The sequence below is a fragment of the Paenibacillus sp. IITD108 genome (assembly GCF_036541265.1).
In the GTDB taxonomy this organism is placed as follows: domain Bacteria; phylum Bacillota; class Bacilli; order Paenibacillales; family Paenibacillaceae; genus Pristimantibacillus.
The window spans coordinates 1-115,343 of sequence record NZ_JAZHCT010000008.1 but is presented as its reverse complement, the minus strand read 5'-3'; the positions used below and the strand labels follow the sequence as shown (position 1 = coordinate 115,343).

The 115,343-nt window shown below is 43.9% G+C and carries 96 protein-coding genes and 2 pseudogenes (1 of these 98 running past the window's edge); 20 read left to right on the top strand and 78 right to left on the bottom strand.

What is annotated here, in order from left to right:
• Both V1L65_RS09565 and V1L65_RS09560 read left to right on the top strand, forming a co-directional pair.
• On the top strand, positions 1–773 hold the end of the coding sequence (locus V1L65_RS09565) for a sensor histidine kinase (RefSeq protein ID WP_331698906.1). Its footprint begins 1,057 nt before the window's first position; the window shows 773 of its 1,830 coding nt (coding positions 1,058–1,830); the start codon falls outside the window, past its left edge; its stop codon occupies positions 771–773.
• On the top strand, positions 770–2,338 hold the full coding sequence (locus V1L65_RS09560; RefSeq protein ID WP_331698905.1) for a response regulator transcription factor: 1,569 nt from the start codon (positions 770–772) through the stop codon (positions 2,336–2,338). Before V1L65_RS09565 ends, V1L65_RS09560 begins: the two co-directional genes overlap by 4 nt.
• On the opposite strand, the gene V1L65_RS09555 is transcribed toward V1L65_RS09560, so the two are convergent.
• The 4 genes from V1L65_RS09555 to V1L65_RS09540 all read right to left on the bottom strand — a co-directional run bounded on the left by V1L65_RS09555 (position 2,335) and on the right by V1L65_RS09540 (position 6,264).
• Positions 2,335–3,288 (bottom strand): hypothetical protein, encoded by a 954-nt coding sequence (locus V1L65_RS09555; RefSeq protein WP_331698904.1) that lies wholly within the window; start codon positions 3,286–3,288, stop codon positions 2,335–2,337. The two genes, V1L65_RS09560 and V1L65_RS09555, sit on opposite strands and share 4 nt — an antisense overlap.
• Before the next feature lie 44 nt (positions 3,289–3,332).
• Positions 3,333–3,962, bottom strand: coding sequence for a bifunctional 4-hydroxy-2-oxoglutarate aldolase/2-dehydro-3-deoxy-phosphogluconate aldolase (locus V1L65_RS09550; RefSeq protein WP_331698903.1), 630 nt, complete (start codon positions 3,960–3,962; stop codon positions 3,333–3,335).
• 318 nt (positions 3,963–4,280) lie between these two features.
• On the bottom strand, positions 4,281–5,429 hold the full coding sequence (gene dgoD / locus V1L65_RS09545) for a galactonate dehydratase (protein WP_331698902.1): 1,149 nt from the start codon (positions 5,427–5,429) through the stop codon (positions 4,281–4,283).
• Positions 5,430–5,484: 55 nt separating this feature from the next.
• On the bottom strand, positions 5,485–6,264 hold the full coding sequence (locus V1L65_RS09540; protein ID WP_331698901.1) for an SDR family NAD(P)-dependent oxidoreductase: 780 nt from the start codon (positions 6,262–6,264) through the stop codon (positions 5,485–5,487).
• Positions 6,265–6,413: 149 nt separating this feature from the next.
• Between V1L65_RS09540 and V1L65_RS09535 the strand changes: the two genes are divergently transcribed.
• Positions 6,414–7,292: an AraC family transcriptional regulator gene (locus V1L65_RS09535; protein ID WP_331698900.1), complete on the top strand. Its 879-nt coding sequence runs from the start codon at positions 6,414–6,416 to the stop codon at positions 7,290–7,292.
• Positions 7,293–7,383: 91 nt separating this feature from the next.
• Here V1L65_RS09535 and V1L65_RS09530 read toward each other — a convergent pair whose 3' ends face one another.
• Positions 7,384–8,817: a PAS domain S-box protein gene (locus tag V1L65_RS09530; RefSeq protein ID WP_331698899.1), complete on the bottom strand. Its 1,434-nt coding sequence runs from the start codon at positions 8,815–8,817 to the stop codon at positions 7,384–7,386.
• A 336-nt stretch (positions 8,818–9,153) separates the two neighbouring features.
• Here V1L65_RS09530 and V1L65_RS09525 point away from each other — a divergent pair, with 336 nt between their 5' ends.
• Positions 9,154–9,279: a hypothetical protein gene (locus V1L65_RS09525; protein ID WP_331698898.1), complete on the top strand. Its 126-nt coding sequence runs from the start codon at positions 9,154–9,156 to the stop codon at positions 9,277–9,279.
• A 605-nt stretch (positions 9,280–9,884) separates the two neighbouring features.
• Here the strand turns inward: V1L65_RS09525 and V1L65_RS09520 are convergent.
• The 8 genes from V1L65_RS09520 to V1L65_RS09485 form a co-directional block, all read right to left on the bottom strand.
• Complete coding sequence (locus tag V1L65_RS09520; protein WP_331698897.1) at positions 9,885–10,823, bottom strand: NAD(P)-dependent oxidoreductase; 939 nt, start codon at positions 10,821–10,823, stop codon at positions 9,885–9,887.
• 263 nt (positions 10,824–11,086) lie between these two features.
• Positions 11,087–12,019, bottom strand: coding sequence for a sugar phosphate isomerase/epimerase family protein (locus V1L65_RS09515; protein ID WP_331698896.1), 933 nt, complete (start codon positions 12,017–12,019; stop codon positions 11,087–11,089).
• The gene (locus tag V1L65_RS09510; RefSeq protein ID WP_331698895.1) at positions 12,016–12,750 is read right to left on the bottom strand and encodes an HAD hydrolase-like protein; all 735 of its coding nucleotides are present in this window, start codon (positions 12,748–12,750) and stop codon (positions 12,016–12,018) included. The genes V1L65_RS09515 and V1L65_RS09510 overlap by 4 nt, the downstream gene beginning before the upstream one ends.
• A 40-nt stretch (positions 12,751–12,790) precedes the next feature.
• Positions 12,791–14,134: an ABC transporter substrate-binding protein gene (locus V1L65_RS09505; RefSeq protein WP_331698894.1), complete on the bottom strand. Its 1,344-nt coding sequence runs from the start codon at positions 14,132–14,134 to the stop codon at positions 12,791–12,793.
• 100 nt (positions 14,135–14,234) lie between these two features.
• Entirely contained in the window at positions 14,235–15,062 is an 828-nt protein-coding gene (locus V1L65_RS09500) for a carbohydrate ABC transporter permease (protein ID WP_331698893.1), read from the bottom strand.
• A gap of 10 nt (positions 15,063–15,072) precedes the next feature.
• Complete coding sequence (locus tag V1L65_RS09495) at positions 15,073–15,960, bottom strand: carbohydrate ABC transporter permease (protein WP_331698892.1); 888 nt, start codon at positions 15,958–15,960, stop codon at positions 15,073–15,075.
• Complete coding sequence (locus tag V1L65_RS09490; RefSeq protein WP_331698891.1) at positions 15,961–17,124, bottom strand: alkaline phosphatase family protein; 1,164 nt, start codon at positions 17,122–17,124, stop codon at positions 15,961–15,963.
• A complete protein-coding gene (locus V1L65_RS09485; protein WP_331698890.1) occupies positions 17,121–18,212 on the bottom strand; it encodes an ABC transporter ATP-binding protein in 1,092 nt (363 codons plus the stop codon). Before V1L65_RS09485 ends, V1L65_RS09490 begins: the two co-directional genes overlap by 4 nt.
• A gap of 325 nt (positions 18,213–18,537) precedes the next feature.
• Here V1L65_RS09485 and V1L65_RS09480 point away from each other — a divergent pair, with 325 nt between their 5' ends.
• Positions 18,538–19,122, top strand: a complete 585-nt coding sequence (locus V1L65_RS09480) for a GbsR/MarR family transcriptional regulator (RefSeq protein ID WP_442955682.1) — start codon at positions 18,538–18,540, stop codon at positions 19,120–19,122.
• Between the two features lie 79 nt (positions 19,123–19,201).
• Here the strand turns inward: V1L65_RS09480 and V1L65_RS09475 are convergent, their stop codons facing one another.
• Both V1L65_RS09475 and V1L65_RS09470 read right to left on the bottom strand, forming a co-directional pair.
• Complete coding sequence (locus V1L65_RS09475) at positions 19,202–19,276, bottom strand: DUF3502 domain-containing protein (RefSeq protein ID WP_331698997.1); 75 nt, start codon at positions 19,274–19,276, stop codon at positions 19,202–19,204.
• Between the two features lie 1,027 nt (positions 19,277–20,303).
• Positions 20,304–21,191 (bottom strand): annotated as a pseudogene (locus V1L65_RS09470) (ADP-ribosylglycohydrolase family protein); the annotation flags it as partial.
• A gap of 81 nt (positions 21,192–21,272) precedes the next feature.
• On the opposite strand from V1L65_RS09470, the gene V1L65_RS09465 reads away from it, so the two are divergent.
• Positions 21,273–22,181 (top strand): AraC family transcriptional regulator, encoded by a 909-nt coding sequence (locus V1L65_RS09465; protein ID WP_331698889.1) that lies wholly within the window; start codon positions 21,273–21,275, stop codon positions 22,179–22,181.
• Between the two features lie 84 nt (positions 22,182–22,265).
• Here V1L65_RS09465 and V1L65_RS09460 read toward each other — a convergent pair.
• A pseudogene (locus tag V1L65_RS09460) lies at positions 22,266–22,409 on the bottom strand (DUF4180 domain-containing protein); the annotation flags it as partial.
• 360 nt (positions 22,410–22,769) lie between these two features.
• On the opposite strand from V1L65_RS09460, the gene V1L65_RS09455 reads away from it, so the two are divergent.
• On the top strand, positions 22,770–23,174 hold the full coding sequence (locus V1L65_RS09455; RefSeq protein WP_331698888.1) for a RidA family protein: 405 nt from the start codon (positions 22,770–22,772) through the stop codon (positions 23,172–23,174).
• Between the two features lie 92 nt (positions 23,175–23,266).
• Here V1L65_RS09455 and V1L65_RS09450 read toward each other — a convergent pair whose 3' ends face one another.
• From V1L65_RS09450 to V1L65_RS09440, 3 genes are all read right to left on the bottom strand, one after another.
• Positions 23,267–27,667 carry an S-layer homology domain-containing protein gene (locus V1L65_RS09450; RefSeq protein WP_331698887.1) on the bottom strand — a complete coding sequence of 1,467 codons (4,401 nt, stop codon included), beginning with the start codon at positions 27,665–27,667 and terminating at the stop codon, positions 23,267–23,269.
• Between the two features lie 171 nt (positions 27,668–27,838).
• Positions 27,839–29,209 (bottom strand): extracellular solute-binding protein, encoded by a 1,371-nt coding sequence (locus tag V1L65_RS09445; RefSeq protein WP_331698886.1) that lies wholly within the window; start codon positions 29,207–29,209, stop codon positions 27,839–27,841.
• 133 nt (positions 29,210–29,342) lie between these two features.
• Positions 29,343–30,545: a pectin acetylesterase-family hydrolase gene (locus tag V1L65_RS09440; RefSeq protein WP_331698885.1), complete on the bottom strand. Its 1,203-nt coding sequence runs from the start codon at positions 30,543–30,545 to the stop codon at positions 29,343–29,345.
• A gap of 272 nt (positions 30,546–30,817) precedes the next feature.
• Between V1L65_RS09440 and V1L65_RS09435 the strand changes: the two genes are divergently transcribed.
• Positions 30,818–30,997, top strand: coding sequence for a hypothetical protein (locus V1L65_RS09435; RefSeq protein ID WP_331698884.1), 180 nt, complete (start codon positions 30,818–30,820; stop codon positions 30,995–30,997).
• 118 nt (positions 30,998–31,115) lie between these two features.
• Here V1L65_RS09435 and V1L65_RS09430 read toward each other — a convergent pair whose 3' ends face one another.
• The 16 genes from V1L65_RS09430 to V1L65_RS09355 form a co-directional block, all read right to left on the bottom strand.
• Positions 31,116–32,063: an aldo/keto reductase gene (locus V1L65_RS09430; RefSeq protein WP_331698883.1), complete on the bottom strand. Its 948-nt coding sequence runs from the start codon at positions 32,061–32,063 to the stop codon at positions 31,116–31,118.
• Entirely contained in the window at positions 32,057–32,863 is an 807-nt protein-coding gene (locus V1L65_RS09425; protein ID WP_331698882.1) for an SDR family NAD(P)-dependent oxidoreductase, read from the bottom strand. Before V1L65_RS09425 ends, V1L65_RS09430 begins: the two co-directional genes overlap by 7 nt.
• Positions 32,864–33,083: 220 nt before the next feature.
• Positions 33,084–33,710 carry an SGNH/GDSL hydrolase family protein gene (locus tag V1L65_RS09420; protein ID WP_331698881.1) on the bottom strand — a complete coding sequence of 209 codons (627 nt, stop codon included), beginning with the start codon at positions 33,708–33,710 and terminating at the stop codon, positions 33,084–33,086.
• Positions 33,711–33,915: 205 nt separating this feature from the next.
• Positions 33,916–34,554, bottom strand: a complete 639-nt coding sequence (locus V1L65_RS09415; protein WP_331698880.1) for an SGNH/GDSL hydrolase family protein — start codon at positions 34,552–34,554, stop codon at positions 33,916–33,918.
• Entirely contained in the window at positions 34,544–36,187 is a 1,644-nt protein-coding gene (locus V1L65_RS09410; protein ID WP_331698879.1) for a sialidase family protein, read from the bottom strand. The genes V1L65_RS09415 and V1L65_RS09410 overlap by 11 nt, the downstream gene beginning before the upstream one ends.
• Before the next feature lie 39 nt (positions 36,188–36,226).
• Positions 36,227–37,330, bottom strand: a complete 1,104-nt coding sequence (locus tag V1L65_RS09405; RefSeq protein ID WP_331698878.1) for a sialidase family protein — start codon at positions 37,328–37,330, stop codon at positions 36,227–36,229.
• Between the two features lie 56 nt (positions 37,331–37,386).
• Positions 37,387–38,217 (bottom strand): carbohydrate ABC transporter permease, encoded by an 831-nt coding sequence (locus V1L65_RS09400; RefSeq protein ID WP_331698877.1) that lies wholly within the window; start codon positions 38,215–38,217, stop codon positions 37,387–37,389.
• A gap of 61 nt (positions 38,218–38,278) precedes the next feature.
• Complete coding sequence (locus V1L65_RS09395) at positions 38,279–39,097, bottom strand: ABC transporter permease (protein ID WP_331698876.1); 819 nt, start codon at positions 39,095–39,097, stop codon at positions 38,279–38,281.
• Between the two features lie 212 nt (positions 39,098–39,309).
• Positions 39,310–40,881: an extracellular solute-binding protein gene (locus tag V1L65_RS09390; RefSeq protein ID WP_331698875.1), complete on the bottom strand. Its 1,572-nt coding sequence runs from the start codon at positions 40,879–40,881 to the stop codon at positions 39,310–39,312.
• A 292-nt stretch (positions 40,882–41,173) separates the two neighbouring features.
• A complete protein-coding gene (locus tag V1L65_RS09385) occupies positions 41,174–43,582 on the bottom strand; it encodes a helix-turn-helix domain-containing protein (RefSeq protein WP_331698874.1) in 2,409 nt (802 codons plus the stop codon).
• 243 nt (positions 43,583–43,825) lie between these two features.
• The gene (locus V1L65_RS09380) at positions 43,826–44,953 is read right to left on the bottom strand and encodes a trans-sulfuration enzyme family protein (protein WP_331698873.1); all 1,128 of its coding nucleotides are present in this window, start codon (positions 44,951–44,953) and stop codon (positions 43,826–43,828) included.
• Positions 44,946–46,091: a hypothetical protein gene (locus V1L65_RS09375; protein WP_331698872.1), complete on the bottom strand. Its 1,146-nt coding sequence runs from the start codon at positions 46,089–46,091 to the stop codon at positions 44,946–44,948. Before V1L65_RS09375 ends, V1L65_RS09380 begins: the two co-directional genes overlap by 8 nt.
• A 54-nt stretch (positions 46,092–46,145) precedes the next feature.
• Positions 46,146–47,168, bottom strand: a complete 1,023-nt coding sequence (locus V1L65_RS09370) for a succinylglutamate desuccinylase/aspartoacylase family protein (protein ID WP_331698871.1) — start codon at positions 47,166–47,168, stop codon at positions 46,146–46,148.
• A 12-nt stretch (positions 47,169–47,180) separates the two neighbouring features.
• The gene (locus V1L65_RS09365; protein WP_331698870.1) at positions 47,181–48,059 is read right to left on the bottom strand and encodes a dihydrodipicolinate synthase family protein; all 879 of its coding nucleotides are present in this window, start codon (positions 48,057–48,059) and stop codon (positions 47,181–47,183) included.
• Between the two features lie 42 nt (positions 48,060–48,101).
• Positions 48,102–48,833, bottom strand: a complete 732-nt coding sequence (locus V1L65_RS09360; protein ID WP_331698869.1) for an MBL fold metallo-hydrolase — start codon at positions 48,831–48,833, stop codon at positions 48,102–48,104.
• Positions 48,834–48,874: 41 nt separating this feature from the next.
• The gene (locus V1L65_RS09355; RefSeq protein ID WP_331698868.1) at positions 48,875–49,900 is read right to left on the bottom strand and encodes a Gfo/Idh/MocA family protein; all 1,026 of its coding nucleotides are present in this window, start codon (positions 49,898–49,900) and stop codon (positions 48,875–48,877) included.
• 253 nt (positions 49,901–50,153) lie between these two features.
• Here V1L65_RS09355 and V1L65_RS09350 point away from each other — a divergent pair, with 253 nt between their 5' ends.
• Complete coding sequence (locus tag V1L65_RS09350; RefSeq protein ID WP_331698867.1) at positions 50,154–51,251, top strand: pyridoxal-phosphate dependent enzyme; 1,098 nt, start codon at positions 50,154–50,156, stop codon at positions 51,249–51,251.
• A 68-nt stretch (positions 51,252–51,319) separates the two neighbouring features.
• A complete protein-coding gene (locus tag V1L65_RS09345; RefSeq protein ID WP_331698866.1) occupies positions 51,320–52,006 on the top strand; it encodes a FadR/GntR family transcriptional regulator in 687 nt (228 codons plus the stop codon).
• Positions 52,007–53,310: 1,304 nt separating this feature from the next.
• Here the strand turns inward: V1L65_RS09345 and V1L65_RS09340 are convergent.
• From V1L65_RS09340 to V1L65_RS09330, 3 genes are all read right to left on the bottom strand, one after another.
• Complete coding sequence (locus V1L65_RS09340) at positions 53,311–53,787, bottom strand: hypothetical protein (protein ID WP_331698865.1); 477 nt, start codon at positions 53,785–53,787, stop codon at positions 53,311–53,313.
• A gap of 109 nt (positions 53,788–53,896) precedes the next feature.
• Entirely contained in the window at positions 53,897–54,529 is a 633-nt protein-coding gene (locus V1L65_RS09335; RefSeq protein WP_331698864.1) for a hypothetical protein, read from the bottom strand.
• A gap of 143 nt (positions 54,530–54,672) precedes the next feature.
• Complete coding sequence (locus V1L65_RS09330) at positions 54,673–56,121, bottom strand: carbohydrate ABC transporter substrate-binding protein (RefSeq protein ID WP_331698863.1); 1,449 nt, start codon at positions 56,119–56,121, stop codon at positions 54,673–54,675.
• A gap of 361 nt (positions 56,122–56,482) precedes the next feature.
• Here V1L65_RS09330 and V1L65_RS09325 point away from each other — a divergent pair, with 361 nt between their 5' ends.
• From V1L65_RS09325 to V1L65_RS09300, 6 genes are all read left to right on the top strand, one after another.
• A complete protein-coding gene (locus V1L65_RS09325; RefSeq protein ID WP_331698861.1) occupies positions 56,483–57,838 on the top strand; it encodes a carbohydrate ABC transporter substrate-binding protein in 1,356 nt (451 codons plus the stop codon).
• 118 nt (positions 57,839–57,956) lie between these two features.
• The gene (locus tag V1L65_RS09320; protein WP_331698860.1) at positions 57,957–58,847 is read left to right on the top strand and encodes a carbohydrate ABC transporter permease; all 891 of its coding nucleotides are present in this window, start codon (positions 57,957–57,959) and stop codon (positions 58,845–58,847) included.
• An 11-nt stretch (positions 58,848–58,858) separates the two neighbouring features.
• On the top strand, positions 58,859–59,752 hold the full coding sequence (locus V1L65_RS09315; RefSeq protein ID WP_331698859.1) for a carbohydrate ABC transporter permease: 894 nt from the start codon (positions 58,859–58,861) through the stop codon (positions 59,750–59,752).
• Between the two features lie 9 nt (positions 59,753–59,761).
• Positions 59,762–59,917: a DUF6903 family protein gene (locus V1L65_RS09310; RefSeq protein ID WP_331698858.1), complete on the top strand. Its 156-nt coding sequence runs from the start codon at positions 59,762–59,764 to the stop codon at positions 59,915–59,917.
• Positions 59,918–60,056: 139 nt separating this feature from the next.
• Complete coding sequence (locus tag V1L65_RS09305; protein ID WP_331698857.1) at positions 60,057–61,799, top strand: sensor histidine kinase; 1,743 nt, start codon at positions 60,057–60,059, stop codon at positions 61,797–61,799.
• 303 nt (positions 61,800–62,102) lie between these two features.
• Positions 62,103–63,707 (top strand): response regulator transcription factor, encoded by a 1,605-nt coding sequence (locus V1L65_RS09300; protein WP_331698856.1) that lies wholly within the window; start codon positions 62,103–62,105, stop codon positions 63,705–63,707.
• A gap of 154 nt (positions 63,708–63,861) precedes the next feature.
• On the opposite strand, the gene V1L65_RS09295 is transcribed toward V1L65_RS09300, so the two are convergent.
• The 4 genes from V1L65_RS09295 to V1L65_RS09280 all read right to left on the bottom strand — a co-directional run bounded on the left by V1L65_RS09295 (position 63,862) and on the right by V1L65_RS09280 (position 68,811).
• A complete protein-coding gene (locus tag V1L65_RS09295; RefSeq protein WP_331698855.1) occupies positions 63,862–66,294 on the bottom strand; it encodes a heavy metal translocating P-type ATPase in 2,433 nt (810 codons plus the stop codon).
• A gap of 26 nt (positions 66,295–66,320) precedes the next feature.
• A complete protein-coding gene (locus tag V1L65_RS09290) occupies positions 66,321–66,521 on the bottom strand; it encodes a copper ion binding protein (RefSeq protein WP_331698854.1) in 201 nt (66 codons plus the stop codon).
• Positions 66,522–66,814: 293 nt separating this feature from the next.
• On the bottom strand, positions 66,815–67,807 hold the full coding sequence (locus V1L65_RS09285; protein ID WP_331698853.1) for a Gfo/Idh/MocA family protein: 993 nt from the start codon (positions 67,805–67,807) through the stop codon (positions 66,815–66,817).
• Positions 67,804–68,811, bottom strand: coding sequence for a Gfo/Idh/MocA family protein (locus tag V1L65_RS09280; protein ID WP_331698852.1), 1,008 nt, complete (start codon positions 68,809–68,811; stop codon positions 67,804–67,806). The genes V1L65_RS09285 and V1L65_RS09280 overlap by 4 nt, the downstream gene beginning before the upstream one ends.
• A 132-nt stretch (positions 68,812–68,943) precedes the next feature.
• Here V1L65_RS09280 and V1L65_RS09275 point away from each other — a divergent pair, with 132 nt between their 5' ends.
• The gene (locus tag V1L65_RS09275; protein WP_331698851.1) at positions 68,944–69,843 is read left to right on the top strand and encodes a helix-turn-helix domain-containing protein; all 900 of its coding nucleotides are present in this window, start codon (positions 68,944–68,946) and stop codon (positions 69,841–69,843) included.
• 391 nt (positions 69,844–70,234) lie between these two features.
• Here V1L65_RS09275 and V1L65_RS09270 read toward each other — a convergent pair whose 3' ends face one another.
• The 5 genes from V1L65_RS09270 to V1L65_RS09250 form a co-directional block, all read right to left on the bottom strand.
• Complete coding sequence (locus tag V1L65_RS09270) at positions 70,235–70,828, bottom strand: hypothetical protein (RefSeq protein ID WP_331698850.1); 594 nt, start codon at positions 70,826–70,828, stop codon at positions 70,235–70,237.
• Between the two features lie 735 nt (positions 70,829–71,563).
• The gene (locus V1L65_RS09265; protein WP_331698849.1) at positions 71,564–71,767 is read right to left on the bottom strand and encodes a helix-turn-helix domain-containing protein; all 204 of its coding nucleotides are present in this window, start codon (positions 71,765–71,767) and stop codon (positions 71,564–71,566) included.
• 166 nt (positions 71,768–71,933) lie between these two features.
• Complete coding sequence (gene glmS / locus V1L65_RS09260) at positions 71,934–73,790, bottom strand: glutamine--fructose-6-phosphate transaminase (isomerizing) (RefSeq protein ID WP_331698848.1); 1,857 nt, start codon at positions 73,788–73,790, stop codon at positions 71,934–71,936.
• A gap of 131 nt (positions 73,791–73,921) precedes the next feature.
• The gene (locus tag V1L65_RS09255) at positions 73,922–74,059 is read right to left on the bottom strand and encodes a hypothetical protein (protein ID WP_331698847.1); all 138 of its coding nucleotides are present in this window, start codon (positions 74,057–74,059) and stop codon (positions 73,922–73,924) included.
• Between the two features lie 1,126 nt (positions 74,060–75,185).
• Entirely contained in the window at positions 75,186–76,064 is an 879-nt protein-coding gene (locus V1L65_RS09250) for a nucleotidyltransferase-like protein (RefSeq protein ID WP_331698846.1), read from the bottom strand.
• A 179-nt stretch (positions 76,065–76,243) separates the two neighbouring features.
• Between V1L65_RS09250 and V1L65_RS09245 the strand changes: the two genes are divergently transcribed.
• Positions 76,244–76,612, top strand: coding sequence for a YgzB family protein (locus tag V1L65_RS09245; RefSeq protein WP_331698996.1), 369 nt, complete (start codon positions 76,244–76,246; stop codon positions 76,610–76,612).
• A gap of 152 nt (positions 76,613–76,764) precedes the next feature.
• On the opposite strand, the gene V1L65_RS09240 is transcribed toward V1L65_RS09245, so the two are convergent.
• From V1L65_RS09240 to V1L65_RS09150, 19 genes are all read right to left on the bottom strand, one after another.
• Positions 76,765–78,501 carry a glycosyl hydrolase family 18 protein gene (locus tag V1L65_RS09240; RefSeq protein ID WP_331698845.1) on the bottom strand — a complete coding sequence of 579 codons (1,737 nt, stop codon included), beginning with the start codon at positions 78,499–78,501 and terminating at the stop codon, positions 76,765–76,767.
• A 150-nt stretch (positions 78,502–78,651) separates the two neighbouring features.
• Positions 78,652–79,086 carry a peroxide-responsive transcriptional repressor PerR gene (gene perR / locus V1L65_RS09235; protein WP_331698844.1) on the bottom strand — a complete coding sequence of 145 codons (435 nt, stop codon included), beginning with the start codon at positions 79,084–79,086 and terminating at the stop codon, positions 78,652–78,654.
• Positions 79,087–79,172: 86 nt separating this feature from the next.
• Positions 79,173–81,197 (bottom strand): DUF4097 family beta strand repeat-containing protein, encoded by a 2,025-nt coding sequence (locus tag V1L65_RS09230; RefSeq protein ID WP_331698843.1) that lies wholly within the window; start codon positions 81,195–81,197, stop codon positions 79,173–79,175.
• A gap of 180 nt (positions 81,198–81,377) precedes the next feature.
• Positions 81,378–82,484: a glycoside hydrolase family 172 protein gene (locus V1L65_RS09225; RefSeq protein WP_331698842.1), complete on the bottom strand. Its 1,107-nt coding sequence runs from the start codon at positions 82,482–82,484 to the stop codon at positions 81,378–81,380.
• Between the two features lie 16 nt (positions 82,485–82,500).
• Positions 82,501–83,538 (bottom strand): ABC transporter ATP-binding protein, encoded by a 1,038-nt coding sequence (locus V1L65_RS09220; RefSeq protein ID WP_331698841.1) that lies wholly within the window; start codon positions 83,536–83,538, stop codon positions 82,501–82,503.
• Positions 83,539–83,558: 20 nt separating this feature from the next.
• Entirely contained in the window at positions 83,559–84,524 is a 966-nt protein-coding gene (locus V1L65_RS09215) for an ABC transporter ATP-binding protein (protein ID WP_331698840.1), read from the bottom strand.
• A 1-nt stretch (position 84,525) separates the two neighbouring features.
• Entirely contained in the window at positions 84,526–85,350 is an 825-nt protein-coding gene (locus V1L65_RS09210) for an ABC transporter permease (protein ID WP_331698839.1), read from the bottom strand.
• 11 nt (positions 85,351–85,361) lie between these two features.
• Positions 85,362–86,360, bottom strand: a complete 999-nt coding sequence (locus V1L65_RS09205) for an ABC transporter permease (protein ID WP_331698838.1) — start codon at positions 86,358–86,360, stop codon at positions 85,362–85,364.
• 322 nt (positions 86,361–86,682) lie between these two features.
• Complete coding sequence (locus tag V1L65_RS09200; RefSeq protein ID WP_331698837.1) at positions 86,683–88,638, bottom strand: ABC transporter substrate-binding protein; 1,956 nt, start codon at positions 88,636–88,638, stop codon at positions 86,683–86,685.
• Positions 88,639–88,727: 89 nt separating this feature from the next.
• A complete protein-coding gene (locus V1L65_RS09195) occupies positions 88,728–90,227 on the bottom strand; it encodes a response regulator transcription factor (protein WP_331698836.1) in 1,500 nt (499 codons plus the stop codon).
• A gap of 34 nt (positions 90,228–90,261) precedes the next feature.
• Positions 90,262–91,959, bottom strand: a complete 1,698-nt coding sequence (locus V1L65_RS09190; protein ID WP_331698835.1) for a sensor histidine kinase — start codon at positions 91,957–91,959, stop codon at positions 90,262–90,264.
• 786 nt (positions 91,960–92,745) lie between these two features.
• Positions 92,746–94,185 (bottom strand): Asp-tRNA(Asn)/Glu-tRNA(Gln) amidotransferase subunit GatB, encoded by a 1,440-nt coding sequence (gene gatB / locus V1L65_RS09185; protein ID WP_331698834.1) that lies wholly within the window; start codon positions 94,183–94,185, stop codon positions 92,746–92,748.
• 90 nt (positions 94,186–94,275) lie between these two features.
• On the bottom strand, positions 94,276–95,724 hold the full coding sequence (gene gatA / locus V1L65_RS09180) for an Asp-tRNA(Asn)/Glu-tRNA(Gln) amidotransferase subunit GatA (RefSeq protein WP_331698833.1): 1,449 nt from the start codon (positions 95,722–95,724) through the stop codon (positions 94,276–94,278).
• A 35-nt stretch (positions 95,725–95,759) separates the two neighbouring features.
• The gene (gatC, locus tag V1L65_RS09175; RefSeq protein ID WP_331698832.1) at positions 95,760–96,047 is read right to left on the bottom strand and encodes an Asp-tRNA(Asn)/Glu-tRNA(Gln) amidotransferase subunit GatC; all 288 of its coding nucleotides are present in this window, start codon (positions 96,045–96,047) and stop codon (positions 95,760–95,762) included.
• Positions 96,048–96,211: 164 nt separating this feature from the next.
• On the bottom strand, positions 96,212–96,589 hold the full coding sequence (locus V1L65_RS09170) for an ATPase (RefSeq protein ID WP_331698831.1): 378 nt from the start codon (positions 96,587–96,589) through the stop codon (positions 96,212–96,214).
• Positions 96,590–96,696: 107 nt separating this feature from the next.
• On the bottom strand, positions 96,697–97,440 hold the full coding sequence (locus tag V1L65_RS09165) for a GTP pyrophosphokinase (protein ID WP_331698830.1): 744 nt from the start codon (positions 97,438–97,440) through the stop codon (positions 96,697–96,699).
• Between the two features lie 298 nt (positions 97,441–97,738).
• Positions 97,739–98,752: a Gfo/Idh/MocA family protein gene (locus tag V1L65_RS09160; RefSeq protein WP_331698829.1), complete on the bottom strand. Its 1,014-nt coding sequence runs from the start codon at positions 98,750–98,752 to the stop codon at positions 97,739–97,741.
• A 23-nt stretch (positions 98,753–98,775) separates the two neighbouring features.
• Positions 98,776–99,627 (bottom strand): sugar phosphate isomerase/epimerase family protein, encoded by an 852-nt coding sequence (locus tag V1L65_RS09155; RefSeq protein ID WP_331698828.1) that lies wholly within the window; start codon positions 99,625–99,627, stop codon positions 98,776–98,778.
• A 951-nt stretch (positions 99,628–100,578) separates the two neighbouring features.
• The gene (locus V1L65_RS09150; protein WP_331698827.1) at positions 100,579–100,839 is read right to left on the bottom strand and encodes a hypothetical protein; all 261 of its coding nucleotides are present in this window, start codon (positions 100,837–100,839) and stop codon (positions 100,579–100,581) included.
• Positions 100,840–100,954: 115 nt separating this feature from the next.
• Here V1L65_RS09150 and V1L65_RS09145 point away from each other — a divergent pair, with 115 nt between their 5' ends.
• Positions 100,955–101,860: an AraC family transcriptional regulator gene (locus V1L65_RS09145; RefSeq protein ID WP_331698826.1), complete on the top strand. Its 906-nt coding sequence runs from the start codon at positions 100,955–100,957 to the stop codon at positions 101,858–101,860.
• A 114-nt stretch (positions 101,861–101,974) separates the two neighbouring features.
• On the opposite strand, the gene V1L65_RS09140 is transcribed toward V1L65_RS09145, so the two are convergent.
• The 9 genes from V1L65_RS09140 to V1L65_RS09100 form a co-directional block, all read right to left on the bottom strand.
• A complete protein-coding gene (locus V1L65_RS09140) occupies positions 101,975–103,414 on the bottom strand; it encodes a nicotinate phosphoribosyltransferase (RefSeq protein ID WP_331698995.1) in 1,440 nt (479 codons plus the stop codon).
• A gap of 23 nt (positions 103,415–103,437) precedes the next feature.
• Positions 103,438–103,977, bottom strand: coding sequence for a cysteine hydrolase family protein (locus tag V1L65_RS09135; RefSeq protein WP_331698825.1), 540 nt, complete (start codon positions 103,975–103,977; stop codon positions 103,438–103,440).
• 38 nt (positions 103,978–104,015) lie between these two features.
• Entirely contained in the window at positions 104,016–105,116 is a 1,101-nt protein-coding gene (locus V1L65_RS09130; protein WP_331698824.1) for a GerAB/ArcD/ProY family transporter, read from the bottom strand.
• Between the two features lie 23 nt (positions 105,117–105,139).
• Positions 105,140–106,333 carry a Ger(x)C family spore germination protein gene (locus V1L65_RS09125; protein ID WP_331698823.1) on the bottom strand — a complete coding sequence of 398 codons (1,194 nt, stop codon included), beginning with the start codon at positions 106,331–106,333 and terminating at the stop codon, positions 105,140–105,142.
• A 23-nt stretch (positions 106,334–106,356) separates the two neighbouring features.
• Positions 106,357–107,880 (bottom strand): spore germination protein, encoded by a 1,524-nt coding sequence (locus V1L65_RS09120; RefSeq protein ID WP_331698822.1) that lies wholly within the window; start codon positions 107,878–107,880, stop codon positions 106,357–106,359.
• A gap of 258 nt (positions 107,881–108,138) precedes the next feature.
• Positions 108,139–109,401, bottom strand: a complete 1,263-nt coding sequence (locus V1L65_RS09115; protein ID WP_331698821.1) for a glucuronate isomerase — start codon at positions 109,399–109,401, stop codon at positions 108,139–108,141.
• 22 nt (positions 109,402–109,423) lie between these two features.
• Positions 109,424–110,830 (bottom strand): NADP-dependent phosphogluconate dehydrogenase, encoded by a 1,407-nt coding sequence (gene gndA, locus V1L65_RS09110; RefSeq protein ID WP_331698820.1) that lies wholly within the window; start codon positions 110,828–110,830, stop codon positions 109,424–109,426.
• Positions 110,831–110,976: 146 nt separating this feature from the next.
• Complete coding sequence (locus V1L65_RS09105) at positions 110,977–111,738, bottom strand: SDR family oxidoreductase (RefSeq protein ID WP_331698819.1); 762 nt, start codon at positions 111,736–111,738, stop codon at positions 110,977–110,979.
• Positions 111,739–111,799: 61 nt separating this feature from the next.
• Entirely contained in the window at positions 111,800–112,537 is a 738-nt protein-coding gene (locus V1L65_RS09100; RefSeq protein ID WP_331698818.1) for a class I SAM-dependent methyltransferase, read from the bottom strand.
• A 202-nt stretch (positions 112,538–112,739) separates the two neighbouring features.
• Between V1L65_RS09100 and V1L65_RS09095 the strand changes: the two genes are divergently transcribed.
• Positions 112,740–113,744, top strand: coding sequence for an NAD(P)/FAD-dependent oxidoreductase (locus V1L65_RS09095; protein ID WP_442955683.1), 1,005 nt, complete (start codon positions 112,740–112,742; stop codon positions 113,742–113,744).
• A gap of 109 nt (positions 113,745–113,853) precedes the next feature.
• On the opposite strand, the gene V1L65_RS09090 is transcribed toward V1L65_RS09095, so the two are convergent.
• The 3 genes from V1L65_RS09090 to V1L65_RS09080 form a co-directional block, all read right to left on the bottom strand.
• Positions 113,854–114,507, bottom strand: a complete 654-nt coding sequence (locus tag V1L65_RS09090) for a helix-turn-helix transcriptional regulator (RefSeq protein ID WP_331698816.1) — start codon at positions 114,505–114,507, stop codon at positions 113,854–113,856.
• A 96-nt stretch (positions 114,508–114,603) separates the two neighbouring features.
• Positions 114,604–114,795, bottom strand: a complete 192-nt coding sequence (locus V1L65_RS09085; protein WP_331698815.1) for a hypothetical protein — start codon at positions 114,793–114,795, stop codon at positions 114,604–114,606.
• A gap of 41 nt (positions 114,796–114,836) precedes the next feature.
• Positions 114,837–115,223, bottom strand: coding sequence for an iron chaperone (locus V1L65_RS09080; protein WP_331698814.1), 387 nt, complete (start codon positions 115,221–115,223; stop codon positions 114,837–114,839).
• Positions 115,224–115,343 lie beyond the last annotated feature (120 nt).

Here is a 115,343-nt window from a genome sequence, read left to right as displayed (position 1 = left end):
AGCTAAATAATAATGTGTCATTAAATGAATTAGAAGAGCTTAATCAATCTTTCCTTGACATGTGCAATCGCTTAAAATCCTCACTTGAAGAGGTCGTATCTGCAAAATCACATGAAATACAGGCTAGGCTATTCGCACTGCAAGCTCAGATGAATCCGCATTTTCTATATAACACGCTAGCTATAATCAGCATTAAAGCGGAAAATCAAAATCAGGATGAAATAGTAGAGATGTGCCACAATCTTTCTGAAATGCTGCGTTATATTGCTGTTGAAAGCTCAAAGCCTGTTACGATAGAACGAGAAATCGATTATACACTAAAATACTTGGAACTGATGAAAATACGTTATATGAACCAGTTTCATTATGATATCGACGTACCTGCCGAAATGAACGAGATTCAAGTGCCTCGCCTGCTTATTCAACCGATCGTAGAAAATTGCTTTAAGCACGGCTTTACACAAAAGCCTCCTTGGACGATTTCAATAAAAGGAGAATATACGGATCAGTTTTGGAAAGTAACGATCCGCGATAATGGCGTCGGGTTTGATGAACAAACAATCAGCCAGATCAGGAGCAAAATTAATGAGCAATCGGTCAAATATGGCGATGATTCTGAGCTGTTGAGCAATATTGGCTTAACCAATATTTATTACCGGCTCAAGCTGTTAAACAATCATCACGTCGTATTTGAAATTTCAAATGCTCCCACTAACGGCGGCGCTGTGATCATCATTGGCGGAAAACGAATAGATGAAGGAATGATAAAATGAAAACTGAACATAGCTACACCGTTATCGTTGCCGAAGACGAGCAAATTATTTTAGACAATATCATTCAAAAAATTGAACAAACAGACCTGCATTTCAAAGTTATTGCTTCCGCATTAGATGGAGAGGATGCTTTATCGCTGGTCGAGCAAATGAAGCCTGATATTTTGTTCACGGACATTCATATGCCTGCAATGGATGGCTTGGAGCTGATCCAGCGCGCCAAAATAATGAGGCCGGAGCTGGAAATCGTTATTATTAGCGGCTACAATGATTTTTCTTATGCGCAGCAAGCGATTCGATTAGGTGTGACTGATTATATCCTTAAGCCTGTAAAAAAAGATTTGCTTATGCAAACTATGGTTGGCATCAAAACTAGACTTGATAAAAAAGCTAACAAGCTGGAAAGCGACATTATTGAAAGACTGGTGCATGGCATCAAGCCAGCGTCAGCGTTGCCCGAATCGATCAAAACGGAGCAGTTCCATATGTATTTCATTTGTCTAGGCAATCAATATACATATACTGCCGATGTTCTCGATACCGACTTCTTTGACCGGCTTTGGTCGATGATCGATTGGTCTAAAATAACAGCGAGTATTTGGGACAAAGCCATGTCATGGCGGGTAATCGACGACAAATTCTTTAATCAGAAATTTCTTGTTCTGTCCAGCAGCAAACAGGCTTATCATGCAGAGGAGCTGATAAATGCGATCTCTTCCTCGCTTCTGGACTCAATTCCTATTACAATCTGTGCCGAGGAGTCGCCTGTAAGCTTGGAACATATTCGGGATACAGCGCGTATGCTGAGGGCTTCCCTTGAACGAAATTTGCTATGCTGCCTTTCCTCGATTATTACGACGAAGGAACGAAAAGCGCCGGACAGACCATCCCATAATTACGATTCTATACACATGAATTCCATGAAATTATTCGTCAAGCAGCAGCAGTTTGATTCGCTGCAAAGCGAACTGCTGCATCTATTCACCGAATGGCAGGCGAGCAGCATGACACAGCGGCAGCTGGAGAAGCTGCTGGTCAATCTGGCGGTGGAGCTTATGGGGCTGATTGGCTGTGAAGACGACGACATTATGGCATCCATCGAAAAAGAGCTTTATGAAATTATTGCGATATCCATCGACAACGAAAGTCTTTTCAACGATGCTTTACAAGTATTGAATAGCTATATGAGCTCTTATATTAATCCACGGAAGAAAGTAAGCGACACTTCGGAGGAGCTATACAACAAGCTGGAAGAATATATTCGTATGAATATATCTGAGCAAATTACAGTTTCCTCGCTGGCTGAGAAATTCAATTTCAACTCGTCCTATATCATCAGAGTGTTTAAAAAATGCAGTGGAGAGCCACCGATGAGATACCTCACCTTGCTGCGAATAAACGAGGCTAAGCGATTGATCGAGAGACAACCCGAGCTGGATTTCAAAGACATTGCTGAAATTATAGGCTATTCCGAGCAGCAGTACTTTTCTCGTGTATTCAAAAATATAACCGGTATGAGTCCTTCCGAATACAGAGAGTCTGCAAAAAAGAGCGGACTATCTTAACGATAGTCCACTCCCAGTTTTACATGGATTGACCAGCTAGCTGATGCTCCTGGTTCCAGCAGCAATGTTTTTTTTCGCTTATGTGCTTCATCCAAGCTATCGTAAAAACCGTTACATGGCTCGAGAGCGACCATCAGCTTGTCATTGTAATGGCCCTCATTGATCCACAGTCCAAAGTAAGGCAGCTCCTTGACTAACCAAGACAACTGTACAAATTCGCCTGTGTCCTGCTCATACAGCCCCGCCAGTCCTGTTGCAAACGGAATTCCAGCGTAAAATTTCCTCGAATCCTTCGCCGAGATCGGGGCAAGCCGATCTATAGCCATTCCGCTATGAACTACAGCCCCTTGATTCCACTTGTATGACTTTCCCTTTTCGTATCGTTTACCCCCAACTACGCAAAGTACCGAATCAAGTTCTGGCGGTAATCGTATTTGCGTATGCTCAGTAGCGGAAAACAAAGGATGCGCGCACCAAAAAGCGGTTATCGGCTCCTCAGAAGGATTCCTAACCAAATATGAAAATCGAAGAGTCTGCTCATCAATAAAGCTGATCGTTCTAGTAAAAGAATAAGGCAGTGCCTTTCCGCTTGTTTCTGTTACTAAGCTATGTTCGGCCATGCTATACGTCCACGGAACAGACCACAGCTCGCCATGATCCGGCAAATGAGCATGTTCATAGGAGCCCGGCAGCGGGTAGTGGCATGCGTCAATCGTCGGAAAGCATTCATCCCAGCCATGCATCATCTCCTCCGAGAATGTATCGCCATAGCTTGCCTGACGAATTCCTTCTCCTAGCGCATTAACAAGCCATTCCTTACCTGTTTCCTTGTATTGCAGTGATACAATGCTGCCTCCCGCTTGCGGCAATACGATTAGCTTAATAGCGGCGCTTTCCATAAGTATGGCGTAGCTGCCTCGAAAGTCCGTTTGCTTGACTATGATGTTCACTCCCAAGACCCTCCATCCAATTCCGTTTTCATTGCGAATTTCGTTTAAAGCTGCTGCGCCGCAGCTGCGTATTGCATTGCATGCTCTTTTAAGCCTTTAAAATCTCCTTCTTGAATGAGTGCCCTATTCACTAAACTTCCTCCCAAACCAAAAGCTCTCGAGCCAGCTTCCGCATATGCTTTCATATTGTCCAAGCTTACTCCGCCAGTCGCCATCATCGGGATATGAGATAAAGGCCCCTGCAGTTCTTTCATATATGAAGTACCGAGACTGCCCGCTGGAAACACTTTTACGACATGCGCGCCAAGTGTCCATGCCTTTACAATTTCAGTGGTCGTCATAGCGCCTGGATAGAGGTCAACCCCTGCCTCAAGACCGCATTGAATGACGCCTTCATCAACATTAGGCGAAATAAGAAATTGAGCGCCAGCTTCCACCGCTTCCCGCGCCATTTGCTCATTAAGCACCGTTCCTGCGCCAATGAACATTTCACTGGTGTACCTTTTTCTCCAGCGCGCAATCATGCCGGCCGCGCCTTCCGTGTTCATCGTCACTTCCATAAAACGGATGCCGCCCTGATACAACGCTTCAGCTACATCATCTGCCTTTTCCTCCGGCACGCCCCGTATAATGGCTACGATTTTATGCTTAAATAATTGCTCCGTCAATGACATAGTGTATACCGCCTCTACCTCGAGTCAGATTAGACTGTCGATTCATTATGGATAAGACAACAAGCAATGGAAAAGGATGGCGCTGCGATCCAAGATTGGACTTACAACCGCTGTTGTATTACAATTTTTATTGATTTCATGACCCATTAATTTGTTAAAATTGTAACACAAAGGCGGCCACTATCGTTTCTCCAGTTCCAATCTTGCCCTCCGCTTCCCCTTTGTTTACTTGACGTATTGTTATCCATAATGAATCGACAGCTTCTAGATTAGCCTCACAACCGATGTTGTCCACATTGAATCAAGTCGCTACTGCTCTTACCATTCCGTTACGGATCCGTCCACGTTGCGCCATACAGGATTGCGCCAACGATGGCCGACCGCAGCCATTTCTCTTACCTTTTCCTCATTAATTTTGACTCCCAGACCCGGTGTTTTCATTCTTTCAACAAAGCCATCCTTATAATCAAATACCGAGCGGTCTTCCAAATAATCAAGCAGGTCTGAGCCCTGGTTATAATGAATGCCGAGACTTTGCTCTTGGATGAACGCGTTCGGCGTACAGAAATCGAGCTGCAAGGATGCTGCCAGCGCGATCGGCCCGAGCGGGCAATGCGGAGCTACGGCAACATCATAAGCCTCTGCCATTGCCGCGATTTTGCGAACCTCCCAAATGCCTCCCGCATGGCTTAAATCGGGCTGAATAATATCCGCGGTTCCCTCGGCAAGCAATTGCTTAAAGCCCCAACGCGTATACATCCGCTCGCCTGTCGCGATCGGGATAGAGCTGATTTGGCTTAGCTGCTTCAAAGCTTCGTTATTTTCCGGCAGCACCGGCTCCTCTATAAACATAGGCTTGAACGGCTCCAGCTCTTTAATAAGCGCCTTGGCCATTCCTTTATGAACCCGGCCGTGAAAATCTATGCCGATTCCGATGCCATACCCGACAGCTTCTCGAACGGTGGCCATATTTTGCACCGCTTGCATAATCTTTTCACTGGAATCGATCCACTCCATGTCAGCCGTACCGTTCATCTTGAGCGCGGTGTAACCGGCAGAGACTTGAGCTTTGGCAGCTGTCGCAACATCCTCGGGACGGTCCCCGCCAATCCATGCGTATACCTTCATCCGGTCGCGAACAGCGCCTCCCAGTAGCTCATACACCGGCACTCCCAGCCGCTGCCCTTTTATATCCCAAAGCGCTTGCTCAATGCCTGATATAGCGCTCGTCAAAATCGGGCCGCCCCGATAAAAGCCGCCCCTGTACATGACCTGCCACAAATCTTCGATTTGTCCAGGGTCCCTGCCTATAAGATAGTCACCAAGCTCCTCGACAGCCGTGCGAACCGTATCCACTCTTCCTTCAACTACCGGCTCGCCCCAGCCAGCAATTCCTTCATCCGTCGTAATTTTCAGAAATAGCCAGCGCGGCGGCACTTGAAACAGCTCCATTGAAACAATTTTCATATAAATCCTCCTTTTAAATTAGCTTCCGGCATTGAATTGGCAGCCTTTCGTAATCTTAACAAAGCTTCGAATGATACAGCCTCGTAGATAACCCTCCATCTAGCAAAAGCTCGGCACCTGTCATCATCGCGGAATCATCTGAAGCGAGAAATAAAGCAAGCTTCCCCACATCTTCTGGAGTACCGATCCGGTTGCCCGCATGCAGCGAGATGACTTCCGCTTCAATTTCAGCAGCTTTCCCGTCATTTTCCAGCCATTGACGATAATGTGGGGTATTCGTAAATCCCGGGCAAATCGCATTGACTCGAATACCGAGCTTGCCTAAGCTTAGCGCCATGCTGCGGGTTAAACCGTTCACACCTGCTTTGGCTGCGGCGTACATTTCTGCATCAGGCAATGTGGCTACTGAATGATTCGAAGAGATGTTAATAATGGAGCCTTTTCCTTGCCGCTTCATATGCTCAGCCGCATATTTGCTGCATAAAAATACGCCCCGCAAATCAATGTTCATTAACCGGTCCCAATCGGCTGACGTCGCCTCCAATATTGGCTTAAATACAGTAATTCCCGCGTTGTTAACGAGCACATCAATTCGGCCAAGTGCTTCCACCGTTCGCTTAACCATACCGCAAATGCTCTGTTCACTTGCTACATCCGTTTGGATGAATAGAGCAGATCCTCCTAGTTGACGCAGCTCTTCAGCTGTTTGATTACCCGACTGCTCATCTATTTCGCTGACTACGACTAATGCGCCTGCTTTTGCAAATTCCAAGGCAATCCCTTTGCCAATGCCATTGCCGGCTCCGGTTACGATAACTACTTTTCCGTTGTGCAACGCCTCATCCCCTCTCCATTTATTTTATTGCAGCTTATAGCCTAACTTTACTGCGATGTCAGACTATATTAAAATTCATATTAATATGATTGATATGGACAATAGTCTGATAGATACCAAATTAGCACGGTTATGGAGAGGTTTAAACAATGCGAAAAAAAACGGGATTTCCATCCGAGAAGCTATTTGTGCTTCATGAGAGGCTGATCGAGGAATTATCGCAGTACCCGCTTATTAAACCGTTATTTATAACGGATATCGGATTTTTCCCAAAAGCCAAGTACCATTATCGTGAACGAGCCGAAGGCTCGTCCTCTTATATTCTGCTTTTCTGCATAGCTGGCGAAGGCTGGGTGAAGCTTGGTTCATCTGGCAAGCAGCATGTACAAAAGAATGATCTTATCGTCATACCGCCGAACATGCCTCAGAGCTATGGAGCAGCGGAAGCAAATCCGTGGAGCATTTATTGGATTCATTTTACCGGAATCTTAGCTGAGCATTACTTCGAGCTGCTGCCGCTTCAGGAGAATAAAATGCAACTTTCTGGGGCCAGTGCGATTCAATGGATTAAATTATTTGACAGCTGCTTCGATACGATTTCGGAAAAAATCTATTCGCTACCTCACTGCATCTATGCCAATCAGCTGCTTCAGCAAATGCTCTCTTTGCCCTCGCTGCAGCCTGCTGATCCGTCTAACCAGGCTTCAAGCAACTGTGTAGACCGTTCAATCGAATATATGAAGCAGCAGCTAAGTGCTAATCTTACAGTCGGGCAGTTGGCAGAGTTTGTCCATCTTTCCCGGTCACATTATTTATCTGTGTTCAAACGTGTAACCGGAATATCGCCAATGCATTATTTTATGCGATTGAAAATTCAGCAGGCCTGCCAATATCTTGACTTTACCGACTGTTCTATCAAGGAAATCAGCCTAAAGGTCGGCTTTCAAGACCCGCTTTATTTCTCAAGAGCATTTCATAAAATAATAGGGCAATCGCCAAGTGATTATCGGAAGATTATGAAAGGGTAATTTTTATAAAAAAACGGCCGTCCCCATAAAAAAGATCCGAACATTCACAAACTGTGGATGTCCAGGTCATTTTTAGGTTATCTTATGCTGATCATTCATGGTAAGGTAAAATAACATCAATTGTTGTTCCTTTATTAACAACACTGTTAATATGTATCCATCCTTTATGGTCATTAATGATCTTATAACACATCATCAAGCCTAATCCAGTTCCGTTATCTTTAGTGGTAAAAAAAGGTTCGCCTAAGCGGGGGATAACACTCTCATTAATCCCTGAACCTTGATCGATGAATCGAATGAGGAGGTTATCTTTTTGGACAACAGCTTTGATACGTATAATTCCGCCATTTTGCATTGCCTCTATTGCGTTTTTTAATATATTAACGAATACTTGTTTAATTTCGATTTCGGAGCTTTCTATTAAAGGAATATTGTCCTTCATTTCAACATGGAATTGAATATTATTTAGAGCAGCCTGTGCTTCAAGTAATGTTACAACGCTTCTTAGAATCATCCCTATATTATTTTTCCGAAAACTTGTTTCATGCGGCTTCGAAATAATTAAGAGTTCATTTACAATACTATTTATGCGATCAATTTCTGAAATCATTATATCGAAATATTCTGCTTTTCCCATGTGGCAGGACATAATTAATTGTAAAAAACCCCGCAAAGAAGCTAACGGATTACGGATCTCATGTGCAAGTCCAGCAGCTAGCTGCCCAACCACATTCAGTTTATCTGCTTTCCGGAAAAACTCTTCCGATTTCTTTCTTTCCGTTATATCCCGGGTTATGCCAGTCAAAGCAACAACAACATTCCTCGCGTCCTTTATCGGCGATAAGGTTAAAAAGACATGTATCAATTCTCCGTCTTTTCGTTTACGTATCGTTTCGAGACTTATAGATGATTCCTTTCCAGTAAGTACCGGTTTACAAATTTCTACAAGGCTATCGTATATATTTTCAGGGATACTAGGCAGTTGCTTTCCGATGAGTTCTTTTTCAGACCAGCCGTATATTCTTTCGAATGCATCGTTTACTCGAATAACTTTTCCTTCAGTATCAGTCACACATATGCTATCTGCGGAGTTCTTTATTACGGACTCTAGCAATTCCTTTGTTGCCCTTAGTTCTTCTTCTGCTTTCTTTCGTTCGGTAATATCCACACATGAAGCGATTACTTCGATCACTTTGCCGAATTGCCTAATTGGTTGCAGGGATGCCAGATAATATACCCCATTCAATTCACTCTCATATGTAATATCTTCTTTCCCTTCCCATGCCTCCCTATAAAACGATTCTTTATTTTTTGCTATTTCAGCGGGAAGAATCTCGCCTAGTTCCCTCCCAATAACGATTTCCGGTGTTAAGCCTATTTTAGATAACAATTTTCCTGCAATAAAGGTATGAATAAAACGACCTTCTACATTTTTGAATTTAAATGTCATACCTTGCTGTTTTATTAGAGTTTCTCCTAATTCTTCACATGAGATTTTCAAGGAATCTTCTGGGGATTTTTCCATAGGCTTTTCATGCTCCTTAGTTGAAATTAAGTGAATAAGAAAATTGTTACGATAAAATGATTATTCTACATGAATTGTTTTTCACCTTCTCGAAACTTTTTTGTAACCTTTGCTTTCTTTTGGAATTGGTTGAAAAAAGATAGACCTTAAGGAACTCCACCTCAGGTATAAAAAAATACTGTTTGGTATTAATATTCCTTACTTCTTCTGTATACTCTTTTAGTTCTGCCTGTTAATTTAACATCTTACGATTCCGAGTTGTCCCCAGTTAAACATCTTATAACCTGCCCACAGTGAATCGACAGCCTTATGGCAACCGTTAGCGGGAACAAGAGAATGGCGAAGAAACAAAAGAACAGTGGTACAGCGAAACAGCAGAGCGGCGGAATAGCGACACAGCAGAATAGTGAACCAACAGAGCAACAGAGCAGCAAAACAGCGGAACTGCCGAGTAACGAATGAATTCTAACGGTTGCCACAGGCGCTATTCTTGCTTTTTTTAATGAATTTATTTTCTAACGGTTGCTATCGAGCTTAATACGGTAAAAACCGCTATTTTCTTCGAAAAATGATGCAATAGCGCTTATGGTAACCGTTACATGTTCAAATAGGCTAAAATAATCGAAATAGCGTCACTGGCAACCGTTAGCGGGAACAAGAGAATAGCGAAGAAACAAAAAAACAGTGGTATAGCGGAACAGCAGAGCGGCGGAACAACAGAGCGGCGGAACAGCGGAACAGCAGAGCAAAGAATGACCCTAACGGTTGCCACAGGCGCTATTCAAGCTTAATTTAGTGTCTATTCGCTGACGCGCTAAATTGTACTTTCTGCATGAAAAAGCTCCCCTTTTAGCAGCAGGTTTTGTTATTTCACCTGTCTACTTAAAGGGGAGCTGTTCATTTATGGGTTAGCCCCTATGTGGTAATCACAAATCTAATTATGCTATTCCGTTCTTAGCAGCAAATTAAGCGCTTTGCCCTAAAATGGCTGATGGCCTTGTCCTTAATACAAAAGGGTAAGGCCATTTGTTGAATTGTTTCACTGTACCGTTAAATTTAATCCCCAATTAAATCTGATTCAAATTGTTTTGCGGAGGCTCATTCCCCATGACACGATTAATATTGCTGACAAAGAAGCGGTATCTCGTTTCATGGAACTTCATTCCATCTGGCATACCTGCTGTATGCGGGGTTAACGTAACGTTGTCCAGCGAACGAAGCTCGCTATCCAAGCTTAGCGGCTCTTCGGTGAACACATCCAGACAAGCACCGCCAATTACACCGTTCTTCAACGCTTCGATCAGGTCAGGCTCGCATACAATCGGGCCTCTTGCCGTATTGACCAATACTGCGTTGCTTTTCATTTTGCTCAAAAATGTCCGATCAACAAGGTTTCTTGTTTCCTCATTAAGGAAAATGTTAATGGTGACGATATCCGAATGGGCTAACAAAATATCTAGATCCACCAGCTCCACACCATCGCTTGAAAGTGATGGATTGTTGTCATAGGCCAGCACTTTCATATTAAAGGCTTGAGCAAATTTGCCTACCCTAGAGCCAATTGCGCCATAGCCAATCGTCCCGATAGTTAGCCCTGACAACTCGCCGCCTGTATAGGAGAGCTTGGTCTCATCGCCTTTATGTTTCATAAAACGGTCCAAGTACGAAATATTTTTATAGTGGTTTAATATTAAAGCCATAATATGCTCTGCAACCGCATTGGCATTCACGCCTGCTGCATTACTCACCCAGATGCCGCGCTTCGTGCATGCTTCAATATCCACATTGTCGTAGCCAGCACCGGTTTGAACTAATTTCAAGCTCTGAGCTTGGTCCAACAAAGCCTCGTTCACTTGAATATGCTCTGGAATAAGCACCTCTGCATCCCCGATAAACTGTTCGATCAATTGCGGCTCTATAATATGAATTTGCCAGTCATGCGGAAAGGATTGTACGACTCGCTGCTTGGAATCATCGTTAAAATAGCCCGTAATGAGTACGTTCATGTCTAGCTTTTCCCCCTGTTGGGAGTTCGATTAATTGTGGATAGGGCAACAAGCAATTGAAAGGGATTCCACTGCGATCAAGTTTGGGATTCCGACCGCTGTTGTAGTCCAATTTTTTTGAATGAATAACCCCGGTAAAGGATAAAATTGTCCTACAAAGGCGGACGCTGCCGCTTCTCCATTCCCAAAGCTTGCTCTCCGTTCCCCTTTCTCATTGCTTATTAATAAATGCCCACAATTAATCGACACCCTCCTGTTATTCGTTATGCGTTAGCCCAAGCTTCAAAAAAAGTCCGTTTTATATTGGCAATGACGAGCTTTGGAGATTCCTGCTCGAGTCGGCCTACTTCAAAGGTAATGACCGGCTTTCTGGTTGGTTTGGGACTAGTAAAAAATCCAATTTCCCGTAAAGTGGCGATGAATGCCGTTAGCTCGGTTACTCCAACCTCCGAATCCTTGACACCAAATGGTAGATGCTTGTCTCCAAAATAAGAAGCTTGCCGATCCTTCATATAGCTGTTGCCGATATGAATATGCGTTAAGTAGTCTTTGGCCAGCCAAAGTGATTTCCTCGGATCTTCACCCATAAGCGGCAGATGGCTTTGGTCGAGCAACAAGCCAAAGTTATCGTATTCGCTGCGAATGATCTGCGCTGCATGAACGGCTTCATTCGTAGGCCCAAGCAAATATTTGCGATCCAAATATCTGTCTCCGGTTTCCAGGCTGATACAAAGCTCATAGGTGTCGGCTTTCGCCTTCGCATACTTGCAAAGCTCCATCGTAGAGGCAATAAACGCATCGATGTTATGCCGTTTGTTTTCTTCACCCTCGAACTTCCCTGTTACGATATGCATAATTTTCGCATCCATCTCGTAGCAATGATCAATAAGCATGAAGCATTGCTGGATAGATCGCTGCCTAACGTCCGCATCCAAGGAGCTCAAATTAATGCTTAATTCCCGAAATGCATCGCCGCCGTTGAAGATCGTTTCCACGCCGCTATACTGCATATACTTTTTGGCAAGCTCTCTAGTTGGCTGATCGGCAATATAGGAAACTTCCACCGCTGTAAAGAAAGGGTCCTCCAATATAGTTAGCAAATCCTCAATCATCAACTCAGGCTTGTTTTGCGGAAAAGGGAACAGCTTGGGCAATACGATTCCGATGCTGGCTGTTTTTTCGAGCTGCTCCATCATACGATTTTACCGGACATAATCAGCTCAGGAAGCTCTTTTACAGTATGAATAACATGCGTGTGGTAGTATTTGCCCCATACTTCGATTGGCGTGGAGCCTTGTGTTACTCCAATGACTGCTTTGCAGCCCGCATTATAGCCTTCAAGCATATCGGCAGGCGTATCGCCAATTTTGATGACATGTCTCACATTTTGTACATTCAAATATTCCATTGCTTTGAACAGCATGAACGGAGCCGGACGTCCCTTGCCCTCTGGAACCATGTCCAAATCTACCGCATAATCGATCAATCCATCTTTTACCCAGCCAAGTGATTCCATAATGACATGATTAATCTCTTTGTGAAATCCTGTGCCAGTCGCTACTTTGATCCCATTTTCCTTGCACCATTTCAAAGTTTCAGTAGCGCCCGCGATTTCGCGGCAGTTTTCTTTGTAGTATGCAATCATATACTCGGTATACTTCTCGTAGATTTGAACAGCTTCATCATGTGTAGATTCATCAATCTCAATCTCAAAGTTTTTAAAATCTATTACATTACCTCGCGTTCTTGCAATTAAAAATTGGTATAAATGAATTTTGTTCGTGCCCATATGCGTGCTGATCTCATCTCTTGTTACCTGCAAGCCGAATTCTACCGCTGCCTGATAGAGACAGTCTCTTACGCCATTGTTATCCTCTACAAGCGTACCTGCCAAGTCAAAAACGGCTAGTTGAATGTTATGATTCATTGTTAATTTCTCCTTTGTAGGTCGTTTTATTTTGGGTATATTATTGGTTTAAAACTTTATCAAGCTCGCTCTGCGCTTTTTTCTTCGCTGCTTTCAATACTTCTGCCGCTGGCTTATTGCCGATCAGCAATTCATCCTTTGCCAGCTCGATTTCTGCATAGATTTTACCGCCTGTCGGATCGACAAAAGGTGGAATGCCATTCGATTTGGCTTGCTCAAGCGGAACCGACAAGTACGGATTTTCTTTCAATTTATTTTGATAGATTTCAGTAGTCACAGCGCTGTCTCGAATTGGAATATAGCCTGTCTCAACAGCCCAGAAAGCTGTTTTCTCCGCTTGCGAGAAGAACTTCACAAATTCCCAAGCACCCTCTTGCTGCTCTTTCGGAGAGTTTTTGAACAGGTTGAACATAACCGATACGGCTACAGGCCTAGGCTTGCTGCCATTCAGTCCTTTTTGCATGCCCGTTGCCACCTTGGTGAAATCCAAATCTCCGCCGTCGCCGGAAGAACCTGTGTATCCTGCTGACTTGCCGTTCATGACGCCATCAATCGTTTTATACCACCATTCCCAGCCGTTGCCGCCGTACACAGTATTCATAATTTTGTCGTCATGAATCCACTTTCTAATATTTTCCCAAGCGTAGATCCATTCCTCGGAGTCGATCGTGATGGTCTTGCCATCCTCGCTCACGATATCACCGCCAGCGGAACGTGCGTAGTCGATCATATGCTCCGCATACCACATAATGGACCAGCCATGAATACCTTCTTTTTCCTTGATCGTTTTTGCCGCCTCAGCCACTTGCTCCAAGCTTTCCAGCGCATCGTAATCGATATTGTATTTGTCAAAAATATCTTTTCTGTAATACATCATTTGTGTAGATACAAATGCCGGCACACCTAGAGCTGCTTGATTATAATTGCCCTGCTCCAGCAAAAGCACATCGTCTTTATTGTACTCCGGCTGGTTAATATACTCGTCCAGCGGCAGCAGCACATCATTTTTAGCCAGCTTCATAAATTCCGGATAGCCATTGATAGCAAGTGCAGGCGGCTTACCCGCCGCAAGTGATGATTGCAAGGTTTGCAGTGTTTCGCTATAGTTCCCTTGAATCACGGGGACAACCTCGTATTTCTCGCTGCTGCTGTTGAAGTCTTTAATGATCGTTTCCATCGTTTCGCCAAGCTTGCCGCCAAGACCGTAATAAAATTCAAGCTTCACTTTATCTTTATTGTTTGATGTGGACGTGGCTGTTGCTGTCGCGCCCGCTTCTTTCCCCGGGGATGCGCCGTTGGAGCAGCCAATGACTCCTGTGAAAATAAAGGTCATACACATCACAGACAAAATAGTTTGTTTTAGATTCATTTTGCGATTTCTCACCGTTTTTTCCTCCCGATAAATTGCTGTTTTAGTGTGTTTTTCGTCAATCCGATATTTATCAGTCCATGGAATGGAATACAGCTAAATGCACATCACCACCTTATTTATTCACGTATAGGTTCGCCATCGAATGAATAATCTTTTTATTAGAAACGGCTAGCAGGATGAACATTGGCAGCAGTGAAATTGCACAAGCAGCCATCGCAAGCGGGAAGTCCATTCCATAACCAGCCTGGCTCATAAATAATCTGCGCAAGCCGATCGTGACGAACATGTTTTCTTCCGACTTGATGAGCAAGGAAGGCCACATATAATTGTTGTAGCTATAAATAAATGTAATTAACACGAGAGAAGCAATCGCGTTTTTGGCATAGGGAATGTATACCGTGAAAATAAGCTTCAAATGTCCCGCCCCATCCAGCTTAGCCGCATGCACCACTTCTTTGGGCACTTGAATAAACGTTTGCCTCAGAAAGAAGATGGCAAAGATACTAATCGCTTCGCTCAAAATATAACCCAAATGCGTATCCAGCAGATTTACTTTTGAGATAATAATGAAAGATGGAATGTACGTCACTGCTGATGGCAGCATATACGTAGCCAATATGATAACGAAGCATAATTGCACCCACTTCTTTTTCATCGTCGCAAATACGTAAGCCGCCAAAATCGCCGATAATATTTGGAACACGATAATAATGACACTGACGTAGATGCTATTCCACAGATAAAGCAGCATTTTCGTATCGGTAAATACTCTGATGTAATTTTCAAAATGAAAGGTATCTGGGAAAATCCCTCCGCTATACAGCTTGTCCTTTGCTTTCACAGAAGTCATAAACATCCACAGATACGGAAAAACCATGATGATGCCAATTACTGTTAATGCCGCGTAACTGATGCCTTTTTTCAACCTTGCCAAGTACATTGCCCTCCCCTCACTTGCTGAATAGAAATTTTGATACTACATAATTCAGACCGCTAATGAGCAGACAAATCGCCAGGAAAATCACTGCGAGAGCTGATGCTGGTCCAGTCTCGTACCACTCGAACGCAAGCACATAAAAGTAGTATAGAATTGTCGAGGTTGCTCCCGAAGGTCCGCCCTGCGTCAAGATATAAATCTGGTCATAAGCTTTAAGCGAGTCGAGCGTGAACAAAATAAACAAAAATACGAGTATGGGCGAGATTGCCGGCAGCGTTATTTTCATTAGCTTTCGCGGGCCTTTGCCGCCATCCAAATCATTTGCTTTTTCCACTTCAGGATCTAATTTGGCTAATGCTGATGTAAGCAGCAGCACAGCTAGGCCTAAGTATTTCCATATGGTAACGATAATGACGACAATCATGGAGGTCGTTTGCCCGCCTAGCCATTCAATTGGTTCCAATCCGACCGCTTTAAAGAACGCATTCACTATGCCATTTTCCCCGTCAAAAATGCTGACCCACACCATGGACACCACTACAGTAGGTGTAATCCAGGCAGAAAAAATGGTAGCGACGAAGAAATTGCGCAGCACTTTGATTTTGTTGAGCAAAGTAGCTATAAACAACCCGATAGCAATTGGCGGAATGACTGTAAAAAGTGTGAACACAAGCGTATTGACCAGCACTTTAGTAAAAAAAGAATCATCTAAAAAGTTGGTATAGTTATCGAAATTCACATAGTTATAGGTCGGTGAAATATAGTTCCAGTCTGTAAAGCTAATATGAAAGGTTTTGATCATCGGATAAATCCAAAAAATGAATAACGGGATAAGTGTCGGCAACAGCAGTCCCAACGACCACAGATTGTCTTTGACATTTCTGCTTATAAATCTGGTCATCTACTCGTGCTCCTTCAAGATGTCTGTAATCGCCCCACCGTCACATTGGTGAGGGATGTGAAGCAGCTTTGCTATAGTAGGCGCAATATTGACAAGATGCGAATGCTCTATTACCTGACCTTGCTTAAGCTGATCACCAATGCAAACCATAAACCCATTCATTTCCTCGACATTAGCAGGATCGTAACCGTGCAAGCTGCGCAGCGTCTTATATTGCGGCTGATCTGGAGGGATTGTATCCTCCCCGCATACGGTATGCTTCAAGTCCAAGATGCCGACTGGTCGAAACGTTTGGGAGGCTGAATATGCCGGTTCCTCTATTTCATGAAAATGCTGCACAGGCTCCATTTGACTGAAGTGGTCCATTATTTCTTGATTTATCTGCTTAGTCAGCTTGCTATAGAACAATAGTGCTCCACTCCCGTCGCCAACAAAGCGAATTTGCTTGTTAAGTAAATGTTCAGACCAACGGCTTTGCGCCAAAATCTCGTTAGGATAGAAAAACGATTCTACATCGCTTTGACCATGATCTGAAAAAATAAATAGATGGAATGGCTGCTTTAATCCACTTAAAGCATGATGAATCCGATGAATATGCTGCAGCAGCTTTTCTGCGCAAAGAATGGCCTCGCGTGAATCCTTTCCATACTCATGCGACAACGCATCATACCCAACGAACCTCGCAGCTATGAAATCAAATGACCCTGACATAACCGCCTCAATCGTCTCTTGCGCCGCCGTCTGATCCAGCTCTTCATAAGAGATTGACTCCGCTGCTTTTTTCTTGCTGCTTGATTCTGTTATAAGCTGTTGAATGTACGGGTTGCCTGTCGTTAATGGCCAATGGATGCAGCAGCTCTTCAAACCTTGCGCAGACAGAGAATGAAAAATCGTTTGCTTATGCAGCGCTTCATTGCAAAGCGCTTCATGATCGCCATACAACGCGATTCTGTCCATCGTCGCCGCGTCAGCTACTATATTGTCGTAGACCGAATGCCGATCATGACTGCTTCCCGTCATAGCTGTTGCATGAGCGTTGAACGTAACCGAAGGAAATGTCGTCATCATTTGCCTGCAGTATGCGAAGCCTTTGTCTGTAAAAGACCGCGACCACCGTTCAAAATTTTTATAGCCTAATCCATCCAGTGAAATCAGAACAATCATCGTGGACTCCTTATATTTTTTTGCGTGTGCGGATCAAATAAGTGCATATGCTTTGGCTGCAGCGCTACGTATAGCTTTTGACCCTTCGCATAGGTTTGATCAAAGCTTTTTTTGACGATAAAATGCTGGGTTTTATACGTTAAGTGCAGAAGCACATCGGTACCGATGATTTCAGTAAACAAAATTTCCATTGGCAGCGTATCAGGCGCTTTTTCTTCCAGGATGATGCAATGCTCCGGTCTAATGCCCGCTTTTACTTTAGGGTGATGTTTTATAGCATCATGGGGTATGTTCGTTTCCACCAGCATTCCATCCATGTCCGCGTAAATTCGCCCTTCTCGATCCACTAGTTCAGCGTCCAAATAGTTGATTGGCGGCGAGCTGATAAAGTTGGCTACAAACATGTCTACCGGACATTCCATAATTTCTAATGGCGTCCCGATCTGCCTGAACTTCCCCTCCGTCATAATCGCAATCCGATCTCCCAGCGTAACGGCCTCCACCTGATCATGCGTTACATAGATAAATGTAGAGTTTAATCGCTCATGCAGCTTTTTAATTTCAATACGCATCTCATTTCTTAGCTTCGCATCCAAATTCGATAACGGCTCGTCCATCAAAAATACCTTTGGTTCCTTCACAATAGCTCTGCCGATTGCTACTCGTTGCTTTTGCCCGCCGGACAATTGACTCGGTAGTCTTTTCAATAATGGATGGATCTGTAAAATTTCAGCAGCAGCTTGAATTCGTCTTTCTCTTTCGCTTTTCTTCATCTTTTTGATTTTCAAGCCGTAGGCCATATTTTCGTGAACGGTCATATGGGGATACAGTGCATAGTTCTGAAATACCATCGCCACTCCTCGATCCTTTGGCTCCAGCTCATTCACACAGACATCCCCGATGTGTACTTCGCCTTTGGAAATATCTTCAATGCCAGCGATCATTCTAAGTAAAGTTGATTTGCCGCAGCCTGACGGTCCGAGCAGCACTAGAAACTCTTTATCCTTAATATCCAAGCTTATGTTCTCTAAGGTATGCTTTTCATTCGTGTATTGTTTAGAAAGTGACTTTAATGAAATACTTGACAACTTCATCCCCCCATCTCAATTTCATTACATGAACAGTTTGTAAAAGTTAGGTTTAGTTGTTCAATTTTTTTTGAAAGTTTGATAATATGTTCGTGTAAAGTGCGATAAACATCATTTGTACAAAAAATATTGTACATTCAATGTAATCCTAAACTGTTAACGCATGATCAACTTCAATTTAATTTCTTGTAAATAAACGGTACATATGTGGACAAGGATAAACGGCTTCGCCGTCCTTTGGACAGGCGCGTTTACCGATGAAATATAGAAACAGGATAAGTTAAAAACTTATACTTTCTATTATTTAAATAGAGGGAGTGGCGATGTGAGGCAAGAAGCAAAAATAGAAGCGTTAGAGAGAAAAATAGAGGAAGAGCTTGAGGTGTCGCGACGTACTGAGCTACGGGCACAAATTATTGAAGCGATTGCGGAAACGATGGATTTATACGGCGCCAATCATTCATTTGGCAAGCTATATGGGATTATGTTTTTCGAGGATAAACCGATGACGCTTGAAGACATGAAACAATATATGAACATGAGCAAGAGCAATATGAGCTATGCGGTCCGCTCGTTGCTGGATGCGAGAATGGTTACGAAGCTGGAGGAGAAAAAGGAGCGCAAGGATCAATATATAGCGGAGACTGATTTCTTCATTACGTTTCGCAACTTCTTCACGATGAAGCTGCAGCGTGAGGTCGATGTTATGCTTGGCGCAATTAATGAAGTCATTCCAGAGTTGTCGGAAATGGCATTAGCTGAAGAAACGACCGATGATGAAAGACGAGAGTGTCTGCGTGACCTGCACAAGCTGCGCCACGGCGTTACCTATTACAACTGGCTGCAGCAATTTGTAAATCGACTAAGAGATGGCGAGTTTCTGGATGGGGAGAATGGAGAGCTTTTGTGAACGTCTTAAAAAGGAGGCATGTTTAACCATGCCCCCTTAACTATCCAATAGCAGTGGCTCTCTCGCCACGCTTTGCAGCCTACTTATTTTTAGCCCACTCGTCCAACTGCCTTTGCTTCTCCGCGATTACCTTGTCCAATCCGGCCGCCTTCATCGATCGAGAATAGCATGTCAGTATAATAGTAGCAAGGGCCAGGATCTGCCGTTTTCATGGTCGCTACAGGCAAGATATAAACTTGGAGAGGGACACTATTCTTCCATGCTGACACGTCCAATTCATAGCTTCCAGCCGCAAGCGTAAACTCAATCCACTGATCATTAGGCGCACGGTGATAGGCAGGCATAAATTCTGGCGTTTGCTTGCAGTCTATGATGATCTTTCCATTAAGCTTTAGTTGAATGGGAGCGTTCGCTGCAGCAATGAGTCTGACTTGCCTTTCTGATGGATTAAAGAGCGACGTTACTGCTCTGTAACACCCATCTACATCCGTGTCCAATACCTTTTCCCACTCCAGGCGGTTCCCCGGGAACATCGCTTCAGTACCTTCGCTGCTCTTAGGTCCCCATACCTTCCAAGAGGAGGATCCAAGAAGTGTAAACGTCACCTTCTCCGTTGCCCACACTGCATGATCGTGAATCCTTGTCCAGAGAAGCGCAAGTTCATGGTAGGCCCCTGCTGAAGCAGAAGCAGTAATGTCTACGGTCCATTCCACACTCTCGTTCGGCTGCACGATAACTTCGAGCGCGTCTGGTCCGACCAAGCCTTCAGGCAGGTCAAGTGAAAGCTTCCCTGCCATTGTGGATGAGGAGCGATTAAGCAATGTGACTTGTATTGTTTTCGTTTGATACGCGCCTATTGCTGGCCCTTCAGCCCCATAATCAATGATGAGTTCGAGAGTAGGGTACTGCGAAGTTCCTCGCGGCAGCAAGTAATGATTGGATGTCGCTGATCTTTCCCAAAGCTCTTTTATTCCTTGAAGTGAAAACTCCTGTCGATCCCAGTGACTCGGCTCGTTGGGATGTATTCTAATATCAACGTCGGATGCTGCTAGCACCTGTTTGCCCATACGAATGGTTCGAAGTGTTAATTCATCCAAGCTTTTGGGCGCTGGGAAACCATTGATCGGAGGACTGACGACGACGCGGTCGCCAACCGGCTTCACCCATTTTTCCGGAAGCCCTTCCGGTCCCAGTAACATGCCCAATATTGCACCAAGCGTTGCTGCTGTGCAATCGGTATCATATCCACAGTTAACCGCCTTCAGAATCGCATCCTCGAAATCATTGCCATACAGCCAGCCAAGGATTGTAAACGCGATATTTTGGGGAGCATCTGTAAAGTTGTCACTGCCGTGATGCTCGAGAATTAACGATCGGGCCTCCGTCCAGCTTTTCCCTTCTTGGTGCCAACGAATCAAGTCTTTTAGTGCTTTATAAGTGCGGCTATAGGTTGGTATAAACTTCATGCCGATGTCAATCAGACGGTCGCGGTCCTTCTCGAAAAAAATTGCGCTTTCAATGGCAGCGAAGAACATTTCCCCAAATACCCCTTCGCCTCCCGCATGATCGACGATCGCATCCTGGTATGCATAAGATGCAGCTTTTTCTGGCAAGCCCGGAGCGACCATCGCCCATATCTCAGAGCGAATAGGAGAACCCATGCAATTAGTGAACGGATTATTGAACGATCCAGCAACAGGAGGAATCAACCCTCTCCGCAGGTTGGTCAATGCATAACCATATTCATCGAAAGGAAAGAAAATATGATCCATCCATTCTTGACCGAGCTCACGAGCAGTTAAACCGGGACCGTACTGCTCCAAAGCATGCAGCCATACGAGCTGCAGGTCAAGATCATCATTCTCGAGCGGGCCGTCAGGCAGCTCCGGATAAAATGTTAAGGCAAGCAGCTCTTTTGCACCTTCTACCGGTGCGCCAAGGGTGCCCCCGATATTTTTCCCCAACCATCCGCCATATACGATTCGATAATAATCCTTTTCATTCAGAATATTCACTCTATTCCGCCTCCTTTGGTTTCTCCCCGCAAGCTTGCAAGGAAGCACTTTCATGCTATGATTGTAGCACAAGCATTTCAGCCATTATATGGACCATAATAACGTCTGTAAATTCATAAAAATGCGGAGGAATCCATGGAATATTTGACGATGGCGCGTTTATCCAGAATCGATGTAAAGTGGGCGAGTATTCACAAGGGCAATTTCGATTTCTATCGGTCGGTGCACTCCAACCCCTACTACGAGATCCTCATCGTTATTGAAGGTCCCATTTACATGCAGGTCGGCAACGAAAGGCTGGAGCTCAAATCCGGTGAGTTGTTCTTACTGCGGCCATGGGAGGCACATAGCGGATGGAGAGAAATTTCGGAGGAGAGTTGTTTCTTCTGGATACAATTCCAGTGCGATCCGAATTTGGAGGAATTCAAGGAATGGACAAAAACAAGGAGAGATATTAATTTTATCCATGATGCTCGAAGTGATTTGCGAACCAATTTTGACGAAAATATCGATAAAGTTCTATTGCCGCGACGCTTTCGCCCGAACCGTCGACATTTAATACTCTCGCAGTTCGAGAACATCATTCATCAATTTGCCCACCCCTCGGGTTACTTCCGATTTCGGCTAAGCCTGTTGCTGGGCAATCTGTTTGAAACAATAGCGAATGACTTGCTGGAGCAAGATCATCACAATCGGGCAGTCTCCGCTTCCTTTTTCACATATAGGAATTTAATAAATATGCTAAATGAGAACTTCGCTAAGTCACTCGATAGAAACTGGATTGAACGAGAAACAGGGCGTAAATATGAATATCTCTGCCAAGTGTTCAAAAAAAATTCCGGCATTTCCATTTCCTCTTATGTTCAGCAGCTCCGTATTCAAAAGGCAAAATATCTGCTCATGAATACTAGCTTAAGCATACAAGAAATTGGAGAAGAGGTTGGTTATCAGGATGCGTTATACTTCAGTCGCGTATTTAAAAAAATAACCGGAAAAAGCCCTTCGCCATACAGGGAACAATTGGGGAATGAACGTGAAGGATGACCGCAATTCTCGGTGCGGTCACCCTGTCCTGTTAGAGTTAGGGTCACGACTGGGGAGTCCGGATCGTTGGGGTGACCCTAGTTTTTAATTGAGATTATGTAATGCTTGAATAGCAGACTGTCTGTCTTTTAGAAAGAAAACCTGCTTGCCTTTATTACATTCATAAATAAAATCATTCAAACTCTTACTGTTGTATTTATCAAAATCGCCAACAATCGCCCTTCGAATCGCCTTTTTCGTCGATTATAATGTTCATTTATTTCTCCCCTATCTACAAATGCTTCCAGTTTGCGGCTATTCAGTCCCTATGTTGACACATCTCAATGTCCTTTTAAACTAACTAAAGACTGACGGCGTGCTCTTCCTGGCTTGTTGTTTCTTCCATTCGGATTGTGCTATCCTTATTAAGGCTAGATTACTTTTGAATGGATGGAGGGTACCCGATGAAGAAAAGAGTGCTTCGCCATTTGTCTCCCGGAATCGGGTATTCAACAGCTGTTTTTTTCTAGAATGTAAGCAGACGGGATAAGTCTGCCTAATTTCAACGATACGAAAACAGTAGATCCATTATAAAGGAGACCCTAATCTATGACAAATCTCAATGAACTATTCGTTAAAAGATCAAATCCCGACACGATTGCGCAGCCTGTTGGTAAATATAGTCATGTAACCAAAATCAGCCGAAATGCCGAATGGTACGTATTCTCCGGCCAAATTGGCACGGACTCTAAAGGCGATATCCCGGCCGATTTCAATCAACAAGTCGTCCATACAATGGACAATATTGCGAAGGTCCTTGCATCTCAGCAGTTAACACCAGACCATGTGGTTAAGATCAACATTTGGGCGGTGGATCCGATCGATTGGGATTTTTTCGATCGCGTTTGGGAAAAAACGTTCGGACCCACGCCTCCGTCTATGACGATTGCCTATGTCCAAGCTCTTGGCCTGCCTGAAATCAAAATTGAACTGGACGTTTGGGCAGCCGGGTAATTTATAATTGTGCTGATCTATCTAATATGAAATTGATTTCCAAAAAAAAGCACCTATACAAAACAGGTGCTTTTTCGTCTAATTATTGAATTCTACTTCATGCTTAATACTTTTTCCATCATAGCAGATGCCGCGGCACGTGTCAGTACTGCATCTGGCCTAAAGCTTCCATCTGGATAGCCCTCAATGATGCCATGCTCTACAGCAAGTCGCAGCGAGGCTGTTGCCCAGCTTGCCGTTTTGTTGCTGTCGGTAAATGTCAGGGCGGTCCCCTCTCCTGTCAGGCCCAGCGCGCGAACAATAAGCACAACCATTTGTTCACGCGTAATTGATTGGTCCGGGGCGAATTTGCCATCGCCATTCCCTTGCACCAATCCGTTCGAAAAGGCTGCTTCAATGTAAGGCTTAGCCCAGTGGCTATCGCTTACGTCATCGAACGTGCTGCCCTCTGCCAAATGAAGACCAAGCATACGGACCAGCATCGCCGTTACTTCCGAGCGCTTCATCGCCAAATCCGGCTTAAAGGAACCGTCTGGGTAGCCGTTCAGCAAACCTTTTTTAACCAGATACTGAATGGATGGGAAGGCCCAGTGCCCGGATGCCAAGTCTTTGAATACAATCGGTTCAGTCGGCTTTGGATCTACCGGCTCCTTCGGATTTTCAGGATTTGCAGGGTCGGTTGGATCAGTTGGATCAGTTGGATCAGTTGGATCAGTTGGATCAGTTGGATCAGTTGGATCAGTTGGGCCAGTCGAACCGCCCGGATCGGTCGGTGTTTCCCCGCCTGGGCTAGTGCCGCCCGAAGCTTCGACCTTAACAGATAGCGGAATAACGCGGTCACCAATAACAACTTCAAGCTGCGCCTCACCTTGTGAACGTGCTGCAACAACGTTCTTAGTAATAGATACTAAACCGGTTGTCAGAGATCGGATCGACAGATCAGATGTGACATCCTTTGTCAGAGGCCCGAACTGGGCTTTTGCATACACCGGGAAGGTGTCGCCAACTTTCAGCGTCAGTTGTTCCCCTGTGTTCAGTACATAATTGTTCATCTCATACACAGTAACAGGCGGCAGCATAATTGAATTACTCCTGCCTATACCTGGCATATTGGCATAAACTTCATAATGGTGCGTACCGGCTGAAGGTGCCGGGATCGCCACTGTAATCGGCGTATCATTCCCTTCCCCTTTCGTAATGGCAATAGTGTCAAATCCATCCTTCACGATAATATCGGAATCAGCTGTCGCTGTCATAGTAAATACAGCATTGTCGCCATCGATCATGCTTGTTGCTGCAGCACGTTGAAGCTTCGCACTTACAGCCTCATTGCTTTGCACCACTGTAGTTGCTGTCACATTATCAACGTAGACGGAAGACACCCAAGCCTCCGCGCTTATGAAGATCAGCTTCATATACTTTGCATTAGGCTGAGCTTTTGACTCAAAACCTTCATTAGACCAGACCTTCAAAGGAGTCGTGATTTCTTTACTCATCGTTGTCCCAGAGCCTGAAGGATTAATCAGCTTTTTGTCTTCATCATAATATCTTACCTGAAGTGTTGGACGGTTGGAGCTTCTTCCTTCAGGAGGGTCTGTTCTGTAAAAATCCGCGCTTAATCTGTATGTCCGCCCGGCAATGACCGGAATCAGATCGGACTCTATCGCGACTGTCAACTTCGTATCATTATCATACAAATACAGACTTTGATCTCCCGCTTTTACAAGATTATCCGATAAATTAATTTCAGCATCTTTATCTATTAATGAATCCGGATTTTGTATACTCCAGCCTGAAATCGAGCCATCTTTTCGCAATGGCTGCTCGAATCCTGCATTCTGAACATCCAAAGACTGCGTTGACTCCCCTTCAAACGGCGGCTCTGCTATTCTTCCTTCATGTAAATGTATGTTATCGAAATAAACCGTCCCTGTCCAAGCTTGCGAGACAAACAAGACGAGTTTGCCCGTTACGGCATTGACTGGCGCAATCGACTTAAATTCAGCCTCAAGCCATGTCCCTTTCGGTCCTTCAATATATTGCGCTGGAGCCGGCGATGGCGTAACCTCTTTGCCCTCAGCATCATAATACTTCATCGCAAAAATCGCTCCCCGTCCCGCTTCCAAGAACACATCTGACTTTGCTTTATACTCCAAACCTGGCTGTACGGGAAACGGAATGGAAATGACACCCGATTCTGCTTTGTCTGACGTGTCAGTGATTTTCAAGCTGCCCGCACCGCTTTTCATCTTCTCCGCACTTACTTCGAATTCTGCCAAGCCCGTTACAGATCCAAAGCTGTTCCAGCCTGGAATCGTATTATCCTTGTTCAATTGCTCAAATCCGCCATTAACGATCGGAATTTCTACCTCCATTTGAGTTGGCGGCGCGCCTGGCGTTACTGTAATCTTTTTCAACAACGAGGCTTCATTATAGTAAATCGCCGTCTTTTCCGGCTCGTCCTTGTCTTTTCCAACAACCATCAAATTGGTTTTTGTTCCCGGGATAACCGTATGTGCCATTGTAACAGGATCAACAACAGTCAATACGCCGCCCAATGTCGTATATAAGAATCCATCATCTCCCCAGCGAAGCTTAGCTGGAACCCACGAGTGACTGAATGCCCAGTTTGTAGGATGAATCTCCTTCTGCTTCATAATTTGGTGTGTATCCGGGTCCATTGCAAACAAAGTTCCATAAGCTGCGCCCCATAGCAATCCGTCAGCGCCAAAGGACAACGCGCCGATTGTTTTCGGTCCAATATTATTTTGCTGCGCAATTTCTGGAACAAACTCTTCGACAAGCTCGCTTTTGGCTACATCCCATATAAAAATCTTAGCGTGGCTTTCAGTCGGTTCTGTGCTTATGCCTCCCCAAACGGTTGTTGAACCGAAGAGCAGTCCCGTTTCTTCCTGATAGGCAAGAGACATAATACTTTGATTAGCAATCAAGTTTTCATACTTCTTCCACGATGCTCCATCGTAGATGGATAAAGCTCCGCCCAAATATCCCATCTTCGGCACAGTTCCGACGAATAGCTTATCAGCCCCTGTTGCCAATGCAAAGGGCCGATCCTCGTTGCCCCCAATAATGTGAATTAACTTTGGATTTTCCCCGTTTTTGTTAGGTAGCGCTGGATCCATCTCGTACATGTAAGCACCCGGGTAGGCACCGAACATCATCTTTCCATCATACGGAATCATGCCCTCCGCCTGACCGATATTGAACTCTTTTTTCTCCCCGGTTTGCGTATTGTAGCTCGACCCAAAGGCCCCCAGATAGCCTGCTCCATACAATAATCCATCCGGTCCATATTCCAGCGATTGAATGGATACTGCTTGCCCAGGCACGATAGGCTCATAAACCTTCTTATTCTTCGTTTTAAAATTAATAAGCACGATGCCGCCATTGTATAGTGTAGCCAGCGATTTTCCCGACATGTCGCCATCCTCGTTGCCTAGCTCTACCCATCCCGCCCCGCGAACATACTGCTCGTACGGAATACCGGTCGCTTCCATTTTCCCTGTGTTTAGGTCAAAAGAGTAAAACTCTCTGTTCATGTTCAGATATACTTTGCCATCCAATGGAGGCGATACGTACATGCCGCGATAATATTGCTTATGCTGTTCATCCGTGGACCATCCCTCGTACCAATCTTGTTTCTCCAGATCATAGATAAGCAAATTCTGATTACTAGTTAGAATGAACATGAAGCTGCCAGCAATGCTTAACGTGTACAACTGCTTTACTTCACTTGGCACACTGTAAGTCGATGTCTCTGGAAAAGGAATTTGTTCCCCTTCGCCAGTCTCTGGATTCAGCTTCCACAGTTCACCGATCGCACCCGTTCCTGCATAGAGCGTACCATCGTAATAAGCAATAGATTTGACATACTCTTTTCCGGCAGAAAGCCGTGGGAACACAGTAAGCTCCTCGGAGCGAGTAGCATACTTGAACACACTGCCCGTAGGATATGTACCTCCGTATATCGTATCATTCTCGTCGATTGCAAGACCGTAAAGTGCGGAAGCCCCTGAGATAACTGCTAATCTTTCAGCTGTTGGCGAGCCTGGTACGTAACGGAATAAAGCATTGCCTGCAATTACGTAGACGTGCCCCTCAGAATCGATAATATGTCCGTCTGCCCCTCCTTTCCCTCCCTCTAGTGGAATGGTGCGTATCAGACTGTAGTCTGTCATGTCAATCACGCTAAATGTAGCCGGAATGTCACTCCCTCCGGTTACGGTTGTATACATGACCGGCTTCCCGTCCTCCATCGCATATACGGCACTATTCGTAACTGGCGAAGAAGCCATCGTCCCAAGCACCTCTGGCGGTGAAAAAAGCAATGGGACAATGGGATCAGACGCCGCTCGAACCATTTCTTTCGGTAATAAAGGGGTAAATGAGGTTATACCAAAAACTACGATAAGTGCACTGATCAGCAGTTTCCTCGTCTGCTTTGTCCATCTTTTGTCAATCATGCTCAACATACCTTCAACTCCTTTTTCAAATTTTGCAATCGCTTACACATTGGTTCTTAACTAGTTCTCATTCCACAAAAAAATCCTATTACAACGTCCGTAGTTTGTCCACTAGTTCTTAACTAGTTCTCAACTGCACAAAAAATTAGCTGCAAAAGCAATGCTTTCCGCAGCTTGCTCTCATTGAGCATTTATTTTGGCGGAGAACATCGCTAGCAGTTCATCTTCGTCGATGAGATTAGAGAAATATTGTTTTAAACAATCGCCCAAAATCAAAATCTCGCTCATCGTCAATCCCAATTGTTCATGAGTAGCGTAATTCGCTGCAATCTCGCGATAAAGCTCCATTCGCAGCGGTTTATTGCCATGCAAGGTTTCAACCGATTCCGCAATCCGTTTATTCGCAGACAAGCTATATGTAGTTTCCCGAATATAAGAAAGAACGCCTTCAGAGGTCAGAAAATTTGTAAGCTTACGCGCAGCTTCTTTTTGTGGCGACTTGTCATAGATCCCAATGCCAATCGAAAGCAGCAGTGTTGCATTATTTTTCCCGCGCGGCAGTTGAGCGATATCATAGTTAAATTCAGCATCTTTCAATCGATTTAATTTAAAATAACTCGATATAATTACAGACACTTTTTCTTGCAAAAATAAAATTTCTTCCCCGTAATTCCCTAGCCCGACCGGATACATCCCTTCTTCATGAATGAGGTTCCGAAGCATTTGCAATAGTTCGCAGAATCTAGCAGGATCTTCAATCGTGATCGAACCATCTTCTTTGCTTTTGAATCTTATACCTTGCTGGATTAAAAAAATGGGCCATCTATTTATCGAGAACAAGTGAAAATACAGCCCCCTGCGATTTATCCCTTTTAACTGCCTTAACAATTGATGCAAGTCATCCCAAGACCAAGAGCCATCCGGTTCTAACAGCTGTTGTTCCCGCAAATGATCTTTGTTATAGCACAATATGACGGGAGAATAGACGAAAGGCTGCAGCATCAGCCCCTTGCCGGCTGCACTAAACAAATCATTTAGGAAAGGGTATGTATTCGGCAATACAGTCTGCTCTTCCAACAGCGCTAGGCCGTCATTATCTTTAAAATAATTAAAATCAAACACATTCACTGTCAGTACATCAAAAATCCCCAGTTCTGTCAAACTCTTAATGCTTTCCACCTGGTGATAAGGAAGTTCGATTAATTCAACCTTGATATGCGGGTATTCCTGATGAAACATCGCAATAACTTCCTTCAATCTCGCTTCTTCATACAGTGAAGGATAGACACCAAAGCGAAGAGTAGTCTGTATCGGGGACACATAGCAAACGCGCGTGCCTACGCGATCGATTTTCTCAATTAATCCTTCCTTCACCAATTCCTCCAATGCAGAACGCACAGAATGCTTGCCCAGACTGAATTGCTCCATCAATTTAGTTTCGGAAGAAAGAAAATCTCCCGGCAGGTAGATTCCCTCCTTTATTTCCTTACGAAGCGTATTAATCATATTCCTATAACGAAGATGAAAGGTTTGACGGTCTTTCGTATTCATAAGGCAACGTCCTATCAATAATTTTATTGGAACACCCTCATATTAGCGCAAAAAAGCCCCTTCCACAAGTTCCAGTTCGATCTGCCAATACGGTGTAAATAGGCCCCCTGTAAAGACCTTGCAGCCGACGACGTCAGCCCTCTTTCTCTACAAAATGCCGCCCCACGGAGTAATATTCATCCTTATTCACGGCATCGTCCAGCCATTTCATCAGCTTTACCCCATCCTGCTCGGCTTTGTAGAAATGATTTAATGGGGAGAGTGTATGTGGTGTCCTGCCCGTCTTCTCGTTACGACCGTAATCGGTGATGTAGTAATAGTAGCCCGGCACTGTTTCAGCGAGCTGCCCGGCAGATTGCAGCATGCGCGCCGACCAGTGCTGAATATATTCACCATCGTCCGACATGTCCCCATTCAGATCCTTTTCAAAGTCAAACAGCAGCTCATCATAGAGCGTATTGGACTGCAAAAGTACCGCATTGTCTGGGAGCCGCTTGCGGTTCGCTGTGAATACGGACGAAATCAAATCACCGTTTACTTCATAACCAAAGGTCTCTGCAAAGTTGGCCTGCCACTCGTTATCGATAATATCCGGCCAGCGGTCGGCATTTAAATAAGAACCGTCCGAGTATTGATAAATGCGGGCATCCGGGTACATTTTCGCAATCTCAGGCGCCCAGAAAGCAGCCCCGAATCCACCTGCGCTTTCTCCCGCAATGAGAATCTTTTGCGGTGCAGCGAAATGAGTTGCAATCCATTCTAATGCTGTCCCCGTATTGGCTTGACCGTTGTAGTGCATAGTGAACGGCTTGCCTTTGGCGTCCGCATATTCCTTGGATGCATTCCCGATATGCAGATCACCGGTAGAATAAGGGATATATACGATGTTCCAATCCTTGAATGGATTATTGGGATTATTATTTTTCAGTATGCCGCCAAGCGTATTTACTTTAAAGAATGGAATGTTCGGAAAGTAATATTTGATCTCACCGTTTTTCATTACATTGCTCAGACTGATCGGCTGAGCGGCACTCACTGCATCCCAGGCCACTCCACCCCCTGAAAAATAAATGATCAATTTATCTGCATCTGCGGCTCCCTTATTGGCAAGTAAATAGTATTCTGAGCCATCGGCAGAAATTACTTGTTTATCCTGGCTAAAACTGATTTTATTCCAGATATAGCGCTCAGCAACAGCCCATTTATCCGGCTTAGCAGGCTTTTCGAGTATGAAGAAATAAACGTCCCCCGCCAAAATCCCCAGGATAAGCACAGTTCCGCTTATGGTCGTTATGAGAAGCTTGTTGATTCTTTTCACTGTTTTCTTTTGTGCCACGCAAAGACAGTCCTTTCGACCACTTTCTTCCTATCATACCATACGAAAGAAACTACCGGGCATATTCCGCGGCAGCTCGTTCCTCTTCCATCTCCATGAATAAAGATGGTTTCGATCCTAGAGCCGTCAATTCGATTTGAAACGGAGGGAAGCTACTGAGTAGAGGATCATTGGCCAATATATCGGTTAAACCGTATCTTTATATTTTGCCCATGGTGATCCTTCGGGGTGTTCAGTGTTTACCCCATGCTGCGAACTGTATATCTATCCTTATGGATACTAACGTCAGCTTTACCCAAATGCAATTTATCGGTCTTGGAAACTATGAGGCTATCAGCGGGGATCGGCACTTCCGGCGCATTGTTGGGAACACAGCCATTTACGGCTTTGCCCAAGTCATTTTCACTGTGGTGCTGGGGTTGCTGTTTGCCGCAATAGACACCAGATCATAAGCCTGCACAAAGCCACTCTCCCGTTTCAACGTCCAGCGACCCAATCTAAGTCAGGCTCACCCTGTGAGTATGGATGCCAGGCCAATATCTCGAAATAGTCATCTCCGTTCATGGGCTATTATCTCCACATCGCTGGTGTAATAAGTATTTCTGGTATATCAGAGAAGCTGCGCTCAATATGTTCCCTAGTACTATCCTTTAATTTAGGCCCATTCATTAATCGTAAATTTTCCTCAATCTGCTGCTTACTCTCAGCACCAATAACAAGACCAAACACACCTTCCATATCTCTAATATATGAAAAAGCTAGTTGTGCTATGGACATGCTTTCAGCTTCAGCAATCTCTTTCAACTGATCTAAATAATATTCCGCAATTCCACTAAGCTTACTGGGTACACAGTCCTTATTCATGAAGAATAATCCTTGCAAATATACACTTCTAGCTACAACAATCTTATTTTCGAGCTGTAAATCCTTTAATGCACCGCATCCAATTAAGCGTTGATCGAATATATTTAATGGAGCTTGAACTACCTCATAGATCTCATCTTTAATATATTCAGAAATAGCAGCATACCGATCTACAGGGACAGCATCAAGCGAAATTCCACCTCTTTGTATTAAACCTTCCTTTTTCAGCTTTGTTAAGACCTTTGAGATAGAAGCTCCGTATTTATTAACCATCTCTGGATTATGCACCATAAGAGCGGGAATGCTTCTTAATTGTAAACGAGAGAGAATAGCTTCGGCTTTCTGTACCATTTGACGTTCAATCTCTTGTTCTGAGATTAAATTCATATCGATCTTTAGCTTCGAAGCAATAAAAGGAGGAGTTTTTCCTTTAAAGAAATGACCGAGTTTAATCTCGGCATCACCATATTCATAGGCCGTATCGTAGCAATTAATACCCGATTGTTCACATACACTTAAGAGCTCATCTGCATTTACATGTTCTGCTTGATTATTGACTCCATATCCCTTTAATCCCATTTGTGCCGTTCCAAGCATGAGTCTCGAGATCGTTAATCCATTAATTGTTCTTTGATGCATGACCTGATTTACCAACTACTCCAACCCCCATCAAGAACAAGGTTATGTCCAGTAACATACTTTGAAGCAGGAGAAGCAAGGTAAACAATTGCGCCTTTTATGTCATCCTCATCCGCCATTCTGCCTAGAGGAGTTCTTTCCAAATAATTATGCAGAAAAATTTCATTTGTTATTTTATAGTCTCCATTTTGAGTTGGGTTATAGCCGCCTGGAGAAATACAATTTGCTCGAATATTATATTTACCATAATAATTAGCCAGCCACCTAGTTATGCCTACAATTCCCCATTTGGCGTAAGTATACTCGATGCCACTAGACATGCCTGTATCCCCGTACACAGGGAAATGAGGTCCTAGAATGCCTTGAATCGAAGAAATATTAATAATATTGCCTTCATTTCTATTACGCATCCTGCTAACAACAACTTTTGATATGAGCATAGTGCCTAAGCCGTTCACCATCTGCGCTTGTAACCAGCCCGAAGAAGTTGTCTGTTCAATATCATTCAACCCCACTCTAGAAACTGCATTGTTTACTAGAATATCAATTTGTCCAAATTCCTCAATCGTTTGTTCTACCAAAGCTTCAATGCTCTGCTCATCTGCCAGATCAAGACTTCGCCCAACAGCCTGAATACCTCTAGAACGTAGGTTTGCAGCTAGCTTCTCACATTGCTCTATGCCACGTGACGCTACAATGACTAACGCACCTGCTTCCCCCAAGGCAGTGCTAATATGCTCTCCGTATAATCCCGAGCCTCCGGTAACAATAGCCACTTTCCCATCTAATCGAAACATATTCATAACATTCATCATTTTCTCTCCCGAGTTTAAAATTATGAATAATCATATCTAGTTCTTGTTCCGCACCTTAATGGCAGCCCTGACTTGGCGGTATGAATCAATCAGTTCTTCTGCGTAAAAAGAATATAACATCTTGTAGTGTTACATACTGGGCTGCCCGGAGTATGGACCGAATCACTCGAACGCTTTATTATGCAATTAGGGATTGCTGCCGTGACCGATTAAATCCATCCTATTCAGCGGCAATGCCCAGATATTTGTATAATGCAGAGGCCATTAACTTATGTCCATGTTCGTTAGGATGAATGCTATCATTCATTAGCATCAGATGAGTGTTCGTATTTCCATTTACATGAGCTGCCCATGCTGCACATAAATCACAAAGGGGTGTTCCAGTATCCGCAGCCACCTCACGAATAACAGCCGTGTATTCCGGATAATCTTTCCTCAATGCGACTGCACCTTCAACTACATTGTAATCTAGCATATTCTGTGTAAGCAGCAACACTTCGCTTCCTGACGATTCGATGTGATGAATAATGGTTTGTAGATTTTGTCTAAAATCATCAATGGTTACCCTTGCTGAATCATTCATTCCGATCATTACCATAACAAGATCCGGTTTAAACCGCAGTGCATCCCGCTCCAACCGCCCCAGAAGCTCCACTGTTGTATGTCCACTCTTCCCCGCATTTACAACCATCGAACGCCGACCATACTGCTCCATCAATCTCTCGGTTAGTTGTCCAACATAGTTCAGCTTGCCATGCAGGTGATAATTCTGTTCAGTAATAGAATCGCCAATGCACACTATTAGAGCATGTTCGCCATTGGCGAGCTTCTCCATCGTTATCGGCATATCGAATCCTCCTTCAACTTGATTAACAAACATATATATCTTTTGCACCTAGGATTCATTCACAAAAATACCGTCGCTCGGATGGATTCGCAAGGGCGACGACGGCTAATCGCCTTCCACGCGTCGCGAGCGACGGTATAGTTGACACACATTAGTGAAATAATTTTTCTCTCACTCAAACCCAATTACTAGAATGATTTGACTTCTAAGCCCGCTGCTCGATGCAAATTTGTCTAATAAAGGGCACTAGCCATTTCTGACCTACTGAATTCAAGTGAACTCCGTCATTTTGATCTGTATAGTTATCACGATATAGCTGTCCATCGTGCAGAGTGGCCTCTGCAGTAATGGCATTCACATCTAAGTAACCTGTATCTAGCTCGACACTCATCTCATGAACAGCTCTCACATAGTTCAGCAGTCTAATCTGACTTGCCTGTGTACCCGCAGAGTTCGTCTCTGTTACAATAAAAGGAGGACTCATCAGCAATATATACGGTGCCGCATTTCCTCTTTCGTGAGCAGAGACTCTAATTTGACGAACGATTTCACGCAAGTTGGATTTGAACTGGTCTAATGAAACAGCTGGCTCTTCCTTCCCCTTATAGATGGCATGGTCATTCGTTCCCAGCATAATCGAAATAAATTGCGGCTGGTACTGCAGGCATCTTTCTTCCAGCTTATCCAGCAGGTGAAGCGTGTTCCAACCGCCTATGCCGTTGTTGATCATTCTGTGGAAGCCAAGCGTCTCCCGCTCCTCAAACAGCCATTCCATATAAACCTTGACATTATTTCGATAGGCAGTAATAGAGTCGCCTAGTGCAACATAGGTTCTATCCTTCATGCTGAACCGCACTGCTTTTAATAGACTTTATTTGCAATCCCCCGCTTGCTTCGGCCATATGCAAACGTACATAGGAAATACCGCGGCCTTGCTCTAACTGAGGAAGAACGCCGACACTCTCTCCATTTAGGAGTACATTCGCATGCTCTTGGCGGCAATCCCACTTTAGTGTCAGCTCTGCCCATTGATGGCTTTCGAGCTTCTTAGTTGTTTTTAGTGGGTGATAAGGTCCTTCATTCATGTATTGTACATGCATACTGCCGTCAGAAGTAATCTGAAGTCGGAAATGTCCTCCCTGCCGATCACTTGGCTTCAGGAACGATTCGGATACAGAGAGATAACAACCGCCAAACTGCTCCTCCAGTAAAAGCTGGAAAGTCACGGCACCTTGCTCGGAATACGGGAAATTTCGTGTCAAGCCAACATTCGTCTCCGCTACCTCTTTCTTCAGCCTAACAATCTTATCATGGTCAGTCTGCTCAACCATGACACCATCGTTTGTTACAGAAGAGCCCTTGAGGTCATCTTCCCAGTTCTCAAGCTGCTCCCTCTCTCCAACCCACTCCGGGTCGATCTTCACAAGCTTGAAATCTACGGTTCCCATCCAATCACGCAAATGAACGGACAAGTAGCCTACCAGCACATTTCCATCCCCTAGCTCAGACAGCCAAGGATAACATACGCTATGATTCTCATGCTCTTCCTGACTCAAATGAACAATTTCCCGATAACCGCTCCATTTGCCATCATGATCGCGGATCGCCGCTACGAGAGATTGACGAGAGTAGCTGACACCATGACTAATCGGCTCACACTTGCTGTGATTCCAGCACATCAGCAACCGATCATCCTTCAGACGGACAATGCCTGCCGGAGCATTAGAAGCAAAAAACGGCGTCGGCTCGGGAACGGACCACGTTTCACCCTGATCTGTGGAATACGATTCATAGAGTCGACCGGTCTGCGTACGAATAATCATCCAAACGCGGCCATCCGGCAGCTCCACCGTTACAGGCTCGACCGAACCCGATTCCAATGCCCCTCCACCGTTATCAATAACAAGATCCGCATGTGCATTGCGCCACGTAAAGCCCTGATCATCGGACAGGATTACCTCACTGACAAAGCACGCAGATGTTCGATCCGACAAGTACGAAAAGGGCATTACAATCCGGCCACTAGACAATTGTGTAATCGCATTTAACGAGCCTGTGTAACTGTGGCCATAGTCGATCATGTCCGGTCCTTCCCAAGTATGACCGTTGTCTCGGGAATAAAGATGGTACATGTCGATCTTTCTTTCCCGATACGGAATATCATTATCCCAATCCTTCAGAATAAATCCATAGAGATGTACGGTACCATCTGTTGTCACTAGAGGTGCATGATCCAAGTCGATCATTTTTACCGCTCCGGGCTCTGCTGCAAATTCAAACGCCAGCTCAGGATCGCCCCAGGTGAGTCCATGATCTGTTGATCTGCGTACATAAAGTCGCTGAGGGATCGATGTATCCTTCCATTCATTCGGCTTCTTGCCGACCGTATAAATGGATAATACCGTTTGATCCGGTAGGGTTACGAAAGTTCCTAACTTTCCTGAAAAGTTGATCGGTGTTGGCGATTGTGCTGGCATCTCAGTTACATCTCCTTCACGCAATGTATAGTTATTTCATTACTCCGTATATATGTCACTAAGCAACACTTTTGTCATTTTCAAACGAGCCAAGCAAATGCCATCCTCTGGCTCTCCGGCGCAATAAGCAAGGAGTACAGCATCAGAGGTGAAGTGTATGGCCGTATAACAATAACCGCCATTATCCTCTTCCGTCTGTATGGCGAAATGATTCGTCCATGTTTTACCTTCATCCTGACTGATCGCACCTACGAGGGGCGCTCTTCCCCAAGAATGCTTTCCGATTTTCCGCAGCTGATAGTTTGGAATCGGGTTCCATACCGCAAGCAAATGTCCATTTGATGGATTACGCTTGACACTCAAGGGCGATACCGAGGATGTGAATTGTGAAGGAACAGCCTCAGACCATGTTTCTCCCCCATCGACTGAGAAGCTCTCATATTGTCTGCCAAGATCGGTTCTATGGTACATCCACAGTGCCCCGTTCTTCAACTCAATGATGCCAGGCTCCTGCAGACCGCTGCGGGTGTGAGGGACAGTGAGCGAGCAACTGTTAGTCGCTTCACGCCATGTCACCCCATCATCGTCGGAGATCATTACATATACCGTTCCTCGAGAATCAAAGGAACCCCACTTGATGGTATCCGTTGTACGCATTTTATGAAGTGCGGAAGGCACAAGTAGCCGACCAGATGACAATCGAACGACTCGATCGTTGTTAACAACGTAATATCCAAGTCCAGGCACGCAGCACACAGGTTCGCTCCAGGTAAGCCCCTCATCGCTAGAACGGAACAAATGCAGTCTAGCGTCATGCCATCCACGCCTAATTACGTAAAACAAGCCGATATCTCCGTTTTGCATGCGCAGCAAGGAGACGCTCATAATATTTAAAGCCTCATGACGATCTGGATGATCGATCACCCTTTCATCCTGCCAGGTTTCACCGCAATCAGTAGAAAATACTGCGACGATACAGGCCTTGGCATCGTCACTATGGGATTCTCCGATAAAGCGGCTGTACACGAACATGATTCGTCCGTCTTTTAAATCAAGAAAAGCGCCCTCGCTATTCCGCGGATTGTTCACCCCTGGTCTATAATCGAGTACAGGATAACCTTTCTTCTTTATATCGACCAACATATCAATACCCCTCTTTCTTAGTTTGGAACAGCATTCGCTTATGGTCTTAGCCCTTATTACCCTTTGACAGAACCAACCATTACCCCTTTAATGAAATGCTTCTGCAAAAACGGATATACGCAAATAATCGGAAGTGTCGTAATCATAATAATGGCACCTCTCAATGCTTGCGGAGTCGCTCTTTCCTCCATGTTGACCAAGAGGGAGGTGTCTAAATCCTGATTTGTCATCGTTAGTACAATTCTTCTCAGCAGAACTTGAACCGGCATCAAATCTGAATTTGTAATATAGATGGTTGCATCGAACCAAGCGTTCCAGTGATTAACTCCGTAGAAAAGTCCGATGGTCACAAGCATAGGCATACTGAGCGGCACAATTATACTGACGAGCACTCTGAATGGAGAAGCACCATCGATCGTTGCGGACTCCTCCAAGCTTTCAGGGATTTCCTGAAAGAAGCTCTTCATGATGAGAAAGTACCAAGCACTAATCAATGATGGAATGATCATGACCCAGAACGTATTAGTTAAATGAAGGAATTTCATTAATAAATACGTTGGCACAAGTCCACCGCTGAATAACATCGTAATAAATATGAGCGTAATGAAAACACTGCGGCCCGGAAGAGTCCTTCGGGAAACACCAAATGCCAGCATTGCAGTAAATAGAAGGTTCAGAGTTGTACCGATTATGACTCGCATAATCGTAATTCCATAAGCTTTATATAAGGTAGACCCTTGACTCAATAGTGTTTCATAGGCCGTAAAATCTATTTTCTCTGGGATGAGAATAAAGCTGCCCCGTCTAATCAACTCTTGTTCACCGACTAATGAGGTAGATAAAATAACAAAAAAGGGAATGATAAACAACAGAGCCAATACAGCCATTAAACTGTAGTTAAAATAATTAAAAATCCTTCCTCCTGCCGACTCCTTCAACCTGTATCACCTACCATATTCCTTCATGTCCTAACTTTTTAGCTAGTCTATTAGCCCCAATGACTAAAATCAGAGCAATAACTGCTTTAAATACCCCAACTGCCGCAGCGAATGAGTATTGGAGATCAAGCAATCCTTTACGATATACATAAGTATCAATAATATCGGCCACTTCATAAACTGGCGGAGAATAAAGGAGGAAAATTTGCTCAAAGCCTGCATCTAAAATATGACCTATCTGTAAGATAAATAAAATAACAACAATAAAGCTGATACTAGGAAGCGTAATGTTCCACATTTGCCTAAAGCGTCCTGCGCCGTCTACTTTCGCGGCCTCGTAAAGCTGCGGGTCTACGCCAGCAATTGCAGCGATGTATATGATACTGCTCCAGCCCACCTCTTTCCATATACCAGATGCCACTAGTACGGTGCGGAAAAACCTTGTATCTCCTAGGAACATAATCGGTTCCATGCCTAGTCGTTGCAATAAACCGTTGACAAAGCCTCCATCAGTCGTCAGCAAGACGGTCACCAGCCCTGCCAATACAACCATAGAAATAAAATGAGGCAAATAGGAAATCGTCTGTATTGTATTTTTAAAGTACTTATTTTTAATTTCATTTAATAACAATGCTAAAATAATTGGTGCCGGAAAACCAAATAGCAGCTTATATGCGCTAATCGTCAATGTGTTTCCTATAATATTCCAGAAGTAATATGAATTAATAAATGCTTTAAAATGCTTCAAGCCTACCCAGTCGGCGGAAAAAATACCACTCAAGCCATCAAACGGAGATATATCTTTAAATGCAATTATAATTCCATACATCGGTCCATACTGAAAAATGATAAAATAAAGCATTCCTGGGAGTATCAATAAAAAGTAGAGTTTATGTCTTTTGATGCGACCCCATATAGAGCTATTCAAATGCGAATCAACTCACTTCCATTAAGCTTCTCTTGTGTAGATTCTTACTAACTACAATGCCGCCTCTATAGGAATAGGGAAAGAGGCGACATTGCGGTAAATTAAAGTTTGTTCTATTGATTCTTCAAAGCGTTATATTCTTTCGTATACACTTCAATCCATTTGTTAATTCCAGCACTTTCAAGCTGGCTCAAGAAATTGGAATATTCGCTCAGCGGTCTTGCGCCCATAACAAACTTCGTAACCTCTTGTTCAATCATTCTTTCGATATCACTCAACGTAGGTACTTGTTCACCAATTTTTGCTTTGTCAAACAAATAGCTAACATCGAAGGTTCCTTCATATTTTACCTTTTCAGTTTCAGTCAAGTACTGTGCAAAGAATGGTCTAACCCATTGGTCATTACTTTTCGGATCCTCTTCGCGGAATTGTACCGTCATTGCAAAAGAGAAGCCTGTCATAAATTCGCCTTGATAATCCTGATTGATTCTGCGATAGACACCTTTTTCTTTGTCTGTCCACTCCCAATGCTTTCCTGGAATTCCCCAGAATGCAGTCAAGTAGTTTTCAACATCGGATAACAGCCAATCCAAATAACGTATAGCGCCTTCCGGATTTTTAGAATTCTTACTAATCATTGTACCGCTTTTGCCAACTGTTCCGACTAAACGCCCATAACCCTTAGGTCCTTGAATATCAGCGGTAACATATTCTGCATCCGGATCAATTTCCCTAATCATCGTTGTATTTGCCAAAGTACGAGAGTGCCATGTAGCAGCCACGCCTACACGATTGGACCTTACAAGCTCGATCACCTTCGTCGCATCAGTTGCAAAGGATTCACGATAAATATAGCCCTTCTTATACCAATCAGCCATAAGAGTGAGGAACTCCAGGTAACCTGGATGCTGAACAGTAGGTCTCACCTTGCCTTCTTCATCTATCCAGTTTCCGTAACCATTCTCCATGAATAGCCCAGACAGCACCGCATTCATTTCATTGAAGGAGGTAATCATCGGGATTGTCTCCCCGTTGCCTACCGGGTCCTTCTCCTTAAATGCTTTCATGACTGCTTCCAACTCTTCGAGATTCGTCGGTACACCAAGGCCTACTTCATCGAGCCAGTCCTTACGAATCGTTATTGCATTCCCTGCCATTGGCGGAGATACAGGCGTCGCCCATTGCTTTCCGTCTTTCTGCAGCGCTTCCCACGAAGCCTTGGACCAGCTTTCAGGCCATACGCCAGTAACGTTCGGCCCGTATTTCTCCAGCAATTCATTAAGAGGGTATGCCGCACCATTTGCTTGATGAAGATCCATAGAACCTGTGAAAATATCAAGCGGCTCGTTACCAGCAAGAAGCAAGTTCAGACGATCTGCTTCCGATCCCTTAGGTGGGACAATTTCAATAACCTCAACACCTGATTTCTCTTTAATATATTGGCGTACTTCTTCAAGAGCTTCTTTCTTGCTTAGATCAACAACATTACCAAGATGGCCATAGTTTGCATACACATACACTTTGCCGTAATCCTTCACACCATTATCTGCGTTGCTATCACTGCCTGTGTTTGTGCTGCCAGTGCTTGCTGTAGGCTTCGGTTCATTATTATTAGAGGAACAAGCCGCTAACAATGAGCCAAGCATGCATAATGTGAGTAATAGCAATCCGATTTTTTTTGACATACTAACCCTCCTAAATAGTGTATGACACATCCCTCCTGGGCGCTGAAGTAAGTTTAAAGCGCTTACATATTGGGCTCAGGGTAAGATTGCTTGATTCAAATTATAGGCTTTAAACGCTTCTATTGGATATGCCTCAATCTTTACAAACATATAAAAATTATGACTTTTTAGCGTTATTACGCGCTTTATGGCCATTCTTAAAAGCATAAAGGGAGATTTCCGGATGGAAATTTCCCCTTCATATATCATCACTCAACGTTGATCGAAGTAAGCTGTAAAAGATTGTTAAAGATTATCCCACTTCATTGTCCTCAAAATCATTTGCAAGCTGATTCGTAAGCTTGCGGTAGTCCCCAGGAGTCAATCCCGTATGCTCCTTGAACAGCTTAATAAAATAATTTGTTTTGTAATAACCCACCTGCTCCCCAATCTCCTTAATCTTGAGATTCGTTTGAGAAATAAGCTGTTTGCTCCGAGCAATTCGAACTTCTGTTAGAAATTCCAGGAAGGTTACACCCTGCTCATCTTTGAAGATACGGCTCAAGTAAGAAGGATTTAATCCTAATTGCTCAGCCACATTCTGGAGAGTCATCGTTTCACCACAGTTGTCGTCTATCATACGCAACACCTGTTCAATATGTCGATTTTTCTTGTCTCGGACAGCATGAACCAAATTATTAGACAGTTTCGTTATGAGCTCATCAAACCAGCTTGTAATTTCAAACCAGTTGTTCTTTTGATTGAGCGAATTGAACAGGTTCCCTTCTTCCTCCAACAGATCATTCAGATCAATCCGTATATCATTGGCCATCTTGACTAGTCTGTTCAGTAATTGAACTAACGCATGCTTAATTTGGTGATAGTAAACTTGCCCCTCATGTGATTTGATATCATGAATCATTTGATTCAAAATTTTCCTCGACTGAGTTAGATCACCGTTAATGAGAGCTTGAATCAATATTTCCTCTTTGTCTTTAGGGTAATTAAAAACAGGTGTCCCGGTCATGCGAACGTCCTCGATATAGACAACCTCGCATGAGCCCGCCATTCTCCGATACAAGAGTGCTTCCTTCGCCTGCTCATAGCTGTGCGGCAATTGCATAATGTCCTCGCAAAATTGTGCAATACCAACAGTACAAATGATGCCGAATTTCGATTCCACCGTATTAATAATAAGCTCTGCTAGCTTGAAGCCTTCCTGCAGTTCACTCTTTTCACCATTAAAGAGTACAATGATTTGATTTTCAACAATTTCCATTACGATATTAGGACGATCCGAAGGCAAGCTTTGCTCCACGTAATTAATCATGCGCAGCTTATTCAAGCTTTTGTCTTCTTCACCAGCGTTAAGATCATGGAAGCCCTCAATTAATATTAACCATACGTGAATTCCACAAAATTTAAGCTCAAGCTCAAAAAAAGCCATTTTCTCATTCATTTCATCCCTGCTCAAGCTATGGTCATGTAGTAAGGTGTATACAAATTTTTCCTGATTTGCGGGCAGGCTTTCTCTCAATTTCTGTTGCAGACTTTTACGGTCCTCCATAATTTCTTCAAGACTACCTCGAATCAAACGAAGTTCAGACCAATGCGAATCTGCTTTCTTGCCGCCAGACTCGAAATTATGATGAATAAAATCGAGCAAATGGCGAATTGGATTGTATATATTTCTAGTTGCCGCGAAGATCAACAATCCGATAGCCACGACAAGAATGGAGCAGGTTATTAGAATCATATCCCCGATCCTGGATACGGCAGCGTAGACCTCATCAAGGGATGTGATCGTAACAAACTTCCAGCCCAAGCTACTAGATGATTGTACGTTGATCAATACAGTTTCGCCACGAGCCACATACTCAATGGAACCCGCATTCCCCATTTTATCAATTTGTGTCAGCATAGCTTCATCCACAACCTCATGACGTGTTAGACCCTGGTCATTATCTTGCAGAAGCATCTTCCCGCTGGATGAAAGTACAAAAAAAGTATTGTCAGGTTTAAGTTCAAGCTTGCTGACGAATGCATGCGATAATGCTTCAACATCCAAATTCACAACAACATAATTGTTGCTTTTATCCAACATACGTGTGTTGGAAACAAACACCATTGGAATAACAGTTTTATAGCTATGATCTTTTGCCTTAGCAAGCCTTGGCTCCATTATCGTCGGAAAATATTGTATAGATTGAATATCCTTGTCCCAATCGAAATCGTAGAAGAGATTTTTTTGAAATTGCATCTTATCCGAGGTAAGTATCATTTCTTTATCACTGTCATACATATACACGGAATCAATATATTCGTTAGAACCTTTAAGCTTGCTTATCGTCTGAATTAACCGTTCCTTTGTTTGGATGTAAAAATAAAGTCCAGGTAAGTCCAATGAACGGTACTCTCCCGACAAGGACTCATAGTAATTTCCTCTAGGATAATTTTCAAATTCCTTTAATGCAGTATCAATGGATAGTTGTCGAAACTGATTGCTGATTTGCCCAATCATAAATTCCATTGTACTGGCAGTCTGCTGGATATGCTGCGAATTGGCAGCTAGAAGCTCTTCCTTCATTGAAGAACGAATATTTCGATCTAGGATCGTCCCGATGATAAGCAGCGGCAGTAAGGAAATAACAAGAAAAAATGAAATTAGCCTGATTAGCATTACGCGCTGCTTGGCTTTAGAAAGTAAGCGCTTACGGAACATAACATTCATCCTCCCATAAATAGTAATATCCCCTTATATAACAATATTATAGTGAACACAATATATCATTTCTATTTCATCAACGTCAAACCTTGTAACGCGGACAAAAAATGACTCCTGTAGAATACAGGAATCATCCATTAAGTTCGTAGGGTTTAACTCCAATTCAGCATATAGTTGGTATCAATCTTGAAAATAGCCTTTCTAGCGTAGCCTGGTTGTCCATTAGCACAGCCTGGGCCCTTAAATTCGTCTAAGTCCGCCATCTAAGTCATCCATTAATGTTTGAATATCCTCTAGTCCTACAGACATCCGTATAAGTCCAGTGCCTAATGGCAAGCCTGTTGCTTCAGAGAACAGCTCTTGTATAGGTATACCGCTGATCAAGCTTTCAAATCCGCCCCAGCTAGGTCCAATTTCATATAATTGAAGACCTCGAAGCATCGTATTAATCTGATCATAGGTCCGGTCAACGATAAAGCTCATGACTCCTGAATAACCAGAGAGCTGCTTCTTGCCAAGCTCATAATCAGGATGGCTTTTCAAGCCAGGGTACAGTACACGTGTCACCTTTGGATGCCCTTCCAGGAAATTAGCCATAATTAAAGCATTTTCTTGATGCTGCTTCATCCGTACTGGAAGTGTTCGCAAGCTGCGTATAAGCAGCCAAGCCTGATGCGGATCCATAATGGCCCCGAGCATCTCTCGTTCCCTAACACGAATAAGATCTATTCTAGATTTCTTACCCACAATAATGCCGCCTAATATGTCACTATGACCGCCTAAATATTTTGTTGCCGAATGGATAACTAAATCGATTCCATGCTTTAATGGATTTTGAAACAAAGGTGTCGACCAAGTATTATCTATCGCTGTTATGATGCCATGCTGCTGTGCAAGCTTTGCAATTTCAGTCAAGTCCTGCATAGAAAATATAAGCGAGGATGGACTTTCCAAATAAATAAGCTTTGTATTCGATTGAATAGCTGCTTCAAACTGATCTACAGTTCCCTTACTGATGTAGGTTACACTAATGCCAAATCGATTCATGTATTCATTCAATAATGCTCTTGTTCGCGGATACACGCTGCTTACACAAATTACATGATCATCCTTAGACAATGCATGCAAAATAGCAGCACTAATAGCAGCCATACCGGATGATAAACAAATTGCCGCTTCACCTTCCTCTAAAGCAGCGATTTTTTGTTCAGCAATTTCAATAGTTGGATTGGATGAACGTGTGTATATATAGCCATGATCCTTTGTTTTGTTCGTGAACAGAGTGTTTTGGAATATAGGAGGTACGATCGCCCCGTGAAAGCTATCGTAATCATCCCCATGATGAAGGCATATGTTATGTTTATCCATTACGCAAATCTATCGCTTTCCATAAATCTTTTACCTCTACATTTAACGCCTCGTGCAGGGCAACAGTATTCAAATTTGGATATGACGCTACAGTCTTCATCAGCTGCTTAACAACATCAAATGGCTTTGTCGGACAAGAATCAGTTTCACGATTCACATACTTATTGCTCCAATCCCACAGACGAATCCACACATTCATCTTCTTACCATGCTGAATACAATAATCTGCAAAATCTATTCCGATTTCATCAAGCCATTCCTTTGAATGATCATGAAAATCTTCACCTGCGCACATTGAGACTTCATCGACAAGATTATTTTCTACCCAATGCCGCCAATTATAATGAATTTTAGCATAAGGGTACATATTCATCGCTTCATGCTTTCCTTTACGCAGCCCTACAATCAGCGGGATGCCTTTAGCTTCCGTTCTAGCTTTGACAAGTGCAAGAAAATCAGTAAAGGACTCTCCACGAATGGCTGATAGTGCATCTGAATCAAAATCCTTTGTCAGAATATCAACGCCGAAGCGTTCTTTGTACTTACGTACCCACGGCTCATTAAAGCCATAGAAGTCCTCCTCTAATACAGGGAGGCTATGCTTAGCATGACTTCTCGTACATAAATACAAGCCATCAATATCATAAGATAGCACTTCTTCTATTTCCTTTAGACGATGCTCGACCACTTCAGGGTAATCATAACAAATGGCTCCTAGCATATGGTGCTTTCCATCACGGCTAATCCAGGTGTACTCTGGATGCTTAACAACAAATTGACTTTCGAGACCTACCGTATCCCCTTTTCGCATGTAATACTCGTCCATCAATGTAATCCATGCATACACCTTTAGGCCGTATTTGTGTGCCATTCGAGTTGCGACCTCAAGTGGGTCGAATTTCTCTAATATATTTCTAACTTTACTGCTGTCCACATTACTAGGACCCTCTTGGAACACATCCTCGGCTCGAACTTTACTTGGATAAAACAGCTTACCACAAATTGAAAGGCGCCAATGAATGATCTCAACACCATTTTCTTTGCATTTCTGCATAAACTCTTCAATTAAGGGCTCATCATAAGGCACATCACTCGAAACTACGTTGTCATAATAGTCCATATTCAATATAACGTTCATATTCATGCCTCACTTCTTTTTTCTATACGCCATTAGTAGGAAGCATTGTCCCTATCAAGCCCGCATTTCTTCTGGAAAGGCTTGTGTAATGGCACAAATTATGCCACCTTTATCGACTTTAGGCATTACGGTAATTCCAATCATGATTCCATCTTGAGGAGAAATCACTTTCTCCTTGATCTCACCAAATAAACCGTAAATGATACCTATCAAATCTCCAGCCTTTACCTCGTCAAGAAGCTTAACCGACGGGATAAAAAAGCCTTCTTCCTTACTCGTTAAAGATAAATCAAAATTCCCATGGCCATATAGCCTATACTTTATCGCTCGACTAGCTTCCTCCGACAACCAAGCCTCCGGCTCCCGCAGCATATCAAGATGATGAAGCAGTCGATAGGTACCTTTCCGATATTGCTGTTGTCCTTCTATACATACTCGGCGGCCACCTTCTGTCTCCGTATACAGCCATGGAATTCCTCTATCCGTAGCACGCGATACAGTTCGACCAGGTCCTACAGTTGAGTGTGCCCATATCGTATCCACTCCGAATGCTTCTGCAGCTGCTCTCGAGCGCCTTCCATGCTCATGTTCGTCATTGTGATAATAACCAACCAAGGTCGGCACGGATGCAATCATGCCGCCACTATGAAAGTCAAGCAGGAAATCTGCCTTAGCCAGCAGCGTTTGATCTAGATGCCATGCAAGTCGTTGTGTATAGGTCCCCTCTGGGTTTCCAGGAAATTCTCTTGCCAAATTACGTCCATCTAAAGGTGTTTCTCTGGATATTCCTTCGTACGATAGCTTATTCGTAATGGGCACCATCAGTACGGTTCCATTTATTTTTTCTGGAGTCAGCTCATTGCATAATTCAACGACAGTTTGAACCCCATCATATTCATCACCATGTACGGCTGCTAGTATAAGCAGTGTAGGGCCTGCTGAGGCTCCCTTTACTACTCGTAATGGAATCGTTCCTTCTACATCCTCAGCAGTTTCAAAGGTTAGCTGCCAGTTGCTGCACGACCCCAGAACGATCTGGTCTAGATTAAAATCCTTAACCGAAATGGTATTTGTCATCTTAGTCCTCCACTAAATTAGCTTCAATTGCTGCATAAACGCTTTCACTTTTTCTTGCTGCTCTGCGTTTAATGCAATAGTATAATCCGGAGCAAAGTTTCCTTCGAATCCCAGTAGGTTCATGGCATGTGTAAAGCCGCCAAAAACACCTACACTGACAAATAGATCACGAAGGCTCACAATATCATCCAATGCTTTAGACGCTGCTGCCATATCATGATTTGCCAGACTATCATACAGCTTCATATTTAATGGAGTTGTACAAGAAAACATACCGTCTAGCTGTCTATTCAGTCCAAACCCATAGGCGGTATCGAACACATCAAGTCCGCTGAATAAGATGGAGAATTGCGGATCAACCTCGCCCTTCTGACGCTCTAGCATTCTAGCTGTTGGCAAATCGCCTGTTTTGATACCTGCAATGTTGCGATGAGCCATTAACTGCATGGCCGTATCTACTGTAATTTTCGTTTTGGTTACACCTGGCAAATCATACAAATAGACAGGATATGGAGACTTATCAGCAATTTGTTCAAAAAAAGTTTTCACTTCTGCTTGATTCATTCCAAAGTAGAAAGGAGTAGTAGCCACCACACCGCTAACATTCAAGTCGTTAAGACTTTCAATACGGTTAAGCACCCTGCCAATCGAATTATCCATTACACCAACCATAACTGGCAATGCATCCTTCGCAGCTTTAATGGCAATGGAGGCAACCTTGACATATTGCGATTGCCTCACTTGAGCTTCAATTCCCATCGAACCCATAACTAGAAGACCTGATGCTTTACCACGAATTTGATCTTCCACGTGAAGGGTCAAGCTTGATTCAATCACATTGCCCATTTCGTCTTGCGGTGTCCCAAGTGCGGGATAAAATCCTTCTCTCATTTTTTTCTCTCCTTCAGAAGTTTAATTTGCATAATAAGTGATTTAAACGATGCTCCCTGGTATGATTCCAGCATCAAACAGTTTAATGGCTTGATGTAAAGTAGCGCCTCTATCTGCTCGAAGTGGTTCCCAATGACCAGGATACAGATCTGTTATTTGTAATTTAGACATCTTACGTATCGATTGCTCTAATTCAACTAAGGAAAAGCCAGCTGCTTGCTGTACTGCTATTTTCCCCCCTGCAAATATAACATCACTGCAAAATAATGCTTCAAGCTCAGGACAATACACACTTATTTGATCAAAGCTATGTCCCGGCGTCTCCAAAAACTGAATCGACAGCTCACCTAGCATAATTTGCTCACCATCACGAACGATCAAATCAGGTGTAATCGGTATAAAGTGATAATCTTTGGGATAAATTCCTTGCTCTTTGGCTGCCTTTAAGCCCATGGCACTCTCACCGATTTGAACAATGGATGCAGTACGCTGTGAACAGATAATCTTTGCTCCGGTGCGCAATCTTAGCTCGTGGGCACCACCAGAGTGATCGGCATGATTGTGAGTAACAACGATCCAATTGATGTCAGTTGCTTGATAGCCAAGCCTTTTCAAATTTGAAAGGATAGCTTCAACGCCCATGCCAGAGCCGCAATCGATAAGCATCCGTTCACTTCCGCCATCTATGAAATAAATATTGCAATCGTAAGCATCCGTCTCATTGAATCCAAGGGCGCCGCTTCCTACCAAATATACCTGCTCCGTTAGCCGCATATTTCACCCTTCTTTTCTCTATTTAATCTATCCTTATTCCGTCAGCTCAGCTTAATAGGAAGTCCCGTTTTGCTGGATTGAACTATCGCTTCCGCAACCTTTACTGCTTCAAGCGCATCATAAGGATTTAAAATAGAGGATGGTTTGTTTTGACGAATGCATTCATAAAAATGATTCATTTCATTATGTAAATCGCCATAATATTGACCGTACACTTCATTCCAGGAATAAGAGGCTGGAGCTGTAACAGCATCATCGACCCAAAACTCTAAGGATCGATCTGGCTCTTGAAAATGAATGGTTCCGCTATCTCCAACAATCTCCATACGAATATCCATCTCTGCCGGTGTGTTGTCTGGCATAAGCCAATTATTTTCAATGACACCTATAGTCCCATTCTCATACTTGAGCATTGACCATATTAGATCATGTTCGGAGTCAGAGTAAGAGGAAGAGCGAGCGAACACTTCCACTACACGTGATCCTGTAATCCAGTGCATCAGATCAATGTCATGAATACCTAATATATAGATAGGACTAGAACGGCGATAAATCGGAAAATACTTTTTAGGATTATTTCGTCTGGCATAAATAGAGCGCAGTGGGCCTAGTCGTCCTTCCGTGACCGCTCTCTTAATCTTCAATAAACGGGTATCAAATCTTCCTACATGCCCAACCATTAACAATCTATTGGCTTGTTCGGCAGTCTGCACCAGCTTTGCTGCTTCTTCATGCTCCAATGCCAATGGCTTCTCGACAAAAACATGACAACCCTTAGACAGCGCTTTCAAAACGGGCTCAACATGATACATTTCTGGCGTTAATACAATAACCGCATCCATGCTTTCATTGTCAAGCATAGCATTCCAATCCAAGTACCCTTTGCAATTCCATTGTTCAACTACTTCATTCACTTGATCCTTGTTAAGATCAGCAACCGCTACTAGCTTTACATCTGTTTGCTGACTTAAGCATATGAGGTGGTATCTCGAGAATCTACCTAACCCGATTATGCCTAGACGTATAACTTGTCTAGCCTCTACCACCGTTTGATCGTTGGCCTGCATCACCTTATCACCTACCTACATGAAGTCTTAATGTTAATTGGCACGCAATATTGGTATTACCAAAATGGTATTACCAATTTGAATATAGCATTTTACTCAGGTCTTGGTCAATATACTTATTTTTAAAAAAAGGATTGACTGCCGGATAAGAGATCAAGTACATTGAAATTGGTAATACCAATTACCTTTGTCTCTTATTCACGCTCATATTTTCATGATGATAATCATTACTCTACGAAAGGAAGAAATCATAATGTCTAGCATGGGATCACAAGGCATTTGGAAATATGCGCAATACTTGCCAAGCGTTGCCGAGGAGAACAGAATAACGTTGGGGGAGGGGCATACTCCTCTCATTCCAAGTGTATCAATTGGAAAAGAGTTGGGATTGACTAACCTATATTTTAAGCTAGAATCACTAAATCCGACTGGCTCCTATAAAGATCGAATTTCTGCTCTCGCTCTGTCGCTTGCCAAGCAGGCAGGTAAAACGGCTTGCATCGGTACTACCTCAGGTAACGCAGGTGCATCCCTTGCCGCTTATGCAGCAAGAGCCGGACTTCCTTATTATGTTTATGTGCAAGAAAATATCATTCCTGCAAAGCTAGAGCAAATTGTCGTTCACCAGGCCAAAGTATTTAAGGTAAAGGGCATGGGATATAGCCCGGAGATCGGAACAAAGGTATTTGAGATGGTAAGAGAAAAGGCAGAGCGTAACAATTGGGAGCCTGCTATTACTGCCTTCGCTTATGCGCCTAAAGCTATGGAGGCCGTTAAAACCATTGCTTGGGATATTCAAAAGAAGCTTGGCTTCACACCCGATGCTGTATTCTCACCTGTTGGCGGTGGTGGTCTATTCAGCGGCATATACTATGGATTTCGAGACTTGCTTCTTCGTAATTCCGCCGACAAGCTTCCACGTATGGTCGCTTGTCAATCAGCTGGTTGTTCAAATTTAGTTCGTGGCTATAATGAAGGCTTGGGTCGACCTGCTTCAGGATCCTCAACCTCGCTCATCTCCGGCATTCAAGTACCGAGTCCACCAGATGCAAGTATTGCATTTGAGGCTCTCCGTGAAAGTAATGGCTTTGGTGAGGTAATTGAAGATACATTAACCTGGAAGTGGCAGGAAGAACTCGCTGCCAAGGAAGGCATTTATGCTGAGCCTGCCGGTGCTATCGCTCTTGCTAGTGTGGTTCAAGCCATGAAAGCAGGCAAATTAAATCCGCATGACAAAATCGTTTGTATCGTTAGCGGAGCTGGGTACAAGGATGTAGATCGACAGCATAACATGGTTGCTCCTTTCATGGATCTGCCACTTCATGATCTGGAGCAGCTTTTGAATGAATAGATGTGCAGTACAGCATAATTTTGCTACAATAGACTGAAAACGTTTATTGAGGAGGAAGCAAAGCCACAGTGGAGCATTTGAATAAGGAAGACGTTACCTCTCTCTCTCGCATTGTGAGTGATAGAATTAAAGAATATATTGTGACCCATAAGTTAGAGCCAGGTGATCGCCTACCAACTGAAAGAAATCTAGCTGAAACTTTAGCTGTAAGCAGACCTGTCATACGCGAAGCACTTAGTCATTTGGAAACCTTGGGGCTGATTGATAAGAAACAAGGCAAAGGGCTTTTCATTAAAGAACAAAATATGTCACGCTTATTTCAAGAAATGATGTTTATTACAAGAGGGGATCAAGAAAAGTTTACACAGTTACTTGAGTTTCGCACCGCGCTTGAGCAAGCTGCTGTCCTTCAAGCTATGGAGAAGATTACCAGCTCAGAGCTCGAAGCATTAACTGCTATTATTGATCAAGCAGAGAAAGAGGAAGCCTACAAGGAGTTCATCCAGCTCGATCTACAATTTCACCGAATGATTGTAAGCCTTTCTTCCAATCATTATTTATTAAATTTAACAGAGGTTATTGATAATTATTTCACCTTACTGGATACATCTAAAAAGAACGAGATCGTGTCTGAAGAGGTCAAGAAAAAAACGCTTGAAGGGCACCGTCAGCTTGTCGAACTACTGCAAAATCGTGATCGTATCGCAGCTCTTGACCTCTTGAATGAGCATTTGCTGCACAAAACAAACAAGTAATGCTATCTCCTAAGTTTGCTTGCAGGGTTTCCCTCTCCTTTCGAATTGAAAAAAGGGGCTGTCCAATAAGTCACCAAAATAAAAAGGTTGGACGGAAATTTAAAATGTACCCAATAAGATGACCTTTTTCAAGTGTCCATCTTATTGGGTACATTTTATTTGATTACGCATAAAAAACCGTCTTTTTTTGAATGTTGGTGTGGTAACTTTCATTCTACAAAAAAAGACGGTTTTTTTATGCCTTTTTAGCATTCAAAAAACGGGGCGTCCAGTGGTCAGTTTTTACTGATTTTCGGACAGCCCCGACTTCAGCGGTTCCACATTTTTATTACTAACTCACAGTTTTTTTACTGATTCCAGACTTTTTTATCATCTAACAACCTTTTTATTGTCAGGTGATATAAAACTGTGGAACCAATTTTGTTGATTTTACTGGGTTTGCCGCGGTACGTGATAAAGATGAAAAAAAGAAAGTGTGGTACCACCAGAAATTACCATGAAAAGAAAGTTGGGAACCACCTATTTGATTTTTTTCTATATTCTTAATAAAACTATTCCACTCCAAAATCTCCTGCTCAAAAAGAGCACTCTTCATGTAGCCTATGTCAATAACTACCACTATTCAGAATCATTATGTAAATTGATGTTCATCTCGCAGCCTCTGAAAGATGCGCACCCCCGTATGCCGCTGTTTACGAGGGAGCAGCCGATCTTCCTCTAGCCATGTGTCGACGATGTCCAAAGGTCTTCAGATTCACGTAAAAATTTGATATATTGTTGTTGAGGCATTTTCAGCATCCTTTCAAGTCTCCTTCGTCTGGTCTTCGCAACCCTACGATAGGAGGGATTTGGGATACTGGCAAGTGCCTTTTTTGCACTTTACTTGAGCATTTTTACGCTGCAATCTTCGGCACTTTTATTATGCAATAAACACTCCGTCATTTCTTTCACAATATTCACATCAAGTATCCCTTCGTTTTAAAGCTATATATCACCAAGTCGTACTGAGCAGCAGTCTTCTTTTCTCGATTGAGCTATCAAACCCATTAGCTAATGCAATGTATCTGAATCAAGGTGTCTGGTACAATTATAAAGTTCACATTCCCACCGTGATTTGAATTTTAGGACAGTAATCGAAGTACTCCTCTTGCGATAATCGACTCCTCATCTTCGATTCCTAACAACAGCGCCGTAGATATTCACCTCGTTGTTCACCACGTATGCAAACGACTTCGTAATATCCACTCCATAAATCAGGCGATCAGCAATTGATTTATGTTCTTACTAACGAATTATCAAAATTCCTATTCAATTTTTATACAGTAATTCATTCTCAAACTCTTTAATGCTTCTAAGTCTGATATTTTTAATTCTGATAATTTCAATTTTATTTCTTTAATATCTTGAGGACCATCCCCGAACCATATAGACCAAATTTCAAGTCCATCTTTATTATTTAGCCTTTTTAAATAATCATAGAGTTGTTCTTTCCATATTCCATCATCTGAGTTGCCCTCTAACCAATAAATAATATCTTTTTGTATATATTCTTCCAAACCATAAGGGGGATTGGTACAAATAGCTATCTTAAGATGATGCATTTTTGTAGAATCCATGATTAGGATTACTAATTCATCATCTTTATCATCTAATTGATCTCGAATAGATTTTGAAGATTCCTTATTTAATTTTTTGTAGTCTCCATACTTCATTCTCTTTGCACCAGTTAAATCTATCTCAGGTAATAAACTATTAGAAACTATAAATGAATACTTACTCATGTTTCCCCTCATTCCTATAACGTCTTATTTAAGAACTTAATAAATAGTTCCATGTTTAGGGATTCGCTAATCTTTTGTACTAACTTGCTCATTAGCACTAAAAATGTAATTAGTTCTCTTTCTCTACTTTAATCTTAAGCAATAATACAGTTTTATCTTCATTTATCATCTGTGTTATTTGATTTATATCTTGGTAATCGTACGTTCTTATCGAATTTCCCGACTGGCGGTAAACTCCAAGCACTTTCGTTTCACCTGATTCTAAAGCCACCTCTTCGTCCCCGATTGCAAAACCCCAAGTTGTTGCCCCTATGCCTTCTAATATATTTCCCACTGTTTGTGGTGGTACGGACACCCCTGAAGAATACAAAAAGAACGAAACATCATCATCTGATTGGGGATTAATAATACCAAACCCAATCGGACCCTCTACAACTTTATTTGTGGGATGTAAACCATACGAAAGTTCTTTTAATCGAAAAGGGTCAGTTTCTTCTCCGTTTTTATAGCCTTCAACCCAAAGAGTTACCCAACTTTTATCGGCTTCCGTTAATTTCAAATTAAAATCATATAAAACTCCAAGGTGTAAATCACTAAATGTTTTTGCATACTGGGAATTTTTCACTGTCGAAATGTAAGCTATCTTCTTTCCACTATTAGGTTCACTACTGCAACCCGCTAAAAAAATCAGAAATACAAACAATTTTACGATCGAACATGATCTGGTTTGATATCTTTTCACTATCATCGCCTCCAATGCAAAGCTATTGTACCATAAATATCCAAATTGATTAATTATTTTACATAAAAATAGACGCTTCCCCACCGCTTTTAACGTGGTTTGGAAGCGTACTGTACGTTCATCACACACTTGCTTGCTCTTTCTTATTTTTGAAGATCCATTGTCTTGCTTTGAATCTCTGCGAATGTTTTCTCAACACGTTCGACCCATTCTTCCGTTGTCATTTTTCCGGTCATGATAGGCGTCATCACATCTTTGAACAGGTCTGTCCTAATATCTATTTTCATATTTTTGGGTAATGTATTCCAATCCTGCAAAATAGCAGTTGCTCCATCATAAGCGCTGAACATCCCATATGCATCAGCTGTCAAATAAGGCTTGGAAAGTTCTTTTGCCCCCTTTAGCGCATACGCTCCATTAGACTTTTGGGCAAACAACTTTACAGAATCATCGGTGTACAAAAACTTTAAAAAAAGCTTTGCCAGCTCTGGATTTTTAGCCCTTGCAGGGATCGAAAATTGCTCGTAACTAGACAGAATATAACGCTGATCCCCTTTATTGAAAACAGGTACGGGAATCATACCAAATTCAAATCCTTCTTCTCTAGGAAAATCTTTCATTTCGTACTCCATCCAAGAACCATTAACAACAAATAACGCTTTACCTAACATCATGTCTGATTGTGCTTGAATATGATGACGGGTAACCGTTCCTTCCAATAAATAACCGCCAGATCCAATTTTAGAAAATATATCAAGAACTTTCTTAACCTCATTTGTGTTAAAAGACCCCGGTTCATATGAAAAAATTTTCTTCAAGTGATCAATGCCGGTTGAGTTGGCTAATGCAGGGTACATAATTTCTTCCAAATATTCAGGGTATATGCCCTGATAAGTGAACAACGCTCTCTTCGTTTTTGTACCGTTATCATTAACCAAGTAATTTTGTTCTTTCTTTAACTCCTCATCCAATGCAAAAAATTGTTCCCAAGTCTCAGGCAACTCCCATCCTTTCTCACGGAATAAATTTTTATTGTAAATCAGACCCATTGGTCCTGCATTGAACGGTGCCAAGTAAATTCGCCCATCCTGATAAGGAGTAAATCTTGTGCTTTCCAGCATGCCCGGAAGAATCAAATCCTTTAGCAACTGATCTTTATCCAATGCCTTACTTTCAAACACATCGCTTATTTCCATAAGTCCTCTTTCCTTCACAAGCGAGCTAATCATTCTGCTTTGTTCAGTATCCGTAATAGCCAAAAAATCCGGCGGATTGCCAGCAACAATTTGAGGTCTGATTATATCCGCAATTCTAGGACTAATCGTTATGTTTACTTTAACTCCCGGATAAGCTTCTTCAAATAGCTCAACGATTTCTTTCCAATACTCAGGGCCGTAAGCTCCTTGGAATACAGCAATATTCAGCTCTTTATTCTGAAAACTTTTTTCAACGTAATCCGAACGATCATGATATTCAATATCTGCAGGATCGGGAGTTGTCTCACGTTCATGCCAAAAAGCATTGTTAGTGCGTAGAATAATAATTATGCTTAATATTAAAATTACGATAATCAAGCTTATAAGCTTCTTCATGATTCCCACCTCTTATCCTGCCTAAAAGCCTACATCTTTTTACCCTTAATAGACTAACATTATAGAAAAATTATAGCATTGTACATGAATTTATCTAACTAATCCATGCACGATTTTATCCAAATACATCAGATTATCAATCTATATTCCATTATTCATTCATTAATTTCTCACAAAAAACAAAGCAATTAAAGCTCTTATAGATTATTCATGCATGTTGATGACCTATCTTATCGATATCAACCCGACCTATTGAAAACAGCTGTTCTTCTTCGATATTGTTAATTTGCGAACAGTGATGGCTGTTATAGTACTACCATAAACCCGTTCGCTCGTAAATTCAATCGGGAGGATATTAGACATGAAAAAAAAGAAAATATTAAGTCTTACACTTGCTGTCTCACTCGCTTTAGGACTTACTGCTTGCGGCGGTAAAACTGAAAACGGATCCAAAGAAAGCCCTAACAGCAGTGAAACACCCGTTACAGAAACACGTACTTTAAAATTTGCTGCATTGGAAACAGCTTACGGAGCAGACGTATGGAAAGACGTTGCAGCCTCCTTCGAGAAAAAAGTGCCTGGTGTTAAAGTAGATTTAACGATTGACAAGAACATCGAAGATGTTATCGGACCCAGTATGAAATCCGGTGATTTTCCTGACGTGATCCATCTGGCAGTCGGACAGCCGAAAGGGTTAACAGAAACGTTCGTGAAAGACAACAACATGACGGATCTGACCGATGTCCTTTCCATGACGATACCTGGTGAACAATCTACTGTGAAAGATAAATTGATTCCTGGCTTTACAGAAACAACTATTACTAATCCATACAACGATGGAAAAACATATTTATTGCCAATGTTCTACAGCCCAACAGGTCTTTTCTATAACGCAGGCTTGTTCCAGGAAAAAAACTGGGAAGTGCCAACAACATGGGATGAAATGTGGGAATTAGGAGACAAGGCCAAAGCTGAGGGCATTGCATTGTTCTCCTATCCAACTACAGGTTATTTTGATGCTTTCTTCTACGCTATGCTTAATGAAGTAGGCGGTGCTGAATTCTTCACTAAAGCAATGAACTATTCTGAAGGAATCTGGCAGACGCCAGAGGCTTCCAAAGCATTTGACATTATTGCCAAACTTGCGACTTACACTGAAAAAACTGTTCCTGCAAATGCCAACAAAGATAACTTTAATAAAAACCAGCAGCTTATTTTAGATAACAAAGCATTGTTTATGCCTAACGGCACATGGGTAGTTGGCGAGATGAGCAAAGCGCCTCGGGCTGAAGGTTTCCAATGGGGCTTCACTGCACTTCCTGCCGTTGATAAAGGCGGCGATCGTTATTCCTACACATTCTTTGAGCAAATTTGGGTGCCTGCAAAAGCAAAAAATGCAGATTTGGCTAAGCAATTCCTAGCTTATCTCTATTCCGATGAAGCTGGAGAAATCTTTGCAAAAGCTGGTGCAATTCAACCAATCAAGAGCATGTCCAGCAAGCTGGACGGCGATAACAAGCTATTCTACAGCGTCTATGACAATGGCGCCAAAGCAGCAATGGGCGCATTTGCTACAACAGATCCCGTTGAAGGGGTAAGCATCTCTGATACCGTGTTTGGTACAATCGATTCGCTTGTAACTGGTGCTAAGTCACAACAAGATTGGGTAGAAGCCATTACTAAGGCAAGCGACGCCCTTCGTCCAGCTCTTAAGTAATATTGCTTAACCGAAAGGTGCTTCGGGCTGTACTGATTTATTATTAACTTAATAGTTAATGGTACTGTGGCTAGCGAAACCTGGCCACAGTTATTTTATCTTGGAAGGAGATCGGCTCATGGCGTTCAATAAGGGAAGAAGCCGGTTCATATTTTTTTGTCTGACACCTGCTGTCATTCTGTTCATTATCTTTTTAATCATTCCCACTATTGATGTATTCCGCATGTCTTTGTACAAATGGGGAGGTTATACCGATAATAAAACGTTTGTCGGCTTTAGCAACTTTATCAAGCTGTTTCAAAGTGACAAATTTTATCAAGTGTTCCAAAACAGCATATTGTTGATTACTCTCGTTACAATAGTAACCTTTGTGTTTGCTCTGGTATTTGCCTCCGTGCTTACCCGCGGCAAACTGAAAGGCAAAGACTTCTTTCGCATTATTTTCTATATCCCGAACATTTTATCTGTTGTCGTTATAAGTGCCATTTTCTCCGCTATTTATGATCCAAACAATGGACTTTTAAATGCTTTTCTAAACTTATTTCGCAGTGATAATAATCCGATACTTTGGCTTGGAGATCAAAAAATCGTTATATTCAGTCTCGCTGGCGCAATGATCTGGCAGGCAGTCGGTTACTATATGGTGATGTATATGGCCAGTATGGCCAACATTCCTGAGAGCTTGTATGAATCTGCTGATCTTGAGGGAGCATCGCCAACCCATCAATTCTTTACTATTACCATTCCACTCATATGGACAAATATTCGTACGACACTTACGTTTTTTATTATAAGTACAATCAATATGAGCTTCTTGTTTGTTACTGCTATGACAAGCGGCGGGCCGGACGGGGCGACAGAAGTATTCCTGAGCTATATGTATAAGGAAGCCTATACTAACTCCTCATACGGCTATGGAATGGCCATTGGCGTAGTCGTATTTATATTCTCGTTTGCCCTTGCAGGCATTTTGAATGCCGCTACCAAACGTGAGAACTTGGAGTATTAAGGGGGAGCGATATGGACACAAGCATTAATAAGAAACAAAAAAACGGCGGAAGCATATACAAGGTCATCTCATACCTGATTTTGAGCATACTGGCAGTCGTTATCATTATTCCTGTTTTTTGGGCGTTTATTGCCTCCATTAAACAAGATTCCGAGTTCTACGGCAATCCATGGGCAATGCCAGCAGGCATTTATCTTCAGAACTTTGCAGATGCTTGGCTTAAAGCAAAAATGGGCGATTACATGCTTAACTCCGTTCTTTTGACAGCCATGGCCATTGGCTTACTGCTCGTAATAGCTTTGCCTGCCGCCTATGTGTTGGCCCGTTACAAGTTTAAGGGAAGCGCTTTTTGGAACACTTTATTTATGGCGGGTTTATTCATCAACATGAACTATATCGTCGTGCCCATATTTTTAATGCTGAACAATGGAGACAAGGCCGCCAGAAGCTTGCTTGGACAGCCGATCTTTCTGAATAATCTATTTATGTTGGCGTTAGTCTATACAGCAATGGCTTTGCCGTTTACCGTTTATTTGCTTTCAGGTTACTTCAAATCGTTGTCAAAAGAGTACGAAGAAGCTGCCTCGGTTGACGGGGCGGGTTATTTTAGAACGATGGTTCAAGTCATTATGCCTATGGCCAAGCCAGCTATAGTGACCATCATTTTATTCAATTTCCTGTCATTCTGGAATGAATATATTATTTCTATGACGCTGCTTACCAAACCAGATTTAAAAACATTGCCGGTTGGCTTAATGAATTTGATGGCTGCTCAGAAATCAGCGGTAGAATATGGACAGCTGTATGCTGGTCTGGTGCTTGTCATGTTGCCTACTCTAATCCTGTATATTTTAGTGCAAAAGAAACTGACCCAAGGTATGACAATGGGTGGTTTGAAAGGATAAGGTGCTGCTATGAGTAAATTGCTATATTCTGTTATGTTTATCGCTGGCTTGGCGCTTGTTATTTTGGGACAGAAAAATATAGGTCCGTCAGGTCTCATGACTATGCTGCTCGGCATGGTTCTCCTAATTAGCCTTCTCTGGCTGTATAATCGCAAATATCAATAACATTGTCATACCAAAACGGAATCGTCAGAAACCGCTGATGATTCCGTTTTATTCGTTCCATTTGATTTCCTGTATTTCAATATGGCATTGTATAAGCTGTATGTTAAAATTATTTTAACAAATACAAGGAGCAAAACTTATGCTGCGCAAATTTAAAATTCAGCACCGATTAGTCGGAACTTTCCTTATCGTTTCTGTTATCCCTATCCTCTTTCTCGGATACTATTCCTATAAGCTTTATTCTGAATCCATTAGCGAGAAACTGAGTAAATCAACCTTTCAAGCTATTACACTGGTTAATAAAAACTTGCTCGCCGAGCTGCAAAATTATCAATATTTGAGCGGTTCAATTTCAACCAGCGAATTTGTTCAAGAAAATTTGTCCAATGGACACAATGGACAAAATATGAGTGAAAAAACTAAAGAAGCTGCGATGGATGCCATATTTCGGACGATATTTCCGTCTCATGTCATAAACGTCAGCATATTTGATAAGGATCGCAACCTTTTTTATGAGTTAGGATTTGAGGCCATAAGCACGCAATCACTGAACAAAGCCATCGAAGATGTGGACAACTATGCCCCTTATGATGGATTAACCTATATTAAAACGATTCGATCGTATGACACGATTGCTCTGGGACGAAAAATATATGATGAGAATAACAGTTCAGAGCAGCTTGGCTATGCTTTCGTATTCATTGGAAGCGACCTGTTTTCAAAAAACATTTTGTCACGGGTTGATCTCGGCACTGGCTCCAAGCTCATTATAATGGGACGCGACGGAACCGTGATGTCTGCCAGCGACAAGCAGATTTCACTAGGGGAGCAATATACGGATTCCAAACTAATTTCATTGATCAAAGAACAGCAAAAGCAAGGCATTCAATCCTTCTCTGGTCAAATCAACCATACAGATCAACAGATTTCTTATATTTATAATGAACAAATCGGATGGTATCTGATTTCGTTGATGCCCTTTTCCTATATCAACTCCGAAACAAGCAAAATCACCGTCAGTATGGCACTTATCAGCCTGTTGATTATCGTCATTTGTATTACGATCATCTACTTTATGAACAACAGTATTGTCAAGCCAATAAAGAGAATCATTGCATTCAGCAATCAAATATCGAACGGAGAATTTTCCATTCGCATACAGGATGATAATGATGATGAAATGGGCGTGCTCTCCCGCAAAATCAATAGCATGGTTAACGAATTTGAACAACTGATGGTTACTCAAAAAATTGATCAGAAACGAAAGCGGGAATTAGAACTGCAAATGCTGCAGTCTCAAATTAATCCCCACTTCCTATTCAATACACTCTCTACGTTGCGCTGGCTGGCAGTCATTAATCAGGTACCGGTACTAATAAACGGAATCGGCTCATTATCCGAGTTATTGCGCAGCACAATCCTGGATAACAACGAGGAAATTACGATCGAGCAAGAACTCCAAAATCTGTCCCACTACTTTGAAATTCAAAAAATTCGTTATGCAGACAGATTCCATGTAGAATATGACATTAACAACGAGCTGCTCCATTGTCTGATCCCCAAGTTGATCCTGCAGCCAGTAGCTGAAAATGCCATTATTCACGGCCTGTCCGATCAAGGCAAACCTTTAGAAATTATGATTAAGGTGCAGCAAGTCAACCATCTCATCCAGATTGAAATAACGGATAACGGCAAAGGGTTTGATACAAGTAAACCCCATCAATCCGATAACAAAAATAAATTGTCAGGCATAGGCATAACTAACGTTAATGAGCGGATCAAACTCCATTATGGGGAAAAATACGGATTATTTATTTCAAGCGAAGTTGGTGAAGGCACTTGTTGTAAAATCATTATTCCTATCAAAAAAAGCACCCTATAAACGCGTACTTTGCAGATCTCCCCTATGTATATAGATTATATTATTTAATTTATAGATTATCTTATCATAATCTTAAAGCAGCAAGAGTTATTTTCAATGCTTGTGATACTATAAATTCTACAAGGATAAATAGCTCCGCCTTCCTTTGGACAGGCGCGTTTACTTATGAAATATAAGAACAGTTATAAGGTTACAAAACTTATACTTTCTTATATTTTAAATAAACGATATTGCTATGGTACGATATCCCATTATAATTTCGGGTTTAATTTCTATATAATGAAGGATAGGGGGGATCATATTGTGTTCAATGTATTGCTAGTAGATGATGAACCTATTGTAAAAATCGCACTTCGAACGATGATTGATTGGGACAAACTCGGATTCCCTATTTGCGGAACTGCCTCTGATGGAATGGAAGCTCTTGCTCTAATCGAACAATTAAAACCTGATATAATTATTACAGATCTAAAAATGCCAAATATGGACGGCCTTCAATTGATGAGGGAGCTGAACGAGCGGCAATATAAAGGAAAGGTTATTGTTGCAAGCAACTTTGGTGAATTTGAGCTCGTACGTGAAGCTTTACTGCTCGGTGCAATCGATTACATGTTGAAAATAAGCATTAAGACAGAGGACCTCATTTCCCAGCTCCATAAAGCAGGAAAGTTGCTTCAGGAACAGCAGCATACCTTACAAGAGCAAGTTACAAGAGAACAATTTATTCAAAGTAATTTAAAGAGCTTCAAAAGTTCCGTTTTGAAGGATTATTTTACTAATGCTGATTTTGATATCGCCCATCTGCTGCAGAACGATAAAATTCAGCTGAACTTAATATCATGTCCAAGCTTCTTGTTCTATATTACTTTCGATCTGGCTGATTCAAAACAACAATCTAATAACAATATTTCTATATCTTTTATCGAGAATATGCTCTTGGACTTGGCTGATTCCGAAAATGAAATTGAAACCTTCCAGACAAACATAAATTCGATCGTTGCGATGGTCTCCTTAGAACAGCTCAAGAACTATCAATCAGAGCCGCTGGTTTTCGTCCAACGCATCCAAAAATTAATACTAATGTATACTACGGTGGAACCCGTTATCGCATATTCTAACGAATTTACCGGGTACGAAGAAGCCAAGCTAGCGTACCAAGCTTGTAAAGAAGCAATAACTATTCATTTTTATAATCATAATGTCATTATTTCTTCAAAAGAGATCGCGTTGAAGCATGACATAGCTTTTACCAACTATGTAGATTATTCTGCAGTAATCATTGAGCGCATGACGGAGAACGATCCTACCGTATTTAAAACAGAATTGAAAGCACTTACAGACAATTGCAAACAAAACAACATTCATCCTCTCACGCTCAAAAACTTTATTATAAAATGCCTGGATTACATTCCGCTAAGCAGCAACAGAGTATATATTCGTGATCCTGAACAGTTTGAACTTAGTAAAAAAAACATCTTGCACTCTAAAGACTCACAAGCTTTTTTAAACTATGCTGTACATGCCTTTGAATGTCTATTCCTTACAGAGAAAACAACCGAGGTCACCGTCTATAAGAAAGAAATAGTAGATGTAATCAACTATATTGAAGAACGTTATAAAGACAAGCTGACCTTGGAAACTATAGCCAATTATGTTAACTTCAGCGAGAATCATTTATGTCGTGTTTTTAAAGAACAAGTAGGCACAAGCTTGATCAATTATATTAATCATGTAAGAATGGGCAGAGCTGCTGATTTGATTATGCAAGGTTATACGTACATGAAGGAAGTAGCCACTTTAGTCGGTATTAGCGATCAATTTTATTTCAGCAGATTATTCAAAAAACATTTTGGTGTGTCGCCTACAGAATATAAAGCACAACAATTGCAATTACGAAAAAACGTTTAACGAATAGGGCTGTTCATGATTTACAGGAAAAGGAGCTTGTCTCGGCAAGCTCCTTTCATTATCATATAGAATCCTTCGTCAATTTACTTCATCAAAAATAGGGCAATTGCCGCCTCTCCCCATTTCTATTTCATCAATTTGGCTATCTTCATGATTAATGGCGTATTTTCACACGTTGTAAGCGAAGCGCATTAAGGACAACCGATACCGAACTTAATGCCATCGCTGCGCCTGCCACCCATGGGGCCAGCAAGCCAATTGCGGCAATTGGGATGCCAAGCGTGTTATAGCCCAGCGCCCAGAACAGGTTTTGTTTGATATTGGCCATCGTCTTACGGCTCATAAAGATCGCATCGGGGATGCTCGACAAGTCGCCACGCATCAGGGTCACATCTGCTGCTTCCATCGCAACATCCGTTCCAGTACCGATGGCCATGCCGATGTCTGCTGTCGCCAGCGCTGGCGCATCATTAATACCATCGCCAACCATCGCAACCTTTTTGCCCTGGGCCTGCAATTTCTTAACTTCCTCGGCTTTGCCTTCAGGCAGGACCTCCGCCCGTACATGATCAATGCCAACTTGGGCTGCAATCGCCTTGGCGGTCCGTTCATTATCACCTGTAATCATGATGACCTCAATGCCCATTTGCTTCAGACGGCTCACTGCCGCTTTTGAAGTTTCCTTGATCGTATCAGCTACAGCTACCATACCAGCATAGTGATTGTCGATTGCAACCAGCATAGCCGTTTTGCCTGCTTCCTCCAGACGGGACATCGGCTCATATGCTGCCTTTGCATCCACGTCATATTTCTCCATCAAGCGGCGTGTGCCGACAAGCAACTCCCGACCTTCTACCATTGCTTTGATGCCGTAGCCTGGAATGGCTTCAAACGATTCCGTTTCAGGTAACTCAATTTGTTTGGCTTGAATACCGGTAACTATCGCTTCTGCCAGTGGATGTTCCGAATTTTTCTCTGCCGCGCCGACAAGTCGAAGGAAATCCGCTTCGTTGTTTTGAGTGATCACATCGGTCAGCTCCGGCTTGCCTTTTGTGACGGTACCTGTTTTGTCCAGAATGATCGCATTGATCTTGTGCGTCTGCTCCAAATGCTCGCCGCCCTTGAACAGAATACCCAGTTCCGCAGCGCGGCCAGAACCGGCCATAATCGAAGTTGGCGTAGCCAAACCGAGGGCACATGGACAAGCAATAACGAGAATTGCAATGGCAATTTCAAGAGCGTGGGCGAAATCGCCTGGCGTAATGAAGAAGTACCAAACCAGAAACATCACGATCGCAATCCCTACAACAATCGGAACAAATATGCCAGAGATGACATCGGCTACCCGTTGAATTTGCGCTTTGGAACCTTGCGCTTCCTCTACGACTTTAATGATTTGAGCAAGCGCCGTTTCTTTGCCAACTTTGGTGGCCTTGATACGCAGCATACCGTTTTTGTTGATAGTAGCTCCAATAACGGCATCGCCAGCCCTCTTCTCGACTGGGAGGCTTTCGCCTGTCAGCATGGATTCATCCACCGATGACACGCCATCCAGCACTTGGCCGTCCACTGGCACTTTATCGCCAGGTCGAACCAGCACCACATCCCCTACGATAACGTCTTCCACCGGAATCGTTATTTCTAGGCCATCCCGAATAATCAAAGCCGTCTTTGCTTGCAGCCCCATCAGCGACTTGATTGCTTCCGAAGTACGTCCCTTGGCCAGCGCTTCGAACAATTTGCCCATTATGACGAGAGTAATTAGCACCGCGCTGGTTTCGTAGTAAAGCGAAGGACCATGATGCATCTGATCCCCAGCGGTGTACCAGTCGATCGTTAGATACAGGCTGTAAAAATACGCTGCCGATGTTCCAAGCGCAATCAGAACATCCATGTTTGCGCTGCGATTGCGGAGCGCCTTATACGCGCCGACATAAAACTGCTTCCCTATATAGAACTGTACCGGCGTGGCCAGCAGGAGTTGAACCCAAGGATTCATCAGGAAATCCGGCATATAAATCCATGAAGTAAATGAGAAGTGACCAACCATCGTCCATAATAGCGGAAAAGAAAGAATGGCCGAGATGAGAAGTTTCCTTTTTTGCTCACGAATCTCACGAACGCGATGATCTCCCGCGTTCTGGTTTTCCTGTTTGACCTGAGCTTTGTAGCCCAGCTTTTTGACTTTCGCCTGCATATCCTCAATCGTGATTTCACCCGCCGAATACTCGACGCGTGCCGTTTCCATCGCAAAGTTTACCGTTGCATTGGTCACACCGGGCAGCTTACTAAGTCCTTTTTCAATTTTGTTAGCGCAGGCTGCGCAGGTCATCCCTTCCAGATTAAACTGCGCCACTTCCGTGACCGTGCCATATCCAAGCTTTTTAATCGTATCCTCCAGGTTTTTTACATCTACCTTGACTGGATCGTAGGTGACATTCGCTTTTTCCAGTGCGAAGTTTACATTCGCTGTAGTCACGCCATCCAATTTATTAAGCCCTTTTTCAATCCGGTTGGCGCATGCTGCGCAAGTCATGCCCGTTATTTGAAAAGACGACTGTTTCGTCTTAGTTGCTGTCGATTCCACAATGCCTCACTCCTTTGTCGATTAGCTCACCCTACGTCATATCCCTGTTCTTCAATGGCTTCTTTTATCTGAACCAGGGAAACCTTTTGCTCATCGAACGACACATCGACTGACTCACCCTTCAGGTTCACCTTTCCGCTTACGCCGATTTCCTTCAGCGCACCTTCAATCGAGTTCACGCAATGCTGGCAGCTCATACCTTGTACATGTAATGTCACGTTTTTCATATTTCATCTGTCCCTTCATGAATTAGATAGTGATGTTTTAATAAATAGAGAATGATGTTTTAATAACTACAGTATACCCCCCTACCCTATATTTCGTCAATACCTTTTTCATTACTTATTCATTACCCTTATTTCATGTAAATAACCTTCAGCATAAACGGCAAATTGCATAAAATTAACCCTGTACAGTAAAAAGATGTTTTACCGTACAGGGTTAATTTAAAAATCACATTATAACAAATATAAGGGAGGCCATCCTTAATGACATTGGCCCCGCTTTCGCCGCTTCCCTGTTATTTCAACGAAACCGGCTGTCCGACTTTAACGGATTCGTAGCCGGCCAGTGCAACTTCCGCCGAACGCAAACCGTCTTCGCCCGATATCGGTACCGATTCGCCGCGACGAATGGCATGGACGAACGCTGCAACCAGATCGCCGTCCATTGAATCGCCCCAGTAGTCCCAGATGCCCTTGCCCCGAGCGTCATCATACCATTCATTTTTTTGCCCGAAGCCGTCTACCGAGATAACGCCCTTTGTCCCAATGATCTCCATCGTCACATCGCCCCAAGTCGGGAACGAATGCGTGCGCGACCAGCTTGTATCCAAAACGCCGACTGCGCCGTTTTCGAAGCGCACATGAATCATGCCGGCATCGTCGGCACCCAGTCCTTCGTGGAACAACGTATCGGCATGGGCAAATACGTTCTGCACCCGCGAGCCGATGAACCAATTCATCAAGTCCATCACATGTACGGTGTGATCAAGCAGAGCGCCGCCTCCCGACAGTTCCGGTTTCACAAACCAGCCCCCCGGCATCGAACCCCGGTTCGTCCCCTTAATCGCAATGATGTCGCCAATATCGCCCCGCTCAACCGCAGTTCTAGCTTCCGAGACGGCTGGAATATAGCGGCATGGGAATGCCGTCATCAGTTGAACGCCTTGACGCTTACATGTCTCGATCATTCGCTCCATCTCTTCCACTGAAATGCCCAGCGGTTTCTCACACAGCACATGCTTGCCCGCTTCAGCAGCCGCAATCGTCTGTTCAGCGTGATGGACATTCTCCGAGCAGATGACAACAGCGTCAATATCTGTCGCCAAAAGCTCTCGATAGTCGGCGTAATACGGGATGCCATGCTTTTCGACTACCGCCGCGACCCTGTCATAAGAGGAATCGGCAATCGCCGCAACCTCGACTTCGTCCGGCAAAGCAAGCAACGCGTTCAGATAGGAGAACGCATGCCCATGCGCGAAACTAATCATACCTACTTTAAGCTTGTTCATTTCGTCTCCCCCTTTGTGGATAATGCGGCAGGATATACGACGCGGCCCGTCTCTGCGGACTCCACAACGGCAAGCGCCAATTCCAGCGCCCGGCAAGCGTCGCGGCCCGTGACGATCGGTTGTCCGCCGGTACGAATACACTCGATAAAATGCCGCAGTTCCTTCGCGTAAGGGTTCAGCGTCTCAGGGCGTTGAGGTATCTCCGCGAAACGCGCACCCTCTTGTTGCGATGCAGCTTTGCGGATCGTCAGCGAATTGGAGTTACGACTATCATGGCGCACTGTACCGCTGCTGCCGGCCACCTCCAGCATCGTATGGAAGCCGCCGGGATAACCCCAATGCGCTTCGACATTGGCGATCGTTCCATTTTTAAAACGCAAAGTCGCCGTTGCGTAGTCTTGCCATTCCGAACGCTGCCGGAAAGCGTAGACTAAGCTGACTTCACCAAGCGCCCAGCTTAGGAAATCCAGGTCGTGGACCATCAGATCCACCACCACACCGCCGCTCAGGTTGTCATTGGCAAACCAGGAACGGGCAAGTCCCGGATGACCGCCGGCCCGCTTGGCGTGTACAACGCCGATCTGTCCGAGTTTGCCATCGGCGATCTGATTCTTCACACGCACATATTCCGGGAAAAAGCGAACGACATGGCCCACATACAGGCCAACACCGTGTTGTTCGCACTCGCTGACCATACGCTCGGCATCCTCCGACCGCAACGCTATCGGCTTTTCGCAAATGACATGCTTGCCTGCTCTCGCCGCGCGAATCGCAAACTCCGCATGAAGATGGCTCGGCAGTGCAATACTGACGATATCACAGCCGGACTCGGCCAACATCTGATCATAATCTGCATATATGTGAGCACCGGTTTTATTAGCAACCGCTCGTGCGTGCGCCTCTTCCAGGTCGCAAACACCCACAACTGTTACATCGGGCATAGCTGTATAGCTGTCAGCATGGACGTTACCCAAGCCGCCGCAGCCGATAATTGCTACTTTCATCGCTTTCCACTCCCTGTTTCCATGTATAATGTACTTAATGCGAGGATATCGCCAAACGGGCAACTGCGCTATTCCGCGATTTGTCCGAATTGTATCCAAATTTGTCCTCCACTACGAAACGAGGGATAATTGATGGAGATTTTCCAAGAGCCTATTCACTATCAAAACCCGCTGCTGTGCATAAAAGTATGGGAATTCACCTCAACGGGCCCGCTGGCGCACATAAAGCCGCCTACCCAGTGGCATTACCATAAAGAAATTGAGTTTATTCTGGTGAAGACGGGCAAGCACCGGCTATATACGCCGGAACGCATCTTCGATCTGGAGCCGGGCGAGGTTGTCGTTATCGGCTCATCCCGTCTGCACGCTGCACAGCGTCTTAGCGAAAGCGATTTGTCATATATCGTGCTGCACGTCGATTTGGAGCCTTATTTTGATCCGGCGATGATGCCGTATTACCGGCATTTTGCCGAGATCATGCGGCCGCTAGAGGATTTGAATTATATATTCGCAGAAAATGAGCAGGCGCGCGCTGACGTGGGACGGATCATCGAACAGATTCATGATGAAATCATCTCGCGCCCAATCGGCCACGAGATTGCGGCGGCCATGCATATCAAGCATCTGCTGCTGACCCTGCTGCGTGCCGATAGCCGCGGACTACTGCAATCCCACGAATATGTAGATCGCGACACGATCGGGCCGATATTAGCTTATGTGGAGGAAAGACTGTCCGAGCGGATCGAACTGAAGGAAGTCAGCCGTATGGCGGGCATGAGCTACCACTATTTCTCGAAATACTTCAAGAAAACGATGGGCGTGCCGTTCACCGACTACGTCAATCGCAAGCGTATCGCCGCCGCCGAACGCGCGCTGGCTACACAAGTAGAAAGCGTAGTCGACATCGCCCGCTCGGTCGGCATCGACAACATGGCGCATTTCTACGAATTGTTCCGCCGCTTCAACGGCTGTACACCGAAGCAGTATTTGCGCCGCATGACGCCGGACGCCGGGACCAGCGCGCACGATTAGTCGGCTGCACGCAGAACAATAATTGAACCTCTTGCTGTATGGATAAGAACACAATCATCTTCTAATTTCGCATGTGTGGCCAAGCGATATCAACGTTGGATGTACTTATAAAGTAAAACTGGCGTGAACTATAATCAGTTTCACGCCACGTTAGAATAATAGAATGAGCAGACTGCTGTATCCTGCTCAACAATAAGTTTTATTCAATTATCGTACCCGTTAGCAGAACTACTTAGGGTGAAAAGTTTACCTGATTAAAACATTGTAAGCTTTACAAGGAACAATCAATATCATACTAATATAAATAGCCAAAGAAAAAGCCTTTCAACTCAAGGTTTTCACAAGGTCTTCTTGGCTATAAACTATAGCGGGTTCATCTCCGATTGCTGGATTAAGGCATGAAAGGCCGAATGTCTTTCGTAGTCCGGCTTGCATATTTGCGAATAATGATATCCATTGCAAGTGAGTCGAATTGGATCAGCACATATGGCTGCCGCCCATACATCTCTTCATCAACGATTGTATTCGCGTATTGTATAGAAATGCTCGAATCAGCCGCTTTGATTTCCATTACTTCAATGGATTCCCCTGGATCCGATGTCAACAAAATATATGTTTTCGAGCTATCCCCAATAAAGTATTCTTCAGCAGCCTTATCCTTTGTAATGATTTCCTGTGCCCAACTGCTTATAGGCTCTTCTGCTTCCTCGATATCAATGATCGCATACTCGATTATCTCATTTTGGGTAGCCGAATTTGCCTCATTAATCTCCGCGTGATCTCTTACTGTCCAGATCCCGCCATAATTATAGTGTTTTACCAGCTGGACACGATATACAAGACCGTTGTCATTGCCAACCAAGACATATTTGGGATTATAAAATCCGTCGAGTGAATTAATAAAGGATATTTCTGAGAATAAATTTTTCTCAGCATATCGCTTAACAACCTCGGTGTAATCCTTCCGCCAATCTTCTTGGCTCATCGTTTCGAGATCATCACTACTGTAGTCGGGTCCGGTAGTGGTGGTCAGTCTTAAGGCTTGCTTGGAAAGTTTGTCAAAATCAATGAAAGACAGTTCTGCATTTTCATCGACTCCTTGGCTAGAAGGTATTCCCGTCGCTTAGGAATTTTCCTGCAACTGCGTGGCTACAGGCGCTTGGACGTCACGTATTAGATCACCTTTACATGCAGGCAAAATTAGCAAAAAGCAAACAACTATCCAGAGTTTGTTCATACACATCCCCCCATCTATCATTAGACGCAAAGAATGGAAGTAAGTTTCAGGGATCTAGGATGACCATCTTGCGTATAGAAATTTCCGTATTTAACTATCATATCGAGTAAAACGAATAGAAAGTTGCATTTAATTCCACCTCCTTAATCTGTGTTTTTTTACCTATTAAAAGAAATATCACAATAAATTATTTTATCCTCTCGCTATTCTGCCCCGTTAGTATTATGAGATCAACCAGTTCTTTCTGGTTGATCCTATTTTCATTTGATAGTTGAACAAAATTATTATTTTTTAGGTACCACAAGATATCCAGTACTGTAAACGGCTTTTAGAAAGCCACACTCACTGTGCTAGACTTGAACTCCATCGCTCAAATTTAAAATATAAATTACAAAAGTCCAATTACAATAAAAAGGTTGTTCTGAGTATCAGAACAATCACAAAAGAAAAACAGTTACATTTTTTAGTTACGTCTTTATATAACTACTCATCATCAAATAACCAATTTAAATCAATGCTATATCTCTTTCTAAGAGCAATAATTGTTTCTGCAGAAGGCTTTGTAATGTCCTTTTCAATTTCACTTAGCCTACCTTGAGATATACCTAAACCTGAAGAGAACTTAACTTGATTCATCTCTTGTGCTTTTCTGATCTTTTTTATCTTCTGACCTATTGAGTCCGCCATAACTCTTTCCCCTTTAAAAAAGAGCAACCAGTAATTCTCATCTGGTTGCCCTCTTTGTCAGTTAAAACAAAACTTTTTTTTGAAATAATCCCCCAGAACAAAATTTAATTATTTAGAGCAAAACTTAATTGTAATGAATCATAGACTTGGACATCAAACATACCCCCTACTCCACCGTCACACTCTTCGCTAAGTTCCTTGGCTTATCTACGTCACGACCGAGCGCAACAGCTACATAATAAGATAGCAGTTGCAGCGGTATAACGGATAATGCAGGGGATAAAAGCGATGCCGTTTGCGGCAGCGTAAACACTTCATCTACTGACTTTAGCAGTTCATCTTGCATATGAGCAGACCCGATGGCTAATACATGAGCGCCTCGAGCCTTCACTTCTTTAATGTTGCTCATTGTTTTCTCGAACAAAGCGTCTTGAGTAATAAGTGCCACTACAGGTGTACCTTGCTCAATTAATGCCAAGGTTCCATGTTTAAGCTCCCCGGCTGCGTAAGCTTCAGAATGAATATAGGAAATTTCCTTCAGCTTCAATGAGCCTTCTTGCGAAACCGCGAAGTCTAGCCCACGGCCAATAAAAAATAAATCTCTATGGTCAGCGAGCGATCCCGCAAGCTGCTGCAGCTGTTCTGATTGCTGCAATAGCTGCTCGGCCTGCTCAGGCAGCTGCTGTAAGCTAACGATAAGCTCTGCCGCTGCTTCACTTGTAAGCGTGTGACGAGCTTCAGCGAAGTACAGGCTGACCAAATAGAACGCAATAAGCTGTGTCGTATAAGCCTTCGTTGATGCTACTGCAATTTCTGGTCCCGCTCCTGTTACAAACACATAATCAGCTTCCCTCGCAATCGAGCTGCCAACTACGTTCGTAATCGCAAGCACACGCGCTCCGTTACGCTGTGCTTCGCGCAAAGCTGCCAGTGTATCCGCCGTTTCCCCTGACTGGCTCACTACGATAACAAGTGTATTACTTGTTATAATTGGCGAGCGATAGCGGTATTCCGAAGCGACGTCCGTTTCCACAGGAATGCGTACTAACGATTCAATTGCATATTTTCCGACCAAGCCTGCATGGTACGCTGTACCACAAGCCACAATATGCACTTTCTCAATCGTTTGTATAAACTCATCCGTCATGCCAAGCTCGCTTAGATCAACCTGGCTCTGATTTCTGTTGCTGCTCTTTTCTGAAGCCGCACTTAATTTTCCAAGCATCGTATCGCGATAGGCTCTTGGCTGCTCGAATATTTCCTTTAGCATAAAATGGTCATATCCGGCTTTTTCAGCTGTGGTCAGATCCCAATTGATATGGTGTACTTGCTTGGAAACTGCCGTTCCATCAATGGTCATCAGCTCAACACCATCTGGTGTCAATACTGCCATTTCTCCATCGTCCAATATATAAATATCGCGCGTGTAGGCAAGTATAGCTGGAATATCGGAGCCGATAAAGCTCTCTCCCTCTCCAACCCCAATAATAAGCGGGCTGGCATAGCGTACAGCTATCAGCTTATTCGGCTCATACTCGGTCAGCACGCCAAGCGCAAAAGCGCCGCGCATTTGGCGTACAGCCCGCTGAACAGCTTCCACAAGACTTCCGTCATACTCATCCGCAATCAAATGAGCGATAATCTCCGTATCTGTCTCCGAAACAAACTGATGGCCCTTGCCGATCAACTGCTCTTTAAGCTGCATATAGTTCTCGATAATTCCGTTATGCACAACGGAAAACTTTGCAGAGTTATCGGTATGGGGATGGGAGTTCAAATCAGATGGCTCGCCATGCGTAGCCCAGCGTGTATGACCGATACCGATCGAGCCGCGCAGAGGATCCGTTTTAACTCTGTCCTCTAATATGGCCAATCTTCCTTGAGATTTGGCTACTTCAAGTCCGTTCGAAGTAAGAACAGCAATACCTGCTGAATCGTAGCCCCGATATTCCAACTTATTTAATCCTTCCAGCAAAATAGGCTGTGAATCACGCTTGCCAATATATCCAACAATTCCGCACATAATTAAAATGACCTCCGGTAGTGGTTATTTCCCGCTTGACCGAATGTCTGCCAGTGTGCAGCATAGACGTATTGAACGATTGGTTAATTCTATATATTTGCAACAATGCAATTGTTGTTCTCCTGTCCATGTCAGCTCCACGGCAGCGTATTGGACAAGTAGGAGAAATGTTTGCAGCCTGCTCTACCTTTGTCGGATTGGTCGCCCAATCGTTTTGGGTAAAAGCTTTCGGTCAGCTGCTCTGTACCGGAGGGTCCCCGCCGAATCATTCGAACACCCCCACCTCGTCAGCTTGTGCACTTTATATGCAAATATGCATCTTTATCGTCGCTCAAGCTCTGGCGCTTATGTTACTATTTACCTCTGCCCTCTCTTTCCTTCTTGAGTCACATTATCTATCTTATTTATTTGGCGTTTATTTTGCAACTATTTTAAGAAGAATTTAATGGTTGTCTACCATGAACAAGGTGCTTCAAGGTGCTTTTAGCGTAACAATTTGTGTAAGGTGTTGAGAATATGGCTGCGTAAAATGGTACTTTAGCACACTATGCAGCTTTTTATGTTACACGTGCGACGTAACAGGATTGTGAATCAAGCATGTGGATTTCTCCTCAGTCAACTCTTCCGACAAAGGCGTAATAAGGTGGACACACGTTCCGTTATTGGCGTTAAAATCACCTTTTTTCCGTTTTGGCGGTCACACGTTCCGCTATTCGACTCTATCAAGAGGTATTTCACCTCTTTTTTGCTCAATAGCGGAACGTCTGTCACTTTCCCCCCTTCAAAACGGGGCTTTACGCAAAATAGCGGAACGACTGACCAGTTTGATCGCACTAATCGGCCGGTGGCGTGCTTGATCGTTTCATCGCACTAGTCCGCCAGCAACTGCTTGATCGTTTCATTGCACTAGTCGGCCAGCAACTGCTTGATCGTGCCATCACACTAATGAGCCCGCGGCGTGCTTAACCTTACATCGCACTACTCACCCGGCGGCATGCTTAACCCAGTGGCTTGCTTGATCGTTTCATCGCACTACTCACCCGGCGGCGTGCTTAACCCAGTGGCGTGCTTAACCTTACATCGCACTACTCACCCGGCGGCATGCGTGATCCCTTCTTCGCAATAGTCGCCCCCCTATTGCATGCTTGATTGAATTAGTTACTTACATTGCCACACTTGCACATTTCCCCTCAGTTTACAGATTTGCATCCGTCCCTAAAACAAATAGGTCAACCAAAAATCTCTGGCTGACCTAATAATACGAAAGTCGCCCATGAGCGACTTGAGAATGATTCGGAAGGCTGCTGATCTGCTTTTCGTGCTTTGAAGCTCATTAAGACTATTTCTGCTTTTGTGCTTTCAAGCTCGTTAAGACTATTGATCTACGTTTTATGACTACTCTCCTACTTTATAGCAAAGCTCCATCCAGTCTTCCTTGGCACTGGACATGACGGCTACTTCTTCAATATAGGAGCGTGTCACAAGCTTTTGAATAACTAAAGAAAGCTCTATCTGCATCGGCTCAAGCTTAGGATGCCCCTGAAGCTGCGACATGCTCCACGGCTCTTCCTGCTCGCGCATAATTTTGAATAAAAATTCACAGCTTGTTTTCATTTTGTTCATTACTGTAAATTCACAAGCCAGCATGACAAGCTGAACTCTCTGCTCGATCGTTTCCGGACTGGCAGACAGCTCCTCGTAAAGCTTATATACTCCGGGATGGACTCTGCGCAGTTGTTTCCAAACGGTCAATTCAGGCCGTATCCCTTCCTCAATCAATACGATATGCGCCCAATGGTGCAGCGCCTGCAAAATATTGCTGTAAGCATCAAGCACATGGCCGTCATTAAGAAACTGCTTTGCCTGCATATAAGTTTGAAGGAATAATGAAAACTCCTTAAAACATCGCATTTCACGCAAGTTTTCAGGAAAAGACAATACTTCTTTTCGTGTATTAGCCCAGTATGCATCGGTATCCAACAAAATCTCTCCCCGTACCAGCCACTCCATCACGCTGCTATTTACTTCAATTCCGCTTTGTAAACGACTACATAACTCCGCCTTGGATAGTGTCATGATTACAACTTTTTGTTGGCGAACTATGACATGCTCCAACGAACTGTCATCTGCAGCCTTGTGCTGAACGACAATTACTAATGCATTTGTTCCTTCGATAAGCGGTCGTGATGATATAGGACTTGGAACAAGAATTAATGAAGCAACATTGGAATTCACGCGATAAGCATCGATTAAGTGCTTTTTTATAATCTCCACAAATATCCTCCGTATAGCTAATCCACTCTGATTAGGCTATAATGGTATTCTAAAGTTTATTTCTCTTTCGACAAGCTTGCAGCACTTTCCTGCTTGTACGACAATTTTTTTAGTCAAATATTACTGTATAATTAGTGCTTAAGAAAGGTATGAAGAAGATGAATTCAAGTATGAAAAGGATTTTTTTCAAATCTGCCAAAATAAATGAGTTCCGCCTATGGGGTCTTGTATTTACGATGGCCGGCATGGGGATCATGATTTTAGGAACTGCAGGCATCGTTTTATGGGGAAGCGCCGGGAAAATAATGGCTGGCATCTTTATGGTGTTTGGCATGATTTCCTTGCTGATCAGCGTTGGGGTTTACTTCTGGGCAGGCATGATGTCCACAAGCGCTACAGCGCTGGAATGTCCGGAATGCCACCGCCAGACCAAGATGCTCGGCACAACGGACCGTTGCATGTTCTGCCGCACGATGCTGACGCTTGATCCTAATCAAGCGACTACAGAGCCAACAGCTACCGTTAGTGAGCAGCATTCGCACAGCTAGAGCTTACTACTTACTACTTACTACTTACAACTTACTACTATAAAGAGCTATCTGATTGTCGGCACACAGCCCTATCATGACAATTCAGATAGCTCTTTTTTTAATCGTTTATCCTTGCGTAAAACTTTTATTTTAAAAGAATGGAATAATAGCTATTTCTTTAATTGCTCATCAATCGTTTTCCAGATGGAAGCCGTTTGGAATGTACGCTGCCAGGTAGCAACGCCTGCCAGATTATATTTTTTTGCAAGAGCGACCCGTGCGCTTATAGATACATCATCCTCTATCCAAATCCGCTTCAAGGCGTCGTCCTCTTTGTACTCTACATAATGCTGACCTGCCTGTTCATCCATAACCGGCGTCAAAGACTTTTCTGCTATAATCTTTTTCACAGCATCCATACCCAGAGCTTTGGAGGTTACTTTTATTTTACCATCCTCGCCTGCTTTTTCTGTCCATACTCTCGTATACAGCGGCATGCTCAAAATTAACTTCTCTGCTGGAACGCCGTCCTCTTCCAAAATCCGTTTAATGGAATTTTCAGTCCATGGCAAGGATGCGACGGAGCCGGATTTAGGGCTGGATCCCCAGTGCTCATCATAAGCCATAACCATCATGAAATCGACGATTTTGCCTAATGCCGGACGGTCAAGGAAGACGGACCACATTTCACTGTTGGATTTTGGCGTAACATCGACGGATACGACCAAGCCTTGCTCATGCAGCAACGGTGTTAGTTCTCTAACAAACTGTACAAAATTCTCTTTATCCTTAGTATATACATTTTCAAAATCTATATTTATGCCTTGAAGCTTATAAATCTCTGCAAAAGCAAGCAGCTGCTGGATCATCGAAAAGCGCGATTCAGCGGTTGCCAGCGCTTCTGATGTTTGTTTAGGCTCAAAGCCATTGCTAACCAGTGCCCAGACTTGAAAGCCTTGATCATGCGCCCATTTCACATAGGCGGGATCGGCCTTTCCTTTAATTGTGCCTTTGCCGTCGATTAATTCAAACCAGGTCGGACTGACCACATTTAAACCTTGCATTGGCGGGATTTTGGCGTGATCTGCCGGTTTATTATAAACAGCTTCCCAGGTCATGTTGATTTTGCTGTCCTTAAGCTTCCAGGCGACGAAAGGCTCCTTCTTAGCTAACGGTGGAATCTGCTCGCTTTGTGTCAAAGCGATGTCTTTGGCTGCCATATAACCAATATGGCCATCCTCTGTTTGTACAAGGTACCAGCCTTTCATCTCTGCTTCCTTCCAAACCTGCAAGGACTGATCCTGTGCCAGCTTCATCATATAGGGAGCTCTAATCGTAGCGTCGGTACGTACAGCTGCACCTTTTTCTTTAACGGATTTGGCCCATTGAACAGCTTGTCCTTGTTGAAACAAAGCTACAATGCCACTGTCCTTATGATAATCTACCTGCACACCGTACAGCTCTTCAAGAGGCGCTGTAGGGATATAGACTACGCCATCCTTTGATTCTGCAGCAATTCTAAGCTCATACGACTTCTGGTTCAGCTTGCCGGTCAGTGAATCCGTCTTTAATTTCAATACATGATTAGCAGTTGTAAATATTAATGTGCCGCTTTCCGCCTCATAACGGATAGGATTATCCTCGCCAAGCCATTCCTCGAGCAGCGGCAACGGCAGCTTCACAAGGTCATTTTCAATAATAGCGCCGAAATCGGTCACTTCACCTTGTACAGTAATCGGGTGCTCAAGGCTATATTGTGGATCAACTTGATTATTATTAGGAATATACTTCATATAACCATACCAGCCGCCAATCGTTAGAAGCACGCCGCAAAAAAATAACAGCATAAATACTTTTAGCTTACTCTTTCTGCGTCTGTCGTATCTAGGGGGGTACTGCCTCTCCACTCCATCACACTCCTGCTATCTCTATATTTGTTTAAATAAGAATAACTTATAAATTCTTATAATTTAAAGAAACGTGCTGATTAGCGTTATCGCTTCACGGCACGTCTCATGTTCATTGTCTTACATTAGATAAAATTGGCTTCTCGGGTATTATTTGGCATGCGACATTTTGCACGAAGCGCAAACCCCATAAATCTCCATGCGATGTCCTTGCACGACAAAGCCTGTTTCCTTGGAAGCCGCTCGCTCCACTTCTAACAATGGAGGATAGCCGAAGTCGACGATTTCTCCGCAATTTTTGCAAATTGCATGATAATGGTCGGACAAATCAGCATCAAAACGACTGGAATCATCACCATAGGTCAGCTCACGCACTAAACCAGCCTCTACAAACAATCTTAAATTGTTATATATAGTTGCTACGCTCATACTTGGGTAATCCGGTGAAAGTGCTTTATATATCTCATCCGCTGTAGGGTGGGATTTGGAATCCATCAAGTAACTTAATATTGCGTGACGCTGCGGGGTCATTCGGACGCCAGTCATTTTTAGTTGTTCTAGTGCTTTCTTCACACTTAGTCCCATTCCCCTCACGCCCTTCTTAATAATAATTATTATTACTATTGTACGTTCAATAATAATACTTTGTCAATGAACGTTCCCTATTAAGCTTATGGCAAAGCTTTTATAGAAATGCTATTTGTGGCATTAATTTGTATTCTAAAAGCTCCTGTTCCGCTCCTGCCTTTTATCGTTTTGCGTACAATTTCAAAAGGAAGCTCGGATGTGATTGTCCCAAACGTTACAGAGCCGTGCACCGCATAATCTCCTTCAGTCGGCAATGCAGCGGAGATTTCACCTACAGAGCTGTCCAAATCCCAGTCTCCTTTAACAAGCGGACTCATTACTGATATATTGCCATTAAGCGTATCCGCTTTAATCGAGCTGGCGGCATAGGATATATCGATATTTCCATTTTTTGTTTCCGCCTCAATTGCATTTTCCACGCGGGTTAAGGCGACGCTGCCATTTGTAGCTTTTGCATACACTTGACCGAATATATCCAGCGCTTCAATAATCCCGTTTTTAGTTTCCAGCGTGCTGTCGCCGATCACTTGCTCCATTTTAATTTTTCCGCTGTTAAGCTTAATTTGAATCGGTGCGCTAATCCGGTACGCCTCGACATCCCCGCTGTCAATTTTCACAATTAATCCTTTGTTCAGGCGCAAATCCTTCAAGGTTACAGTTCCGTTTTGCACATCAATTTTCAGCTGCCGCTCAGGTTGCCTTATCATTTGATCATTGGCTAGGTCACCGTCAACGCCATAATATTGATCCGTTGTATTATCGTTAGTGCTTTCAATGGCTTGACCAGCGTCAGCATCGGCAGTCTCATTGGACACAATATCATCAGGCTTTAGTGCTTCTGAGCCATCTATTTCTTTAACGGCTTCATTTGATTTTTTTACAGATGCTTCTGCACCAGTCTCTTCGCCAGCTGATTCATTTATTTCAGCTTCGACTTCTGCACCGCTGTGCTCCTCAGCATCATTTATTGTGTTGTCTACCCATCTATTCGATAACTGGAGCGGAAGCACAATATGCATATCTACGCGCGGTATCCGCTTGTCGCTGCCATAGGCGCTGTTTTGAGCCTCGATCAGCATCGTTTCCCCTTCCGTTATGACGACTTGCGCCTCTTCTGCGGCAGCCTTTGCCTCCTGCTCGCCCTTCAAATCTATCCATACCTGTGAAGAAACTTGAATATACGGTATATCTGCTGTTTCTACAACGACATTCCCATTCGTATTGTTTATTTTAACCGTCGCTAAATTCTCATTCATTGCCACATTCATAACTGGCTTATTAAAATGAAACCCTTGCGCCTCTCCAAGCTCGCTCGCAATTTTGGGCTGAATTTGAAATTGCTCCAAAAAACGTTCCGGCAAATCGCTGTTTTGCGTAATAAAGTACGTTGACGAGGCCGTCAATAAAGCAAACAGCAAGCTGCCGAGCGATACGCGAAGCTTCAGCCTCTGTCTGTTCACTATGCTGTAAACAACCAATTCCAGGCCCAGAGCTACAAATAAATAAGGCCAAAAAGTCGGAATAAGCGAAAAATATGATTTTCCAAATCGAAAATCCAGCAGCCCGATCAAGCCAATCGCTGCAATCGCAAGCGAAGCTGTATATTTTCCCAGCCTGTAATTTCCGCTGCGCAGCTCCTCAGTCGGCAGAACAAGCCATATGGCCAACAGTATGGGCAATAGGCCTGTCAGCCAAGGAGCAATGGCCTCCAGCAGCTCTCTTATCGCATATCCCGGGTTAACAAGCAAGACAAGCGCAACGCCAATAAGGACCAATGACGCACCTTGAAGAGGAAGTGCATACTGCTGCGTTTGTTCCTTTTCCTTCTCCAGGCTTTGCAAAGCATCAAATACGCTAAAATAATAAAATAGCGGCAGCAAAAGGCCTAGGTAGACGATGAGCAAAAGATGCTTGCCGCCATTCCACTCCGCCAATCGGATGAGGGTAAATAGATCCAGCAAAAAACCGGCAAGCAGCAGCAAGCCTTTAGAATAGCTGCCCGCATACCAATGACCGGCTCCCGGCAATAGAAAGGCGCATAGAACGGTAAGTATTCTGCTTTTTTGTTTCGTTTCATTTGACTCGTTCATCTCATGTTGCTTACCCAATGCTACGCCCTCCAACTTTTAAAACAATTTACACTGGCTGGGATCATTCTAATCATTATCTTTGCCAATTTTATAAAATATGAAATATAGGTAACAGTTATCATATAAAAACATATACTTTTCTAATATTTTAACAAAGAAGACGCGACCCATCTAGAGATGAATCGCGTCTTCTAAGCTTTATCTTGGCCAGCGTCTTTCCGGAGGCAGCAGAGCAGGGAATGGTGCATGCGGCTCAGCTTGATACCAATAGGCTACGGAGGATACATCATCTGTACGTTCAAATAAGTCGCGGCTGTTATGCCCAATTTGCTGAATCGTCACACGCAAATCATTCTCGAAGCGAATCGGGTCCATCAAATGCCAGCGGTACAGGCCGTGCATCGGAACGCCGTCTTCGCCAAAAATATCTGTACGCGTTGTATCCGTTTTAGAGTAATAAGGGTAGCCAAGATAAGGTGTATTATAGGTCGCTTCGACGATTTTGCCGTCGCGCTTCTCATAGAAGCACCAAGCCCCGCCGAAGTAATCTTCCGTTCCCGTTCCGCAGAGCGTAGGCCACTCGTCATCCCCATCCAAAAAGAACTTGATCTCGCCTTCGCCCCACCAGTAGCGTTCCAGCGCAGCCCAGGCCAGATAAGTGCCAATATAATGACCTTTACCTTTTACATTGTCCAGTATGGTGTAATCCTTTGCTTCAGTTGTAATATTTTCTCTTCTCCACTGGGCATGGAAATAAGCTGCTTCATCCGGAATCTGATCGACAAGCGTATAATTGAATTGATAGAAGAAGCCGTGAATATCAGCGGCATGCTGGTTTTCAATCGTGATCTTGGCCGATTTGCGGAACGGCATCGGGAAGTAACAGTTCATACCGCCCGTCGGGTTGACGGCGATCGGCAAGGAATTGACATTGCTTCTGGCACCAAAGCCGTTGCAAAAAAAGTCTCCCAGCGGCACTTCAACCGACGGCTCCTCTTCGCCATCCCAATACATGCGGAGCACCAAATCTCTCAGCACAAAATAGCCTTTCTCTGTGCGATCCGTTACAGTAATCCAGAAGTTTTGAATGACGCCTGTACTGTTAATCTCGGCTAATGTTACGGTTTCGCCCTGATTCAGCGTAATGCATGGCCGCCCTTTGCGGGCAACGCCCAGATTGCTGGCTTCTTTGCCTCCAGCGCCGACCTCGCCCTTTGGGTTCTCCGCAGAAATCGATCTTGTTTTCCCATTAGTCATCATAGGAGCACTCGACAAATCAAATCCTAAACCTTGCTGATGAAGCATTTCAATTCCTCCCTCACTACATCGATTTATTTTTTGAAATAGGTGATACGGCATGGGTAATTGGTTCATTTTGAGCGACAGGCTTATAATCGTTAAACTTTATGCACAGCACCTGATGGCCATTTTCCAGCTCCATGAGCGGAGGCTTGCTTGAGCGGCATACCTCTTTCACATAAGCGCAGCGCCCGGCAAACTTGCAGCCGTTCATCGCGTACTCCTTCGTCTCCATTTCTGGCAGCTTGGCTTCCTCGTCCCATTTTTGCCCAACCCTTGGAATAGAATTTAATAATAGCTCTGTGTAGGGATGTGCGGGCTGGCTTAATATTTCTCTTGCCTTGCCGTACTCGATCAGGTTGCCGCGATACAAAGTCGCAATATAATCGCTCACATAGTAAGCTGTCGAAAGATCATGTGTGATATAAATAAAGCTGACATTGTATTCATCCTTCAGCTTCTTGAACAAATTAACGATGTTCATGCGAAGCGACGCATCGATCATCGCCACCGGCTCATCCGCTACGATTAATCTCGGCTTAGGGATAAGGGCTCTTGCTATAGACAGGCGCTGCAGCTCCCCGCCCGAAAACTGATTGGGGTATTTGCCCGTAATTTGCTCATACTCCAAACCAACCGATTGCAGCGCTTCCTTAATAAGCTGCTTTGCTTCCTGCTTGCTCTTTGCGATATCCAAATTGTAAGCTGTTTCGTACAAATAGGATTCTACCGTTCTTCGCGAGCTGAAGGATGTAAATGGATTTTGAAAAATGGGCTGCACTTTTTTGTAAAATGCTTTGCGCCGCTTGGACTTTGCATAGTAGGATAGCGGCACGCCATCAATTTCTATAGCCCCCGAGCTTGGCTCGAGCAGCTGCAATATCATTTTGGCGAGTGTCGTTTTGCCGCAGCCGGACTCCCCGACAATGCTTAAAATTTGCGGCTTCTCGCCCGTAATCGCAAGATCAATCTGATCAACAGCCGTTATTTTGCTGCCCAGCAGCATGCCGCCTATTTTGAATTGCCGCGTCAGCTGCTTAATCTTTAAAATATCAGGCATAGGCTCCTCCTTATCCCGCTTTATATATAGGCATCCTGCAGCAAATGACAGCTCGCATAATGCTCGTCTCCAACCTTTGTTCGAAGCGGCTCAATCGTTCTGCATACATCTGTTGCAAACGCGCATCTTTGCGCAAAGCGGCAGCCTGCTGGCGGATGATGCAGGCTAGGCGGCGTACCTGGGATGCCTTCCTTTTGGCTGTTGTCGCCGATTCTCGGCAGCGCGTTGATCAGCATTTTCGTATAAGGATGCTTCGGATTTTCAAAAATCTGTTCCGTAGGCCCAATCTCAATCATCTGTCCGGCATACATAATGCCCATGCGATTTGTAATCTGATAATGAACGCCCATATCATGCGAGACGATCACCATAGAATTTTTCATCTTTTTCTGTACTTGGGACAGCATCGTCAGTATGCCTCGCTGCACAATAACATCCAATGCCGTCGTCGGTTCATCAGCGAGCACAATGTCAGGTCTTAAGAAGGTGGCCAGCGCGATCAGCACCCGCTGGCGCATACCCCCACTAAGCTGGTGGGGATAAGCCTTAAGCACTTCAGGCGGCAGCTCCAGCTCCTTTAAATACTGAATAATATCCTGCTCCAGCTGTTTTTTGTTTTGCTTGCCATGATACTTGCTGATCGAATCAAAAAATTGTGTTTTTACTTTTTTAACCGGATTCATCACATGCATCGCGCCTTGCGGCACGTAAGAGATAACCTTCCACCAGCTTTTATTAATTTCGCCATTACGGTAAATCTTCTGGTCATTGCTTCTGGAATGGATTTCTACTGAGCCTTGACTAATTTCCAGCGGATAGCTGATCAAATCATACATCACCTTAAGCAGCGTCGATTTGCCGCAGCCTGATTCCCCCGCTATGCCGAAAATCTCATTTGCTTTTACTTCAAAATCTACTTTATCTACTGCCTTCACATAACCTGTCAAAATATTATACTGCGCACTGACTGCGTTCAGCTTCAGCATGCTACTTCCCCCTTCTTAAGGCAGAATACTGCTGATACCCGGTCATAACTAGAAATAGAGCTATAAAGATCAGCGTGATCGCCACTACCGGCGTTCCGATCCACCACCAGCGCCCGCCCAGCATCGCTTGATGCTGATTTGCCCAATAAATCATCGTGCCAAGAGTAGATTTCTCGTTGCTTGACATGCCGATCACGGCAAGCCCGGATTCTGCGCCGATGGCAACCAGTATCGTATTGACGAAGTTCGCTAGCGACCAGCCGGAGACGAAAGGAAATATTTCTTTCAGCAAAATTCGGAAGGTGCTTTGTCCGGAAAAAATAGCGGTGCTGATAAACTCTCTTTCTCGCAATGACAAGGCCATAGAGCGCAGCTGCCGTGCCGGCCAGGGCCAGTTGAAAATAATAAGCACCAGCGCAATATAGAGGAGCGAGGCTCTGCCCTTCAACATGCTCCCCAGCAAAATGAGAATAGGCAGGGAAGGAATAACGATAAAGGAGTCTGTCATAAGCGTAATGAGCCGATCCACAATACCGCCTTTAAAGCCGGCCCACAAGCCTAAAATGACCCCGATCAACGTAGCGAAAAAAGCTACAAGTATACCTATAATAAAGGAATTGCGTATCGCATCGGCAAGCAGCCAAAAGGTGTCCTGACCTAGATTGGTCGTGCCTAAAAAATGGTCCCAGCTCGGCTTTAAATTTTTGGGATAGGTTCCCCATTCCATCGAATTAACCGTCGAGAAAAGCGGTACGATAAAGCCTAGAATTAAAAACAAAATCAAAATAATCATGCCCGCGCTCAGTCTAAAATTCCAATTTTTCATCCTATCACCGCCTATTTATACCGAACTCGAGGGTCTAGAAAAGGATAGATCAAATCGACAATAAAGGTTGAGCCGGCCACTGATATGATCGAGATCGTGATCGTCCCCATAATGAGGTTATAGTCCGCCTGCAAAATGCCAGAGTAAATAAGTGCGCCAACGCCAGGATAGCCAAATAAAATTTCTGTAATAAGCGCTCCATTAAAAATCGTTCCAATCTGCAGCGCGAGCATCGTAATTTGCGGCAATGTCGCGTTAGGCATAACGTATTTCATCATAATCTTCGATTCGGACAAGCCCTTTAATCTGGCAAAATGAACATAGTCCTCCTCCGCAATGCCCGCCGATAGCGTCTTCATGCTTATAACCCACCAGCCCGTTCCTACTAAAATGATCGATAGCGCAGGCAGCGCAGAGTTATAAATGACATTTTTAATAAATTCCCATGAAAACTCATAGTTCAAAATCGTTATGGACAGCGGAAATATCGGAATGACGTAGGATAGCAGCATAATGAGCACAAGCGCCAAAATGTAATAGGGAACCGGATAAAGCATAATCGATATGCTCTCCAGCAGCTTGGAATACGCCTTCTCTTTGCGGAAGCCGGCAAGCAGCCCGATCCCGTTGCCAATCGCCCAAGCGATAAGCGTGGAAGTAAGCAGCAGCCCCATTGTCCATGGCAAAGCTCTGGCAATCATCTCATTGACAGGAGTCGGATAGTTGGCCAAAGACGGTCCGAAATCCTGCGTCAGCACGACTCGCTTTAAAAATCCAAAGTATTGAGAAAACAAGGAGCCCTCCAGACCGAAGGATTCGTTAAGTGTTTCTCTTATTTTTTCCACCGCGACCGGGTCCATAAAAGCTGACTTCGATGTCATGGAGCCAATCATCGCTTCTACCGGGTCAGACGGCAAAAAGCGCGGCACAAAAAATACGGTTGTAATGCCAATAAAGATAACGAGAATAAAGGTAATGATTCTGGATATTAGAAACTTATAGAAGCTCACCCGTCATGCACCGCCTTTCCTTGTGCGAGTTTAACCGCTATGCCTGCCTGGGCAGAGGCCGGCTAACGTTCAGTTGGAAGCTGTTGATGGATTGTGAGCAACATTCATTTATAAGCAATAGAAAAGATGAACGGAGAGCCAGATTGGCGCTGGAGAAGCGGTAGCGCCCGCCTTTGTCCGTCAATTTTCACCTTATCTTGGCTTATTTGATAAAAAAATTGACGGACAACAGCGGTCGTAAGGCTAATCTGGCTCGTAGTGGCGTTTCTTTTCTATTGCTTATTGCAACATCCACAATGAATCAACAGTCTCAGTTGATGGATTATCGTCCCGTCGGCTTTAGATGAGGCGTGTAGTATTTAAACTGCGACCACCACCACCACGGACCTTCGAATCCATTATTTGAGCTTTGGAAGCCTTCCCAATAATAGGTGTCGACCGGCACAAATTTCGAAGTGCCGAACATCGCTAAAAACGGCAGCTCCTTCACAAATTGCTTGTTGATTTCTGTAATTTTCTCAATAACCTGCGGATTGTCGCCCGGAATGGAGTCTAGCTCATCCAGCAGCTTGCTAACCTCGGCATTGGCCCAGCGATTGGCATTGCTTGATGCTCTATCGCCCGTTGGAACAACATACTTCTCATGCCAGCCGCTCATTTGCGCTGTCGTATCCGGCAGCAAGCCGCAAGACGGCCAGTATGAGCCAACCATGAATGAGCCGGTAGCTTCCGCATCCCAGAACGTAGCGTGATCCATTTGCTGCACCGTCACATCAACGCCGTTCTTTCTCCAGCTGTCTGCAACCGCAAATGCAAGGCGCATCGACTCTATTTCGAAATTGGCAGGGGCATTGATCGTAATTTGCCATGGGCTGCCGTCAGGCAGCAGCCAGCTGTTGCCTTGTTTTTTGAAGCCTTCCTTTTCGAGCAGCTCGGCCGCCTTCTCCGGATCATGCTTCCACCAGCCTACGCCAAAGGTGCTCACAATATCCTTCTGGTCAGTTGGCAAGCCTTCCACTCCCTGCTGCTTAAGCACCTCGATCATGTCAGTCGCATAGCTTTCATCAAACGGCTTGTAGCCGTCTTCAAGCGCAAAGCTTTTCAACCAGCTTAGCATTGGCTTATGGTACGTATCCTGCAGCACGCTGACTGGAGGCACCTGGATCGGAGACACCCGCAGCATTCCGCCGAAAGTGCCGAGCGATACATTTTTAATGTCAGTCATAAGCGCCAATGCCCATTTCACATTCGTACTGTTGAACGGCGCTTTCAAATTGTTGAACGACATTCCCCGCTGACAAGGGTCATCCATCGTGGCGTAAGGAAAATTTTCATACCATGCTTGCGCGTATTCATTCTTTTGCTGAAGAATTTCCCAGCTTTCCGGCGTAATATCCTGCAGCACATCCATATCATGCTGAATAGCGGCCATAATCCGTTTTTCCTCGGGTCCAAAATATTTGAATAAAATATATTTAGGCCCAGGCTCGCCAACCAGCTTTCCAACTGTGCTGTTCTGCCAATCCTCTCGTTTTTCGTATAAGAACCAATTTCCTTGCGTGTCCCGCTTGCTGAGCTTGTAGGGACCTACGCCAACCGGATCTGAAAACTTGAACTGCGTAGGATCCTCCTTCTCCCAAATATGCTTTGGCATTATTCGGAACGAATTGCCCCAAATAACTACTCCAAGCTTCTGCGACAGCCTAGTCTCTGGTGCGACTGTCTCCACCTCGATCGTATAGTCATCGGTTGCCTTCATGGTTTTGACTAAGGTTGAAAAGTATCCGCTGTAGGCAAGCTCTTTTGAATTTAAAATCATATTGGCTGTAAACTCTACATCGTGAGCTGTAAATGGAACACCGTCTGACCAGGTCAGCCCCTCCTGAATTTTGAATGAAAATTTCGTGTAGCTATCATCCAGCTTCTTTGGGAAGGTTGCTGCCAGCTCTGGCATCTGCTCCCCCTTCACCGTATCGATTTCCCATAAATGCGAAAAAATCAATTGATGCAGGCCGCTGTCCATCGACACCGCTCCCGGCATATACGGATTCATTCGCTCTGGATCTGCGCTTGTTCCATTTAATATGTCGACAATTAACGTCTCGCTGCGCGGTGTTCCTACATCTGTCATTTTCCCCCCGTTCGAGCTTACGTTTTTACTGCTGCTTGGTTTGTCTGTTCCTGTACCGCCTGATCCATTGTTCTTCGAGTCTGAGCATGCCGTTAATACTAAAGCTATTATCAATAGCAACGGAATAAATTTTCTTGCTTGCTTCATCTACAGTCCTCCTTCAAAATGGAATGACCCCATTGTAGCAATCATCCACATTTTTTCTTTGGAATATCATTTGAATTCTTTTAATTTCATCAGTTTTTTGTAAACGCTTTCTGATATTCTTTCGGACTGATTTTCTCCAGATTTTTAAATACGGTGCTGAAATAAGCCGCATCCTGAAAGCCGACCATCTCTGCCACCTGATACACCTTTAAATCTCTTTGCTTTAAAAATTCCTTTGCCATACGAATCCGCACTTCATTCAAATAATCGCCAAAGCTGATATTCATATACTTTTTGAACTGGGTGCTGAAGTACCATGGATTTAAAAATACAGTCTGCGAGACGGATGCCAGCGTCAAGCTTTCCATATAGTTTCGTTCGATATACTGCTTGGCTGCCAAAATATATTGCGGCTTTAGCTCCTCATCTTTAATAAACATCATCAGCTTATACAAATAAGCTTTGAGCCAACCTAGTAATTCTCGAAAGCTTTGCTTGCTGTTAATCTCATCGATGTATGGGTTTGTTATTTCTTCCTGGCCGGAAATGCGCTGCTCGATGTACTCATGCTCCAAATAAGACAACTGGCAAATAAGCTCTCGGCGTATCCGCACTGGATCGATATGTACGTCCAGTTGGAGCAGCTTGGCCATGTTCCAATCTACAAAGCTCTTCATATTTTTACAATCTGCATGGAGCAAATATCTGAGCAGTGATTTGCCATTAATACTGTCCGCAATTTTCACCTTTTGAGAAGCGTTCAGCTTATTTTCATACTGCTTGTTGTCGAGCACCGTCGCATATTCATTAAAGGTTAAAAACTCGAGCATCTTCTCACAATACTGGTAGGCATCCAACAGCCCATTCCGATGTGCTTGAAACGTATGCTCCGCGATAAATAGCGTTATTCCCTGCTTGCGCACCGTGTGAAGCAGCTGATGCAGCTTATCCCCAAGCTGAGGAACAGGCCTGCGAAATAAGACGATTAACCGCTCATCCTTATGCGCGATATCAAGATCTGCGAGCTTTAATTTCCACTTATCAAGCAGTTGGGTGAGGGCATGCTCAATGTAAGTATCCATATATTCGCGCACCCCAATAACAGCCAGCGTTAATTCTGCCGCTTGCTCTATTCCATCCAGCACATCCCCCTTTCCGGCCAAGGCAAGCTGTAGCTGCTCCTGATTGAGAGAACGATATTGCTGCAGCTCGGTATTCGCCCGCTGCTCCTCAAGCTTTTGAAGAAGCTCCAGGATGCTTTGATAACGGCACGGCTTCAATAAATAATCATAAGCGCCCTTTTTCATCGCTTGTCTGACATAATCAAAATCAGCATGACCGCTCAAAATAATAACGGTAATATGAGGATACTGGCTGCGGATCGCTTCCGTCAGCTCAATGCCATCCATCTCCGGCATCCTGACATCGGAAATCACAACATCAACATGGCTGTGTTGCAAAATTTGCAGCGCTTCTAACCCGCTTTGCGCCGTATCAACTACTTCATGCTGCGGACATTTTTGTGTAAAAACATGATATAACCCTTTAAGGACCGACACCTCATCATCTACTAATAAAATTTTCAGCATAAACCCCTCCTAATCAGCTGCTCAAAGCTGCTCATTAAAGCACTGCATCTTCTTCATGCAAAAAATTCGTATTTTTATTGAGATGAATCGTTACTTTAGTGCCTTTCCCTTGCTTGCTGTCAATGGACAAGCCGTATCCTTCGCCAAAAATATATGCGATGCGATGCTGGATTAACCGGATGCCAATACCGCCGTTTCCTTTATTGCCGGCATTGTTCAACAGGCGATTCATTTTTTCTTCACTCATGCCAATACCGTTATCAATAACTTCAAAATATAAGTCCTGTCTAACTGCATAAGCTTTAACTGTAATATTCCCGCCAATTTTCATATTTTCAAAAGCATATTTAATGGCATTTTCCAGCAGCGGCTGAATAAGCAGTCTTGGTATTTTCACTTCTAAAATATCCTCGGCAATGTCCATGCTGTATTCCAGCTTATTCTCGAACCTCATTTTCTGAATTTTGAGATAATTGTTCAACTGACCGAGATCCTCTGCAATCGTTACAAACTCGTTCTTATAAGAAATGGAGTAGCGCAAAATGCTCGAAAGCGCCAAGATCGCCTCGCCAATCTCCTCTTCGTCCTTCACAATCGCCGACCAGTAAATCATATCCAGCGTGTTGTATAAAAAATGCGGATCCAGCTTGGATTGCAAATTCATCATCTCGGTTTTACGGTAATGGATTTGCTGGTGATAAATCGTTTTGATCAAATGATCTACTCTTTCCACCATATCGTTGAATTGTCTTATAATTACGCTAAATTCATCATCCCCTTTGTGTCCAATAATGACATCGAGCTTGCCCTGCTGAATATGCTCCATCCCTTTTAGCAGCTTTTTAAGCGGTTTCAAAATAAGGCGGACAGTCGAGAGTAAAAAAGCTAGAATGGCGATCATAATCAAAATTTCCATAAATAAAAAAATGCGGTTTACCTGGCTTACTTGATGAATCAGCTCTTTGTCCGGCACAATGCCGATCATCTTCCAGTTACGGTACTCAAACGGATATTCCACCTTTGTTCCAGACACAGCCGCCAGCTCTGACTCCTGTTTGTTAATCCAGCTCATATCATGGGCATAGGTAATCATCCCGTCTCTGATCAGGTATACTTGTCCGCTTTCGCCCAACGCCACCTCGTTAATCTGCTTGTAAAAGCTTTCGCTCAGATCAATCCTGAGCAGACCCAGCAAATCCTTCCCCTCATATATGTACATCATGACGCTAACCTGGAAAGGCTCCAGCTGTACTTGCCAAATCACTTCATTTGCATGCCTTACATCAAAACTCTCCATTAACTTTTTTGTCTCATCATCTGCTTCAAAGATCGGAATTGAATAAAACAAGTTCATCGGTTCATGATCGACGGGAAAAACGAAAATATTATCGATCACATCCAGCTTTGATGCGCGCAGCACCTGGTTGCTTATTTTATATTTGGCAATATGATAGTGAATCGCATTATTTTTCAAATCGCGCAAATAATTTTTAATGACCTGGTTCTGACGCGCGGACTCCATGTTTTCATGGAATTGTTCATACTGCATTTCTACCCGTTTGCCGATTTGACGAATGGTTTCTTCAAAATACGTTTTCGTTTGATCTCGGATAATCGTCCCGATCCAGCCTTGAAACACGGTCACCTGCACGATCAGAACGGTTGCCGTTATCGCAAAGAAAATAAAAATAAGCTTATGCTTTAGCGATCTGATGCGCAACCGTTTAAACAAATACAACCAATCCCCCTCTCAGATTTTCGTATATTGTAGCATGTAAATCTTTAAATTTAATTAGGTATACTTTGAAATCCTTCAATTTAATTGCGACTTTTGCGGCATGGTTCAGTGCTGGTACACTTCTTGCATAGCAAGCAATGAGAAAGGCATGGCACTGCGATCAAGTTTGGGCTTCCGACCGCTGTTGTATGCCTATTTTTATGATTTATAAAACCTTTATAGGTTAAAAATAGGCATACAAAGGCGGACGCCGACGCTTCTCCAGTCCCAATCCTGCTCTCCGTTTCTTTTCTATTGCTTCATCACCCACCATTAATCGCCAATATCCTTTGCTTCGATAGAAGTCCCCATTACGGAAGAACAAGCCTTTGACGCTCACACACCAAATCAGGCTGTTGAAAAACGCTAACGGAACTCAGACGTGCTATTGTACAGAAATCAGCTTATTCTAAAATCTAAAGGAACCGAGAAACCTTATTTACTCAAAATCACTACCTAAACAGGGAAAGATCACCTATAGCGCTCCACAGTTCCGTTACACTTTTAAAACATCTTTTTATTGCTAAATAGAGCCTATCAGTTCCGTTACAATTCTAAACAGATGGCATTACGACGGCTTCCCGCTTACAAATACAGGAAGACAAAGCGAATACTTCGATTACAGCAAAAAGCGCAAGCCGAAGGGAAAATACCCTCAAGCTTGCGCTTCTTTCATATATATTCACTTCTCTGTTATAAAATCAGCTAACTTGGCGTCCCGTTTTTGGAAAAGCCTGTACTTTAAGCCAAACGCTCCAGCAATAGCTTATTCACTAGTGCAGGATTTGCTTTGCCTCTTGTTTCTTTCATGATTTGGCCAACGAGGAAGCCGATTGCTTTCTCCTTGCCTGCTCTGAAATCTTCAACGGATTGCGGATTAGCAGCAATAATTTTGTCTACAATTGCAAGCAGCGCACCTTCGTCGCTAATTTGCACGAGACCTTGCTCCTCAACAATTTGCTGTGGCAGCTTGCCGCTTTCCAGCATTTCTTTAAATACAGTCTTCGCAATCTTGCCGCTGATCGTACCTTTCTCAAGCAGTCCAATCATCTCGCCAAGACCTTGTCCTGTAATCTTAACATCGGACAGCTCTTTGCCATTCGCATTCAAATAGCCGAGCAAATCGCCCATAATCCAGTTAGATACAGCTTTCGCATCCTTTGTATAGGACATGCTTTCCTCGAAGAAATCCGCAAGCTTCTTGGAAGCTGTGATTACTTCTGCATCATAGGATGGCAAACCGTACTCGGAAGTGTAACGTGCTTTGCGTGCATCTGGAAGCTCTGGAATCGTAGCGCGAATACTTTCCTTCCACTCCTCGCTAATGATGATGCGAACGAGATCCGGGTCTGGGAAGTAACGATAGTCATGCGCTTCTTCCTTGCCGCGCATGGAGAATGTTTTGCCAAGTGCGTCATCGAAGCGGCGCGTTTCCTGAACGACCTCTCCGCCGCTGTCTAAAATTTCCGCCTGACGAATTTCTTCATATTCCAAGCCGCGCTGTACACCGCGGAAGGAGTTCATGTTCTTCAGCTCGGCGCGTGTGCCGAACTTCTCTTGCCCGTAAGGGCGCAAGCTGATGTTCGCATCGCAGCGCAGGCTGCCTTCTTCCATTTTGACATCGGAAACTTCGCAGTAGAGCATAATCGCTCTAAGCTTCTCCAAGAATGCTTTAGCTTCCTCAGGTGTACGAATGTCAGGTTCTGTTACAATCTCAACGAGCGGTGTACCAACCCGGTTAAAGTCAACATGGGAAGCAAAGCCGCCATCCACATGTGTAAGCTTACCCGCATCTTCTTCCAAATGAAGTCGAGTGATGCCGATTCGCTTGGTCTCGCCGTTTACTTCAATATCCACCCAGCCATGCTGACCGATTGGCTGATCAAATTGCGAAATTTGGTAAGCTTTCGGTGAATCCGGATAGAAGTAATTTTTGCGGTCGAATTTGCTGATATCTCCAATCTCGCAATTGATAGCCATAGCAGCTTTAATCGCATATTCTACGGCTTTCTCATTTACGACTGGCAATACGCCAGGATGGCCCAAGCAGATCGGGCATGTATGTGTATTCGGCGGCGCGCCGAAGGCTGTTGAGCAGCCGCAAAAGATTTTACTCTCTGTATGCAGCTCAACGTGAACCTCCAGCCCGACAACCGTTTCGTATTTCTTCGGTTCAGACATCGATATCGTTCCCTTCCTTAAACAGATATAATCATCAACAAGAAACTCTGCTCATCCTTGTATAGAAGCGAGCGTTTCTTATATTAAATATTAAAGCTCTGGACGCATTGTATGATATTGCGTTTGTCCCTCGTAAGCATGCGCAGCGCGCAAAACAGTGGATTCGTCAAACGCTTTGCCGATAATTTGCATGCCGACAGGCATTCCATCAACCATGCCGCAAGGCACGCTGATTGCCGGAACACCGGACAGGCTCGCAGGGATCGTACAAATATCATTCATATACATCGTCAGCGGATCGCCTGCATGCTCACCGATCTTAAAGGCCGGAGTCGGACAAGTCGGTCCAATAACCAGATCATATTGCTTAAAGATATTATCGAAATCTTGTTTAATAAGTGTGCGTACTTTTTGAGCCTTCAAGTAGTAAGCATCATAATAGCCGGAGCTTAGCGTATAAGTTCCCAGCATAATACGACGTTTTACCTCATGTCCGAAGCCTTCGCTGCGTGATTTCAAATATAGATCCAACAGGTTATCAGGATTGTCGGCACGAACACCATAGCGCACTCCATCAAAACGTGCAAGGTTCGAGGATGCTTCCGATGAAGACAGCAAGTAATAGGTTGCTACCGCATATTCGGTATGCGGCATGGATACCTCTTCCCATGTAGCGCCAAGCGATTCAAAAACTTTAAGTGCATTTAGAATCGATTCCTTCACACGCGGATCTACGCCTTCGCCAATATACTCTTTTGGCACAGCTATGCGAAGCCCTTTGACTTCTCCAGTCAGCGCTTCGCTGTAATTAGGAATATCAACCTTGGCAGAAGTTGAATCGCCAGCATCATGACCAGCAATGGCTTGAAGCGCATAGGCTGCATCCTCTACATTTCTTGTAAGTGGTCCGATTTGATCAAATGAAGAGGCAAAAGCAACGAGGCCAAAGCGCGATACTAGCCCATAAGTCGGCTTAAGGCCAACAATGCCGCAAAAAGCTGCTGGCTGACGAATCGAACCGCCTGTATCTGAACCCAGCGCATAATAAACTTGTCCAGCCGCTACAGCTGCTGCCGAGCCGCTGCTGGAGCCGCCTGCTACACGCTCAGTATTCCATGGGTTACGCGTTACAAAATAGCTAGAATTCTCGCTGGAGCCGCCCATGCCGAATTCATCCATATTGAGCTTGCCCATAATAACAGACTGCGCATCCTTCAGCTTGCGTACTGCGGTTGCGTCATAAATTGGATTGTAGTTGCTCAGAAACTGGCTGGCACAAGTAGTAAGCAAGCCTTCTGTTACAATATTGTCTTTCACGCCAACCGGCAATCCAAACAGCAAATTGCTGCCAGGTGCTTGCTGATCGAGCTCAGCTGCCTGCTTGCGAGCCCCTTCCTCATTTACCGTAATAAAAGCTTGAATCGCCGGATCTGTTTCTTTAATGCGAGCCAAGGATGCATCCACGAGTTCCGAAACGGATACTTCCTTCTGCTCAAGCTTCTTATGTACGTCCTGTAGACGCAAATCAAACAATGCCAACAATAGCTCCTCCTTTCAAAATAAACCCCATTGTATTATTCAAGTACCGCTGGCACCTTAAATTGACCGTCTTCCTCATCCGGAGCATTAGCCATCACCTTCTCGATTGGAAGCGAAGACTTGCGCTCGTCAGCACGCATTACATTCGTAAGCGGCAATATATGGCTAGTTGGAGCAACATCATCCGTATTTAAGCTGTTAAGCTTATTCGCGTAATTAATAATGGTATTGAGCTGCTCTGTATACATCTGCTTCTCATCCTCGCTCAAACGCAGGCGACCCAGGCTTGCAACATGCTCAACATCCTTCATAGTTATGCTCATCGTCATACTCTCCTCTATAAAGTCATGCTTATTATTATAACGTATTTGGGCAAGCAACAGCAATGTAAATGCCTCTTAAGTGCTGTTAAATTCAAAAAAAGCTGCCCGGCATCAGCAAATCTGATCCTTGGGCAGCTTTGTATATGATCTTTTATAATAAAATATTAGATCCAGGCCTTCAAATTAACCTGACGAATAAAATCGTCCCTGCTTTGCGGCTCTTTGGCTGAAGCATCTTCCTCAAGCTCCTCGTCGCCGCGCATAATATAATTGAATAATTGCTCATTGTAGGTCGCAAGCGCGTAATCGATCAGAAGCTCCTTCTCCACGCGATCCACTTCTTGCTGGATTAGCACCTCCTCCAGCTCAACATCCTCATCCGGGACCAGGAAGTTGCGATTCGCATTAGGCACTCGCAGCACATAGTCAAATACATTATCAGCATTGCGATCATACGCGATTATATATCCATACTCCCCGACCGGGAGATTTTGTTCAAATTGGTCAGCCACTATGACGACCTTCGATCCTAATTGCAGCATAGGCTCATCCCCCAAACTATCGTCGCTGATTGTCATTCTCTCTACTATGTCTACTATCCTACTAAAAAACAATCGTATTGTCCAATAGCCAAGCCTCTTATTTCGTCTTATTCTGGTATAGTTTTCATATCAATTAGACTGGCTGGAAGCATAAACTGTTCATTGGAAAGCAGCAGCTTTGCAAATTCTTCTTGGCTGTTATCACCCTGAAGCTCTTTAATAGCCGAAATGTCACGGTTAAGCCGTTCCATCTGTTGGTCAAGCCTGTTGGCATTATCTGAAGCTTCCTTCAATTCATTAATAAGCTCTATTGGCACAGACTGATTGTATTTATAGAAAATTTTATGCTCCAGGCTCGCCCAAAAGTCCATCGCTATCGTACGGATTTGGATTTCCACGCAAATATTTTCTTTCCCGTCTGACATGTAAACGGGCACTTCTACAAGCATGTGGAGACTGCGGTAGCCGTTAGGCTTTGGATTTTTAATGTAATCCTTTATTTCCAGCACCTTGAGATCAGATTGATTTTGCAGCATTTGGCAAATACGATATATGTCGGATATAAATGAGCAAGTAATGCGAAGACCAGCGATGTCCTTAATATTTTCCTTGATTTCCGGTATCGATAAAACCAGACCTTTTCTGCTTACCTTATTTATAATACTCTCCAGCGATTTCACTCGTGACTTTGTATGCTCTATCGGGTTGTAATCATGCAGCATATGAAATTCTTCTTTTAAAATTTCAATTTTAGTTTCAAGCTCGCTTAGCGCGAACTGATACAGCATCATAAAACGTGTAACTTCATCCTTTAATCGTTTGAATTGCTCTATGGGAAAACCATTCTTCATATTTAAAGCTCCTCACATGGATACAAAAGTTATAAAGCGGAATATTAATAAAATGTATTTTTCAAAATCAACTTTATATATCCATGATAGTATGGAAAAGTAGCTAATGCAAATCGGCCAGATACGCTAGGATAAATGCTCCGCCGTCTTTTGGACAGGCGCATTTACCGGCGATTATAAGAACAAGCTTATAGTGAAAACTTATAACGTCTTATAAATCAAAGAAGCTGCCCTTAAGGTTTCTATAACCTTAAGTAGCAGCCTCTTTGTTCTAATGATATGCGGTCGCTCTTACTGCTTAGCCTAGCTTCTCAATAGCACCTTGATTATCGGCAGAACGGATTTCCGCTTCGATGATTTCCAAGGATTTTACTGCGCTTTCAGGCGTACATACTGTATTCTCAGTATTATTATTGATTGTATCGATAAAGTAGCTGATTTCACGGTAGTAGCCCATGTCGCTGGATAGCTCAGCCATAAAGCCTTCTGCGCCTTCAGGATTTACTTTAACGCCCTTCTCGTCAAAAACAATATTGCCCTTCTCGAAGTTGACGCGGTAAGTCATTGAGAAGCCAAAATCGCCTTGCAGCGTCCAGTCAGCCTGTGCGTTGATTACTTTATTGTCTGGATAGAAATAGTTCGTTGATACCGTATCATAAGCGCTGCCTGGAATAACGTTGCGCGCAAGCGAAGATACGTGAGTAGGCATGCCGAACAGCCAGTTAATAACATCTGTATCGTGAACATGCATATCCACCATGCAGCCACCGCTTTGGGTGCCGTCAAGGAACCAGCCTTGCGGTGAAGCACCGCCTCTGAAGAAGTTACCGGAAACAACATTGCCGTAACGGCCATCTTCCACGCAGGACTTCAAATATTCATAGGCAGGCCAGAAGCGCAGGCACTGTCCGATCATTAGCTTGTTGCCTGTTTTCCTTGCTGTTTCTGCCATACGGCGGCCTTCTTCAGCCGATAGCGCGATCGGCTTCTCGCACAGCACATGCAGCCCTCTCTCAAGCATGCTGCAGGATACGTCCGCATGCAGTGGAGTAGGCAGAGCAAGGTCAACCATATCCAGCTCTTCATTATCAAGCATATCTTGAATATTGTCGTACAGATTATACGGCGTCAAATCGTAAACGGACTGTTCTGTCGCGATGTTGCCCCAAGTAGATCCGTGCTTGAGCTCTTCGATTCTTAAGTCGCAGATCGCAACCAATTGTACGTCTCTGCCTTCCTTCATCAAGCGAACATAGTTGTCAAAATGCATTCTGCCCATAAATCCAAAGCCGATTAGTCCTACTTTAATCATGTAATTATCCTCCCTGTGAGCTCCTAGTTTCGATTGGTGCGGCCAAGAATAGCATCCATGGCGCCGGAAGTGTTATAAATAATTTGATCGGTATGGTGCGCATAATTAGGAATCATCTCAGCGGTCACATAGTTGTTGTAGCCGATGCCTTTGAGCGCCTCTACAACAGCTGGATAATCCACATCGCCTGCAAGCAAGTCAACAAAGCCATGAAGACCGCCGGCAGTACGACGGTAATCTTTAAAGTGTACGCGCTTGATTCTGTGACCCAAAATGCTGATCCAATGCTCAGGGTAGCCGCTGTAAACCACGTTGCCCACGTCAAAATAAGAGCCTACAAAATCCGATTTATGTTCATCTATAAAATTACGCATCTCTAGCGGAGACAATAAAAATTTGTTCCAAACGTTCTCGATGCCAATTGAAACGCCTGCACTCTCTGCAAATGGAACGAGAGAATTGATCGCTTCATGGGCACGCTCATATGCGCGCTCATAATTCACCACGCTAGCACCTGGGATAAAGTCAACGCCTACTGCGCCCGGAATGACAAGAATAGCATCTACGCCTAGCGCTGCAGCGGTTTCAAGCTGCTTCTTGCATACATCAACAGCTTTGGAGCGGATGCTTGCATCATCACTTGTCATCGGATAATCCCAATACAAGCCTGTTGCCAATCCAGCAATCTCCAAATTAGCATCTTGTACGCGAGCGCGAATCTCTGCTATTTCTTGATCAGTTGCTTGCAGGCTAAGCTCTCCTGAGCCGTTCAAAGACAGCTCGATTCCATCAAAGCCTGCATCCTTTGCAAGAGCAATGCACTCTTTAATCGATTTGCCTTCTTTAAAGGACCAAATGTTAATTCCTTTTTTCATCACCTATCGCTCCTTCGTTACGTATTGAATACCAATGCTTAAATCATTGTTTAACTGTTTCCGTCATGTTGATCTGCGTTAAATTACATGTAATAATACTTATATTATAAGAATTTAATAGAAATATATTTAGGTAGAATAGATATTATTTGCACAATTCCGTTGAATTGTTTTCACAAAAGATACGTTGTACATCCTTTACTTGGGACGGGCCGTTTCTTCGCGAATAGCGACAATTGCCCGCCCTATTGGAGTTCATAGCATCGAATCATTCCGAATGCATGCGTTTGTCAGTCACTCATTCACACTCATTCCGCTAGCAGTGCGCCTAAACGATTGCTGTTCTGGATTTCGCAAACACTCAATGCGCTGTTGGACTGTGAAACTACTTTTTCGGGGGGGGGCGTGGACACTCAATGCGCGTTAGATCACAATACTACTTTCTCGGGGGGCGTGGACACTCGTTCCGCTAACTGTGCTCCTAAACGATTGCTGTTCTGGATTTCGCAGACACTCAATGCGCTGGTGGACCATGAAACTACTTTTTCGGGGGTTCGCGGACACTCGTTCCGCTAGCTGTGCTCCTAAACGAATACTGTTCGGAATTTTCGCAGACACTCAATGCGCTGTTGGGCTGTGAAACTACTTTTTCGGGGGTTCGCAGACACTCGTTCCGCTAGCTGTGCTCCTAAACGAATACTGTTCGGAATTTTCGCAGACACTCAATGCGCTGTTGGGCTGTGAAACTACTTTTTCGGGGGTTCGCGGACACTCGTTCCGCTATTGGGCCAAAAAACTACTTTTTCAGGTTTCCGCGGTCACTCGTTCCGCTATTTGCTCATTTTCCGTCTTTATTCATATGTTTTTTGCACAATAGCGGAACGTCTGTCACTTTCAACTAGCGATTGGGCCTTTTTCGGGGAAATAGCGGAACCTGTGTCCAAGTTTCTGTCACACGATACGATCCACTAACAGCTCGACAGAGGCATTTTCTGAAACATGAGTGGTTTTGCAATACGTCACGCTTGCTGTGCGACCAAACGTCATATGTCCGATGCGATCCACTACCAGCTCGACAGATACATTTTCTGAAACACGAGTAGTTTTAAATACGTCACGCTTGCTGTGCGCCAAAATTTCGTGAATGCACCATACGCTGGTGGACCATCCCGTAATCGTCGCATCATCATCGCGCGATCGTCGCATCATCATCCCGTAATCGTCGCATCATCATCGCGCGATCGTCGCATCATCATCGCGCAATCGCAGCGTCATCATCGCTTTCGTCATCGTCATCGTCACCATCAATAAAAAGGGAGGGAAAAGCGTGATTAATAACGAGCTGCAGTTTCCGCTACAGCGCAGAGCGCCGTTTCATGAGTGGTCGCCCAGCATTCATTATGCAAGGAGCCAGCGCATGCACATGTCCAAGCTCCCGCCCAGAAGGCTGTATGATTTTGAACTGCTGTACGTGTATCAAGGGGAGGCCGCAACAACGATCAGGGGCAAGCGTTATGAGCTGACGGCAGGCCAACTAATTTTTCTGCCTTCGGGAGTGCTCCACCAGAATGAAGCGACGTCAGAAAACGAAACGCGGTTTATAGGGATTCATTTTGACTTTTTTGATGAGCTGGATATTCAAACAGAAGCGGATATGCTTGTTAATGAGGATAATGTGAATGAGAAGCAGTTTGCTGTGGAGGCTGTGTCAGATATTTTCCCGCCGCTGTCCAGCCAGCTAATCTATGTGCCGCCGCTGGCCTGCATTCAGCTTATGGAGCAGCTGGAGCATGAATTTACGATGAGACCGCTCGGCTATGAGCTGGTGTGCAAAGCGTTAATGCTGCAAATATTAGCTTATTTGCTGCGCTTGCCGCTGAGCCGCTCTATTCAGCATGCTTCCCAGCATGATCTGAGGCTGCTTAAGCTCATGGAGGAAATTGAAGAGCAGCCGGGCTTGCCTTGGACGAATCAATCGATTGCCAAACGGATGAATTTGAGCACAGATCATGCTGCAAAGCTGTTCAAGCAGCTTGCCGGCATGCCCCCGAACAGCTTCATCCATGCGACAAGGCATCGCGAGGCACGCCGGCTGCTTAGAGAAACGAATATGTCGATTGAGCAAATAGGAGAGCAGCTTGGCTATTCCAGCATCCATTACTTCAGCAGGCTCTTTCGGCAGCATGAAGGCATTTCAGCGACGGAATACAGAAAGCTGTCTCAAATTTTGTAGAATAATTACAAATTCTCAATTACACTCATGAACACCTAACTTTCGCACCGCGCGCAGTTCTCAGCGCGCGGTGTTTCGCTGCATGACGGCGGTCGGTCGACCACTTAATTAGACTTAGCTGTGCTCTTTAATAAGCTTTTGTTTAAGCTCCCAGGCTGCAATGCTTAAGCTGACTCGGAATTTTTCCGGATTGAGCTTGCGCAAATATTCTGGCCAGAATAACTGCTTCTGGCTTTTTTTATATTCTCTGATCTGCTCGAGCGCGGGCAGCTCATACACAAGCTCGCCCGCCTCGAATATCGGCTTCAGCAATGGAATTGCCTCGTAATTTTCCAAGTATTTATGAAAATAAGGATGAATCGGATCGAATAGCTTAATCCGCTCGCCAGCGATAATATCCCGCTCGTAATCAAGCGCCAAATAATCGCCCTCCGCCTTGCCGTTAGCTTTATTCACGATTCGATACAGCTGCTTGATGCCAGGGGTTGTCATCTTTTCCGGATTGCCGGAAATTTTAATGACCGGAACAAACTCGCCGCCCTTCTCACGCGCCACCAGCTTGTACACCCCGCCAAGCGAAGGCTGGTCTGCAGCTGTAATCAGCTGTGTGCCTACGCCCCATGAATCGATTTTGGCTCCCTGCGCCTTCAGCTCGGAAATGATGTTTTCATCAAGATCATTGGAAGCTACGATGGAAACATAAGACAAACCGGCTTCGTCAAGCATCCTGCGCGCTTGCTGCGAGAGATATGTCAGATCTCCGCTGTCAAGCCGAATTCCGTTCATCCTTTTCCCTTTCTGCTCAAGCAGCTTAGCCACTTTAATCGCATTAGGCACGCCGCTTCTGAGCGTATCATACGTATCGACCAGCAAGGTTACATGATCCGGCAATACCTCTGCGTACCTCATAAAAGCTTCTTCTTCCGTATCATGAGCCTGTACCCAGGCATGCGCATGGGTCCCCTTTACAGGTATGCCGAACATTTTGCCCGCAAGCATATTGGAGGTTGCATCAAAGCCGCTTAAATAAGCTGCTCTTGCTCCCCACAGCGCGGCATCGGCCTCCTGCGCCCTTCTTGTGCCGAACTCCATCAATACATCATTGCCAGCCGCTTGCTTGACACGAGATGCCTTCGTTGCAATCAAGGTTTGATAGTTTACAAAGTTAAGCAGCGCCGTTTCAATAAGCTGAGCTTCAAATATAGTAGCCTCGATGCGCAGCATAGGCTCATTCGCAAAAACAAACGTTCCTTCCTTTACCGCATGCAAATCGCCAGTAAAGCGGAATTGACGCAGCAGCTGCAAAAATTCCTCCTCATACTGCTCCTCCTGCTCTTTCAAAAAAGCGATTTCCGCATCACCGAAGCGAAGCTGTTGTATATAAGCAACGACGCGCTCCAAGCCAGCGAATACCGCATAGCCGTTACCAAAAGGAAGCTTCCGGAAAAAAATCTCGAACACGGCCCTGTCATTCATCGTACCCATCTTCCAATGCGCGTACATCATATTAATCTGATATTTATCTGTATGAAGCGTTAAATTAGGCCCTATCATATGCTGTCTCATCCCTAACCTTATTATTTATGCTTAACCTCTGCACCAAGCGTATGTTCAAAATGAGTCAGCGCCCATTTATGCCCGTCCTCGTTGAACGAAGCTACTCCATCTTCATGCACGACAATTTTAAATCCTTTATTATAAGCGTCCACTGCAGTATGCAAAATACAAATATCGGTGCACACGCCTACTAAATGAATTTCGTTAATGTCTCTCATGCGAAGCTGCAGCTCCAAATCCGTTCCGCAAAAAGCGCTGTAGCGCGTTTTGTCCATCCAGTAGATGCTTTCTTTGTTCTGCTTGTATACTTCATCAAGCTTGCCGTATAGATCACGCCCGCTCGTGCCGCGGATATTATGCGGAGGAAACAGCTTATTCTCGGGATGAAGCACATCCCCTTCTTCATGCATATCAACCGCCATAACGACAAAATCCTTCTGATCCACAAACTGCTGAGTCAAATGCGCGATGCGCTCCTCCAGATCAATAGCAGGCTGTCCGCATGGCAGCTTTCCGTCAACAAAATCAACTGTGTAATCAATGACTAATAGAGCCTTCATTTGAAACACCTTCCTCTGCATTTTTTGGCCGGCGAAGTCTAGCCTTTTCTTAAGCTTCTCTTTATTAACAATACTACGAACAGCAGCAGCGGTAAAGCGAGCCCGCACACTCCTGTCACGATCGGCCATAGCGTTTGATCAAAATTAAGCAATAAGTTTATGTTGCGAGAAATAGTAACTGAAATCACAACAGTTGCAATTGCAGCAAAAAAATTGATGATCCAATGGTAAGTAACATTAAACAATTGAGACAACCCTGCTACTACGCAATAAAAATAAAAACAGACTCTAAAAAAGCTCGTTATAAACCAAGCGATAGCTATCGTTAGTTCAGTTCGCTCCAAAATATTCGGTACGGCGATGCTTTTAGCCAATACAAAGCTAGGAAACACTTCATTTGAAGTAATAAATGGGCCCAGCACTAGTATTGTGAACAGCGTAGTGACAAATAAAATAAACCAGCCAATTAATATGCCTGTAAAATAAGCTTTGAACAGCTTTTTCTGCTCTTTTACTAATGGCATAACCATTATGTACATAACCCCCTCCATAAAAGGAAAGGAATAAGAGGTAAGGCTGCCTTGCAATACCGGTTTAAAGCCGTGCTCAAAAACGGGAAACAGGAAATCCAAATTAATGTTTGGGATCAGCATTATGAACATGATAATTAAAAAAAACATCGTAATTGGAATAAGCAGCTCGCCTATACGCGCAATCGCCTCTATTCCTAAATGCACCGCATATACAGCGACGAGCATAACGATGATATGTATAGCTTCAATAGGTGTCTCTGGCATAATTTGAGTGACCAGAAAATCGCCGACATTACGCAAGGACAAAGAATTAATAATAAGCGGAAAAGTAAGCAAATATACAGCAGCTAGTATTTTCCCCATCCATTTACCACAAGCGACTTGAAAAAGCTGCGTAAATGTATTGCCTGGATACAAATAGTACAGCCTGGTATAGAGAAGTATAAGCGGCACTGCTGCAACAAATGTTATTATGGCAGACATCCAGGCATCCTGCTTGGCATCCGTCCCCACCAGATGAGGGATGATTAATATCGTTGTACCGATAAGGCTCATAGTAACCAGAATAGAAAACTGTCTGTTTGGGATCATAATTTTGCTTTTCATCAGCTCAACCTCTCACTTATTGCTTAGTCTCCAACATCAACGATATCCGGATCCGTAATCGAACCTGTATCTTTAATCAGCACCTTTACTTCAATATCCAGATCCGCTGTCGCATACAATTGATCCCACCGGCCAGATATTTGCTGCCACTGTTTAGGGTTCGAGCGATGTATTTTAGCTCCAAACCCAAATAAATCAGACTTGAAGTCCATACGAATATGATTAATCAGATTTGTCATTTTTTGCTTGAGGTCAGCAGCCAGTTGCTTCTCCAATTGCTTCATCTGATTAGGGTTCGATAATTTGCTCATACAACTGGTCTCTTCAATATAAGCATCTACCTTGACGCTGATTCCTAGCTGCAAATTGTTGTTATCCATCTTACTTTTCAAGCTTGATTTACTTTTATCTATTGAATATGAAATAAAACCATTATCCGCAGTACATGGGACAACAAGATTAGAGAGCTTGACTTTCCCTGTCATTATATTAAACAGTATCGTCTCGTTTTCATTCAGCCACCCTTGCAGCTTATCGTCATGGAACACTGCCAAGCCTGAGAACTCAAATAATGTTGGCGGCACTGTCGATTTATATTGATCGATTTTCCCTGTTGCGCTATGCTTCCCTTTAATTTCAACAGCTGGCAATACAGCATCTTTGCCCTTTTCGGCCAATACACTAACGATGTCGTGTACCCTTACTGTTTTGGAAGAGGCAAATTGTTTTTCTGAGTTTTTTTGCGTATCATATAAAAAACTTGCAGACAGCTTTTCCAGCGGAACCAAATCGGTAAATGGATTCTGTCCGAAGCTGTCTTTAAGTACAATAATAGAAAAATCACTCCGTACATTTACTTTTCTGCGAAAGACATCCAACTCTTTTCTAACACCATCACGCGCAAGCCTTTCACTGATAACTAATATTCTAAAGTGTCCCAAAAATAATTGTCTGGGGCTTATTTTAGCTATACGCTGCATCGCTTCCGATATCGTTTTTCCTTTCTGGGTAAACACAGTAACCGGAGCGCTGCTTCCGCCCTTATTAGTAACTTCCTTTGTGTTTATTACCTGAAGGGAAACCTGATATTCACTATTTTTTTTATCGATAAATACACCGCTTACCAATGCATATTGACTCAGCTCCTTGCGGTCCCAGCAGCCGGTCAAAACAAAGAGGCATAATAATACAGCAACCAACCATACATATCTTCGCATTTTTTCATCCCTGTCCCTGATTGCTATTTCTTACGATTTCTTCTTCTCACAAGATTGCCCTTAGCAATAAACTTAGGTCTAAAAACCATTGACTTTAAAGAAGCTCTCCAAAATAAAGTGTCCTTTTGTCCCTGCGCATCAAATGGCGCAAACGGAGCCATGTAAGGAACGCCGAATGAGCGTAAGCTTACTAAATGCAGCAAGAGCGCAATCATTCCGAGAATAATACCGAATATGCCGAAGGAAGCTGCCAGCAAAATAAAGGGAAAGCGAAGCAAGCGTATCGATATGGCCATATCCGTTGACGGTATAACAAATGATGCAATAGCAGTAATCGATACAACGATCACGATAGCTGGCGATACGAAGCCTGCTTGAACAGCCGCAGTTCCAAGCACAATCGAACCGACAATCGACATCGCCTGCCCGATATTACGCGGCATCCGGATACTGGCTTCCCGCAAAATTTCAAATACAAGCTCCATCAGGATGGCTTCTATAAAAGCTGGAAAAGGCAAATCCTCACGTTGGGCAGCCAGACTTAAAAAAAGCTGCCTTGGAATCATCTCCGGATGGAATGAGCCTATAGCAACATAGGTTGCAGGGCCAAGCAGCCCTATAATATTGCCAATAAATCTCAGCAGACGTACAAGCGTACTAATATCTCGGCGATGATAGTAATCTTCAGCGGAGTGAAAAAAAGCTGCAAAAACAGCTGGAATAACCAAAACAAAAGGTGTTCCGTCTACAATTATCGCAATTTTACCTTCTAATAGTTCCGCCGATATAACATCAGGGCGCTCCGTATTGTACAGCGTCGGAAAAGGCGTCCATTTTTGATCCTCAATAAACTCTTCTATATACCCGCTTTCTAATATGCTGTCTGTATCAATTTTGTTGAGACGAGTACGCAGCTCTTCAATGACTGCATCATCTGCAATTCCTTTTATGTACATGATGGACACGTTAGTCTGAGTTACCCGGCCTATTACAAAGTTTTCCATCCACAAGTCCGGCGACTTTATTTTTCTGCGGATAAGAGCGGTATTCGTCCGCAGATTTTCCGTAAAGCCTTGCTTCGGGCCGCGAATAACCGTCTCAGAGGTTGGCTCATCAATGGCGCGCTCCTTCCAGCCAGTTGCACTGATTGCAAGTGCTTTATTATAGTTATCGATGAGAAAAATGACATTGCCGGAAAATAGAAGCGAAAACAATTGCCCGTAATTCAAAACATCGGATTGAACATGGATCGAAGCAAGCAAAGATTCCTTGGCATACCAATAAAACTGCTCGCTGCTTTTGATATGTACAATGGCTTGTTCTGAAACATCGTACATCAGCGATTCCATAATAAAGTCATTAGCTGCTACAGAATCCACAAGTCCATCAATATATACAAGCGCAACACGCGTTTTTCTCATTAATGCAGGCCGGCATTCTCTTATAACAACGTCAGGACTGTTGCCCAGCCTTTGTTGAATTTGATCCAAATTGACCGTTAAACTTTTTTTAAGCAGCAGCTTGCTAAAATCTTCATTTGCTTCCAAACTCGCACCTCTTTTCACCTGCTCTGCTTAAATTTCCCTTTTGTGGTGAAATCATTCATATAAGCAGCGTGGTCGGCGCATTTACCGGACAAGGATAAACGGCTCCGCCGTCCTTTGGACAGGCGCGTTTACCGATGAAATATAGGAACATATATTAAGTGAAAACTTATACTTTCCTATAGTTTCAAAAAAAACTTGCCCCACGGACACAGCATACCAGCTGCACCTACAGGGCAAGTTCTTTTATTGCAATATTGATTAAGCTTCTGCTTCTCTGCCTAGGAAGCGCCAGAAATTGCGATTAAGCAGATCATCGAAATCACGCTTCATCTCATCCTCCGTTACGCCCCAGCCGCTGCGATGCAGTCGCTCGTACTTATCGGCTATCACATTGCCGATAATGGTACGGGAATGATCCCATTTGTATATAAGCTGCTCGAACACGCGGCAATCGGAATGCTGTGGAATCATAGAGGTTCCCAGCAATTCTACACGGAAGCGCGTCATTTCCTCCACCATCGATTCAATATGAAGGAACCACCAGCAGCCGAATATCATCAGGTTGCGGAATTTACGCGCCAATACTGTGAGCTCATGCTGATTTTCTCTTGCCAGCATCGTAATCAAAAATTTCTGATTCGGGTACTTGCGGCATAGCGCTTCAACCGCTGACACATCAGAGCGCATGCTCATATCGCCGGCAAGGCGAAGCTCCGGATTTACTTTTCTGCGGACACCGATCATAAGCGCGAACGGAATGTTAAGCTGCTGGCATACAGGCACCATAACATCATCGATCATACGGCTGCGATGATCCTCTGCAGGATACTGGAAGTCTCCAGTCATGGATACCGCCAAGTACAGTGCATCCATACGCTCTATCCATTCGGCCAGGAAGCGGCGCGTTTCCTGCTTCGTGCGCTCTGTCCACTCTGCTTCGACATCATAGCCAAGCTCAACCAAGCTGTTGACGGCGTTCGGCCAATCATTAAGCAGACCGTCCACGCGAAGCGCTGCATAGAAGCGATCATCCTTTTTGCCGTTGCCCTCCAGCCATACTTTACGCTCAACAGGATCAAACGGATCATTCGTCATAACGATTTTCTTAACCTTCGCCAGCTCCATAATCATATCTACCTGCTGCTCAGTCGTCCGGCTCTCGAAAGCTTGGCGGTAATCATCCAAGTTGCGAGAAGATACATCAAGCCCCATACGGTGCAATACCGTAATAAAGCCAGACGCCGCTTCGCTGACCGGCGAATGTTCAATGAACAGCTTCTGCCATATCCAGTCTGCCTGCTCGCGCTTGGTCATAGACCAGAACTGATCGTATTCCTCCGTTGACCAGCGGAAGGATTCAGATATCAAATAATGATACGTCAATAGCTCGTCAATTCCCCAAAGCAGCAGCTCGCCAAATTCCGGAGCGTATAGATGGGTATGCATATCGGTTACTGGCGTTGTCTGCGCCAAGCGGACTGCCGTTTCTCTAATATTTTCAAAAGGTATAAATGCTGACATAGCCTGATCTCCTTATCACTATTTATTTATTCCATTCAAAATGGAAGCTGCCTTCCTTGTCCAATCGCTCGAAGGTGTGAGCACCGAAAAAATCACGCTGCGCCTGCAGCAAATTCGCAGGAAGATATTCCGTGCGATACGCATCAAAGTAAGACAGCGCTGCTGCAAAAGCTGGAATTGTAATGCCGCTTAGCGCTGCGATCGACACAACCTCGCGCCAAGCGCTCTGATATTCATTCACAATACCTCGGAAATAATCATCCACCAGCAAATTTGGAAGCGCTGCGTCCTTCTCGAACGCTGCTTTGATTTTATCTAGAAACTGAGCGCGGATAATGCAGCCGCCGCGGAAAATCATCGCAATATTGCCGCACTTCAAATCCCAGTTGTATTGATCGGATGCTTGCTTCATTTGAGCAAAGCCTTGCGCATAGGAGCAAATTTTGCTTGCATACAGCGCCTTGCGGACCAGCTCGATAAATTGCTTGCGGTCGCCCTTATAGATTGGGCTTGGCTTATCAAAAAGCTTGGCAGCATGCTTGCGCTCATCGCCAAGTGAGGATAAGAAGCGCATAAATACAGATTCTGTTATGACCGGAAGCGGTACGCCTAAATCAAGCGCATTTTGTGAAGTCCACTTACCAGTCCCTTTTTGTCCAGCAGAATCCTTAATGACTTCAACCATAGGCTTGCCCGTTTCTGGATCAACCTTGGTGAAGATTTGCTCTGTAATTTCAATCAGGTAGCTGTTCAGCTCGCCCTCGTTCCACTCCTTGAATATGCTGTGCAGCTCATCCGCCTCTGCGCCAATGATTTCTTTTAGCAAATGGTACGCTTCGCAAATCAGCTGCATATCGCCATACTCGATGCCGTTATGCACCATTTTTACGTAATGGCCAGCTCCGCCTGGACCGATATACGTGCAGCATGCATCGCCGTCTACTTTTGCAGAAATGGCGGTCAGGAACGGTTCAACATGCGCGTAAGCTTCCTTTGTGCCGCCAGGCATAATCGCAGGTCCCTCCAAAGCACCCTGCTCTCCGCCAGATACGCCAGAGCCGACAAACTCGATGCCATAGCTTTCCAGCTCGATCGTTCTGCGCTCTGTATCCATAAAATAGGCATTGCCGCCATCAATAATAATATCCTGCTTGTCCAGCAAAGGAATAAGCTGCTCGATTGTCGCATCTGTCGCTTTGCCTGCCTGCACCATCAGTAAAATTTTACGCGGCTTCTCCAGCGCAGCTACAAAATCAGCCAGCTGCTCATAGCCATATAACTGACGGCCTTTCGCTTCCTCCATCAGCTCAGCTGTTTTACTATAAGAACGGTTGTATACCGCTACCTGAAATCCACGGCTCTCCAAATTGAGCGCCAAATTTTTGCCCATTACCGCAAGACCGATTACACCGATTTGCTGCTTGCTCATTGCACAAATCTCCCTTTCCTGTCGAGCCTCATAACAACGTTGTTATAAAGCTGCAAAAAAATATATTTATTTGCAAGGATAAACGGCTTCCGCCGTCCTTGGACGAGCGCGTTTACCGATGAAATATAAGAACAGTTAAGAACCCATTAAATAGTCATTGCTCCATAGCCGCCATCCACACGCAGGAAGCTGCCTGTTACGAAGGAGGATGCTTGCTTGGATGCCAGGAACACAACTGCGCCCTTCAATTCATCCGGATTGCCGAAACGATTCATTGGCGTATGACGCATAATCGATTCAATACGGTCCGGCGAAAGAATTTTCTTGTTTTGCTCTGCCGGGAAAAAGCCCGGAATAATTGCATTTACTCGCACACCCTCTTGCGCAAATTCACGCGCTAAAAACTGGGTAACGCTATTGACGCCTGCTTTGGACGCCGAATAAGTAAACACTTTGGACAGCGGCGTAGTAGAGGAAACAGATGAAATGTTAATGATGGAGCCGCCATTCCCCTGCTCGATCATTTTCTTTCCAAACACTTGGCTTGCGAGCACAATGCTCTTCAAATTGACATCCATAATGCGGTCCCATTCTTCCATCTCAAGCTCAAAAAATGGCGTTGAGCTATTGGTGCCAGATGCATTCACAAGAGTATCCACTGAACCGCCCCATGCCAATACATCAGCAAGCAGCTTTTCCAAATCTTCCTTCTTGGAAGCATCCGCCTGAAATGCAGCTGCAGTGCCGCCTCCAGCTTCAATTTGCTGAACAACTGCATTTGCTTTCTCCATATTACGTCCTACTACTGCTACCTTGGAGCCTGCCTCCGCCAGCGCTGCTGACATGGCACCGCCTAATACACCGTTGCCGCCAATCACAACGGATACTGTATTTTGCAAATTAAACATCGTATTCCCTCCATTTTTAACAACGTTGTTATTTAACTATAGCGAATTTCTATTCTTCTGTCTACCGTCGTTTTTGGGCTGCAATCATTAAAAAAATAGGCCGTCTTAATTCATCCTTCATCCCTGCAGTCGTGCTGAGCATTTCCTCGGATGGCTTCGGTTCCGCAATCTGCTTAATCTCAAAGCCGGCTCGAATAAGAGTGTTCATATAGGTCGCTGCCGTCCGGTGATACTTCATAACATCATTGCCGAGAAATGAGGTTTCTCTTAAGCCTTCGGCATGATAATGATCTACCGGCCAGTGCATTATTTCTCCCTTGTCATCGTAATGCCAATCCTGCGCAGCAAGTGCAGTAAATACAGGATGCTCTAAAGAAAAAATAAACGTACCTTCTGCAGAGAGCATAGCGTATACCTTTTGAACGGTTTCATCGAAGGATTCCACATAGTGCAAGGCAAGCGAGCTAATTACGACATCGAATTGCTCATTTTCAAAATCAACATCCTCTATAGCTTGCTGCAAGTACTTAATTTGCGGATCATCGGTCATTTCTCTAGCTTTATTCAGCATATTCGCAGAAATATCAACACCGGTTACTGAGCTGGCCTGCTGATCGCGCGCATAGCGGCAATGCCAGCCAAATCCGCAGCCAAGATCCAACACTCTTTTTCCTTTCAGCTCAGGAAGCATAGCTTTTAACTCATGCCATTCCCCTGCAGCGCTTAAGCCGCTGATCGAGCGAGGCATCATACTGTATTGTTCAAAAAAAGCGGCATTATCATATTTGTTTTGTTTCATCGTCATTAACGCCTTCCTGTAAGTTATAGGTTTGGATAATTATTTATATTTATTTCAACACTTCTTTTAAAAAACCTGCATTTTTAAGCGAATAGTCAGCACAGCTGCGGCCAGATGTTCAATCCTTTTTTATAAGATGCAGCTAGCCTAATTACTTTTTATACATTATACTATAATATATATTAAAAAGTTGGGAGAGATCATATTGCAATCGGATGAAACAATCTCATTTACAGATATTACGATTATAGGCGGCGGACCTGCAGGCATGTTCGCTGCTTTCTATGCCGGGATGCGTCAGGCCAGCGTGAAAATTATTGACAGCATGCCGCAGCTTGGCGGACAGCCTATCGCGCTTTATCCCGAAAAATATATATATGATGTAGCTGGTTTTCCTAGAGTAACAGCAGCACAGCTGACTGCTAATTTAATTGAACAAATGAGTTTGTTTCCTGTCGAGGTATGCTTGGAGGAAAAGGTACAAAACGTCATTAAGCATGAGGAGCGCCATTTCGAGATTGTGACAGATAAAGCTGTCCACTATAGCAAAGCAATTATTATAACTGCTGGCGTCGGCGCTTTCGAACCGCGGCGTTTGGAGCTGGAGCATGCTGAACGTTTTGAGAAAGAAGCCAATCTTCATTATTTTATCAATGATCTGAATCAATTTGCGGGTAAGCAAGTCGTTATTAATGGTGGCGGAGATTCCGCAGTTGATTGGGCGCTAATGCTCGAGCCTATTGCAGAAGCGGTGACGCTGATCCACAGGCGCGATAAATTCCGTGCGCACGAGCATAGTGTAGAGAAATTGATGGCTTCCAAGGTTAATGTCGTAACACCAGCTGAAATTACAGAGCTGCATGGAAATGATCAAATCGAGGAAATAACTATTACTTTCGCGAAGTCAGGCGAGCAAAGAAAAATAACCTGTGACGCGCTTATCGTAAACTTCGGATTCATTTCCTCACTTGGCCCTATTGCAGAGTGGGGGCTTGAGGTGCAAAGCAACTCCATCGCGGTCGATACACGAATGGAAACGAATATCCCTGGCATCTTCGCTGCTGGCGATATTACGGCTTACCCAGGCAAAGTCAAGCTAATTGCTGTAGGATTCGGCGAGGCGCCAACTGCCATTAACAACGCCAAAGTGTATATCGATCCAACAGCCAAGCTTTCACCAGGACATAGCAGCAATATGAAGCTGTAGCCACAAGGATTAGCGGCTTCCGCCGTATGAATATGATTCGTGATTCGTGTGTGCAAACTTATTAACCCCTTTTATTAATAAAAAACAGTGAGCAATCTTCATGATCGCATCACTGTTTTTTCTCTTTTCTTGCTTTAATGGAATAGGTACAGCGCTGTCCGCCATCCGCAAGGCAGTCTGTTCTGGTCACTTCTGCATCACCAAGCAGTGATCGGAACATTTTTAGCTCGCACTGGCATGCATGCTTATATTTGCCGGCTACCTGCTTAATAGGACAATTATGCTCTTTTAATAAATACTCTTCCTCATTAATTTGCTCCAGCTCTACCATATAACCGTTCTCATTTTGAATACTGGCAAGCAGCGCAACACGCTCAGCAATATCCTTCCCTTGCATGCTCGTATCATATTTTTTAATCAGCTTGTCTTTACGGCCCTCAAACAGCTTCTCTACCGCTTCTTCGCCAAAATAATCCTCCAGCTCATGAAGCAGCTCCAAAGTCAAGGTATGATATTTATTAGGAAAAAAACCGCTCGCTTGCTCTGTTAATTCATACACAGCCGTCGGTCTGCCCATAGATTGCCTGATTGTTTGTGAAGTAATCAAATTATCGCGCTCCAAAGACTGGATATGGCGCCTGACAGCCATAATCGTTATGCCCAGCTCTTCCGTAAGCTCCTTCGTGCTTAGCGCGCCTTTCGTTTTTAGAAGATGAAGAATATATTCTCTTGTTGAAAGCTCACCCTGATCCGAATTCGCCATGTGCGATCACCATCCACATCTTTCATTAAAAGCTTTAAAATAATTATTATATTACAATCATACCATGTTTAAAATTTGAATGCGGATGTAAATAATTCATTTCATTTTTCTATAAATAAAAATTAACATGACAAATATTAGCCACGGCAAAATATAGGCTGTAATCCACTCAAAAACGGATCTTAAAAACTCCCAGCCTTCATTCATTTGAGCACCATAAAAACCTACGTAAATAATGAAAAGAAACAACATGCCATACGCTAATAAAAAGCTTCTTTTGCCAAACATGTACTCCCTCCACCTGCTTTATCGTTAAAATCTATGAACCATCATTTCTTCTTGCGCTTGCTGTTAGCCTTTTCTATGTTGGCGGCAGCTCTATATTTTACAATTCTGCTTATAAGATCGTGGGGCATTGGAGCATGGATTGGAAACTGCAGCGTCCCCTTCGATTTATGATAAGGCTTGACCTCTTCTTGAAAAGCTTCAATACCGCTTGGTGCGGGATAAAAACCGATATGATTTTTGAACGCGGCAAAATGAACCAAATTACCGTGCAGCTCGAAAGTAGGCATCTGATAGCTGATCTTCTCCTTGGCTTCTGGCACTGCCTCATGTATAACTTGGCGTATAGCTTGAAGAATTGCTTGAATATCCGGGTGGAATGCTGCAATATATTCATCGATGGAGTCAAATGTGATTTTATTATTATTCATACTATCAACTCTCCTCGTTCAAGCTTGACTTGTATGATCTATTATAACATATGAACTTCACTACTTTGGTTGTTGTTACAGCTCAAAAAAAGTAGTTTGAGGATGCACCGGGCGATTGTG

Excerpts from the sequence above, each read along its gene's own strand:
- V1L65_RS09500 (WP_331698893.1), bottom strand. The coding sequence starts at position 15,062 with ATGTACTTGGCAAGGTTGAAAAAAGGCATCAGTTACGCGGCATTAACA.
- V1L65_RS09170 (WP_331698831.1), bottom strand. The coding sequence starts at position 96,589 with ATGCTGCAATTAGGATCGAAGGTCGTCATAGTGGCTGACCAATTTGAA.
- V1L65_RS09350 (WP_331698867.1), top strand. The coding sequence starts at position 50,154 with ATGTCTAGCATGGGATCACAAGGCATTTGGAAATATGCGCAATACTTG.
- V1L65_RS09080 (WP_331698814.1), bottom strand. The coding sequence starts at position 115,223 with ATGAATAATAATAAAATCACATTTGACTCCATCGATGAATATATTGCA.
- V1L65_RS09195 (WP_331698836.1), bottom strand. The coding sequence starts at position 90,227 with ATGCTGAAAATTTTATTAGTAGATGATGAGGTGTCGGTCCTTAAAGGG.
- V1L65_RS09530 (WP_331698899.1), bottom strand. The coding sequence starts at position 8,817 with ATGGAAAAATCCCCAGAAGATTCCTTGAAAATCTCATGTGAAGAATTA.
- V1L65_RS09280 (WP_331698852.1), bottom strand. The coding sequence starts at position 68,811 with ATGAAAGTAGCAATTATCGGCTGCGGCGGCTTGGGTAACGTCCATGCT.
- V1L65_RS09220 (WP_331698841.1), bottom strand. The coding sequence starts at position 83,538 with ATGCCTGATATTTTAAAGATTAAGCAGCTGACGCGGCAATTCAAAATA.
- V1L65_RS09150 (WP_331698827.1), bottom strand. The coding sequence starts at position 100,839 with ATGATGATGCGACGATCGCGCGATGATGATGCGACGATTACGGGATGG.
- V1L65_RS09520 (WP_331698897.1), bottom strand. The coding sequence starts at position 10,823 with ATGAACGTACTCATTACGGGCTATTTTAACGATGATTCCAAGCAGCGA.
- V1L65_RS09415 (WP_331698880.1), bottom strand. The coding sequence starts at position 34,554 with ATGAAGGATAGAACCTATGTTGCACTAGGCGACTCTATTACTGCCTAT.
- V1L65_RS09355 (WP_331698868.1), bottom strand. The coding sequence starts at position 49,900 with ATGCAGGCCAACGATCAAACGGTGGTAGAGGCTAGACAAGTTATACGT.
- V1L65_RS09435 (WP_331698884.1), top strand. The coding sequence starts at position 30,818 with ATGGATACTAACGTCAGCTTTACCCAAATGCAATTTATCGGTCTTGGA.
- dgoD (WP_331698902.1), bottom strand. The coding sequence starts at position 5,429 with ATGAAAATTGTTTCAATGGAGCTGTTTCAAGTGCCGCCGCGCTGGCTA.
- V1L65_RS09320 (WP_331698860.1), top strand. The coding sequence starts at position 57,957 with ATGGCGTTCAATAAGGGAAGAAGCCGGTTCATATTTTTTTGTCTGACA.
- V1L65_RS09085 (WP_331698815.1), bottom strand. The coding sequence starts at position 114,795 with ATGTTTGGCAAAAGAAGCTTTTTATTAGCGTATGGCATGTTGTTTCTT.
- V1L65_RS09275 (WP_331698851.1), top strand. The coding sequence starts at position 68,944 with ATGGAGATTTTCCAAGAGCCTATTCACTATCAAAACCCGCTGCTGTGC.
- V1L65_RS09210 (WP_331698839.1), bottom strand. The coding sequence starts at position 85,350 with ATGAAAAATTGGAATTTTAGACTGAGCGCGGGCATGATTATTTTGATT.
- V1L65_RS09360 (WP_331698869.1), bottom strand. The coding sequence starts at position 48,833 with ATGCGGCTAACGGAGCAGGTATATTTGGTAGGAAGCGGCGCCCTTGGA.
- V1L65_RS09340 (WP_331698865.1), bottom strand. The coding sequence starts at position 53,787 with ATGAGTAAGTATTCATTTATAGTTTCTAATAGTTTATTACCTGAGATA.
- V1L65_RS09365 (WP_331698870.1), bottom strand. The coding sequence starts at position 48,059 with ATGAGAGAAGGATTTTATCCCGCACTTGGGACACCGCAAGACGAAATG.
- V1L65_RS09255 (WP_331698847.1), bottom strand. The coding sequence starts at position 74,059 with ATGATTCGGCGGGGACCCTCCGGTACAGAGCAGCTGACCGAAAGCTTT.
- V1L65_RS09395 (WP_331698876.1), bottom strand. The coding sequence starts at position 39,097 with ATGTATGGAATTATAATTGCATTTAAAGATATATCTCCGTTTGATGGC.
- V1L65_RS09550 (WP_331698903.1), bottom strand. The coding sequence starts at position 3,962 with ATGTCATTGACGGAGCAATTATTTAAGCATAAAATCGTAGCCATTATA.
- gatC (WP_331698832.1), bottom strand. The coding sequence starts at position 96,047 with ATGAGCATAACTATGAAGGATGTTGAGCATGTTGCAAGCCTGGGTCGC.
- V1L65_RS09315 (WP_331698859.1), top strand. The coding sequence starts at position 58,859 with ATGGACACAAGCATTAATAAGAAACAAAAAAACGGCGGAAGCATATAC.
- V1L65_RS09495 (WP_331698892.1), bottom strand. The coding sequence starts at position 15,960 with ATGACCAGATTTATAAGCAGAAATGTCAAAGACAATCTGTGGTCGTTG.
- gndA (WP_331698820.1), bottom strand. The coding sequence starts at position 110,830 with ATGAGCAAGCAGCAAATCGGTGTAATCGGTCTTGCGGTAATGGGCAAA.
- V1L65_RS09490 (WP_331698891.1), bottom strand. The coding sequence starts at position 17,124 with ATGATTGTTCTGATTTCACTGGATGGATTAGGCTATAAAAATTTTGAA.
- V1L65_RS09370 (WP_331698871.1), bottom strand. The coding sequence starts at position 47,168 with ATGACAAATACCATTTCGGTTAAGGATTTTAATCTAGACCAGATCGTT.
- V1L65_RS09265 (WP_331698849.1), bottom strand. The coding sequence starts at position 71,767 with ATGGCGGACTCAATAGGTCAGAAGATAAAAAAGATCAGAAAAGCACAA.
- V1L65_RS09400 (WP_331698877.1), bottom strand. The coding sequence starts at position 38,217 with ATGGCTGTATTGGCTCTGTTGTTTATCATTCCCTTTTTTGTTATTTTA.
- V1L65_RS09535 (WP_331698900.1), top strand. The coding sequence starts at position 6,414 with ATGCGAAAAAAAACGGGATTTCCATCCGAGAAGCTATTTGTGCTTCAT.
- V1L65_RS09140 (WP_331698995.1), bottom strand. The coding sequence starts at position 103,414 with ATGATAGGGCCTAATTTAACGCTTCATACAGATAAATATCAGATTAAT.
- V1L65_RS09560 (WP_331698905.1), top strand. The coding sequence starts at position 770 with ATGAAAACTGAACATAGCTACACCGTTATCGTTGCCGAAGACGAGCAA.
- V1L65_RS09510 (WP_331698895.1), bottom strand. The coding sequence starts at position 12,750 with ATGAATCATAACATTCAACTAGCCGTTTTTGACTTGGCAGGTACGCTT.
- V1L65_RS09105 (WP_331698819.1), bottom strand. The coding sequence starts at position 111,738 with ATGTTTAATTTGCAAAATACAGTATCCGTTGTGATTGGCGGCAACGGT.
- V1L65_RS09420 (WP_331698881.1), bottom strand. The coding sequence starts at position 33,710 with ATGCCGATAACGATGGAGAAGCTCGCCAATGGCGAACATGCTCTAATA.
- V1L65_RS09165 (WP_331698830.1), bottom strand. The coding sequence starts at position 97,440 with ATGAAGAATGGTTTTCCCATAGAGCAATTCAAACGATTAAAGGATGAA.
- V1L65_RS09115 (WP_331698821.1), bottom strand. The coding sequence starts at position 109,401 with ATGTCAGCATTTATACCTTTTGAAAATATTAGAGAAACGGCAGTCCGC.
- V1L65_RS09310 (WP_331698858.1), top strand. The coding sequence starts at position 59,762 with ATGAGTAAATTGCTATATTCTGTTATGTTTATCGCTGGCTTGGCGCTT.
- V1L65_RS09450 (WP_331698887.1), bottom strand. The coding sequence starts at position 27,667 with ATGTTGAGCATGATTGACAAAAGATGGACAAAGCAGACGAGGAAACTG.
- V1L65_RS09525 (WP_331698898.1), top strand. The coding sequence starts at position 9,154 with ATGGCGAAGAAACAAAAGAACAGTGGTACAGCGAAACAGCAGAGCGGC.
- V1L65_RS09425 (WP_331698882.1), bottom strand. The coding sequence starts at position 32,863 with ATGATGAATGTTATGAATATGTTTCGATTAGATGGGAAAGTGGCTATT.
- V1L65_RS09375 (WP_331698872.1), bottom strand. The coding sequence starts at position 46,091 with ATGAACGTTATATTGAATATGGACTATTATGACAACGTAGTTTCGAGT.
- V1L65_RS09100 (WP_331698818.1), bottom strand. The coding sequence starts at position 112,537 with ATGAAACAAAACAAATATGATAATGCCGCTTTTTTTGAACAATACAGT.
- V1L65_RS09465 (WP_331698889.1), top strand. The coding sequence starts at position 21,273 with ATGGAATATTTGACGATGGCGCGTTTATCCAGAATCGATGTAAAGTGG.
- V1L65_RS09330 (WP_331698863.1), bottom strand. The coding sequence starts at position 56,121 with ATGAAGAAGCTTATAAGCTTGATTATCGTAATTTTAATATTAAGCATA.
- V1L65_RS09405 (WP_331698878.1), bottom strand. The coding sequence starts at position 37,330 with ATGTTGGTCGATATAAAGAAGAAAGGTTATCCTGTACTCGATTATAGA.
- V1L65_RS09290 (WP_331698854.1), bottom strand. The coding sequence starts at position 66,521 with ATGAAAAACGTGACATTACATGTACAAGGTATGAGCTGCCAGCATTGC.
- V1L65_RS09455 (WP_331698888.1), top strand. The coding sequence starts at position 22,770 with ATGACAAATCTCAATGAACTATTCGTTAAAAGATCAAATCCCGACACG.
- V1L65_RS09270 (WP_331698850.1), bottom strand. The coding sequence starts at position 70,828 with ATGAGCCAAGAAGATTGGCGGAAGGATTACACCGAGGTTGTTAAGCGA.
- V1L65_RS09160 (WP_331698829.1), bottom strand. The coding sequence starts at position 98,752 with ATGATTAAAGTAGGACTAATCGGCTTTGGATTTATGGGCAGAATGCAT.
- glmS (WP_331698848.1), bottom strand. The coding sequence starts at position 73,790 with ATGTGCGGAATTGTTGGATATATTGGCAAGCGTGATTCACAGCCTATT.
- V1L65_RS09410 (WP_331698879.1), bottom strand. The coding sequence starts at position 36,187 with ATGCCAGCACAATCGCCAACACCGATCAACTTTTCAGGAAAGTTAGGA.
- V1L65_RS09515 (WP_331698896.1), bottom strand. The coding sequence starts at position 12,019 with ATGATGGAGCAGCTCGAAAAAACAGCCAGCATCGGAATCGTATTGCCC.
- V1L65_RS09285 (WP_331698853.1), bottom strand. The coding sequence starts at position 67,807 with ATGAACAAGCTTAAAGTAGGTATGATTAGTTTCGCGCATGGGCATGCG.
- V1L65_RS09225 (WP_331698842.1), bottom strand. The coding sequence starts at position 82,484 with ATGCTTCATCAGCAAGGTTTAGGATTTGATTTGTCGAGTGCTCCTATG.
- gatB (WP_331698834.1), bottom strand. The coding sequence starts at position 94,185 with ATGTCTGAACCGAAGAAATACGAAACGGTTGTCGGGCTGGAGGTTCAC.
- V1L65_RS09385 (WP_331698874.1), bottom strand. The coding sequence starts at position 43,582 with ATGTTCCGTAAGCGCTTACTTTCTAAAGCCAAGCAGCGCGTAATGCTA.
- V1L65_RS09125 (WP_331698823.1), bottom strand. The coding sequence starts at position 106,333 with ATGCGAAGATATGTATGGTTGGTTGCTGTATTATTATGCCTCTTTGTT.
- V1L65_RS09090 (WP_331698816.1), bottom strand. The coding sequence starts at position 114,507 with ATGGCGAATTCGGATCAGGGTGAGCTTTCAACAAGAGAATATATTCTT.
- perR (WP_331698844.1), bottom strand. The coding sequence starts at position 79,086 with ATGGGACTAAGTGTGAAGAAAGCACTAGAACAACTAAAAATGACTGGC.
- V1L65_RS09390 (WP_331698875.1), bottom strand. The coding sequence starts at position 40,881 with ATGTCAAAAAAAATCGGATTGCTATTACTCACATTATGCATGCTTGGC.
- V1L65_RS09380 (WP_331698873.1), bottom strand. The coding sequence starts at position 44,953 with ATGGATAAACATAACATATGCCTTCATCATGGGGATGATTACGATAGC.
- V1L65_RS09325 (WP_331698861.1), top strand. The coding sequence starts at position 56,483 with ATGAAAAAAAAGAAAATATTAAGTCTTACACTTGCTGTCTCACTCGCT.
- V1L65_RS09215 (WP_331698840.1), bottom strand. The coding sequence starts at position 84,524 with ATGCTGAAGCTGAACGCAGTCAGTGCGCAGTATAATATTTTGACAGGT.
- V1L65_RS09130 (WP_331698824.1), bottom strand. The coding sequence starts at position 105,116 with ATGAAAAGCAAAATTATGATCCCAAACAGACAGTTTTCTATTCTGGTT.
- V1L65_RS09305 (WP_331698857.1), top strand. The coding sequence starts at position 60,057 with ATGCTGCGCAAATTTAAAATTCAGCACCGATTAGTCGGAACTTTCCTT.
- V1L65_RS09155 (WP_331698828.1), bottom strand. The coding sequence starts at position 99,627 with ATGAAAAAAGGAATTAACATTTGGTCCTTTAAAGAAGGCAAATCGATT.
- V1L65_RS09445 (WP_331698886.1), bottom strand. The coding sequence starts at position 29,209 with ATGAATACGAAAGACCGTCAAACCTTTCATCTTCGTTATAGGAATATG.
- V1L65_RS09200 (WP_331698837.1), bottom strand. The coding sequence starts at position 88,638 with ATGAAGCAAGCAAGAAAATTTATTCCGTTGCTATTGATAATAGCTTTA.
- V1L65_RS09135 (WP_331698825.1), bottom strand. The coding sequence starts at position 103,977 with ATGAAGGCTCTATTAGTCATTGATTACACAGTTGATTTTGTTGACGGA.